This is a genomic window from Desulfatibacillum aliphaticivorans DSM 15576 (genome assembly GCF_000429905.1).
GTDB classification, from domain to species: Bacteria; Desulfobacterota; Desulfobacteria; order Desulfobacterales; family Desulfatibacillaceae; genus Desulfatibacillum; species Desulfatibacillum aliphaticivorans.
Genome location: NZ_AUCT01000010.1, coordinates 115,344 through 206,579, shown reverse-complemented (window position 1 = coordinate 206,579; position 91,236 = coordinate 115,344). Strand labels below are relative to the sequence as shown.

The 91,236-nt window shown below is 55.0% G+C and carries 76 protein-coding genes, 1 tRNA gene, 1 pseudogene and 1 riboswitch; of the genes and pseudogenes, 52 read left to right on the top strand and 26 right to left on the bottom strand.

Annotated features, from left to right (window positions below):
• From G491_RS0111885 to G491_RS0111815, 14 genes and pseudogenes are all read left to right on the top strand, one after another.
• Positions 1-296 (top strand): annotated as a pseudogene (locus tag G491_RS0111885) (IS4 family transposase); the annotation flags it as partial.
• Between the two features lie 463 nt (positions 297-759).
• Positions 760-2,133, top strand: a complete 1,374-nt coding sequence (locus tag G491_RS30525) for a sulfatase family protein (protein ID WP_051327201.1) — start codon at positions 760-762, stop codon at positions 2,131-2,133.
• Positions 2,130-2,687: a hypothetical protein gene (locus G491_RS0111870; protein WP_028314762.1), complete on the top strand. Its 558-nt coding sequence runs from the start codon at positions 2,130-2,132 to the stop codon at positions 2,685-2,687. Before G491_RS30525 ends, G491_RS0111870 begins: the two co-directional genes overlap by 4 nt.
• Positions 2,688-3,063: 376 nt before the next feature.
• Positions 3,064-4,251 (top strand): anaerobic sulfatase maturase, encoded by a 1,188-nt coding sequence (locus G491_RS0111865; RefSeq protein WP_028314761.1) that lies wholly within the window; start codon positions 3,064-3,066, stop codon positions 4,249-4,251.
• Between the two features lie 123 nt (positions 4,252-4,374).
• Positions 4,375-5,181, top strand: coding sequence for an IclR family transcriptional regulator (locus tag G491_RS0111860; protein ID WP_028314760.1), 807 nt, complete (start codon positions 4,375-4,377; stop codon positions 5,179-5,181).
• 44 nt (positions 5,182-5,225) lie between these two features.
• Positions 5,226-6,614, top strand: coding sequence for an FAD-binding oxidoreductase (locus G491_RS0111855; RefSeq protein ID WP_035218594.1), 1,389 nt, complete (start codon positions 5,226-5,228; stop codon positions 6,612-6,614).
• Entirely contained in the window at positions 6,614-7,843 is a 1,230-nt protein-coding gene (locus G491_RS0111850; protein WP_028314758.1) for a (Fe-S)-binding protein, read from the top strand. The genes G491_RS0111855 and G491_RS0111850 overlap by 1 nt, the downstream gene beginning before the upstream one ends.
• Before the next feature lie 79 nt (positions 7,844-7,922).
• Positions 7,923-9,038, top strand: a complete 1,116-nt coding sequence (locus G491_RS0111845; RefSeq protein WP_028314757.1) for a Coenzyme F420 hydrogenase/dehydrogenase, beta subunit C-terminal domain — start codon at positions 7,923-7,925, stop codon at positions 9,036-9,038.
• 15 nt (positions 9,039-9,053) lie between these two features.
• A complete protein-coding gene (locus G491_RS0111840) occupies positions 9,054-10,988 on the top strand; it encodes a thiamine pyrophosphate-dependent enzyme (protein WP_028314756.1) in 1,935 nt (644 codons plus the stop codon).
• A gap of 3 nt (positions 10,989-10,991) precedes the next feature.
• Positions 10,992-11,609: an indolepyruvate oxidoreductase subunit beta gene (locus G491_RS0111835; protein ID WP_015947739.1), complete on the top strand. Its 618-nt coding sequence runs from the start codon at positions 10,992-10,994 to the stop codon at positions 11,607-11,609.
• An 81-nt stretch (positions 11,610-11,690) separates the two neighbouring features.
• Entirely contained in the window at positions 11,691-12,404 is a 714-nt protein-coding gene (locus tag G491_RS0111830) for a metallophosphoesterase (RefSeq protein ID WP_028314755.1), read from the top strand.
• Positions 12,405-12,548: 144 nt separating this feature from the next.
• Positions 12,549-13,301: a glycosyltransferase family 2 protein gene (locus G491_RS0111825; RefSeq protein ID WP_028314754.1), complete on the top strand. Its 753-nt coding sequence runs from the start codon at positions 12,549-12,551 to the stop codon at positions 13,299-13,301.
• A gap of 254 nt (positions 13,302-13,555) precedes the next feature.
• Positions 13,556-14,461, top strand: a complete 906-nt coding sequence (locus G491_RS0111820) for a DUF362 domain-containing protein (RefSeq protein WP_028314753.1) — start codon at positions 13,556-13,558, stop codon at positions 14,459-14,461.
• Between the two features lie 3 nt (positions 14,462-14,464).
• Complete coding sequence (locus tag G491_RS0111815) at positions 14,465-16,057, top strand: 4Fe-4S binding protein (RefSeq protein ID WP_028314752.1); 1,593 nt, start codon at positions 14,465-14,467, stop codon at positions 16,055-16,057.
• Between the two features lie 6 nt (positions 16,058-16,063).
• Here G491_RS0111815 and G491_RS30520 read toward each other — a convergent pair whose 3' ends face one another.
• Positions 16,064-17,140: an AI-2E family transporter gene (locus G491_RS30520; RefSeq protein WP_015947734.1), complete on the bottom strand. Its 1,077-nt coding sequence runs from the start codon at positions 17,138-17,140 to the stop codon at positions 16,064-16,066.
• Positions 17,141-17,449: 309 nt separating this feature from the next.
• On the opposite strand from G491_RS30520, the gene G491_RS33810 reads away from it, so the two are divergent.
• The 3 genes from G491_RS33810 (at position 17,450) to G491_RS0111790 (ending at position 20,717) form a co-directional block, all read left to right on the top strand.
• Complete coding sequence (locus G491_RS33810; protein ID WP_015947733.1) at positions 17,450-19,231, top strand: diguanylate cyclase; 1,782 nt, start codon at positions 17,450-17,452, stop codon at positions 19,229-19,231.
• A gap of 221 nt (positions 19,232-19,452) precedes the next feature.
• Positions 19,453-20,145 (top strand): ribose-5-phosphate isomerase RpiA, encoded by a 693-nt coding sequence (rpiA, locus tag G491_RS0111795; protein WP_028314751.1) that lies wholly within the window; start codon positions 19,453-19,455, stop codon positions 20,143-20,145.
• Between the two features lie 59 nt (positions 20,146-20,204).
• Positions 20,205-20,717 (top strand): hypothetical protein, encoded by a 513-nt coding sequence (locus tag G491_RS0111790; protein WP_028314750.1) that lies wholly within the window; start codon positions 20,205-20,207, stop codon positions 20,715-20,717.
• Between the two features lie 66 nt (positions 20,718-20,783).
• Here the strand turns inward: G491_RS0111790 and G491_RS0111785 are convergent, their stop codons facing one another.
• Positions 20,784-21,107 (bottom strand): winged helix-turn-helix transcriptional regulator, encoded by a 324-nt coding sequence (locus tag G491_RS0111785; RefSeq protein ID WP_028314749.1) that lies wholly within the window; start codon positions 21,105-21,107, stop codon positions 20,784-20,786.
• Positions 21,108-21,262: 155 nt separating this feature from the next.
• Between G491_RS0111785 and G491_RS0111780 the strand changes: the two genes are divergently transcribed.
• From G491_RS0111780 to G491_RS0111755, 6 genes are all read left to right on the top strand, one after another.
• A complete protein-coding gene (locus G491_RS0111780; RefSeq protein WP_028314748.1) occupies positions 21,263-21,940 on the top strand; it encodes a nitroreductase in 678 nt (225 codons plus the stop codon).
• A gap of 200 nt (positions 21,941-22,140) precedes the next feature.
• Complete coding sequence (locus tag G491_RS0111775) at positions 22,141-23,133, top strand: SDR family oxidoreductase (protein WP_028314747.1); 993 nt, start codon at positions 22,141-22,143, stop codon at positions 23,131-23,133.
• 72 nt (positions 23,134-23,205) lie between these two features.
• Positions 23,206-23,802 (top strand): hypothetical protein, encoded by a 597-nt coding sequence (locus G491_RS0111770; RefSeq protein ID WP_028314746.1) that lies wholly within the window; start codon positions 23,206-23,208, stop codon positions 23,800-23,802.
• A 386-nt stretch (positions 23,803-24,188) separates the two neighbouring features.
• A complete protein-coding gene (locus G491_RS0111765) occupies positions 24,189-24,650 on the top strand; it encodes a MarR family winged helix-turn-helix transcriptional regulator (protein ID WP_051327200.1) in 462 nt (153 codons plus the stop codon).
• Positions 24,651-25,484 carry a DUF169 domain-containing protein gene (locus G491_RS0111760; RefSeq protein ID WP_248635376.1) on the top strand — a complete coding sequence of 278 codons (834 nt, stop codon included), beginning with the start codon at positions 24,651-24,653 and terminating at the stop codon, positions 25,482-25,484.
• A gap of 30 nt (positions 25,485-25,514) precedes the next feature.
• Entirely contained in the window at positions 25,515-25,733 is a 219-nt protein-coding gene (locus G491_RS0111755; RefSeq protein ID WP_028314743.1) for a hypothetical protein, read from the top strand.
• Positions 25,734-25,773: 40 nt separating this feature from the next.
• Here G491_RS0111755 and G491_RS0111750 read toward each other — a convergent pair whose 3' ends face one another.
• Positions 25,774-26,571 (bottom strand): SDR family NAD(P)-dependent oxidoreductase, encoded by a 798-nt coding sequence (locus tag G491_RS0111750; RefSeq protein WP_028314742.1) that lies wholly within the window; start codon positions 26,569-26,571, stop codon positions 25,774-25,776.
• Positions 26,572-26,824: 253 nt separating this feature from the next.
• Between G491_RS0111750 and G491_RS0111745 the strand changes: the two genes are divergently transcribed.
• The 5 genes from G491_RS0111745 to G491_RS0111720 all read left to right on the top strand — a co-directional run bounded on the left by G491_RS0111745 (position 26,825) and on the right by G491_RS0111720 (position 33,204).
• Positions 26,825-27,718 (top strand): alpha/beta hydrolase, encoded by an 894-nt coding sequence (locus G491_RS0111745; RefSeq protein WP_028314741.1) that lies wholly within the window; start codon positions 26,825-26,827, stop codon positions 27,716-27,718.
• Between the two features lie 174 nt (positions 27,719-27,892).
• Positions 27,893-29,641, top strand: a complete 1,749-nt coding sequence (locus G491_RS33805) for a serine/threonine protein kinase (RefSeq protein WP_028314740.1) — start codon at positions 27,893-27,895, stop codon at positions 29,639-29,641.
• Between the two features lie 170 nt (positions 29,642-29,811).
• Positions 29,812-30,813: an HDOD domain-containing protein gene (locus tag G491_RS0111735; protein ID WP_015947720.1), complete on the top strand. Its 1,002-nt coding sequence runs from the start codon at positions 29,812-29,814 to the stop codon at positions 30,811-30,813.
• Between the two features lie 157 nt (positions 30,814-30,970).
• Positions 30,971-32,086, top strand: coding sequence for a glycosyltransferase family 4 protein (locus G491_RS0111725; RefSeq protein ID WP_028314739.1), 1,116 nt, complete (start codon positions 30,971-30,973; stop codon positions 32,084-32,086).
• Complete coding sequence (locus G491_RS0111720) at positions 32,083-33,204, top strand: glycosyltransferase (RefSeq protein ID WP_035218590.1); 1,122 nt, start codon at positions 32,083-32,085, stop codon at positions 33,202-33,204. The genes G491_RS0111725 and G491_RS0111720 overlap by 4 nt, the downstream gene beginning before the upstream one ends.
• A 366-nt stretch (positions 33,205-33,570) precedes the next feature.
• Here G491_RS0111720 and G491_RS0111715 read toward each other — a convergent pair whose 3' ends face one another.
• From G491_RS0111715 to radA, 3 genes are all read right to left on the bottom strand, one after another.
• Positions 33,571-34,314: a YebC/PmpR family DNA-binding transcriptional regulator gene (locus tag G491_RS0111715; protein WP_028314737.1), complete on the bottom strand. Its 744-nt coding sequence runs from the start codon at positions 34,312-34,314 to the stop codon at positions 33,571-33,573.
• Positions 34,301-34,924, bottom strand: a complete 624-nt coding sequence (locus tag G491_RS0111710) for an RlmE family RNA methyltransferase (RefSeq protein WP_028314736.1) — start codon at positions 34,922-34,924, stop codon at positions 34,301-34,303. Before G491_RS0111710 ends, G491_RS0111715 begins: the two co-directional genes overlap by 14 nt.
• 131 nt (positions 34,925-35,055) lie before the next feature.
• Positions 35,056-36,426 (bottom strand): DNA repair protein RadA, encoded by a 1,371-nt coding sequence (gene radA / locus G491_RS0111700; protein WP_028314735.1) that lies wholly within the window; start codon positions 36,424-36,426, stop codon positions 35,056-35,058.
• 217 nt (positions 36,427-36,643) lie between these two features.
• Here radA and G491_RS30500 point away from each other — a divergent pair, with 217 nt between their 5' ends.
• The 8 genes from G491_RS30500 to G491_RS0111660 all read left to right on the top strand — a co-directional run bounded on the left by G491_RS30500 (position 36,644) and on the right by G491_RS0111660 (position 44,420).
• Positions 36,644-37,444 carry a histidinol-phosphatase gene (locus G491_RS30500; RefSeq protein ID WP_051327199.1) on the top strand — a complete coding sequence of 267 codons (801 nt, stop codon included), beginning with the start codon at positions 36,644-36,646 and terminating at the stop codon, positions 37,442-37,444.
• A gap of 80 nt (positions 37,445-37,524) precedes the next feature.
• Positions 37,525-38,394 (top strand): lytic murein transglycosylase, encoded by an 870-nt coding sequence (locus G491_RS30495; protein ID WP_035218588.1) that lies wholly within the window; start codon positions 37,525-37,527, stop codon positions 38,392-38,394.
• Positions 38,391-38,630, top strand: a complete 240-nt coding sequence (locus G491_RS30490; RefSeq protein WP_015947712.1) for a PLD nuclease N-terminal domain-containing protein — start codon at positions 38,391-38,393, stop codon at positions 38,628-38,630. Before G491_RS30495 ends, G491_RS30490 begins: the two co-directional genes overlap by 4 nt.
• Before the next feature lie 72 nt (positions 38,631-38,702).
• Positions 38,703-38,778: transfer RNA gene (locus tag G491_RS0111680), tRNA-Glu, on the top strand.
• A gap of 101 nt (positions 38,779-38,879) precedes the next feature.
• Positions 38,880-40,364, top strand: coding sequence for a PAS domain-containing sensor histidine kinase (locus G491_RS0111675; protein WP_028314734.1), 1,485 nt, complete (start codon positions 38,880-38,882; stop codon positions 40,362-40,364).
• Complete coding sequence (locus G491_RS0111670) at positions 40,361-40,726, top strand: response regulator (protein ID WP_015947710.1); 366 nt, start codon at positions 40,361-40,363, stop codon at positions 40,724-40,726. The genes G491_RS0111675 and G491_RS0111670 overlap by 4 nt, the downstream gene beginning before the upstream one ends.
• Before the next feature lie 40 nt (positions 40,727-40,766).
• Positions 40,767-42,128: a sigma-54-dependent transcriptional regulator gene (locus G491_RS0111665; protein WP_015947709.1), complete on the top strand. Its 1,362-nt coding sequence runs from the start codon at positions 40,767-40,769 to the stop codon at positions 42,126-42,128.
• 162 nt (positions 42,129-42,290) lie between these two features.
• The gene (locus tag G491_RS0111660; RefSeq protein WP_028314733.1) at positions 42,291-44,420 is read left to right on the top strand and encodes a hypothetical protein; all 2,130 of its coding nucleotides are present in this window, start codon (positions 42,291-42,293) and stop codon (positions 44,418-44,420) included.
• Positions 44,421-44,809: 389 nt separating this feature from the next.
• Here G491_RS0111660 and G491_RS0111650 read toward each other — a convergent pair whose 3' ends face one another.
• The gene (locus tag G491_RS0111650; RefSeq protein WP_028314731.1) at positions 44,810-45,466 is read right to left on the bottom strand and encodes an OmpW/AlkL family protein; all 657 of its coding nucleotides are present in this window, start codon (positions 45,464-45,466) and stop codon (positions 44,810-44,812) included.
• A gap of 253 nt (positions 45,467-45,719) precedes the next feature.
• Here G491_RS0111650 and G491_RS0111645 point away from each other — a divergent pair, with 253 nt between their 5' ends.
• The 7 genes from G491_RS0111645 to G491_RS0111615 all read left to right on the top strand — a co-directional run bounded on the left by G491_RS0111645 (position 45,720) and on the right by G491_RS0111615 (position 55,281).
• On the top strand, positions 45,720-46,187 hold the full coding sequence (locus G491_RS0111645) for a phosphatidylglycerophosphatase A family protein (protein ID WP_028314730.1): 468 nt from the start codon (positions 45,720-45,722) through the stop codon (positions 46,185-46,187).
• A gap of 27 nt (positions 46,188-46,214) precedes the next feature.
• Entirely contained in the window at positions 46,215-46,793 is a 579-nt protein-coding gene (gene thpR, locus G491_RS30485) for an RNA 2',3'-cyclic phosphodiesterase (protein WP_051327198.1), read from the top strand.
• A gap of 87 nt (positions 46,794-46,880) precedes the next feature.
• Entirely contained in the window at positions 46,881-47,942 is a 1,062-nt protein-coding gene (recA, locus tag G491_RS0111635) for a recombinase RecA (RefSeq protein WP_028314729.1), read from the top strand.
• A gap of 99 nt (positions 47,943-48,041) precedes the next feature.
• On the top strand, positions 48,042-50,669 hold the full coding sequence (gene alaS / locus G491_RS0111630; protein WP_028314728.1) for an alanine--tRNA ligase: 2,628 nt from the start codon (positions 48,042-48,044) through the stop codon (positions 50,667-50,669).
• Between the two features lie 25 nt (positions 50,670-50,694).
• Positions 50,695-51,669 carry an ArsA family ATPase gene (locus tag G491_RS0111625; RefSeq protein WP_015947702.1) on the top strand — a complete coding sequence of 325 codons (975 nt, stop codon included), beginning with the start codon at positions 50,695-50,697 and terminating at the stop codon, positions 51,667-51,669.
• Positions 51,669-52,814 (top strand): ArsA family ATPase, encoded by a 1,146-nt coding sequence (locus G491_RS0111620; protein ID WP_028314726.1) that lies wholly within the window; start codon positions 51,669-51,671, stop codon positions 52,812-52,814. The genes G491_RS0111625 and G491_RS0111620 overlap by 1 nt, the downstream gene beginning before the upstream one ends.
• A gap of 40 nt (positions 52,815-52,854) precedes the next feature.
• Complete coding sequence (locus G491_RS0111615) at positions 52,855-55,281, top strand: PAS domain-containing sensor histidine kinase (RefSeq protein WP_028314725.1); 2,427 nt, start codon at positions 52,855-52,857, stop codon at positions 55,279-55,281.
• A 5-nt stretch (positions 55,282-55,286) separates the two neighbouring features.
• Here G491_RS0111615 and G491_RS0111610 read toward each other — a convergent pair whose 3' ends face one another.
• Positions 55,287-56,942 (bottom strand): two-component system sensor histidine kinase NtrB, encoded by a 1,656-nt coding sequence (locus G491_RS0111610; protein WP_028314724.1) that lies wholly within the window; start codon positions 56,940-56,942, stop codon positions 55,287-55,289.
• 227 nt (positions 56,943-57,169) lie between these two features.
• Here G491_RS0111610 and G491_RS0111605 point away from each other — a divergent pair, with 227 nt between their 5' ends.
• Positions 57,170-57,742 carry a plasmid pRiA4b ORF-3 family protein gene (locus G491_RS0111605; RefSeq protein ID WP_015947698.1) on the top strand — a complete coding sequence of 191 codons (573 nt, stop codon included), beginning with the start codon at positions 57,170-57,172 and terminating at the stop codon, positions 57,740-57,742.
• 53 nt (positions 57,743-57,795) lie between these two features.
• On the opposite strand, the gene G491_RS0111600 is transcribed toward G491_RS0111605, so the two are convergent.
• From G491_RS0111600 to G491_RS0111565, 8 genes are all read right to left on the bottom strand, one after another.
• Entirely contained in the window at positions 57,796-59,463 is a 1,668-nt protein-coding gene (locus G491_RS0111600) for a choice-of-anchor U domain-containing protein (protein WP_028314723.1), read from the bottom strand.
• A 71-nt stretch (positions 59,464-59,534) separates the two neighbouring features.
• Positions 59,535-61,643, bottom strand: coding sequence for a TonB-dependent receptor (locus G491_RS0111595; RefSeq protein WP_028314722.1), 2,109 nt, complete (start codon positions 61,641-61,643; stop codon positions 59,535-59,537).
• Positions 61,644-61,770: 127 nt separating this feature from the next.
• Positions 61,771-61,953: riboswitch (cobalamin riboswitch) on the bottom strand.
• Positions 61,954-62,160: 207 nt separating this feature from the next.
• Entirely contained in the window at positions 62,161-62,592 is a 432-nt protein-coding gene (locus G491_RS0111590) for a response regulator (protein ID WP_015947695.1), read from the bottom strand.
• A 30-nt stretch (positions 62,593-62,622) separates the two neighbouring features.
• Positions 62,623-63,273 (bottom strand): sensor histidine kinase, encoded by a 651-nt coding sequence (locus G491_RS33800; RefSeq protein WP_015947694.1) that lies wholly within the window; start codon positions 63,271-63,273, stop codon positions 62,623-62,625.
• 11 nt (positions 63,274-63,284) lie between these two features.
• Positions 63,285-63,659, bottom strand: a complete 375-nt coding sequence (locus G491_RS30475) for a response regulator transcription factor (RefSeq protein WP_015947693.1) — start codon at positions 63,657-63,659, stop codon at positions 63,285-63,287.
• A gap of 43 nt (positions 63,660-63,702) precedes the next feature.
• Positions 63,703-65,418 (bottom strand): ATP-binding protein, encoded by a 1,716-nt coding sequence (locus G491_RS0111575; protein WP_028314721.1) that lies wholly within the window; start codon positions 65,416-65,418, stop codon positions 63,703-63,705.
• Between the two features lie 69 nt (positions 65,419-65,487).
• Positions 65,488-66,699: a response regulator gene (locus G491_RS0111570; RefSeq protein WP_028314720.1), complete on the bottom strand. Its 1,212-nt coding sequence runs from the start codon at positions 66,697-66,699 to the stop codon at positions 65,488-65,490.
• A 13-nt stretch (positions 66,700-66,712) separates the two neighbouring features.
• On the bottom strand, positions 66,713-69,253 hold the full coding sequence (locus G491_RS0111565; protein ID WP_028314719.1) for a SulP family inorganic anion transporter: 2,541 nt from the start codon (positions 69,251-69,253) through the stop codon (positions 66,713-66,715).
• A gap of 286 nt (positions 69,254-69,539) precedes the next feature.
• On the opposite strand from G491_RS0111565, the gene G491_RS33795 reads away from it, so the two are divergent.
• The gene (locus tag G491_RS33795) at positions 69,540-71,132 is read left to right on the top strand and encodes an HD domain-containing phosphohydrolase (protein ID WP_051327197.1); all 1,593 of its coding nucleotides are present in this window, start codon (positions 69,540-69,542) and stop codon (positions 71,130-71,132) included.
• A gap of 99 nt (positions 71,133-71,231) precedes the next feature.
• Here the strand turns inward: G491_RS33795 and G491_RS0111555 are convergent, their stop codons facing one another.
• On the bottom strand, positions 71,232-72,479 hold the full coding sequence (locus tag G491_RS0111555) for a glycosyltransferase (RefSeq protein WP_015947688.1): 1,248 nt from the start codon (positions 72,477-72,479) through the stop codon (positions 71,232-71,234).
• Between the two features lie 17 nt (positions 72,480-72,496).
• Positions 72,497-73,948, bottom strand: a complete 1,452-nt coding sequence (glgA, locus tag G491_RS0111550) for a glycogen synthase GlgA (RefSeq protein ID WP_028314718.1) — start codon at positions 73,946-73,948, stop codon at positions 72,497-72,499.
• Between the two features lie 343 nt (positions 73,949-74,291).
• Between glgA and G491_RS0111545 the strand changes: the two genes are divergently transcribed.
• Complete coding sequence (locus G491_RS0111545; RefSeq protein WP_028314717.1) at positions 74,292-74,915, top strand: cytidylate kinase-like family protein; 624 nt, start codon at positions 74,292-74,294, stop codon at positions 74,913-74,915.
• 110 nt (positions 74,916-75,025) lie between these two features.
• Here the strand turns inward: G491_RS0111545 and G491_RS0111540 are convergent, their stop codons facing one another.
• The 5 genes from G491_RS0111540 to G491_RS0111520 form a co-directional block, all read right to left on the bottom strand.
• The gene (locus G491_RS0111540; protein WP_028314716.1) at positions 75,026-77,743 is read right to left on the bottom strand and encodes a cation-transporting P-type ATPase; all 2,718 of its coding nucleotides are present in this window, start codon (positions 77,741-77,743) and stop codon (positions 75,026-75,028) included.
• A gap of 483 nt (positions 77,744-78,226) precedes the next feature.
• The gene (locus G491_RS0111535) at positions 78,227-78,544 is read right to left on the bottom strand and encodes a ferredoxin-thioredoxin reductase catalytic domain-containing protein (protein ID WP_015947683.1); all 318 of its coding nucleotides are present in this window, start codon (positions 78,542-78,544) and stop codon (positions 78,227-78,229) included.
• Entirely contained in the window at positions 78,541-78,789 is a 249-nt protein-coding gene (locus G491_RS0111530; protein ID WP_015947682.1) for a glutaredoxin family protein, read from the bottom strand. The genes G491_RS0111535 and G491_RS0111530 overlap by 4 nt, the downstream gene beginning before the upstream one ends.
• A gap of 89 nt (positions 78,790-78,878) precedes the next feature.
• Positions 78,879-80,297, bottom strand: coding sequence for a CCA tRNA nucleotidyltransferase (locus tag G491_RS33790; protein ID WP_028314715.1), 1,419 nt, complete (start codon positions 80,295-80,297; stop codon positions 78,879-78,881).
• A 4-nt stretch (positions 80,298-80,301) separates the two neighbouring features.
• Positions 80,302-80,715, bottom strand: a complete 414-nt coding sequence (locus tag G491_RS0111520) for an ATP-binding protein (protein ID WP_028314714.1) — start codon at positions 80,713-80,715, stop codon at positions 80,302-80,304.
• A 382-nt stretch (positions 80,716-81,097) separates the two neighbouring features.
• Between G491_RS0111520 and G491_RS33785 the strand changes: the two genes are divergently transcribed.
• The 6 genes from G491_RS33785 to G491_RS0111490 all read left to right on the top strand — a co-directional run bounded on the left by G491_RS33785 (position 81,098) and on the right by G491_RS0111490 (position 87,468).
• Complete coding sequence (locus G491_RS33785; RefSeq protein WP_051327196.1) at positions 81,098-82,735, top strand: uroporphyrinogen decarboxylase family protein; 1,638 nt, start codon at positions 81,098-81,100, stop codon at positions 82,733-82,735.
• A 92-nt stretch (positions 82,736-82,827) separates the two neighbouring features.
• Positions 82,828-84,045: an ABC transporter substrate-binding protein gene (locus G491_RS0111510; RefSeq protein ID WP_028314713.1), complete on the top strand. Its 1,218-nt coding sequence runs from the start codon at positions 82,828-82,830 to the stop codon at positions 84,043-84,045.
• Positions 84,046-84,178: 133 nt separating this feature from the next.
• Entirely contained in the window at positions 84,179-85,030 is an 852-nt protein-coding gene (locus G491_RS0111505) for a branched-chain amino acid ABC transporter permease (protein ID WP_035218581.1), read from the top strand.
• 7 nt (positions 85,031-85,037) lie between these two features.
• Positions 85,038-86,015 (top strand): branched-chain amino acid ABC transporter permease, encoded by a 978-nt coding sequence (locus G491_RS30455; protein ID WP_051327195.1) that lies wholly within the window; start codon positions 85,038-85,040, stop codon positions 86,013-86,015.
• Positions 86,012-86,764: an ABC transporter ATP-binding protein gene (locus G491_RS0111495; RefSeq protein WP_028314711.1), complete on the top strand. Its 753-nt coding sequence runs from the start codon at positions 86,012-86,014 to the stop codon at positions 86,762-86,764. Before G491_RS30455 ends, G491_RS0111495 begins: the two co-directional genes overlap by 4 nt.
• Complete coding sequence (locus tag G491_RS0111490) at positions 86,758-87,468, top strand: ABC transporter ATP-binding protein (RefSeq protein WP_028314710.1); 711 nt, start codon at positions 86,758-86,760, stop codon at positions 87,466-87,468. Before G491_RS0111495 ends, G491_RS0111490 begins: the two co-directional genes overlap by 7 nt.
• A 348-nt stretch (positions 87,469-87,816) precedes the next feature.
• On the opposite strand, the gene G491_RS30450 is transcribed toward G491_RS0111490, so the two are convergent.
• The 3 genes from G491_RS30450 to G491_RS0111475 are packed head-to-tail and all read right to left on the bottom strand — an operon-like array spanning position 87,817 to position 91,183.
• Positions 87,817-88,491: a nucleoside 2-deoxyribosyltransferase gene (locus tag G491_RS30450; RefSeq protein ID WP_084511486.1), complete on the bottom strand. Its 675-nt coding sequence runs from the start codon at positions 88,489-88,491 to the stop codon at positions 87,817-87,819.
• A 27-nt stretch (positions 88,492-88,518) separates the two neighbouring features.
• Positions 88,519-89,298 carry an EcsC family protein gene (locus tag G491_RS0111480; RefSeq protein WP_028314709.1) on the bottom strand — a complete coding sequence of 260 codons (780 nt, stop codon included), beginning with the start codon at positions 89,296-89,298 and terminating at the stop codon, positions 88,519-88,521.
• A gap of 16 nt (positions 89,299-89,314) precedes the next feature.
• Positions 89,315-91,183: a tetratricopeptide repeat protein gene (locus G491_RS0111475; RefSeq protein ID WP_028314708.1), complete on the bottom strand. Its 1,869-nt coding sequence runs from the start codon at positions 91,181-91,183 to the stop codon at positions 89,315-89,317.
• Between the last annotated feature and the right edge of the window lie 53 nt (positions 91,184-91,236).

Sequence of the window (91,236 nt, the reverse complement as noted above, 5' to 3'; positions counted from 1 at the left end):
ATTTTGATGCATTGATCGCTTGTCATTCTCTGGTCATGATCCGTTATCTTCTGCTCGTGTACATTTTGGGCAAACGGCAAATGACCGGCCCCGTGGGGCCGCTTTTCAGGGAATTGTCCGATGATCAGAATGTATTGGTTGTCGCCCAGTCTTTATGGGAAAAGGTCAAGGAATTGCTTTTGGGATCAAGGCAGGTTCTTTGTTACGGAATTGAGCCTGAAGTCATGAATTACATCCTTGACATTATTGAAAAAACAATAATTGACCAGATGTCTATAGCATCTGCGAAACTTTAGTTAACGATTTGACCAACAACGTTAAGTCAAAATCCGCCTCAACAATAAAGTCCACGTTTAAGTACCTTGCTTCAAATATCTCGCCCATAATCCTTAACTTGACGTTGTGGAAAATAAATCCAATTGCCCAATTGTCCGGGAGCCCAAAAACAACCTTAGATTATGGCGTCCCGGAATAACAGGATTTTCTCCCAGGGTTTTAAACGCCATGCCCTTGGGTTAGAAAATCACTATCAGCGCGGGGGAATCTTTGGTCTCATTTAATGATTGATTTTCCATAAACGCCCTTTCAATATTTTTGTAAAAAGGGTAAAATGCCATTCAATCATTTTTACGGCCTGACATTTCCCAATTTTAACAATTCCATTCACCACATAGTCTTGATATCCGGCGCTAAGCGTCGTTGATAAACCGCATGGCAATATTTCTGCGCACTTGGTCAAATGCTTAAAGGAGGGGAGATATGGCGGAAAAAACCATTTCCAGACGCGGCGCGCTCAGGCTCATGGCGGCTGCGTCCGCAGCCGGAGCGATGGGAGCTTTTCCTGGAAATCTGTTCAGCGCTCCAACCAACGGAAAGAAGCCCAACGTCCTGTTCATCCTGACGGACGATCATCGTTACGATCACATGGGCTGCGCCGGGCATCCTTTTATTAAAACGCCCAACCTGGACCGATTGGCGTCCCAGGGGGTTTACTTCAACAACTCCTTTGTAACCTCCTCATTGTGCAGCCCCAGCCGGGCCAGTTTTTTGACCGGCCAGTATGCCCACACCCACGGGGTGCAAAACAATCTCACGCCATGGGATAACGGCAACGTCACCTTTTTGGAACGCTTCAAGCAGGAAGGCTACGACACCGCGTTCCTGGGCAAGTGGCATATGCCGGGAGAATTGCCCAAGCTGCGGGGCGTGGACGAGTTCGTGACCTTTACGGTTCGGGGCGGCCAGGGCCAGTATTGGGACTGCCCGCTTATCGTCAACGGCGAAGACGCCAAGCCAAACAAGCGATACATCACCGAGGAGCTTACCGACCGGGCCATTGATTTTATAGACAGGGAAAGCGACAATCCCTTTTGTTTGTACTTGTCCCACAAGGCCGCCCACCATGACTGGAAGCCTCCCACGGACCTGAAAGACCTATACAGCGATGAGGATCTTCCGCTGGCCGAGGAGGCGGACACCTGGGTGACCATGACCAACGGGGCCGTATTCTGCGGGACCACCGGGACCTTGCAGTATCATTACCGGAATTACTGCCGGGTGGTCGCTTCGGTGGACAGGCAGGTGGGGCGGCTGCTTAAGTTCCTGGAAGATAAAGGCCTGGCGGACAATACCATCGTGGTCTACGCCGGGGACAACGGATATTTTTGGGGGGAGCACCGCAAGATTGACAAACGGTGGGCTTACGAGGAATCCATCAGAATTCCGTTCATGATTCGCGCTCCGGGAGTCGTTCCCGATCCGGGCAGAAAGGCCGACCAAATGGCCTTGAACATCGACCTGGCCCCGACTCTGTTCGACCTGGCGGGAATCGAGCCCCATGCAGGCATGGAAGGCCAAAGCCTGGCGCCCATCCTCCGTAACGGCCGGACGCCCGGCAGGGAGGCGTGGCTCTACGAGTATTTTAAGGACTACCCGTACAACGTTCCGGCGATCCAGGCGATTCGGACGCAGAACAACATCTACATTGAATATGACAGCAGCCGAAAGCCGGAGTATTACGACCTGAAGGCCGATCCCAAGGAAAAGCAGAACATCTACGACCAGTTGGAGGCCGCGGACATTTCCCGCTACCAGCAAATGATCGCCGCTTTTGCAAAGGAGGGTAGGCTATGAGCAACGCCCAAGAAAATGGAAACGGTTTTAAATTCGCCTGGATAGCCTTTCTCTGGGTTTGCGGCCTCATGGCGGCCTGCAAAATCCTGTATAATATCGCCTGGTACGAATTCGCCCCGGGCATGCACAAGCCCGTGACCTTCGTGGTGGGCGTTCTCCTGTTCGCCGTCCTTGCCCTGGCGCCTGCGGTGGTCTATCCTATAGGAAGAAAACGCGGCGCTTCCGGCCCTTTGCTGGTTCTTGTTTCTTTTCTGACCCTATTGATCTGGGACGCCTGGGAGGTGTATCGCGTTACGGAATTCTTCACCCTGGGCGAATCTTTGTATTACGGTCTGAATTCCGTGTTCATCGCCGCCGTCCTCGCCGGGATTTCTGAAATGGGCGCTTGGGAAGCCTATTTCCGCAAAAAGGATAAAACAGAAGGCGCGCCGGGGCTGATGGGGCCGGTCCTGACCGCCCTGGCCGGCTTGGCGCTTTTGTACGTGGTTATGTTCTGGAACCTGGGCCAGAGCTTTTTTTACATTTACCAAAGCGGATACCGGGCGTTATTTTAACTCTCAACTTTTGAGATAGAAGCGAATGCCTTGAAATCAAGTAATTACGTATAGATCTAAGATCTGTCTATATACCAGAGCCCGGGAATCATGGTTCCTTCCCCCCTGGCGGGGGAAGGACAGGATGGGGGGGCGTAGTAGCGCGGTTCCCGCGCAGTAGTAGCGAGGTTTCCTCGCCATAGAAAGTCACCCCCACCCCAACCCTCCCCCGTCAAGCAGGAGGGAGTTTTTGGGGAGTCGGCTTTGGCGTTTAATTCCTTATCGCCTATTGCAATCTCCTGTTTATATAGGAAAAGATTAATTCCCTAATGTTTTGTATGAAAATTTTCATCTTTTGTTGTGGGCCGCAGGTCCATGTGTGTTGAGTTAAATAATTATGAATTTGTTGATCAAACCGGCGTCATACCGCTGCAACCTGGATTGCGCCTACTGCTTTTACAAAAGGGCTGAAGAGGTCTATCCGGCCTCCAAAACCATGATGGATCTGGAAACCGCCCAGGCCATGATCGAAAAAACCCTGGCTTTGGGCCATCCCATCAACGGGTTCTGCTGGCAGGGCGGGGAGCCCACGCTCATGGGCCTGGACTTTTTCCGCGATGTAGTCAGATTGCAGAAAAAGGCCGCCGCTCCGGGCCAGGTTGTGGAGAATTCCATCCAGACCAATGGGATTCTCATTGACGACAAATGGGCGAAATTTCTGGCGGAAAATAGAATCCTGACAGGCCTGAGCCTGGACGGCCCCCGGGAAGTCCACGACAAAAACCGGATAGACCACCAAGGGCGCGGAACCTTTTCCAGGGTGATGCAAACCGCCCAAACCCTTTCCCGCCATGGGGCGGAATTCAACATCCTCACCCTGCTGACTCCCGACAACGTGGACCGGCCTGAAGAACTGTATGATTTTTTTGTGAAGCAGGGTTTTGAGTATCTCCAGTTCATCCCGTGCGTGGACGCGGACCCGGAAACCGGCGAACCCGCGCCAAGGGCGGTTTCGGGAAAGGCCCTGGGAGAATTTTACGTCCGCCTGTTCGACCTCTGGCTGCAAGACGGGTTCGGCCGGGTTTCCATCCGCCTGTTCGAAGACATCCTTATTTATTTTCTGGACGGACTCCGGGCCACCTGCTCCTGGCTTCCCCATTGCGATTCCTATTTGGTGGTGGAACATAACGGCGACGTCTACCCCTGCGATTTCTATGTGTACGATCAATACCGGCTGGGCAATATCGTCCGGGACGATCTGCCCGCCGTCATGAACTCGCCTACACGAAAAAAATTCGCCGCCGCCAAGGCGGAGTGGCCCCAAAAATGCCGCGCATGCCGATACTCCGCCCTCTGCCAGGGCGACTGCACGCGCCACAGAATCAACGGCCCCAGCATGCTGTGCGAGGCGTGGACCATGCTTTTCGACCATTTGGAGTCCCATCCCGTGGACGTAACCGCCAAAGCCCGGGAAGCCAGAGAGCAGCACGCCCGGGGCTTGTGGGCGAAAGCGGGCCGCAACGATCCCTGCCCGTGCGGCAGCGGCAAAAAATTCAAAAAATGTTGTATGGGCAAGCGCTCCTGAGTTCCACATATGGATGGATTTCGAACAAATGCTCGGCCGGTTCTTGACAGGGCGCGCTTCCGGGGTGTATGTTCACGATCGTCATATGGAGTTTGGCAATACTGAACACGGTTTGGAAATAACATGAGCGTACAATCCGTAGACAGAGCCCTGGAAATCCTGTCCCTTTTCTCCACCACCTCGCCGCGCCTGGGCATTACAGACATAAGCAAAGCCATGGGGCTTCCCAAGCCCACAGTGCACGGATTGGTGCGGACCCTGACCTCTCACGGTTTTCTGGCACAGGACCCGGAGAGCAAAAAATACTCCCTGGGGCTTAAGATTCACGAGATGGGGACAATTTTGGCGGGCAGCCTGCGAATCAACCAGGTGGGCGGCAGTCCCGCGCAAATGCTCACAAGATCCACGGGCCTGGCCACCCGGCTGGGGATCTGGGATCAGCAAGCCGTTCTGGTGACGCTGCTTCTTTTTCCCGACACCGTAAACGTGCTTTATCACCATATCGGCCCGCGCATTCAGGCGTACTGTTCTTCTTTGGGCAAGGCGATTTTGGCCTATCTGCCTCAGCAGGAGGTGGAGGACTATTTAGGCAAACATCCTTTGACGCCCATAACCACGACCACCATCACAAACCGGGAGGATTTGCTTAAAGACCTGGAATCCACCCGGGTTCGCGGATATGCCCTTGACCGGGAGGAGTGTATTTCTGGTATGAGTTGTATTGGCGCCCCAATATTTAATTACGCAGGAGCCCCTGTGGGCTCCATCAGCATATCCGGTCCTCCGGACCAGGTATTGGGAGATCGTACGGCCGCCCTGGCTCGTGAATTGCTCCTGACCGCACAACAGATTTCCAGCTTCATGGGGTGGCGCCCTGGGGAGGCGGCTAAGGCTGCACTTGTGACCGCTCCCCGGTCAAGGGTAAAGTAGGAAACAAGGATTTCCAAACATTTCAAGGGGGAGATATTACGAAAATGAGAGGCCTGCAGAAAGACCTGGCTGAGCTGGTGAGCCGCGACAGCGTCAAGACGGATCCCGAAGACCTGTTCGCCTACCAGAGCGACGCCACCCATTATTTCGCCAAAAGAAAGCCGGACGCCGTGGTTTTGCCCGCCAGCACGGAAGAAGTTGCGGCCGTCCTCAGCTATGCCAATAAAAACCAGATACCGGTCACGCCCAGAGGCGCGGGCAGCGGTCTTTCCGGCGGCTGCACGCCTGTCAAGGGCGGCATTGTCCTGGATATGAAGCGCATGAACAAAATCCGGGAGATCAACCGGGGCAACATGACGGCGACGGTGGATGCGGGCGTGGTTTTGGGCGATTTTCATAAAACCGTGGAAAGCCAGGGGCTTTTTTATCCGCCCGACCCCCAAAGCATGACCGTTTGCACCATCGGCGGCAACGTGGCCACCCGCGCCGGGGGGCCGAGGGGAGTCAAATACGGCACCACCCCCCATTATGTGCTGGGCGTGGAAGCGGTTTTGCCCGACGGCTACGTGATTCAGGCGGGAGGCAAATGCGTCAAGCAATCGGTCGGCTACGACATCACCCATCTTTTGGCCGGGTCCGAGGGAACGCTTGGGGTTATTACCAAGGCCCATCTGCGGATTATGCCTTTGCCTCCCTTCCACCGCACGGCGCTGGTGACCTGCAAAAGCATTGAAAACGCGGCGGAGATGATCGCGGAAATCATCGCCGCCGGTACGGTTCCCGCCATGCTGGAACTGCTCATGGGAATTTCCGTCCATGTTATGAACTCCATGATTTCCCCGCCCGCCCCCACGGACGGCGAGGCCTATCTGCTCATGGATATTGACGGCTCGGAAGGCCAGGTGAGGGAGGATGCGGAGACTCTCAAATCCATTTGCAACGACATGGGCGCCATGGAGGTCCGGGTTATCGAGGACGAAAAGGAAGCCGCCACCTACTGGAAAGCCCGCGCCAGCCTGTACCCCCTGGCCTTGACCATGGCGAAAAAAGTGGTGGCCGAAGACGTGACCGTCCCCAGGGACAAGGTTCCGGCTTTTGTGCGCGAGGTTCAGGCCATGGCGGGCCGCCTTGGGCTTTTGGTCGGTCTGTCCGGCCATGCCGGAGACGGCAACATGCACCCCAGCATCCTTTACGGAGAAGTGAACGAGGAGCAGGAAAGACTGGCCCGCAAGGCCATCGCGCAAATCGTGAAGACAGGGCTTGCATTGGGCGGAACCATATCCGGCGAGCACGGCATCGGGCTGCACAAATCCGAATATTTGGAATGGGATCTGGGCGGCGCGCAAATCGAGTTGATGAAGCGGGTTAAAAAGGCCTTTGACCCCAACGGGATTATGAATCCCGGCAAATTGTGGCTGCAAGGAGGGGAATAATGAGCTTTGATCTGCACGATTTTGAAGAGATGATGGCCAAATGCTCCCATTGCGCCTTTTGCCAGGCCACCTGCCCGGTCTTTCTCCAGGATCTCCTGGAAACCCATATGCCCAGAGCCAGAATGACCCTGGCCAAGGCCTGCCTGATGGACCAGGAAGTCCCCCGGACCAAGCGCCTGGAAAAAATCATGGACCGGTGCCTGTTGTGCGGAAACTGCGAACGCACCTGCCCGGCCGGCGTGAAGGTCAACGACGTGGTGGTGGCCGCCCGCAAGGATTTATACAAAGGAAAAAGAAAGTCGGCCATCGAACGCAACTTCCTCAGCTCCTTTATGCAAAAACGGGGCATGGACCGGCTGCACAGAGTGGGCTATTCCCTGGCGAAAAAAATGGGCAAGGTCCCGGACGGACTTCTTGAGCCTCGCGCGGACACGTTCTCCCAGCAATTCACGGGCGTTTTTCCGGCGGAAGGCGAGAAGCGCGCCACCGTAGCCTATTTTGTGGGCTGCGCCACCAACTCCAGCTTTGTGGAGACCGGCAAGGCCCTGATCAACGTGTACACACGCAACGGCATAGAAGTCATCGTGCCCGAAGGGCTCCTGTGCTGCGGCATGCCCGCCATCGCGGAAGGAGACGTGGAAACCGCCTACAACATGTTCATGCACAACATCCGCATTTTCCACAAAATGGAGGTGGACGCCGTGGTTACGGACTGCACCACCTGCGGCCTCATGTTCAAGGAAAACGGCGTCAAACTGGCCCCGGCCGGAACGCCTTTGGTGGAAAAGGTTCAGGGCGTGGCCGCTAAAATTTGGGAAGCCACGGACTATTTGAACCATCTTGGATTGGTGGACCAACCGGCCGGCCTGGACCTGAAGTTCACCTATCACGAGCCCTGCCACAGGGCGTGGTCCCCCACCCTTGCGGACGCGCCCCGGGCCGTCACCAAGGGCATTCCCGGCGCCGAGTTGTGTGAAATGGCTGCGCCTGACGCATGCTGCGGGGCGGGCGGAACCTTTTTTGTGCAGCATCCCGAGCTTTCCGGGGGCATTCGCAGTAAGAAAACCGATATGATCGAGAAAACCGGGGCGGACGCCATCCTGACCCAGTGCCCGGCATGCCGGGGTTACCTGGCCGCCGGCTGCGAAGAAAAAACGGTCATGCACCCCTTGGATTTGCTGGCCCAAGCCTACAAGGTGCACAACAAAACGCCGACGCCCAGGGAATAAAAAAACATTTCAGATTGTAGCCAGCCAGGCCTAAGCAGGCCCGGCATGGGGAAAATATTAACAAAAGGAGAACATCCTTATGAAATTGTTTGCACAAACCCAATTGCTGGAAGATGTGCAGGGAAAGGGCCTGTGTGTGGGTTGCGGGGCCTGCGTGGACCTGTGCCCCTATTTCACCACATACCGGGGCAAGACCGCCATGCTCTTTCCGTGCGATCGGGAGACAGGCCGCTGTTTCGCTTATTGCCCCAAGGCCGAAGTGGACTACGACGAGGTTTACAAAGCCCGAACAGGCCGCGCCTTTGATGGCACCCCCATCGGCCCCCATTTGGAAACCTACAAGGCCAAGGCCGGAGAAAAAACCGCGGAATGCACCTTTCAGTGCGGAGGCACGGTCACGGCTTTGATTTCCTGCGCCCTGGATAACAAAATGATCTCCGGCGCCGTCCTGACGGACAGCGAAGGCCGTATGCCCAAACCCAGGCTGGTCAGGACGTCGGAGCAGGCCCGGGATTGCGCCGGCTCCAAGTACTCCGCCTCCCCCACGCTTTCGGTATTAAACCGGGAAGCCAAAAGGGGCGTGAGGAACATGGGCGTTGTGGCCACGCCGTGCCAGGCCCTTGCAATTTCTCAGATGAAAATGAATCCCACGGACAAGCCGGACTTTGAAGACCCGGTTTCTCTGGTGATCGGGCTTTTCTGCACATGGGCCCTGGACGCCCGAAAGCTGGAAGCCTTGTTGGCTGAAAAAGGCATTGAGGGAAAAATCATCAAAGCCGACGTTCCTCCCCCGCCCGCCGAGGTGTTTGTGGTGGAGACGGATCAGGGAACTGTTGAAATCCCCTTGTCTGAAGTGCGCGAAATCATCCCGGAAGGGTGCTCCATCTGCCCGGACATGACCTCGGAACTGGCCGACGTTTCCGTAGGCCAGGTGGAAGGGGAAGCCGGCTTCAACACCTTGATCATTCGCACCCAAAAAGGCGCTGAACTGGTTAAGACGGCTATCAGCCAGGGCTACCTGGTCACCGAGAACCTGGAGGGGGACAAGATCCATAATTTGGCTACGGCCTCGGCCAACAAGAAAAAACGGGCTCTTGCCAAGGCAAAGGAAATGGGGCTTTTAAACACCCCGGATGAAGAGGGCCGGGCCGCCATGCGCGTTTCTGAGGGTGCGCTCAACAAAATTCAGCCGTAATCAAGGGAGGAAACCATGTCCCAATTATATGAAGGAAAAAAAGGCGAAAAAGTCTTGTTTATGGGCAACCAGGCCATTGCCCGGGGCGCCCTGGAAGCAGGGGTGAGCGTGGCCGCAGGCTATCCCGGAACCCCGTCTTCCGAAATCATTGAGAATCTGGCGGACGTGTCCAAGGAAGCCAATATGTATGTGGAATGGTCCGCCAATGAGAAGATCGCCGTGGAAGTTGCGGCGGCCGCGTCTTTCGCCGGGCTTCGCAGCATGTGCACCATGAAGCAGAACGGCGTGAACGTGGCTTCGGACTTTTTGCTCCACCTTGTGCTTTCGGGCACCCGCGGCGGTATGGTGCTGGTCCCCTGCGACGATCCCGGCGCTTTGTCTTCCATCAACGAAGGAGAGGCCCGGCATTTCGCCAAGCTCCTGGAAATCCCCTTGTTGGAGGCCGGAGACTTTCAGGAAGCCAAGGACATGCTCAAATGGGCTTTTGAACTTTCCGAGGAAATTCATAACCTGGTTATGTTCCGCAGCGTAACCCGTCTTTCCCATGCAAGCGGAAGCGTGGAACTGGGCGAGATTCCTCACACCGAGCCTCAGGCCAAATTCGTCAACAACGGGTTTATCCTGGATCCTTTGGAAGGACCGATTGTCAGCGCTCCTGTGGGATACAAGCACGGCCTGCAGCAGGATAAACTCAAAAAGGCCGAAGAACTCTTTGAGGAATCGCCTTTTAACACGTACGTAGGGCCGGAAAACCCTGAAATCCTGCTTATTACGTCCAGCGGGGCCACCCTGTACAGCAGGGAGGCGATCCACCTGTGCAACGCCAAGGACAAAGTGGGCCTGCTCAAGCTGGGAACCACCTTCCCCCTGCCCTCCAAGCTCATTGCCAAGCATCTTAAGACCACTGACAAGGTTCTGGTGGTGGAGGAAGTCCTGCCCTTCATGGAGGAAAACCTGAAGGTTCTGGCCCAGGAACTGGCGCCTGAAGTGGGGCAGAAGACCTTTTACGGAAAGCGCAGCGGCAATATCCCCATGACCGGCGAGTTGAACCCGGACCTGGTGGCCACCGCCCTGGCGACCCTTCTTGGAGATGCCTACAGTCCCCAGGACCAGGAATACCAGACCAAGGCCGCCCAGCAGGTCTTTTTCAACGCGCCCGTGCGCGACCTTACCTTCTGTCCCGGCTGCCCTCACAGGGCTTCGTTCTGGAGCATCCATAACGTGCTGGCTGCGGACAATCGGGAAGGCTTTGTCTGCGGCGACATCGGCTGCTACTCCATGGCCTTTCTGCCCAGCGGCTTTTCCACGCTCAAAACCCTGCACGCCATGGGTTCGGGCACGGGCGTGGCCAGCGGCTTCGGCAAATTGGGCCAGTTCGGACTGGATCAGCCTGTGGTCAGCGTGTGCGGCGACTCCACCTTCTTCCATTCGGGAATTCCCGCGCTGGTGAACGCCATCCACCACAAGTCGGACATCACCATGGTAATCCTGGACAACTCAGGCACCGGCATGACGGGCTTCCAGTCCCATCCGGGCCTGCCTGTAGACGCTCAGGGCAACGAATCCCCGGCATTGGACATCCCCACCATTTGCCGCGCTTTGGGGGCGACCGTAGAGGTTTGCGATCCTTTTTATCCCTACAAGACCCAGCAGACCTTCCACAAGCTCCTGGAAGCGCCGGGGGCCAAGGTTTTGGTCCTGCGTCAGATTTGCGCCCTCTCTCCGGAAAAGAAAGGGAAAAAGCAGTTTGAAATGTCCGTGGACGAAGATGTCTGTCTGGGCGAAAACTGCGGCTGCAACAAACTATGCACCCGGGTGTTCCGTTGTCCGGGGCTGAGATGGGATGAAGAGAAAAAGGTGGCGACCATTGACGAGGTGATTTGCGCGGGTTGCGGCATGTGCGCGGCGATCTGCCCCTCGGGCGCCATCACGCGAAAGGAGGTGGCATAAATCATGGGAACTGCTACTCTTACCAAAGATCCGTATAATTTGATCATCACCGGGGTTGGCGGTCAGGGAAACGTCCTGGCTTCCCGGGTTTTGGGCAACCTTCTGGCGGACCAGGGCTTTTCCATCACCATTGGCGAGACCTTCGGCGCCTCCCAGCGGGGCGGCTCGGTCATGAGCCATATGCGCATTTCCGCCGGGGAATCCTGGTCCCCCCAAATCCCCCAGGGACAGGCTGATATGGTCGTGGCTCTGGAGCCCATCGAGGCGCTCCGGGTTTTGCATACTTACGGCCATCCGGGCGTAAAGGTTATTTCCAACACCCGCTCCATTTATCCGGTTGGCGTGATTTCCGGGGACAACAAGTATCCTTCCATGGATGAACTCAAAACAATCATTGAAGACCTGACCGAGAGCGTCTGGTTCATCAATGCCACGGACGCGGCCATGAAGCTGGGAAATCCGATCTTCGGAAACATCATGATGGTGGGCGCTTTGGCGAAAACCGGCGTGCTGCCCATCGACCGGGACGGCTTTGAAAAGGTTATGCTTCGCACCATGGGCGAAAAAAAGACCCCTGTTAACCTAAAGGCGTTTGACATGGGCGCCGAAATGATTACATAGTATGAGGATGTCGCATCAGCCCGGCGCAACCGCTTTGCGCCGGGCTGACTAAAGATGATCATTACGGCATACAGGGGTATAATGAAACAAGGAGTTGTCGTTTCCGACCTGCACATGTTCGCCCGACGGTCCAACGCTCATGAAATGATGAGCCAAATTGGGGACCTCATTGCAAAATCCGACATGCTGGTGCTTAATGGAGACACCTTTGACTTTAGGTGGACCACCCTGCCCAGCGTCGACTACACGATCAAAGAAGCCGTGGGCTGGATCGACGGTCTCAGCAAAAGCTTTCCCAATTGCCAAATTCAGGTTGTTTGCGGCAACCACGACTGCAGGGAGGAATATTTGTCCGCCCTGGAGGATCTGGCTGCAAAAAATGCCTCCGTGTCATGGTACGAGCATTTTATGTTCATGCACAACCTGCTTTTTTTGCACGGCGATTGCGATACGCGCCATACCAAGGTGGATAAGTTCGTCCATTGGTCCGAGCCGTACGAAACCTCGAAGAAGGTCAGCCATGTCCTGGCTCTGGCATACGACCAGGCCAATAAAACCGGCCTCACGGGCTTGGCTCAAAGGCTGGCCAGTCCGCCCCATAAAGCCTCCAAAAAGGTTTTCTCGTATATGAGCGAGACTGCGCCGGACATCCTGGAAAATGTGGAGCACGTGTATTTCGGCCACAGCCACGTCCCATTCAGCAATTATGAATACAATGGGCTGTATTTCCATAATACCGGCTGCGCGGTTTCCAGCATGGAATTCAATCCCATACACTTCCGGTACGAGGCCTAAGGGGCTGCAAAGCCCCTCTCTTTTTACATTTTTACAGCCAATGTACGCTGCGCTGTGAAAGCCTTGTATACCCTCGTCTGACTTGCCAAACAATATGACAGGCTATATAGTGGAACCTCCTTGAATTTCAAGTAATGAGGAGCCATGTACAAGGACAAAAAAGTGGTCGCGGTCATGCCCGCGTACAATGCCGCGCAGACCCTGGTTAAGACCTATGAATCCATAATGGAACAGGACGTGGTGGACTTGGTGGTGGTTGTGGATGACGCCAGCCGCGACGAAACCGTCCGCATCGCCCGGGATCTGCCCAACACCCTTGTTCACGTCCACGAAAAAAACAAAGGCTACGGCGCCAACCAGAAAACCTGCTATCGCCTGGCCATGGAAGCCGAGGGCGACATCATTATCATGGTGCACCCGGACTATCAATACACGCCCAAGCTCATCCCGGCCATGGCCTCCCTCATAGGAAACGGGCTGTACCCTTGCGTTTTAGGCTCACGCATCTTGGGGGGATACGCCCTCAAAGGGGGCATGCCCGTGTGGCGGTACGCTTCCAACCGTTTTCTCACCCTGGCGGGCAATCTGCTCCTTGGCTCCAAGCTGTCCGAGTTCCACACAGGCTACAGGGCTTTTTCCCGGGAGCTTTTGGAACGCCTTCCTCTGGAGCAAAATTCAGACGACTTTGTTTTCGACAACCAAATGCTGGCCCAAATTCTATGGCTGGGCGAGCAAATCGCCGAGGTAAGCTGTCCCACCAAGTATTCCCCCGAGGCGTCTTCCATCAACTTCGTACGCAGCGTAATTTACGGGTTTGGCTGCCTGCATACCGGTCTGCGGTTCCGCCTTGCCAAAATGGACCTGATGGCCTCGCCTCTCTTCCCCCCCTCCGATTAATGCGCAAACCGGTTTCCCCATGGATCCTGGCCGCGGAAACCTTCCTTGCAAATGGATGCACAGCACTTATCTTAATGATAATAGTTCTTAACTATACATAAGTCAGAGAGCTATTGTATAATATGGGAGATATCCTTTTTCGGGTCTTGATAAAGCCTTTCCAGCCTGATTAAAGGATCATGCCGGGAAGTCATCCGCCTTAAAGGAAGACGGCGCCCGGCAGCCTCAATAATCAGATAACAAGGCGGGAGATCATGAAACGAAGAGTTTTTATCAAAGGCGCAGCGGTCATGACGGCCGGTGCGGCCGCCGCATTGAACGGCTTACCCATTTCCAGGGCTTTGGCCCAAAACGGGCCGGATCTGGCGGCCGTTCAGGGCGGAGAGCCGGGGATCATGTTTGACAAGGCCATCCAGGCTTTCGGCGGCATGAAAAATTTCGTCAAGCCCAATCAAAAGGTGGTGGTCAAGCCTAACATCGGCTGGGACACGCCGGTGGAGCGGGCGGCCAACACGCATCCGGAGCTGGTTTCCCGGATCATCAAGCATTGCCTGGACGCCGGGGCCAAAGAAGTGGTTGTGTTCGACCATACCTGCGACCAGTGGAAAAGAACGTACGAATCCAGCGGCATTGAGGCTGCGGTAAAGGATGCAGGCGGAATCATGGCCCCGGGGCATGTGGCCAGGCATTACGCCGAAGTGGCGGTTCCGGGAGGCAAGGACCTTAAAAAGGCCCGGGTGCACGAACTGGTTCTGGAAGCCGACGTGTTCATAAACGTCCCGGTGCTGAAGCACCATGGCGGCGCCGGCCTGACTATCGGCATGAAAAACAACATGGGCATTGTCTGGGATCGGGGCGACTGGCACAGAAGCGGCCTGCACCAGTGCATTGCGGATTTCTCCACGGTGCGCAAGCCGGACCTCACGGTGGTTGACGCCTACCGGATGCTCATGAAAAACGGCCCCAGAGGCGTTTCGGAAAACGATACGGCATTGCGAAAAGCCCAGATTATTTCTCCTGATCCGGTTGCAGCGGATGCCGCGTCCGCCAAGTTGTTCGGCATAGACCCCGCCAAGGTTCCGTATATCCGCATCGCCAACGAAAAAGGCGTAGGCGCCATGGACTTGAGCACACTGGCTATTGAACGGATTCGGATTTAAATTATGAAGCCTTCACGGCTATTCATAGGCCTTCGGATTCTTGCGTCCACGGCTGTCAGCCTGCTGATTATCCTGGCTACGGCCGACCTGTGGGGCTTTTTGGCGCCCGGAATTGTGCGCGTCGCAACATGGCTTCAATTCCTGCCTTCGCTTGTGCGCGCCCTCACCGCCTTTGGGCTCCTGGCCGCCGGATTTATTCTGGTCCTGGCCCTGACGCTCCTTTTCGGCCGGGTCTATTGCTCCTTTCTGTGCCCCCTGGGGGCCTTTATGGATGGGGTCATTGCAATCCGCAGGCGCATCTCCAAGGTCAAACTCCAATACGTCAAGCCCGGAGTCGTCAGATACTTCATCCTGGCGGGAATCGCCGTTTCTCTTTTTTTCGGAAGCATGCACCTCATCAACATCCTGGACCCATACAGCATCTTCGCCCGGTCAGCCCAGGCCCTGGTTCGCCCCTTGGCGATCGGCCTGAACAACCTGCTCGCCCAGGCCGGGGAACTCGCCGGGTATTACGGAATCGCCCCCTATCCCTTTAGCCTGCCGCCCCTGCCTGTGCTGGGAGTCATCCTGGCATGGTTGGCCCTGGTCGTCTGGCTGGCGGCGGCGCGAGGCAGGCTGTATTGCAACACCTTGTGTCCGGTGGGTGCGTTTTTAGGACTGGCGTCCCGATTTTCCGTTTTCAGGATGTCCATGGACGCAGAAAAATGCATCCAATGCGGGGCCTGCTCCAAAAAATGCAAGGCCTCGTGCATGGATGTGGAGAACAAAACGGTGGACGCGAGCCGGTGCGTCATGTGCCTGGATTGCCTGACCGTTTGCCCCGTGGATGCAGTGGAATTCACCGCCCCATCGGCGGCCAAGGAAGTTGAAACGGATCCGGGCAGGCGCAGCCTGCTGTTTATGGGCGCCTTTTTGTTGACGGGATTGCCGTCCAGGTCCGCGGCCGAAACCGGCAATGGATACCCGGAAACGATAATAGAGGAAAGCCTGGCCGCGTCTCCTACAGAGCCTTTGGCGCCGCCGCTGTCCATCAAACGGAAAGCCTCCCTGGTTCCACCCGGGGGGATGGGCCGGGATCATTTTACCTCAGCCTGCACGGGCTGCCACCTATGCGCGGCCGCCTGTCCTTCCCACGTCATCCGGCCTGAGTTGGTTGCACATCAGGGAAAAGGGCTGCTGGCCCCGAGCCTCTCCTATGAAAAAGGCTTCTGCAATTACAATTGCAACGCTTGCACCATGGTGTGCCCTTCGGGGGCGATCCTGGCGGTGGGGCTGGAGGAGAAAAAACGCGTTCAAATGGGGCGGGCGCAGTTCATCAAGCAAAACTGCGTGGTGGCGACCAAAGGCACGGAATGCGTGGCTTGCGCCGAGCACTGCCCGACAGGAGCGGTGAAGATCGTGCGCGAACAAGGCGGCCCCGGATTGCCCAAGGTGGATGAGGATGTCTGCGTGGGCTGCGGCGCCTGCGAGTTTGCGTGCCCGGCCAAACCGTATAAGGCCATATACGTCAAGGCCAGCCTGATTCACGGCAAGGCCCTGCCGCCGAAAAAGGGGGAAAGCGTCCAAAATCTGGTGGGCGAGGATTTTCCCTTTTAAGACGGCCTATGCCTCGTCCAAATCATCCAGGATAGGCGACGCCGCCTCTTCATAGGCCTTTAGCAGAGCGATCAGCAGCACAATGGCCAGAGGGCCTAAAAGCACTCCCAACAACCCAAAGGCGGAAAGGCCGCCCAGCAGGGAAAAGAAAATCAGCAAGGGATGCAGTTCGTTTTTGCCCCGCATGAGCAAGGGCCTGAGCACGTTGTCGCTGGCGCCCACCACAACCATGCACCAGATCGCCAAAAAGATGGCGGAGCCGATCTTGCCCGTGGCGTAAAGCAAAATGGTTGCAGGAACCCAAACCAGAGCGGTTCCGATTACCGGCACCATGCTGAAAAAGGCCATGACCACGCCCCAGGTCAGAGGAGGCAGCCCGGCGAAAAAAAGGCCTATCCCGCCCAGCACGCCCTGGGCCACGGCCGTCAAAAAGGTCCCGTAAAAAGCCGACCGGCTGACTTCCTTAAAGCAGTCTATGATTTCGTTTTCCAGGCTTTGCTTTAAAGGGCTCAGGTGCATGGCCCAGCGCAGGGCCTGGACGCCGTCGCGAAGAAAGTAAAATAAAGCGAACAACATGAGGACGAACTTCCACAATGTGGAGCCCAAAGCGCCCACCGCGGTGGCGCTGTACGAAATGATTTTTTTGCTAAGCCACGCTGCAGCGCCTGACAGGGACTTGCCTATTTCAATAGGATCGATTTTGACGTCCGGCAGGTATTCTTTTTGAAGGGAGGTAAGTTTATCCACGGTTTGGTCGGTGAACAAGCCGGACTCCAGGCCTTTGTTGATCCAGACCACTACGGAAGCCGACTCGTTGGCCAGCATCAGTATCAGGATGAAAGCCGGAAGCACGATAAGCAGCAGAACCATGATCACAGTCAGCCCGGCGGCCAGGCTTTGGCGGTTTTTCGTTTTTTTTAGGCTCCAGGAGTGCAGGGGATGGGCGATAATGGCCAGAACCATGGAGACCAGAAAAATGGTCAGAAAGGGCTTCATGACCATATATGCGAACGCCAGGGCGCAAAGCAGGCAGAAAAGGAGGAAGCCTCCCCCATATTCGGACAGGTTACCTGAACGGGACATGTTTTATTCCTCCCCAAAAGCGATGCCAAAACCAACAAGCCTGATGAAAAACTGTTTAGGGAGTGTGCCTTTGTCCGCGCTAAAAGTCAACACAGAGTTGTCCTAAACCTCGGCACGGTTCTTGCTTAAAATCCTTTACGACTTATGTTTTGTAAAAGGATCCTTAAATAGCCTTTACGTCTTTTGTTTGTTTTATATTCCATGGAACCTCTTTTTGCAGCTGCCTCGATCCAAAACAAGGGAGTCAGACGCAATAAGGATTTTCATTTATTATACGCATGCAGGGACGGTCCCTGCCGGAGCTTACTCATGGGGCTTACTAAAAAAAACGGAGGGATGGTCGGCGGCTCCGCTTCCAAAAACCTGGAAGTGGGAGGCGGCAAAGTTTTGACCACGCCTTTGACGCTAAAACTCCAAGAACTGACCGACGTCTGTTCTGTTCTGGAGCCGGAAGTGGACCATCCCCAGGATTTTAAGGCCGGCATTTTGCTAGTGGACGACAAGCCGGAAAACTTGCTGGCTCTCGAGAAATTATTGGAAGCGCCTGACGTGGAAATCGTCAAGGCCTCCTCGGGCAACGAAGCTCTCAGCCTTATTCTTGAAAGGGAATTCGCCCTGATTTTACTGGACGTTCAAATGCCGGGAATGGACGGGTTCGAGACCGCCGAGCTGATTCAAAGCAACAAGGACACCAGGCATATCCCCATCATTTTCGTCACCGCCATCAGCAAAGAACAAAAGCACGTGTTCCGCGGCTACGAAGCCGGCGCCGTGGACTACTTGTTCAAGCCCCTGGATCCCTACATCCTTAAAGGAAAGGTTCGAACTTTTTTGGAGCTCCATCGGCAGCGCCTTACCTTGGAGCACATGAACCGGATTTTAAAAAAATCCAATCAAAAAATTCTGGAGCAGCAAAAGTCGGTCATAGAAGAGGAAAGGCTGAAGGTGCTCCTGCAAATGGCGGGGGCCACGGCCCATGAATTGCGGCAGCCTCTGACGGCGCTTTTAGGCAACATCGAGCTGCTGCGCATGTTCTCTCATGCTCCTGAAAAACAGGACAAAATCCTGTCTCAAATTGAAGAAGCGGGCGAACGAGTGGCTGAAATCGTAGAGATGATTCAAACCATCCGGCGGGACGAAACCAAGGCTTACGCCGGAAATATAGCCATTATCAACCTGGAGCAGGAAACCAAGGTTTTATACGTGGAGGATAGAGACGCGGATTATAACTCCATCACCCAATCCCTGAGCAGCAACCCCCGGTTGAAAATTTTCAGAGCGTACGGGGTAGGGGACGGCATGGAAATTTTACAAGCCCAGGATCCCGACCTGGTGCTGCTGGATTTTTACCTGAGCGACGGCACGGGCCTTGATTTTCTGGCGGAAATGGAGAAAGCCGGGGAAGATGCGCCGGTGGTGGTCATTTCCGGCCAGGGCGATGAAATGGTGGCGGCCCAGATGATTCAGGCGGGCGCCTTTGACTATATCAGCAAAAGCCGGGCTGACGCTGCCACGCTTTCCCGCACCATCGCCACGGCTCTGGAAAAGGCCAGGCTTCGCAAGGAAACCCGGCTGGCCCAGGAAAAAATTGTGGACATGTCCATCACGGACGAACTGACCGGGCTTTCCAATCGCCGTTATTTTAACGAGGTGGTCGACATAGAAGTCCAAAAAGCCCGGAACAACGGTTCTCCCCTCACCCTGTGCATGATGGACCTGGATCATTTTAAAAACGTCAACGACACCTACGGCCATCTTACCGGAGACAAGGTGCTCGCAGAGACCGGCGCCCTGCTCAAGCAGGGTTTCCGCAGCCACGATATGATTTTCCGGTACGGCGGCGAGGAGTTCGCAGTGATCCTGCCCGATACGGACCTGGAGCACGCCAAACGGGCCTGCGAGAGGTTTCGGGAGTCCGTGCAGGAGCACGTCATGGACGCCAAAGTGAAGCAGGTGAAAATCACCATCAGCATCGGCATCGCAAATATGCCGGGCGAACAAATCATGGAGGCCGGCGAGTTGATCGACGCTGCGGACCACGCCTTATACAGGGCCAAGGAGCTTGGCCGCAACCGGGTGGAAGCCCCGTAAAAAAATCCTGCTTTTTGCTCTCGCCCTGAACCTCTCAATCGTTGTTCAGGGTGATTTTTTTCTTGCCAAACCCGCATGATTTTTCCAATATGCCTTCCATGGCCTGTTTCCCTCAGCGGAAAACCGGCGCCGCCTAATTTTTATTTTCAAAATCAATCGGGGCGATGCAAATAACCTCCCGAAAGAACAAGGGGAAAAACCTCAACAAAGGAGCCTTATCAATGACCTCGCAGGACGCTCTTAAAAAGCAAGCTGCAGAAAAAGCCGTGGAATACCTGGAATCCGGAATGGTAGTGGGACTGGGTTCAGGCAGCACCGCCACCTTCGCCATTCACGCCATCGCCCGCCTCATGAAGGAAGGCAAGCTGAAGGATATCGTGGGCATTCCCAGCTCCACCCCCACGGAGGAAGTCGCCCGGTCTTTAGGCATCCCCCTGGTCGGGTTTGAAGAGCATGCGGTCATTGACGTAACCATCGACGGCGCCGATGAAGTGGACCCGGACCTGAACTTGATCAAGGGCGGGGGCGGCGCCTTGCTGCGGGAAAAAGTCGTGGCCCAGGCCACCAAAAAGAACATCATCATCGTGGACGAAAGCAAAATATCCGATAAGCTGGGCACGATCTTCGCCCTGCCCGTGGAAGTGGTTCCCTTTGCCACGGCCTCCGAAACCCGCTTTCTGGAATCCCTGGGCGCCAAGGTGACGGTCCGGGAAAATCAATTGGGCAAAGCCTTCCAGACCGATAACCACAACCGCATCCTGGACGCCGACTTCGGCCCCATGGACGACGCGGTGAAAATCGGCATGGCCCTTTCCCAACGCGCCGGCGTGGTGGAGCACGGATTGTTCCTGGGAACCACCGCTTTGGTCATTGTGGCCGGCGCAGACGGCATCCGGGAAATGAAGGCTGCTTAATTCTTTTTGAACAGACCTTGAAGCTGCAAATTGCCTAAATATTTAATATGTGAGGGGGTATGGCCTTTACCGTTGAGTTGGCCGAAGGCGAGAGGGTGGAGCAGAATATTCATTTTCTGATAAAAAAGGAACTGTTTTTCCAGATGGTTCTGACCAATAAAGGGGCGTATTGGCCAGGGCGGAAAAAGTTTGCTGTTTCTGATCCCATATACACGGAGTTTGCTCCGCTTTCCAAAATTGTGGACGTTGTCGTTCAACCTAAAAGCCTGCGGTTCGGCCTAATGGTGGGCGCAGTCATGATCCTGGCGGGATTGGCGTGGGGCTTCGCCGGACTATTCCTTATAGGTGACGCGAGAAACATAGTTTACCCAGCGGTGCTGCTGCTTGCAGGAATCTTTTATCCGCTTTTAGTGCGGGGAAAAAGAGTGATCAGGATTGTCGGGGTGGATAAAAAATTTTCCTGGACCTCGCCGGTGATGTTCGGCAAATCCAAAAAGGACATGATTGAAGCCTCGGAAAACATCAAAGCCTGGGCGCTGGAGCATCGCCTGATTCGGCCCAAGTTCGAATAAATGGTCTAAAGGCGTAGCAGCGGACCGCCCGCATGAACGGGCAATAAGGCGGGTCATCCGCCCCTATCAAGGCCTGCCTCCGTGCTTACGCCCCCAAATGATGATCTGCTCGAACACCGGCTCCAGGGCCAGGCCCTTGGCGGTCAGGGAGTATTCCACCTTGGGCGGCACTTCCGCATAAACCGTCCGCTCCACCAGGCCTTCCTGCTCCAGTTTCCGCAATTGCTGGGTCAGCATTTTGGGACTGATCTCAGGGATGGCTTTTTTCAACTCTCCGAATCGCTTGGTCCCTCCCATAAGCTGGGCCAGAATCAATAAAACCCATTTGTTTCCGATCATGCGAAGCGTGTCATAGACCGGGCAGCTATTATCCGAACAAATTGTTTCCATTAAAATCTCCAATAAAATCAATTAAAGTAACTCATTGGTAATTATATTACAAAAAGGCGCCTACTTTACAAGGGATATCATCATGAATACTATTGAACGCATGGAATATTTCAACGCTTGCCGATTCACCCCCAAAAAAAAATGAAGGAGACCCCATGGAAGTCAAAGAGGCCATCAGAAAACGGAAAAGCATTAGAAAATTCACGTCCCAGCCTGTTTCCAAAGAAGACTTGCGGTCCGTCCTGGAACTGGCGGCCTGGGCGCCTTCGGCGGAAAACACCCAACCTTGGGAGTTCTTCGTGCTGGGAGGCGAGGTGCTGGACAAAATCCGCGAGGCCAACGTGGAAAAGGTCAGGAGTTTTGAACTGCCTCCGGAGGAAATGCATTACATCCTGGTGGAGCGGCCCAAGGGCAGCGTCTATCGCGAAAGGCAGATAGAAATCGGCAAGGCCTTGTTCGAGTTGATGGACATTCCCCGGGAGGACAAGGTCAAACGCGCTGCGTGGATGGAGCGGGGCTTCCGGTACTTTGAGGCGCCTGCGGCAATCATCATTGCGGCGGAGATGTCATTGCCCCTGCAGCAAACCTTTCTGGACGTGGGCGCCGTCATGCAGAACATCTGCCTGGCAGCCGCGGACAAGGGCCTGTACACCTGCATTGAAAACCAGGGCGTGACCTACGCGGACGTGGTGAAAAAGCACGCCGGCATTCCGGAGTCCAAACGCTTGGTTGCGGCCATCGCCATCGGCTATCCGGACTGGGATTTTCCCGCCAATAAGGTGGAAAGCCAGCGCGAGCCTATCGATAACGTCATCACATGGTGCGGGATGTAATTGGAGCATTATCCGCTCCTGCACTGCAATTTCTTCCGCTTCTTTGATACTGAGCATGCTAGGAAACAAGGGCTGTTCGCCGACTGGGCAAGCGGCCCTTTTGTTTTTCCTGTCCCAATTTCCCCTTTATTTTTTTCAAAAACTTCGATACTTATTGTCCAAGCGTTCAAAAAATGACGAGACGACAAGGAGGGGGCGTCATGGAAAGAGCTTTGGTTACGGGCGCGGCGGGGTTCATCGGATCCAACGTGGTGAAAGAGTTGCTGTCCCAGGGAGTGAAGGTGCGGGCCATGATCCTGCCCGGGGAGCCTACGGACAACCTGGAAGGCCTGAAAATCGGGCGCACGGAGGGGAATATTTTAGACCCAAAGGACGTGGCCAGGGCCATGCGGGGCGTGGACGTGGTATTTCATCTGGCGGCCATTTACTCCACCTGGATGCTGGATTGGAGCAAAATTTACGAGGTCAACCTCCAGGGCTCCCGCAACGTTTTGTGGGCGGCCATGAAGTCCAAAAACGTCAAGCGGGTGGTTTACACCAGCTCCATCGCGGCATTGGGAACCAGCCAGGGAGGCGGACTGGCCAACGAAGAGACGCCCTTTGACCAATACGCCATCAACGCCCATTACGTGCTGACGAAATATCTTTCCCAGCAGGAAGCCCTGGGATTCGCCCAAAACGGCCTGGACCTGGTGGTGGTCAACCCGGCCTTTCCCTTCGGACCCGGCGACATAGCGCCCACGCCCACGGGCGAAATGATCAAGGGGGTTCTGCAAGGCAAGGTCCGGTTCCGGTTTGACGGCGGCATCAATATCGCGGACGTCCGGGACGTGGCCAAGGGCCATGTGCTGGCCGCGCAAAAAGGCAGGACCGGCCAAAAGTACATCCTGGGGAACAAAAACATCTCCATGGCCGATTTCATCCGCCTGGTGCGGAACGCCGCCGGCATGCCCGACGTTCCGCTGCCTAAAATCCCCATTTCCGCCTTAAAAGCGGCTTCCTTCCTGTTCAAGGCGTGGGCCGACCATTTCTCCCACAGCCAGCCGTTAATGACGCCTTCGGACGCTGAAATGGCCTCCAGATATTTGTATTATGACGTTTCCAAGGCCCGGGACGAACTGGGCCTGGAATGCCGTCCCATTGCCGAATCCATTCGCGACTCGATCCAATGGTTTCGGGAGAGGGGCGTTTAATTTTTTCATCCGGCGGGAATCATCCCGCGGATTTGTCGGAAAAAGCATCAAAGCAGAAAAGGTAGTGAAATCATGAACAAAGCAATTTTGGAACGGATCCTCATGGGATTCAAAGGGTGGACCGGCTGTTCCATGGGCGACGTCCTGGGCGTCGATCCCAACAGCGCAACGGCCGATCATGTACGAAACCTTGGCTGGAAAGAGGTCATGCAACTTTTTCACGCCGCCGTAACTCCGAAAATGGACGCCCTGAACGGGGAATACAACGCCGAGGTTTTGGACGTGGGCGTGCTGGCCTTTCTGGCCTCGTTCATCTCCCACAACCTTTTCGGCCCGGGCCATTGGGACGGAAAAGGATTCAAACCCCTCAAGGAAGCCCGCGGATGGGGTTACAACATCTTCAGCGGCAAAAACGGCTCAGGCCCGGCCAGGGTGCGCAAGATGAACACCCGCCTGGGAATGTCCCGCATCGACGACCGGGACTCCTTTCATCTGGATTACAGCGTGCACAACAAGGGATTCGTCAAAACCATGCGGGATGAAATCCGGCAGATCAATCCGGACCTGTTCATCGGCATGGGATATTTGGGGGAAGCAACCGGGCCGCTCACCCCGGCGCCGTTCATCCTCCATGGCAAACCGTCTCCCTGGAAAGGCCCGGACGAATAAGCGCGCAAAAAGCAACTGCAAAAACCGCCTCCGGCGGCCCTCTTTTTGAAAAAAGAGGGGCAAAAACTTTTTAAAAGGCGCTTCGCGCAACACGATTACGAACAGACTTCGCATAGATTACAGTTGAATCCGCGAAGCCCCACAACAAAGCATTACAACGCACATTTTCTTCAAGCCCCTTCCCCTACTCAAAAGGGGAAGGGGCGAAATGCATCCCCCATGCGTCCCAAGCCGGAAAAACAATAATAGCCGTCTTAAATTACCAAAATCAAAGCCGCTCGCACTCCTCCATCCATCTTCTTTTGGAATAAATTTGACAGCACACTGTCAAGTTGTTACTTTATTTACAAACAGGCCTGAAGCCTGGAAACAAGGAGACTGCCTTTGTGATTGAAAATAAACGAACCCAAAAAGCGGAAACCCTGGTCGAACTGGTTAATGAGGTCTTTCGCCTAAACACTTTGATACAGGCCAACGGAGACAGAATGGTCCACCCCCTTGGTCTTACCAGCGCCCTTTGGCATGTGCTGGCCGCTGTACGGGAGGCCCCCCTGCATATGTCCCAGATCGCCAGGAACCGGGGCCTGACCCGCCAGAGCGTTAGGCGTAATGCTAAAATCCTGGAAGAAAAGGGATTCCTTGAGTTTATTGACAACCCGGATCATAAACGGGCTAACCTGGCGTCCCTGACGCCGAAAGGCAGTGAGATTTTAAGCAAGGTGGATGAGGTGGAAACCCTCATGTCCAACCACACGGAACAGCACTTCAAAATTCAGGAACTGAAGGATGCAATTCACGTTTTAAAACGCTTTAGCGAGCATTTGGAAACGCTCAACCAAGGAGAATAAATGATGGATAACAAAATATTGGAAAATACGCCTGATTTTCTGAACGTCCTGGGCTTGGACGAAGAGCCCATGGGCCTGTTTTTCACCGACGAAAAGCCCGAAGGCTGCCTGTCCCCCAAGCCCAACGACCTGCCCACCAAGGCCAAGGAGGAAAAAAACGAAATCGACTGGCCTGGCGTATTCGGCAAGTTTTCCTGCGTAATCGGTCACATTTGGAGGGCCCGCAAAAAAAAGATTCCGGCCTGCTTCTCCGCCCAGGAGTTCGGATGCCCCGGCGCCTCGTTTTGGGTGGGATTTAACAAGCCCCAGACCGAAACCATCATCGGCTACGTGTCCGAAGGCATTCCAAACTTTACGGAAGGGGAGCACTATTGCAAAACCCATGACGACTTAAGGCGCGTGTTCACGGAAATCGACCCGGTCCCGGCCCCCAAGCCCTATTGCGTGGTCAAGCCGCTCTCCCTTTTCAAGGAAAGCGAAGAGCCGGAATTCGTCTTGTTTTTCACCCGGCCCGAATCGCTTGCAGGCCTCCATCAAATGGCTTTTTTTGTGACCAACGACCCCGAAGTCGCAGCCTCCCCCTGGTCCGCCGCTTGCGGAAGCATCGCCGCCTGGCCCATGAAATATAAGGCCAGGGGTGAAGCCAAGGCCGTGGTGGGAGGATGGGACCCTTCGGCCCGTAAGTTCTTCAAGACCGACGAACTATCCTTTACGGTCCCCTATTCCATGTACGTGCAAATGATCGAGCAATACCAGGAATCCTTCCTGACCACCAAAACATGGTCCACCGTGCAAAAGAAAATCGGCCGCAGCAAAAAAGCCTGGAGCGAATAAACACACCGAAAACAAAACCGCCGGAGACGCATGAACGTAAAAAAAATAATCGCGCCTCCGGCGAAAAAAAAATTCTGCCATGCCTCCAGCGCCCAGGCGACCCTGAAAGACGGGCTGGATGTAAAGCTGGTTTTCGTCCGGGACCGGCGCAAAAAGGATTGGCTGGCGTTGTTGTCCACGGACCTGGAACTGGCGGACGAGGAAGTTGTCCGCATTTACGGAAAAAAAGCGCCGGTCCCCTGTCAATAAGGAGCCCGGCGCCTTGGAATTCAGTATATTGCCAGCGTGTTTAGAACTTCATGCCGGGCAGGTTGAGGGAGGCGGTGTTTCCGCCGTCCACGGCCAGGTGCTGGCCGGTCACGTAGCTGGACTCGTCGCAGGCCAGAAACAGGATGGCGAAGGCGATTTCGTGCGGGAGGCCGTAGCGTTTCATTTCGCAGCGGCTCCCCAGCTTAGCTTCCTTACCCGCATCCCGGGCGTAGTCAAAGACCATTTTGGTCATGCCGGTTTCGATGAGGCCGGGGCAGACCGCGTTGACGCGTACGTTGAACGAGCCCAGGTCGCAGGCCGCGGTTTTGGTGAAGTTGATGAGCGCGGCCTTGCTGGCGCTGTATGCGTTGGAGCCTGCGCCCGCCCGAATGCCCGCCACGGAGGCGGTGTTCACGATGGATCCGCAGCCGCGATCCTTCATGTAGGGCGCCGCGTATTTGGTCAACAGCACGGGGCCGATCAGATTGACCGCCAGGACCCTTTTCCAGTTTTCCTGGTCCTCGGAGTTCATGTCCGTAAAATCGCCGGTAATGCCCGCGTTATTGCAAAGAACGTCTATTTGGCCGTAAGTGTCCAAAGCCAAGTCCACCAAGGCTTTCACTTGTTCTTCGTCGGAAACGTCCGTGGTTTTATAAACCACCTTGGCGCCTTTTTCCTCAGCCTGGGCGGCGACGGCCGCAAGGGCTTCCTCGACTACGTCGGCCAGGACCAGTGATGCTCCGTGCTCGGCGAATAGCGTGGCTGTAGCGGCTCCGATTCCGCTGGCTGCTCCGGTGATAATGGCGGTTTTTCCTTGCAAACGGGGTCCGGTGCTCATGACGACTCCTCCTTGAACAAAATTTGTTTAGTAAATATCAGAATATCATCGGGTTAAGACAGGTTCAACCTCCGGGACGAATTTATCCGCTCCGCATCTGGGGAGCAGCCTGCAAAAACCTGGCGTTGATCGCGCAAAACTTGTTGCAAAATCGATAACCAGGGCGCGCAACCAAGGCTTGACGATGCCGACTCGATCCCCTATCATACACGAATTGGCACATTCGTGAAAAACAAAAATTCGGAGAAAACCCATGCCCCAAGCCCAAGTAAAAGGAATTACCCTGTATTATGAAACCCACGGCGACCCGAAAAATCCGCCTCTTATCCTGATCATGGGCCTGGCGAGCCAACTGGTCCGGTGGCCGTTGGAGTTTTGTGAGATGCTTACGGCTCAGGGGCTGTACGTAATCCGGTTTGACAATCGCGACATCGGCCTTTCCACCCAATGCGACGAGACCGGAGCGGCGGAAATCGCCGCCATCACCAAGAAGTTCCTATCCGGCGAACCGGCGAAGCTGCCGTATTCCCTGTCCGACATGGCCGGCGACGCAGTCGGGCTCATGGATCATCTGGGTTTGGCCAAGGCCCACATTTGCGGCCTGTCCATGGGCGGGATGATCGCCCAGGCCACGGCCATTGAGCACCCGGACAGGGTTTTGTCCCTGACTTCCATGCACTCGTCGCCGTCCAATCCCCAGGACCCGTCCTTACCCCGCACCACGCCCGAGGCCACGGAACGGCTGCTGGCCCAGCCCCCTGATGACCGGGAAGGGTACATTCAGCATACGGTGGACTCCTTTCGGATTTTCGCCTCAAACAGCCCCGTCTACGACCCGGAATGCGAGGCCAAAATGGCGGCTGACCAATGGGATCGCGGCTATCATCCGTTGGGGATCTCCCGGCAATTTCTGGCTGCGACCTTTTCCGGGGGACGCCTGGAGAAATTGCGCGGGCTCAAGGTTCCGGCCCTGGTCATTCACGGAGACTCGGACACGCTCATCCCACCCGAGCATGGCAAGGTTACGGCCGAAGCCATTCCCGGCGCGCGCCTGATCATGATGAAAGGCGTGGGGCACGGCATGGCTTTTCCGTCCACCTGGGAGGACACGGCCCGGGAAATTGCGGCCCTTGTGAAGTCCGTTTAGGAAAAATCCCAAATTTGCTGGCATTCGCCCTCGGATAAGTTGCAGGCGGCGGCACGGTACGTGCATAAATGAGGCGTGCACGCCGGATTGCATCCATGGATCGGCATTCCACCCAACCAAATATTTTCGAATAATCCGGCATGCTTTGGTTTAATCCTTTAAACGGAAAGCGTCATGCCGGATTATATCGGACAATATCAGATCCTGGAAAAAATCGGGGCCGGGGGCATGGCCACGGTGTACAAAGGCCTCCAGCCTTCCCTGGACCGCCTGGTGGCCATCAAGATACTTGCGCGCCAGCTTTCAGGCCGGGAAAGCATGATCAAGCGGTTCAACCGCGAATCCACCATCGTGGCCCGCCTGGCTCATCCCAACATCATCCACATTATAGACCGGGGAACCACGGCCGACGGCCTGTCTTATTTTGTCATGGATTTCGTTCAGGGCACGGACCTGCAAAAAGAGATTAAAAAGGGCTCTTACACCCTGACCGAGAAGATGGAAATCATGGTCCAGGTGTGCAAGGCTTTGGATTACGCCCATAAAAACGGAGTGGTGCACCGGGACATCAAACCGGCCAACATTCTTATAGACGGTCAGGGGCACGCCATGGTGGCGGATTTCGGCATCGCCCAGCTTGTGGACGACCACATGACCGGCGCGACCCTGACCCGGGAAGGCATGGTTCTCGGCACCCTGGCCTACATGTCGCCCGAGCAGTCGGCCAGCGCCAAGAATCTCACCCCGGCCAGCGACATATACTCCTTGGGCGTGGTCATGTACGAGTTGTTCACCGGCGCCCGGCCCACGGGATACTTCAAGTCCCCCCTGGAACACGATCCCAACATCCCCCGGGCCTTGGATGAAATCATCCTCCAATGCCTGTCGCCCGAGCCGGAAGACAGGGTGAAATCCGCGGACGTGATCAAGGAAGTCCTGCTGAACGAACTCAAGGGCGCCCACCTTGGGGGAGACGCCAAAATCCGGGCCCAGGGCATAGGGGGCGACGACGACAGCCTGGTTCTGCTGGACATCATCAAGGAACATAAGTTCGGAGCCGTGTATTTGTTCCGCCGCAAGCAGAGCGGCAAGCTCATGGTGGTGAAAAAATACACCGCATCCGTGGGCGGCTTGCCCGAAGCCCAGGCCTTTCTCAAACTCAAGCACAAGAACATCGTGAACGTGGCCGGAGCCTCGGGAAACAACGAGATTTACATCGTGGCCATGGAATACATCCGGGGCGGCAGCCTGGAGGAGCGCATGGCCAGGCCCTATGAATGGCGGGATGCTTTGGCCGTTGCACGGCAAATCTGCGAAGGCCTGGGTTTTGCCTACAGCCACAAGGTGTTGCACGGAAACCTGCGGCCTTCCAACATCATGATATCCAACAACGGGGTGGTCAAACTCACGGATTTCGGGCTGAAAGAGCATTACGGCAAGGAATCCTCCAACGAAAACTGGTACAACCCTTTTAAGGAGCCCAAGTCCCACCTGACGGACATCTATTCCACGGGCGCCATTCTGCATAAAATGATCACCGGCATTTTGCCCATTTGGCGGCAGGGGCAGTTGATCATCCCCCATTCCCTGGACGCAACTCCCAGGGAGGTGCGCGATCTAGTGAAAAAAATGCTGTCCAGGAAAGCCGAAGAAAATTTCAGCGGCGCTGGCCAGGTAATTAACGCCATAGACGGGATTTTGGCCGCCGATGAAAAAACCCGCTTGCAGGAGCAGGAAGCGGCCGCTTCCAAGCCGGCCCCCCCTTCCGCGCCAAAGCGGAAAAGCCAAACGAAACGGCAGGTAATGAGGCTGCTTTTGTTTCTGCTTTTTGTGGAGGCCGTGATTTATTATTTGTTTTCCACGGGCCAGGCGCCGCGGATCATGTCTTTTTGGACCGACCTGATCCAAAAAATTCCGATTTAGCGAGCCAAAAACTCCCAATTGGCGCGGTATTTGCTCTATACATTGTCGACGCGCCGCTCCTATACCAATGGAACGACCCCGCACCATAATTAGGGGCCGGAGATTGATCCTGACGTCCGGGCGTTGACGGAAGATGACAAGTTTTTGACTCTGGGAAGGAAAATGCAGAGATGAAGATAGAGTGCTCAAGTTGCCATAAAAAATATAATATTCCTGATGAGAAGCTCCCCAAGGATAAATCCATTAGCTTAAAGTGTCCGGCCTGCCAAAATCTCATAACCATCAACCCCCCGGCGCAGGCGCCGCCCATAAACACGCTGCCGGAAGGGGAAGCCCTGAAAAAGGCCATTGTCAAAGGGGTTAAGGATCTGCCGCCCATGCCCCAGGTCATCCACAAGGCCCGGAAGGTCATGGCGGACCCCAATTCCAGCTTTCAGGATTTGGCCATTGTCCTGGTTACGGATCAGGCCATCGCCGCCAAGGTGCTAAAAATCGCCAACTCGCCGTTTTACGGGCTTTCCGGCACGGTTTCCACCATTCAGCAGGCCTCGGTGGTTCTGGGGCAAAAGACCCTGAACGAAATCCTGACCATGGCTTCCGCCTCCCAGCTTTTGGACAAGCCCATGCCGGGATACGGCATGGATCCCGGCGAATTCTGGCGGCATTCCCTGTTGGTGGCTTTTGGCGCCCGCATCATTACAGGCCGCGCCAAACCCCATTTGGCGGAAGACGCTTTCGCCGCCGGGCTCACCCATGACGCCGGTAAATTGGCCCTGGAGCCCTATGTTGCGGAGCGCAAGGAAATGTTTCGGCGTTTGGCGTCCGGAGGCATGAGCTTTTTGGAAGCGGAAAAGGCCATCTTGGGGTTTGATCATTGCGAGATCGCCAGTGAGGTATGTAAGTCCTGGAAAATGCCGGAAAATATAACAACCGCCATTCGATATCACCATTATCCGTCCAGATCGGAAGGCGACTTTTTGTCCTACGCCCTGCATATCGCCGATACCCTGGCGCTAAATTGCAGCCTGGATTTTTCCTTTGACGATGTGGAATCCTCGTTCGAGGACGGCGCCCTGGAGTTCCTGGATCTCACCCAGGAGGAAGCCTTGAAAATCGAGGCGCTTATGCTGGAATCCGTTCAGAAAACCACGGAAACCATTCAAGCGGAATAACCGCAATGGGGGCCGTCCAACCGGGCGTCCCCTTTTCCCATCTCCCCCCTTTTAACATGCCGCTGGCTTTGATCTTCCGGTTGTGGTATTTTTTTCCTATCCTTAACGTTAGTTGCGCCTTGCTTTAAATCATCGGTAGGAAAACGGACCGGCCGCCATGAAAATCTGCTACATCGGAAACCCCAACGACGCGCACGCTTGGCGCTGGGCGAGAAACTTGGCCGCCTGGGGATATGACGTCCATTTTGTGGGCTGCGAAAAGCGCGGCATGGGAATTCCTCCGGGCGTGGCTTTCTACGACCTGGCCGAGCGGTTCAATCTGCCCAAAATCCGGTTCGCTGCATACGGCGCAGCGTTATTCGCCCTGGTGAGAAAACTGAGGCCTGACGTGCTTCACGCCCACACGGCCTTTGGGGCGGGCTGGCCCACGCCCATGGCGCTTTGGCGGCCAACGGCCCTTTCCGTGCACGGGTCGGATTTGTTTTTGCTGGATCAGACCTCCGTGCTGCATCGCACGCTCACCAAAGCGGCCTTAAACCGGGCCGACAAAATCCTTTGCGTTTGCGACGAGCTAAAAAACAAGGCCCTGGAGCTTGGCGCGCCCGAGTCCAAGCTGGAGGTCATTTATTTGGGCGTGGACACGGACGCGTTCCGGCCGGATGAGCCCGACGAATCCTTTCACCGGGAATTGAATCTGGGGGAGGGGCCGGTTTTTTACCTGTGCCGCATGCTGGAGCCTTTGTATCATCCCATGACCGCCGCCCGGGCCTTTTGCAAGGTCCACCAAAAAAATCCCAATGCCCGTCTGCTCGTTCCCTTGACCCGAGCCAGGGAAGACCTGCTGGCCGAGTTTAAGGACTGCCTGGCCGAGAGCGGAGCGCTTGAAGCCGTTCGCTTTCTGGACAACGTGGAGGACGACCGGCAAATGGCCAACCGGTACCAAATTTCCCTGGCGTCCATATCCCTGGCAGGATCGGACAGCGTGTCCCAGTCGGTCCGGGAATCCATGGCCTGTGCAACGCCCGTTATTGCGGGGGACATCCCGGCCATGCGCGCTTCCATCAAGGACGGCCATGACAGCCTGCTGGTCCCCATGGACGATCCCAACGCTTTGGCCGAGGCCATGCTGAAATTAACGGAAGACAAAGCCCTGCACCAAAAGCTGAGCCAAAACGCCCTGAAGTTCGTGCAGGAAAATTGCTCCATGGAAGCGCAAAAAAATCGCTTGGAACTTTTTTATAATGAATTAGCGGCGAAAAAGGCGGCCAAATGAAGCACGTAGTCCATCTGACATCCGTAAATACGCCCTTTGACACAAGAATTTTCATGAAGGAATGCCGGTCCCTGGCCAAGGCGGGATACAAAGTCTCCCTGGTGGCCCAGGCGGAAAAGGGCGGGGTGCACGACGGCGTGACCATCGTTCCCGTCCAGCCCTGCGCCGACCGCAAAGAGCGCCTAACCCGCGTCGTCCCGCACGTTTTTAAAACCGCGCTCAGCCTGAACGCGGACCTGTATCATTTTCATAACATCGAGCTGCTGCCCGTAGGGATTCTAATAAAAGGGTTCACCCGGGCCAAGGTGGTGTACGATGCCCACGAAAACCACCCGGACAAAGTGGCGGGCAAGGCTTATATTCCGGCGCCCATTCGCAAACTCACGGCCAAATCCGTGGGCGCCTTGGAGCAAATCACGGTTTTTTGCATCGACGCCATCGTCACCAGCATCGGCTCCCGTCTGGCAGCGCGTTTTCCGGCGGATAAAACCGTGATTCTGGAAAACTTCGCCCTGGAAGACATGGCCGACCTGTTGGACCAGATCCCCCGCACCTTTGAGGGCAATACAAAAATTCTGTACACCGGAGGCCTGCGGGACCATATCGGATCGTATCAGGTGGTGCAGGCCATGGAGCACGTTAAAACTCCGGGCGCCCACTTGACCATCATCGGCCAGGAAATCGACACTCCGGAAACCCGGGCGATAAAGCAGCTTCCCGCCTATGGAAAAAATGCAGAATTCCTGGGCATGACGGACCTGAAAGGCGTGTACGAACACATGCATTCCGCCGCCGTGGGCCTGATGTGCCTCCAGCCCTTGTTCGGGTACGCCGACACCTCGCCCAACAAGCTCTACGAATACATGTCCGCCGGCCTGCCCATGGTGGCCTCGGATTTTCCCCTATGGAAAGACCTTTTGGTGCGGGATAACACTGGCATGGCCGTGGACGCGACCGACCCCAAAGCCATTGCCAAAGCCATTGATCACCTTTTGGAAAACCCGGAGCTTTGCAGAAAAATGAGCGAAAGCGGCAAACGCCTTTTCAGAGAAAAATATTCCTGGACCTCCCAGGAAGCCAAACTCCTGGATTTGTACCAACGCCTTTTGTCGGAATAAATGGAGCCCCGCAGCTAAGCCGGACGACGCTATTTTATTTGTTGGGTGAACCTGCGCAGCAACGTCGTTGAGCCTTTTTACCATCTTTACAGCCGTCGATACGTTGTTGAATTCTTTGCATGTTTCCAGCGCAGAACCACCCAACCTACATCTTGTCCTCGGGCGGCGTAGGTTGGGTTGAGCTTGCGAAACCCAACAAAATCAAGCCTCTAAACCCCATTATCTGCCCGTTTACCGCCATAAACCGTCATTCCAGCAAATGAAGTTCATGGGACATAAAAAAAGGGAAAACCCGTCATCAACAGGTTTTCCCCTTTTACATCAAATATATGAAACCTGGGCGACTGATCCGCCCGGAACAGCTTTTTAGTCTTCGCCGATGGCGTCGTCCGGGATGTCCGCGCTGGTGTAGACGTTTTGCACGTCGTCGCAGTCATCCAGGGTCTGAAGCAGACGGACCATTTGTTCGGCTTCCTTGCCGGTGACTTCCACGGTGTTCTGGGGAAGTTTGGTGACCGAGGCGTCTTCCGTTTCGATGCCGGCGGCGTCAATGGCTTCCTTGACCGCATCGTAATCATCCGGCTGGGTAATTACTTCAAACACGTCTCCGGCTTCCCGCACGTCTTCGGCGCCTGCTTCCAGGGCCACTTCCATGAGGGTGTCTTCGTCCGTGACGCTTTGGTTCACCACGATGTAGCCTTTTTTATCGAACATCCAGGCCACGCAGCCGGCCTCGCCCAGGCTGCCGCCGCACTTGGAGAAAATATGGCGGATTTCCGCGGCCGCGCGGTTTTTGTTGTCTGTCAGGGATTCCACCAGAACGGCGCCGCCGCCGGGGCCGTAGCCTTCGTACTGGAATTCCTCGTAGTTCACGCCTTCCAGTTCGCCGGTGCCTTTTTTAATGGCGCGCTCCCAGTTGTCCTTGGGCATGTTTTCAGCCTTGGCGGCGTTGATGGCCGTGCGAAGGCGGGGGTTTGCGTCCGGGTCGCCGCCCCCCATGCGGGCGGCTATGGTGATTTCCTTGATCAGCTTGGAGAAGACCTTGCCGCGCTTGGCGTCGGCTGCACCCTTCTTATGTTTGATTGTTGACCATTTATTATGTCCTGACATGGGATCCTCCTTTTTTGCTCCAGCCCACTACGTAAATCTCCCGGCTTTGTTTGCGGGTGCTTTCGGGCTTGAAAATTTTATGTTTGGTAAAATATTTTTTTACATCCTTTATAAACGCATCAAATCCTTCGCCCTGGAAAATCTTGCATACAAACGAGCCGCCGGGCTTGAGGACCGTTACCGCCGCGGCCAGCGCCGATTCGCACAAAGCTGCGGACTTGAGGGCGTCCACGTTCTTGATGCCCGTGGTGTTCGGGGCCATGTCGCTCAGCACCACGTCAAAATCCCTGCCGATTTCGTCCAGGAATTCCTGGGTCAGTTCAAACGCGTCGCCTTGAATAAATTCTGCGTTCGGCTTGTCCGGTTGATCCATGGGCTTGAGATCCAGGCCGATGACCCGGCCTGAGTCGCCCACAATTTGGGAAGCGTATTTGAGCCACGACCCCGGAGCGCAGCCAAGGTCCAGGACCTTCTGGCCGGGCCGGAGGATCTTCCACCGTTTTTGCATTTCCTCCAGCTTAAACACAGAGCGGGCGGGAAAGCCGGCCTTTTGGGCTTTGTCTGTGTAATGATCCCGCCAAAGGTTTTTGCCCTTTTTCTTTGATTTCATATAAGAAAAAACTCCTTGAAAGTCAATATGCTCCGGTTTTCTACTTGGGAATTGTCACAGATTCACCCGGCTTTCAACCAAAACCAGCTTTTTGTAAAAAAATAAACCATTCCGCCGGACCCTGATCCTGATCAAAAAAGGTGCTCCAGGGCCTGGCTGACGGATTTTACGCCCACCACCTTCACACCGGAGGGCGGCCGCAGGTTGCGCAGGCTGGACGCGGGCGCCAGGCATTGCTCAAAACCCATTTTGGCGGCTTCCTTGATGCGGGTTTCCATTTGGCCCACGCCGCGGATTTCTCCGGTCAGGCCCACCTCCCCCATGAGGACCGTGTCCCGGGGCACGGGCCTGTCCAAAAAGCTGGAGGCCACGGCGCCCACCATGGCCAGGTCCACGGCCGGTTCGGTCACCCGCACGCCGCCGGCGACGTTCATGAATACGTCCTGATCCATCAAGGGCATGCCTACTTTTTTCTCCAAAACCGCCACTAAAAGCGCCACCTTGTTGGAATCCAGGCCCAAAACGGTCCTGCGCGGACTGGCGAAGCTGGAGGTGCTGGCAAGCGCCTGGATTTCCAGCAGGATAGGGCGGGAGCCCTCCAGGCTGGCCGTGACCGCCGAGCCCGAGGCGTGCTCCGGCCTCTCGGACAAAAACACGGCGCTGGGGTTGCTCACTTCCATAAGGCCGTGTTCGGCCATTTCAAAAACCCCGATTTCGTTAGTGGAGCCGAACCGGTTTTTCACGGCCCGCAACACCCGGTAAATATGATTCCGCTCCCCTTCAAAATAAAGCACCGTGTCCACCATATGCTCCAGAAGGCGCGGCCCGGCAATGGCCCCGTCCTTGGTCACATGGCCCACAAGAAAGGTGGGGATGCCGGTTTTCTTTGCGTGCATGGCCAGTTTGAAGGTGACTTCCCGAACCTGGCTGACCGAGCCCGGGGCCGAGGTCAGGTCCTGGCTGTACAAGGTCTGGACCGAGTCCAGAACCACGGCCTGGGGCTTTTCCTGATCCAACACGTCCAGAATCTGCTCCAGGACGATTTCGCTGTACACAAACAAATTGGGGCTGGGCGACCCGGTCCGCTGGCTTCTCAATTTGATCTGCCTGACGGACTCCTCGCCGGATACGTACAAAACTTTCAGGCCCGTATACGCCAGGGACTGCATGACCTGAAGCATCAAGGTAGACTTGCCGATGCCCGGATCCCCGCCGATAAGCACCATGGACCCGGCCACAAGCCCCCCGCCCAGAACCCGGTCCAATTCCATGATGCCCGTGGTCAGGCGCTCCTCTACAATGCCGTCCACGGAGTCGATGGGCACGGGCCGCGACCCCGGCCCGGACAGGTCAAAGGGGGCCTTGACTCCCGATGATGCGGCCTTGGGCTTGCCTTCCACCATGCTGTGCCACTGGCCGCAATCCGGGCACTTGCCCATCCACTTTGGGGTGGTGTATCCGCAATCCTGGCAGGTGAATACTGTTTTTTGGGCTTTTTTCATGGAATAATCTCCTGGCCGAACCGTCTCAAAGCATGCATTTGGGGTTGTTTTGACCACAACATGGGGCTATTATTACCCCCTAAAGAAAAAATTGGGTAAAATACTCCCATTATGTGCTTGAGACCGTGCGCCGGTTCTGATACACTTTACCGTCGTATTATTCTCCGGTCAAAAATTTTCACCGGGAGCGGTTAGGCATGGCGGTTCAGAGTCCGATATGAGTTTGATTGATTATCATGTGCACACCCCCTTGTGCAACCACGCCAAAGGGGAAATGGAAGCCTATGTGCAACAAGCGGTCAAGTTGGGGCTTGCGGAGATTTGCTTTTTGGACCACCTGACCCTGAGGCCGGACGGCAGCTTTTTGTCCATGAGCCCTCAGGAGGTTCCTTTGTATCACCGGGCCGTAAAGAGGCTGGCTGCAAAATACGAAGACCGCATTTGGGTCAAGGTGGGCCTGGAAGTGGACTTTGACCTGGAAACCATGGAGCAGGCCATGGAGATCGTGGATGCCCATTCCTTTGACGCCATTGGCGGGTCGGTGCATTTTATCGGGGAATGGAACATGGTTTCCCATAAGGAACGGGATAATTGCCCTTTCCGGGAATGCGAGGACATGTTCGCCGAGTATCTGAATCATTTGGAAACCATGGCCGAGCATTCTTTCTTTGATTTTTTATGCCATCTGGACGTCGTGGGCAAGTTTGGAGACAGCCCCCAGGACCGGATGGAAAACCGTTGGGATCAGGTGATTGACGTAATCGCCGGCAAAGGCCTTGCTGTGGAGATCAACACCAGCGGCAAGCGGCACCCCAAAGGGGAGCTTTACCCCAGCCTGTGGATTTTGCAAAAGCTGAACCAGGCGGGAGTTCCCATCACCCTGGGGAGCGACGCCCATTCCCCCAAGCAGGTGGGCATGGATTTTGACGAGGCCGTTTCCCTGGCTCGGGAAGCGGGATACCATAGTTTGGCGACTTTCTCCCATCGCATCCGGGGAGAGGTCAGCCTGAGCCCTTAACAGGGCTTGGTTTTTAAACGGAGGGCGAACCCGGGCGGCTAGCGGCGCCGGGTTCGCCGAACTGAGTTGGGAGCGTGTTTGTGTTAAACCGGTTTGTTGGATTGTTCGCAGCCCTTATTCTGGCTTGTTTGTCCGTACCCCCGGCTATGGCCTCCGAGCCTGCGCCGCCTCCTTTTGAAGCCTTGAAAAAAAGGTTGATCCAGGACGGCTTCACAGAGGCCCAACTGGATAAAATTTACGGCGCCGAGAACGTAAAGCTGGACTTATCCGTGGCGACGGTGTACTTCCGCCACAACGAATCCAAGCTGAATTACGACCAGTTTTTAAAGGACAAACCCATAGCCGACGCCCGGGCTTACATGAAGGAGCACCAGGCCGACCTGGAAGCGGCGGAAAAAGCCTACGGCGTGGACAAGGAGGTCATCACCGCCATTTTGATGGTGGAGACGCGTCTGGGCGGATACGTGGGCACGAAGCCGGTTATCAACACCTTGTCCACCCTGGCCGCTTTATCCGAGCAGGAAAAAAAGGACCAACTGTTTGATGCGGTGTCCCAGAAGAAAACGACGACCAAGAAAAAGGTGGAGTCCTGGGCCGACAGAAAAGCCTCCTGGGCGTATGTGGAGTTGAAGGCCTTTCTTAAGCACCTGGACCCGGATGAATCCGACCCGGCCAGCATCAAGGGCTCCTTTGCCGGCGCCATGGGGTATTCCCAGTTTATGCCCTCCAATATTTCCGTGCACGGAGCGGACGGAAGCGGAGACGGCAAGGTGGATTTGTTCACCCATTCCGACGCGATAGCCAGCATAGGGAAGTACTTGAAAAACCATGGCTGGCAGCCGGGGATGGACGCCGAGAAAATGAAGAAAGTATTATTATCATACAATAATAGCACGTATTACGCCAACACGCTGTTGAGAATACGGGCGGTCCTGAAGGGGGCGTCTTGAATTTTGCAATAACTGTCATAAGCCTGGGAACCGTGTTTTTAATTTTAACCTGGCTGGCTATTTTTCACATTATGGCCCGGGATTTCGGCTCGCCGGTCAGGAAGACCGTCTGGGGCCTTGTGGTGGTTGGCCTCCCTTTTTTAGGCGTGCTGTTGTACATAATTTGGGGCCGCAGGCAAGGCGTGCGGCCTTCTTTGGAAGAAATTACGGAATTGGAAGATGGCGTTCAAAAATGATTTGACAAGGCGGCTTCATTTTTGTAATAAGACCATCTTGTCCGCCACTGGCGGGCTGTCAACAAAAAGTGTGGTCCCATCGTCTAGCGGTTTAGGATATCGCCCTCTCACGGCGAAGACAGGGGTTCGATTCCCCTTGGGACTACCACTTCTTTCCTTTTCTGCATTCTTCCAAGACATTTCAAATACAATAAAGAGTTCCGCCGGCGTTTTGCGTCCACCGATGCAAGCCGGAGGATTGGGGTAGTCATGGATACATTTATGGAGATGTTCCGGCATCATCCGGACCCGGCTTTTTTGGCCGATAAATCCGGAAAGATCATCGGCTGGAACGCCCCTGCGGACGAGATGCTCGGTCTGCCGTACAGCCCGGAAAATGTGGATTTGGTCGCCAACAAAGGCGTGCACAGGTTTCACCCTTCTTTGAACGAACTCTTCGCCCAATGCATTCAAAGGGGCGCGGGTTCGGAGCAATGGGTGCTTCCTCTGCCCGGAGACATGGGCAAGCCCCATATCCGGTTTATAGTGACCCCCATCCAAAAAAACACGGGGGTCTCCGGCGCCTGGGCGGTCTGCCCCAGAAGCCATGAAGACCGGGACGGCGTGTGCTTTACGCCGGAAAACCCGGTGGTCCGCATGCTTTCGTTTTTGACCAACATGATTGAAAGCACGGTCAACGGCATTGTGGTTATGGACCCCAGGGGCAAGGTCCTCATGTTCAATAAAAGCATGGAGATCATGACAGGGTTCGCCTCGGAAGACGTGGTGGGCATTCCCGGCGGCGTGGACCTGTTTTACGGCTGGGAAACCGCCAAGCGCAACATGAAGCTCATGCGGAGCAAGCAGTACGGCCGGCCCGGCATTCTGAACATGGTGAAAACCGAGCTCAAGGATAGGGACGGCAATCCCTTTCCCGTCACCTTGTCGGCGGGAATCATGTTTGAAGACGGCCAGGAAACGGGCAGCGTGGGCATTTTCGGCGATTTGCGGGAAAGCGAGCGCCTTGCCAGGGAGCTGCGCTCCGCCCAGGAAAGGCTGATCCAGGCGGACAGAAACGCGGCCCTGGGCAGGCTTTCCGCCAGTGTGGCCCACGAAATCAACAATCCGCTTTCCGGCATTTTGATGTTTGCGGAAATCATGCAGCGGAGCCTGAAGGACGATCCGGTTTACAGGGACGACCTGAAGGAGATTATCGACCAGACCTTGCGGTGCAAGGCCATTGTCCGCAATTTATTGGGGTTTTCCCGGAAGTCGGACAACGGCAACGAGCCTTTTGACATTCCCGAGGCTTTTCGCCAGTGCCTGGACATTGTCCTGCCCCAGGCGAAATTTCAGGGCATTGAGGTGAAATGCGACTTTCAGCCCGACATGCCCAAAATGCAGGCCGACCGCGTTCAGATGCAGCAGGTGTTCACCAATTTGGTGCTAAACGCCGCGGACGCCCTGGAAGGCAAAGGCCTGATTTGCATTAAAGCGCGACACGATTTTGAATCCGGTTATTTTTTCATGGAATTCCGGGATAACGGGCCGGGAGTGGCCCAGGGGGAACTGGAAAAGATTTTCGAAAGTTTTTATACGACAAAACCCGTGGGTTACGGCACCGGCCTCGGCCTGTCCATCACCCAGGACATTATTCACAATCATGGCGGAACCATTGGCGTGGAAAATCATCCGGAAGGCGGAACCATATTCACCATCCGCCTGCCGGGGCCCAAAATCAAGAAAGAATCATGAGTTTGAAACAATACGTAGTTCTTGTAGTGGACGATGAGAGAGTCGTTCGAGAAGGATGTCGCAGGATTCTGGAGGCGGAGGGCTACCGGATCCTGATTGCCAAGGACGGGGAGGAGGCCATGGAGATTGTGCAAAGCAGTCACGTGGACCTTGTTCTTGCAGACTTAAAAATGCCGGGAATAGGGGGGTTGGAACTGCTCGCATGGATTAAAAGCAATTACCCGGGCCTGCCTGCCATCATCATTACAGGGCACGGCAGCCGGCAGCTTGAATCCCAATGCGAAGATGCAGGAGCGTTAGGTTTGATAAGCAAACCATTTATGGCCAGAGAAGTCGTTGACGCGGTAAAAAGCGCCTTGTAACCATGCAAGAAGGCAGCACGTCTAGGAAGGACTGGGATAGATGGAGGAGCAAACCAAGCTGAAAACCGCCTTGATTGTGGACGATGAGCCCGTCGTCCGTTCAGGCATCAGTAGGATTGTCACCCATATGGGCCTCAAGCCCGATGACGCCGCAGATGGCAAGGAAGCCATCTCCAAAATGTCGGATTCCTATTTCGACATTATTTTTCTGGATGTCCGCATGCAGGGCATGGGCGGCATGGAAGTCCTGGGATGGATCAAGGATAACAACATAAGCTCCCTGGTGGTCATGATCACCGGCGTCACCGAGCCGGACATAATCATTCAGGCCATGAAAATGGGGGCCTTTGACTATCTGGCCAAACCCTTTGGCGTGGACGATATAGAAAATATCATCCAAAGGGCCGAAAAAGCCTCCGCCCCTCCGGCGCAAACCATCGGCATTCCCAAAAGCAAAGGCCTGCAGGCCGGGCCGGACAGGATCATGCTGGGCTCCAGCCCGGTCATGCAAAACCTGTTCTCCCGCATGCTTAAGGTGGCGCCTACGGACGGCACGGTGCTCATCACCGGAGAAAGCGGCACCGGCAAGGAGCTGGTTGCCCGGGCCATTCACTATCACAGCCGCCGGCGCGAAAACGAATTCGTGCCCGTGGACTGCTCCGCCCTGGTGGAAAACCTCTTGGAAAGCGAGTTGTTCGGCCACGTTAAAGGCTCGTTCACCGGCGCCCTGCAAAGCAAAAAGGGCCTGTTCGAACTGGCCAACCACGGCACCTTCTTTTTTGACGAAATTTCCAACCTGTCCATGGACATCCAGGCCAAGCTCCTGCGCGTCATCCAGGAGCGGGAATTCACCCAGGTGGGCGGGGCCGTCCGCATCAAGGTGGATTTGCGAATCATGGTGGCCTCCAACCGGGATTTACGGGCCGCCATCGCCGAAAACAAGTTCAGGGAAGACTTGTTTTACCGCTTGCACGTCATCCCCATCCATCTGCCGCCTTTAAGGGAAAGAGGCAAGGATATCGAGGAACTGGTCAACTATTTTGTGCTTCACATGTCCCGGAAAATCGGCAGGGAAGCCCCCAAGGTCTCCCGCGAGGCCATGGACGTGCTCCTTTCCTACGCCTGGCCGGGCAACGTCCGGGAGTTGGAGAACACCATTGAGCGCACCCTGATCCTGAAGGACGACGCCGTTATCAAACCCGAGCATCTGCCCCAGGACATCCGCCAGCAGCCGCCCGACCTTCGGTCCTTTTCCGATAAAATGGTCAGCCTCAAGGATCTGGAAAGGGATTACATCCGGTTTGTGCTGTCCCGCACCAACGGCGGCATTCAAAAGGCGGCCGGCATTCTGGGGATCAACCGGAAAACCCTGTCCATGAAAATGAAAAAATACGGGCTGTGAACTAGGCAAAGCCATTGGGCGGCTCGGCGCAGCTTGCCGTCCAATGGCGCGGCAGGACCTGTGTTTTCCCCTTGTCGTATCTCTGAAAGAGGTTTAAAATATTCGTACCATTTCTGCAGTCGAAGCAGAGTTCTTTTGCCGATTTTCCCATGAGAGGCGCCAATGCTAAAAAGAGTTCCCATCACCGGCCTGCTGGTTTGTTGTCTTGTCCACCTCTGTCTCATAACCCCGTCCTTTGCGCAGGAGAAGGTCAACAGCATCCTGCCCTTTCCCACCGCCAACAGCCTGTTCGACTCCTGGACTCCTGACGGAAGCACCTTTTATTTTGTGGGCGATTCGGGAACCATCATCAAATACGACGGAACAAATTTCGAGTTCATGGACTCGCCTACTAATGTCCCGCTGTTTTGCATCCACGGAACCTCGGAAACGGATATCTGGGCCGCCGGCGGAGACGACTACAGCACCAATAATCTGGAAAAAGCGGTTTTTCTTCATTACGACGGCTCAACTTGGAGCTCCGTCCCGGCTCCTGTTTTCTTAGGGAGCGACACCTATCCTCCGGATGACATCCACGCCATCGCCCCCGACAACGTGTGGGCGGCGGACGAACGCTCCGCCTATTTGTACCATTGGGATGGAAATTCCTGGAGCGTGGACTATGTCAGCGGCCTGTATTTGGGCGTCGGCCTGGACTCCGTCCATGCTTTTGCGGCGGATGACGTCTACGCCGTGGGATGGTACGGGCAGATAATCCATTATGACGGCAGCGCATGGACCATTCAAAAGCAAGAAGGAGAGCCGCCCTTCAATTTCAGCACGAACTTTTTGGACGACGTCTGGGGGCCGGACGCCGACACGGTTTTCGCCTGCGGCAATTACGGCCAGGTGTATAAGCTGAACAAAGCCGCCGGAAACTGGATTGAGATATCCAATCCCATAACCTATACCGTGCCTGTTTCCATGCAGAATACGCAATTGACCTCCATTTCCGGGACTTCCGGTTCGGACATGTATTTCACGTCTTACTCCGGCTCCGTGTATCATTGGAACGGATCGGGCTTCACGGAAATTCCTCCCTCCGAATATTGGAAGCAAAATGTTATCCGCCAAAAGTCGGACGGCTCGTATCTCATCGCAGGAGATAACGGACGCCTGGAAACCTATAGCCCTGTAAACGGCTGGCGCGAGGAGTCCCGGATTCCCACGGTCAAAAAGGATTTTACCCGTGTTTCTTGGGGAGAGGATCTGTGGTTCGCCCCAGGATGGATCAATTCCGGGGAAGGGGTGTTCGCCTGGAACAAAGGGTCCATGACCGAGCATCCCCTGCCTATCGGCGAAAATAAGCAGGCCCATGTCACAGGTTTGAGAGCCTTTGCAAAGGACAATGTGTGGGTGGGCTTGCAGCCCATGGACGGCAGTTATTCCTATGGCGCTTTTCATTACGATGGAGAGTCCTGGACCTCCTGGAAACCGAATAATGCCGGAGTTCCGTTGGCTATGACCGATGTCCTGTATACGGAGTCCGGAGATATGTTCATTATTTTAGGCGGGTTGGACGGTGGATTACCAAGAAAGATCGTCAATGGGGATCAGGTCGACGGCTATAATGACCCGGACTTTGACTCGTATTATAGCTTGGCGCAGGGCTCGGACGGCAAAGTGTACGCCGTGGGACAAAACGGGAAAATTATCTCTTATTCAGGCGGCGCTTGGACGGAAGAAGACTCCGGCGTGACCACCAAACTGGCGTCCGTTGCAGCAGGGGACGGGTACGTTTACGCCGTGGGCGGGTCCGTCGCCATATACAAAATGGACGGCGGCGCCTGGACTCCGGTTTCCGCTCAGGGGATATACTCCTACGATACCTTTAGCATGGTTTCCTACTTGGGCGCCGGCAAGTTCATTGCCAGCCTTAATACTTACAGCGGCTACATAGGTGGGGACCGCGGATATTTGTATCAGTTTGAAAATGGACAGGCCACGCTGATTGACGGCTGGATGTCTCAAAATTTATGCGGAGTGGTCGCTACGGATTCCGGCCAATGGTATGCTTCAGGGGATGGTGCGGTAGTCCTTTCATCAGGAGTGATTCAAAAAGGAGATATTGACATGAACGCCTCCCTGGACGTGGGGGACGCTATCGTTTCCCTGCAACTGCCCGGCATGAGCGCGGGCTCCTTTTCAAGGGCCGACTGGGCTTTTGAGGCCACGGACCCGGACGGCGACGATAAAGTCACCGTTAAGGACACCCTGTTCGTCCTGCAGCGCATAGCGGGCGTCAGGGATTAGGCAGGCGGTCTGCACCCTAATGTATAAATACGCAAGAAGACTCTGGGTCCCCGTTTCCGGGAGTGTGTCATCATGATTGCATAACAGCCGCAATCATACCGCCGCAACCCCTCCACGGGGATGACAGAAAACCTTGGCCGTCGTTGTGGGTGGCCCAGGCAAGGCTTTTTTTGCCTGGGTTCGAAAGAACAAAAGGCGCGGCCGGGAAAGATTGCAGAAATTGGGTATGATTGGCGGGTGCACGGACCTGCTTGAATTCATGCTTTTGTTTGGTTTTGGAAAGGGCTTTCGTCCGCAGGAGATAGATGATTTCTATCAAACCAAAGGCCGATTAAGGAAGTCATTCTTCCCTAATCGGCCTTTTAAATCTTACAGAGATTGGCCCCGGTTTAGAAATACACCTTCATGCCTGCTCCGATGGAAAGGGAGTTCAACTCCACGTCCTCCTGGCGGTCGCGATTTCCGGGGCTCTTGATGACAAACTCCTCCTCGTACCAGGTGTACTTTCCGTCAATGTCAAAGGAGAGATTGTCCGTCACATCAATTTCCATGCCCAGGTTGGCGTGAAATCCAAGCCCGTCGTCCGGGTCGATGGATGTTCCTTTGGCCAGGTTTCGGGAATAAAAATCGGACATGTCAAAGTCGTTGAAGAAGTAGCTCAGACCCGCGCCGATGTACGGGCTGAATCCGCCTTCGGAAGGCATGTGAGCCCGAAAGGTGAGCAAAAGCGGAACCTGCTCCAGTTCCCCTTGTTCGATTTTTGTACCCGGAACGTCCAGCTCCATCTCGTATTTGGCGTAGGCCAGGGTCAGTTCCGTGGAAAAATACTGGTTGAAAAAGAAGGTCATGTTGACGCCGGGCATGGCCGTGGCTTCAAAGGTCTGCTCGGTGGACGCAACGTCGTCCACGTCGTAGTCCAGCGTTTTAAGAAAAGAAACTTCCGCGCCGACGCCGAACTTCCAGGTGCGCTCTCCCTCGGCGTACGCCCCTGTACATAAGGAAAAAAAGCAAATGGCGCAAACAGCTATTAAGAGTGTCTTCTTCAAGTTATCCTCCTGTAATGACTTGTGCTCGATTTGAGTGCAGCGATTGAAGAATATTAAAAACAAAAGCCCCTAAAGAGTCAAGAAATAATGCTTAATAGGCCAGCCGCGGGGCAGGGCGGGCGCCCCGAATGGATTGGGCATACGAAATCAAGTGGATAAAGCATTTTGAAGGGGCGGGATCATCCATTCCGATCCAGGCCCGAAACAGGCAAAGCCCTTGACAAAAACAGGGCTAAAATATAGATAAACCCGGATGGATACAGGAAAAAAATGGCCGGTGACGCTGGCCACCGGCTTTTATGTGGGGCTTATTCCCAAAGGCCCTGGCACCTTCGGGACCTTATGGGGAATTCCGCTTGCCTGGATCATGTGGCAGGTCTGGCAATGGCAATGGCTTGCAGCGGCGGTCCTGGCGGCCGCGTTTATCGCCGTCTCCGTGCCTATAGCGGATAAGGCCGCCAAAGCCATGGGCGCCAAAGATCCGGGCGCCATCGTGATTGACGAAATCGCGGGATACATGGTGACCCTGTTCGCCGTGCCGTTTTCGTTCAAGGCGGCGGTCGCGGGGTTTATCTTGTTTCGGATATTCGATATTTTCAAGCCGCCCCCGGTCAGCACGCTGGATGAGAATCTTTCCGGCGGGCTGGGCATTGTTGCGGACGATCTGGCGGCCGGGGTGTACGCCCATATTCTTTTACGAATTTTTCTCCATTATTTTTAATGGATTAATTGTTTTGCAAGGGCCTTTATGACCCGGAAGCTCCGTACATTCATCGCCGTGGAAATCCCCGAAGAGGTTAAGCAGGCCGTAAGCCGGGCTCAGGGAGGGTTTAAGGCTTCCGGGCTTCCTTTCCGCTGGGTCAATCCCAAAGGCATGCACCTGACCCTAAAGTTTTTAGGCGACGTCCTGCAATCCGATATTGACGGAGTCGTGCAGGTCATGAAAGAATGCACGGCCGGGTTTGCGCCAATGACCTTTAATGTAAATGGCTTTGGGGCTTTCCCGAATTTTTCCAAAGCCCGGGTTTTGTGGACCGGCCTGGCAGGGGATGCGGCCGGCCTGGCCAAGCTGGCCTCCTGTTTGGAGCAAGGCCTGGAGCCCTTGGGCTTTGAAGCGGAAAACAAGCGGTTCAGCGCCCACATCACGCTGGGAAGGGCCAAGGGACGGATCGACCCCAAGGCCCTGCTGCAGGCCGTTGAAAAAGCCGGATCACTTGAAACCCAGAAATTTACTGTGGACCGCATCATTCTGTTTAAGAGCGACTTGCGCCCCACAGGCGCAGTGTATACGGCGCTTGCCCATGCTTCTTTTGGACGAAACGGCTAATTAGCCGATTAGATAGCTAAAGCGGACAGGGACGGCCCATTTCTCGACACCAGAAAATCTTATCGTTCAAAGGGACGGAGGAAGAATATGGCAATCACTGAGGACAAAACCAAAGCCCTGGATACAGCCATAAGCCAGATTGAGCGCCAGTTCGGCAAAGGGTCAGTCATGAAGTTGGGCGACCAGGTCGCCATGAAAGTGCCGGTCATTCCCACGGGCTCCATTGCCCTGGATCTGGCATTGGGGATCGGCGGGCTTCCCAGAGGCCGGATTGTGGAAATCTACGGCCCGGAATCTTCCGGTAAAACCACCCTGGCCCTCCATGCCGTGGCCGAGGCCCAGGCAAGGGGCGGCGTGGCCGCCTTTGTGGACGCCGAGCACGCCCTGGACGTGAGCTACGCCAAGAAATTGGGCGTCAATTGCGATGAACTGCTGGTTTCCCAGCCCGACACGGGCGAGCAGGCCCTGGAAATCGCCGACATGCTGGTGCGCAGCGGCGCCGTGGACATCCTGGTCATCGACTCGGTGGCGGCCCTGACCCCCAAGGCGGAAATCGAAGGCGACATGGGCGACTCCCACATGGGTCTCCAGGCCCGCCTCATGAGCCAAGCCTTGCGCAAGCTCACCGGCACCATCAACAAAACCCGCACATGCCTGATTTTCATCAACCAGATTCGTATGAAAATCGGCGTGATGTTCGGCAACCCGGAAACCACCACCGGCGGCAACGCCCTTAAGTTTTATGCCTCCGTGCGTTTGGACATCCGCAGGATCGGCGCCATCAAGGAAGGAACCGAATCCGTGGGCAACCGGGCCAAGGTGCGCGTGGTTAAAAACAAAATGGCGCCTCCTTTCAAGGAAGCCGAGTTCGACGTCATGTACGGCGAAGGCATTTCCAAGACCGGCGACTTGCTGGACGCGGGCGTCAATCTGGAAATCATCGATAAAAGCGGCGCATGGTACTCCTTTGACGGAGAACGCATCGGCCAGGGCCGGGAAAACGTAAAACGCTTTTTCAAGGAAAACCCGGACGTATACGACAAAGCCTTGAAAATGATCAGGAACAAGCTGGGCATCGGAGACGATGCGCCCGAAGAAGCCCAGGAAACCGCGCCGGAAGAAAACAACGGCGGCAAAAAGAAAAAGTAAATAACAACCTTAACAACTTGCCAGTGTGTGAGCAGCTCCGGTGCAGGCCTTTTTAAAACAGGCGGCAAGCCCGCGGGTCTGCCGGAGGCGGGAGAAATCATGACCGGTAACGAAGTCCGCTCCGCGTTTTTGGAGTATTTCAAGAAAAATGACCACAGAGTGGTTAAAAGCTCGTCCCTGGTTCCCCAGGACGATCCCACTCTTCTTTTTACCAATGCAGGCATGGTGCAGTTCAAACGCACTTTCCTGGGCGAAGAGAAACGCGACTACACCCGGGCTGCAACATCCCAAAAATGCGTCCGGGCGGGCGGAAAGCACAACGACCTGGAAAACGTGGGCTACACGGCCCGCCATCACACCTTTTTCGAGATGCTGGGCAACTTTTCCTTTGGAGATTACTTCAAGGAACTTGCCATTGAACTCTCCTGGGACCTGTTGGTCAACAAGTTCGGCCTGCCTGCGGACAAACTCTGGGTCTCCATCTATCTGGACGACGACGAAGCCGGGCTCCTGTGGCGCGATAAAATCGGCGTGCCCGAAGAGCGCATCGTGCGTCTGGGCGAAAAGGACAACTTCTGGTCCATGGGCGACACCGGCCCTTGCGGTCCGTGCAGCGAGATCCACATCGACCGGGGCGAGGCGTTCGGCTGCGGCAGCCCGGATTGCGCGGTGGGCTGCGACTGCGACAGGTACCTGGAAATCTGGAACCTGGTGTTCATGCAGTACAACCGGGACGAAACCGGCAAGATGACTCCCCTGCCCAGGCCGAGCATCGACACCGGCATGGGCCTGGAGCGCATTTGCTCCATTTTGCAAAACGCCGGCACCAACTACGGCACCGACTTGTTCACGCCCATTTTCAACCGCATCGGCGAGCTTTCCGGCAAAAAATTGGGCGACTCCAAAACCGACGACGTGTGCATGAAGGTCATCGCCGACCACAGCCGGGCCGCCGCCTTTCTGGTGGGCGACGGCATTTTGCCCTCCAACGAAGGCAGGGGCTACGTGCTAAGGCGCATCATGCGCCGGGCCATCCGCTACGGCCGCCAGTTGGGCTTTAACAAGTCCTTTTTGCACGAAACCGTGGCCGCGGTCTGCGACTCCATGGGCGGCGCCTATCCGGACCTGACGGAAGGCCGGAGCTTTATCACCAACGTCATCGTGAACGAAGAAAACCGCTTCTCCGAAACCCTGGACAAAGGCCTGAGCGTTTTGAACGACGCCCTGGGCGAGATGGAAGCCAAGGGCGAAAAGGAAATCAGCGGCGAAGTTATTTTCAAGCTGTACGACACCTACGGATTTCCAGTGGACATCGTGGAAGACGTGGTTCGGGACAAGGGCATTGTCCTGGATCGGGACGGCTTTGAAACCCGGATGAAGGAGCAAAAGGAAAAATCCCGCTCCACCGTGGCCTTTGAAGGCGCAGGAGAAGCCTTCGCCAGCCTGTCCAGCCAGGGAATCAAATGCGAGTTCCAGGGATATCACGGCACCTCCGGCTGCTCCAAGGTCCTCCTGGTTGTCAAGGACGGCAAGGAAGTCCAGGAGGCTCAGGCCGGCGACGCGGTCTCCGTGGTTACGGAAGCCACGCCTTTTTACGGCGAGTCCGGCGGCCAGATGGGCGACCTTGGTGTGATCACGGCGGACGGCCTGGAACTGGAAGTGGTCAAGACCCTGAAAGACCCCACGGGCCTGATTATCCATGAAGGCAAGGTGGTCAAAGGCAAAATCGCCAAGGGCCAGAACGTGGACCTGAAGGTGGACGAAGCCGCCCGCCAGGCCACGGCCCGGAATCACACGGCCACTCATTTGCTGCACGCAGCCCTGCGCGAGGTGGTAGGCGATCATGTCAAGCAGGCGGGCTCGTTGGTGGGGCCCGAACGTCTGCGTTTTGACTTCACCCATTTCTCTCCGCTGACGCCCGAAGAAACCGTCAAGATCGAAACCCTGGTCAATGAGCGCATTCGCGACAACCTGGACGTCAACACCGTGGAAATGGACGCGGATCAGGCCCGGGAATCCGGCGCCATGGCCCTGTTCGAGGAAAAATACGGGGACACCGTCCGGGTGGTTTCCATGGAAGGCTTTAGCAAGGAGCTTTGCGGCGGCACCCATACCGAGCGTTCCGGCGACGTGGGATTTTTTGTGATCGTGGGCGAATCCAGCGTGGCCGCCGGCGTGCGCCGCATCGAGGCGTTGACCGGGGCGGGCGCCGTGGAATACGTGCACGGCCTGATGAGCAACCTGAACAAGGTTTCGGGCCTGCTAAAGGAAAAGCCGGAAACCCTGCCCGATAAGATCGAAAAGCTCCTGGCCCAGAACAAGCAGCAGGAAAAGGAAATCAACGCCCTCAAAGCCAAGATTGCAGCCAAGGCGTCCGAGAGCGTGGACGACGAAATCCGGGAGGTCCGCGGCGCAAAGATGATCGCCAAAAAGGTGGAAGTGGACTCTCCCGCGGCCATGCGGGACCTGGCCGACAAATTCAGGGACAAATTGCAGTCCGGCATCGTGGTGCTAGGCAGTGAGGTTAACGGAAAGGCCTTGCTCATTGTCATGGTAACCAAGGACCTGACCAAGCAGTTTCAGGCCGGAAACATCATCAAACATGTCGCCAAGGAAGTTGGAGGGGGAGGCGGAGGCCGGCCGGATATGGCTCAGGCAGGAGGCAGCAAGCCGGAAAATCTCTCCCAGGCCATGGAAAAAGCCTATCAGATCGTAGAGGAGATGTAGCGCCCGCGATCGACCGGAGAGAATTTTGGGAATCGACCCGTTTGAAAAGCGTATACTATTCGTAACAGGCAAGGGGGGAGTTGGCAAAACCACAGTCGCTGCGGCCTTGGCTTATGCAGCCAGGGACCGGGGTATGAGCGTCTGTTTGGTGGAGGTCACTCCCTCGCCTAACATGCGCATGATCTTCGGGCGGGAGATTCCCGTGTACAAGGAAATCGAGGTGGACCGAGACCTTACGGTCCTCAGCATCGAACCCTTCCGGGCCTTGCACGAATACGTGGGCCTGCAACTGAAGATCGGCGGCGCCGCCCGATTGATCCTGAACAACCGGCTGCTCAATTACTTTCTCAACACGGCTCCCGGCTGGCGCGAACTCATCACCGTCGGAAAAATCTGGCACCTGTACGACATGAAGGTCAAATGGTCCAACAGGCCGCGCTTCGACCTGATTGTGGTGGATTCTCCGGCCACGGGCCACGGCCTGAGCTTTTTAAAAGTCCCCTCCGTGTTCATGAACATCATCAAGATGGGCAGGATGCAGGGGCAGACCGCGGACGTCCAGAGGATGCTCACGGATCCCAAAATTTCGTTGTTGAACGTGGTCACTCTGCCCGAGGAAATGCCGGTCAACGAGTCCATAACCTTGCTGAAGACCGCCAAGGAGGAGTTGGGGATTCCCACCGGGATCACCTTTGTGAACAGCGTGTATCCGCCCTTGTTCGACGACGAGTCGCAAGACTCTTTTGACAAGCTGCAAAAGGACGGCAACGCCATGGAGCGGCTGAAGGAGGTCTTTCCCGACCGGGCGAAAGGCCTTTTGACCGCTTTGGAAAGCAGGCAGGCGCGGGTGGATCAGAGCGAATTTTACAAAAACATGGTGCTGGAAAAAATCGGGCCTCCCATCGTCTCCATCCCCCATCTTTTTCCCGGAAGGGTGGATAAGGAAGGCGTGCAAAAGGTGGCCGCCATTATCAGCCGGAACCTGAAGGAGGGCGTCTGATGCAGCTTTCCGACCTGGTCGCCGAAAAACACATCCTGGTTTGCTGCGGCTCCGGCGGCGTGGGTAAAACCACTATCAGCGCCTCGTTGGCCCTCTCCGCGGCCATGGCCGGTCGCAAGGTTCTGGTCTGCACCATCGACCCGGCCAAAAGACTGGCGGACTCCCTTGGTTTGAAAGAACTGGGCAACGAAGAAGCGCGCATACCGGACGAAGCCTTTGACAAGGCGGGCGTCAAGCCTAAAGGAGAGCTTTGGGGCATGATGCTGGACTCCAAGCGTACCTTTGACGACCTCATCCAGCGCATTTCGCCCAATGAGGAAACCAGCCGCAAAATTCTGGAAAACGGGTTTTATCAAAATATAACCACCGCCCTGGCCGGCAGCCAGGAGTTTTCCGCCATGGAAAAGCTGTATGAGCTCGCCGCCAGCGGAAAATACGACTTGATCGTCCTGGACACGCCGCCTTCGCGCCACGCGCTGGATTTTTTGGACGCGCCCAATAAAATGACGGCTTTTTTGGACGCCAAGGTCATCCAATGGGTGCTCAAACCTTATCTCACGGCCGGCAAGATGGGGTTCAAATTCGTCAACCGCACGGCCAAGGCCATGTTTTCCATCTTGGAAAAAGCCACGGGCAAGGAGACCCTCGCCGACATTGCGGATTTTTTTCTGGTGTTCGAAGGCCTGTACGACGGGTTTAAAGCCCGGGCCGCCAGGGTGCGGGAGCTGATGGAAGAGGACGGGACCGCCTTTTTACTGGTCACGTCGCCCCAATCCGGATCTTTAAGCGAGGCGGATTTTTTTGTGGAGAGGATCGAACAGGAAGGCATGGCCCTGGGCGGAGTGATTTTCAACCGCGTGCATACGCCGCCAACGGACCTGACCTCCAGGGAAGTGGAGGCCATGGGCGAAAAAGCAGCTTCTTCACTAAGGAAATATAAGCCGGCCGTGGAAGCCCTGGTCGCCAACCTGCGTTTGTTCATCCTGCTGGCCGAGGCGGATAAACGCGCCATAGAATCTTTTTTAACGCGCCTTCAAAAGGGCGTGGGAAGCGTCCGCGTGCCTTATTTACTGCATGACGTGCATGACATCGCCACGTTGTTGGATGTGGCCTCCTATCTTAAATTGCGGGTGTTAAGAGTGTAATTCGCCTGGAGGACGGGGGGGCGATCTTGGCAGGTGACCCATGGATTTGGAACGTCATTCAGTTCTCCTTGTTGTCCTTTCTGCAATCTTGGGCGTCATAAGCATTGCAGCCTTGGACGGGTATTACCTTGCCCTCAGCCTTTTTCTGATTTGCTTAATAGCCGCCGTCTCCCTGCATCTCCGCCAAAGAATTATTTATCATTATTGGGAAATTGTCGATGCGTTAGAAAACCTGGTCAATGGAAGCTATGAGCGCCGCCTGGACCCTGACGCGGGGCCGGGACCTTGGGCAAGGCTGGCTGGCGAGTTTAACAAGGTTTTGGACTCTTTGATTGTCTCAAAGGAGCTGGACGCCGGACGCCTTGCGGACGCGGAATCCAAGATGCAGCAGAAGACCCGGGAGTTGCTGGGCAAAACCGTCCAACTGGAAAAAACGCTTCTTTTGCAGCAAGAGGAAATCAACCACTATACAAATAAGATCCAAGAACTGCGGACGAGCGAAGAGCGGTTCAGGCGCATGACTCAATCTGCGCCCATAGGCATCTTTCTGGTCAATGAGCATGGGGTGACAACCTATGTCAATCCCGCTCTTAAAAGCATTTTTGAGCTGGAAGGGGACTGGGACCTGGAGAGAAACAAGCAAGGCGCCTTGCCTCCCCTGGAAGCCATCTCCACCGTGGAAAGCTGGCTTCAAGGCGTTTTGGAGGGGGAAGAGTATTCCCACGAAACCCAGATCTGGACCAACCGGGGCGCCATGCGCTGGATCAGTTTCGGCGCAACCCGTATTTTGGATCAGGCAGGCAATGTGCTTGGCTACGTGGGGGCCGTCGAGGATGTCACCGCGCTTAAGCTGACGGAACAGGCCCTGCGGGACAGCGAATTGCGCTACCGGGAGGTGGTGGAAAACGCCAATGAAGGCATTGTGGTGGTCCAGAACAACTATCCCGTCTTTTGGAACAAACAGGTGAGCGAATTATACGGCTACTCCCGAGAAGAGTTCAAAGGATGGGTTTTCGACTCTCATATCCATCCGGACGACCGCCGTATGGTTCTGCAAAAGCAGCATGAGTTGGTGGAGAGCGGGAGGAAGGCGGCCGTGCAGGCCTTCCGCATCATTTCCCGGGATGGAAACGAGCGCTGGGTGGAGCAAAGCAGCATAAAAATAATTTGGGACTCGGCCCCCGCCTTGCTGTGCTTCCAGAGCGACGTTTCGGAGCGGAAAAGTGCGGAAGAAGCCTTGCAGCGGGCCCACGATGCTTTGGAGATGGAGGTGGCCAGCCGAACAAGCGAGTTGTTGGCCGCAAACTATAAGCTGACGAACGAAATTGAAGAACGAAAACGCGGGGAAGCCGCTCTGCTGGAACATGAGAAATTGCTGCGCGCCACCATTGAGTCCACGGCGGACGGCATTCTGGTTGTGGACGAAAACGGCCGAATAACCCATTTTAACAGCTTGTTTAAAGAATTGTTCCGGATTCCTATTTCCTTGATGGCAGCCAGGGACAACACAAAGATTCTGGACCACATGGCGAGCCAGATAGAAAACTCCCACAACCTTAAACAGACCGTTTTTGAGACTTTTAAAACAGCCCAAACCACCCACGGCGCCCTGGTGCTGAAAGACGGCCGGGTGATCGAGGAGTACTCCAGCCCGCTTTCCAGGCAAAAGCCGGACGGCGGCAGGGTGTGGAGCTTCCGGGACGTCACCGCCACCAAGGAGTTGGAAAGCCAGTTGATCCGCTCTGAAAGGCTGGCCGCAACCGGGCAGTTGGCGGCCTCGGTCGCCCATGAAATCAATTCTCCTTTGCAGGCCATCACCATGATGCTGGGCGCCATAAAACGTGAGTATGCGGATGACCGCGAATTGTGCAGCCAGATCGATCTGTTAAAAGGGGCGTTTTTAAATATTCGGGACACGGTGAAAAATCTCTTGGACCTGAACAGACCGGGCAAGGAAAAACGCCAAAAAACCAATATCAATCGGATTATTGAGGGTTCCGTAGGCCTGGGCGCCAGCTACCTCAAGAAGAGCCGTGTGGAGGTGAGCCTGGATCTGGATGAAAGCATCCCGGACATCCTGGCCTCGCCCCAGCAGATGAGCCAGGTGGTGCTCAACCTGGTGAACAATGCCGTGGAGGCCATTTCGGCGAACGCCGATGATTACGGGCCAGGCTTAAAAGGCGGCATTGTCGTCAAGACGCAGCGGAGGAACTCCAGCCTTGTCATGCAAGTCATGGATGACGGGCCGGGCATCGCCCCTGAGGATTTGAACAAGGTGTTCGACCCGTTTTACACCAGAAAGAAAAAAATGGGCATGGGGGTGGGGCTGTCCATCTGCCTGGGCATTATTGAGGAGCATAAGGGGACCATTTCCGCGGCGAACAATTCCGAGGGAGGCGCAGTCTTTACCATTACCCTGCCTATGGAAGACCTGCAGAGCCGGAATCCGGCGTCCTATCCTTCTTAAAAAGGTCAGGGGCAGGCGGGGAGGTAGATGACCACGCTGACGCCTCCTGCATTGCGGGGTTTGACGGTAATGAAGCCGTCGTGCTTCTTGACCACGGAATAGGCGATGGAAAGGCCCAGGCCCATGCCTTTTTGCCGTCCGCGGTCCTTGGTGGAGAAATAAGGATCGAAGATTTTCTCCAGGTTTTCCGGGTGAATTCCAACGCCCTGGTCCGAAATCGCAATCTTGATGTACTGTCCCTGGGGGAGTGGAACCTCTTCCTGATCGTTTTGGAGCGTCACCGTGGTGTTCTTGGCGCTGACGAAAATCTCGCCGCCCCTGGGCATGGCCTCCTTGGCGTTGGCCAGGATGCTCATAAAAACCTGCCGCATTTGCCCTTCATCCACCATGGCGTCCCAAAGGTCTTCGCTGTAGTTGCGCTGGAACTCCAGGCGGGACCCCATAAGGGCGAAGCTCATGGTATCCTGGGTGGACTCCATGATGGCGTTTTCGATGAGTTGGGTGACGGCGGTCCTTCTTCTGACGGGGGAGCCTCCCTGGGAAAATGTGATGAACTTGTTGGTCAGCCTGAAGGCCCGCACCGCAGCGTCCTTGGCCGCAAGCAGAGCCTGCTTGGAGGATCCATCAAGCGTTCCGTGCAACTGGGTCAGCTCCATGTTTCCGATGATGACCGTAAGCAAGTTGTTAAAGTCGTGGGCTATCCCGCCGGCCAGAATTCCTGTGGCGTCCAGTTTGCGGGTCCTGACAAGTTCCTCTTCCATCTGCCTTTTGTGAGTGACGTCCTCAATTCCGCAAATCACCTTTTCACTATGCCCCAACTCATCGGTAAGAGCCGAAAAATTGACGTTTGCGTCAAGGAACCTGCCATCCTGCTTCACAAACAGGAGCTCCACCCCGGAAGTTTGTCCGTTTTTTATGGTCTGGTCCAGGGCTTCCTGGAGAGCGGCTGCGCTCCCCTGCTGGGTGAAATCCAAGAGGTTGCAACCCAGGACATCCTGCGGCGAATAGCCCAAATAAGGCAGAATTTTCGGGTTGCAATCCAGGATTTTTCCTTGAGAGTCCGACAGAACTATAAGCGTAGGCGCGTTTTCAAAGGTTTGCCTGTATTTCCGTTCGCTGTCCGCCAGGGCCGCCTCCGCCAGCTTGCGTTTTTCCTCCGCTTCCATTTCTTTGGTCACTTCCGTAAGACCGCCAATGGAAATGCATATAAAATCATCCGGATAGCATTCTATTACTGCCTGATCTTTTAACCAAACAGTGCTTTTTCCCGGAGGCGCGACCTTAAAGACCGATTCGGTCTGCCCGGTCAGCTTTCCTTCCTCCCGAATCCTGTTTCGAGCCCCTAAAAGCTCCAGGCGGCTGATGGTTTGGTTGTTGAATGTGGAGCTGTACAGCCTCCGATCAATGATGCTTTCCGGGAAAACCTTGGATAGCTCATTGGGCTTGCAGGACATTATATCGCAGAAGCGGGGAGATGCGAATTCATACCATACCTTGCCGTCAGATTCATTCCAGGCAGCGACATAAGGGATCATCATGGCGCCAATGGATTCCAGAGACTGGAAGGCTTGTATGCAGTTGGCGACGCGCTCTTTTAAGGCGCGAGAGGCGTCCATGTTCAGGATGCGGCCTATATATGCGGCATCCAGCGGCTTATCCATGTTTGGGTGCTTCCGTGACATTGTACCAAGGGGTTTATTCAAGCGAACTCATATAGATGATCGTTGGGCTAGAAAATACTCTACTGCACGGGGTGTAGTCAAACGATTCTTTTCGGTTTTTTCTTATCTGGCCGAATTCTTGCAACATAATGCGTGAGCGCAAAGTTCCGCCACCGATTGAGAGGATGGCGAATAGCGATTATTTGAACCGTTTGGAGTTTTTTCGGATGCCTTCTGCCAATAAAGTCACTGAACTGCGCCGCGTCTATGATTTAAAAATCACTCTCATGGGGGCGGATCCCCATATTTGGCGGCGTTTGCAGGTTACCAGCGACACCACTTTAAATAAATTGCATCAGATAGTTTTGTCCATCATGGGCTGGTCCGGAACCCACCAGCACCGTTTTTCCATTGGAGGCAAAATTTACGGCATTCCAGCCCCGGATAATGATGCCGGCATGATCGGAGAGCAGGACGTGCGTTTATCTCACGTCGCCGCCAGACCCGGTAAACGTTTTGTCTATGAATACGACCCGGGAGACAACTGGCGCCTGGAGGTGCTGGTGGAGGATATCAGCGCCCTGGAGCATGAAACCCGCTATCCTGTGTGCACGGCCGGCGCTCGGGCCAACCCTCCCGAAAACATTGGCGGGATCTTTAGGTATTTCGATCTGTTGGAAGCGCTTCGGGACGAAAGGCATCCCGCCCATGATGTTATGGCGCAATGGGTCGGCAGGGACTTTGACCCCGGTTTTTTCGACCTGGAGGCCGCCAACGCCCGTCTGGCGCGAATTGCCTGAAAAAAGAGGCCGGCCTCGAAAAAAGGCCGGCCTCATGCATTGGCGCTTTGGGTTTAGAACTTGAGAGACCGGATAAAACAACCGGAATCGTCGTCGTCATCGCCTCCGGTGGATTTGGGATTTTCCGGAGCGGTCATGGCGTATCCCCCCGGGTCCACAATGGTCCCGTTGGCGACCCCGTCCGTATCTCCAATTCCTCCGTCCGTCAAAGTCAGGATAATGGTGTTGTTGTCCACGATGGTGATTCTATCCGTGGGGAATGCATAAAAGTCGCCTGCAGCGTCAAGTTTGTAATAGACTGCGTCGGACTGCCTGGGCGTGGGGAAGGTGATGGTTACATCCACGTCTGACCCGGCTGCAACTCCTTCTACGGTCACGCCGATTAAGCCGTCCACAAAGGGCAGGGACGGGGCGTCGCCTGCGTTGGGAAAGTCGGTCGTCTTATACGCTGTAATATCCGCAATGGTTCCAATGTCGCTGGACGCGCTTAAGTTTCCGGTTCCGGTGGCTGCGTTGATTTGGTTGCTGCCTTCCCAGATGGTGGGCGGGCAGAAGGCAATGCTGCCGGGGTTCAGGTTCGTGTCCACCTGGTCCTCCACAGAATCGTCGGCGGGGTCGATAATGAATACAGTGTGGTCCGTTCCGCTCGAGGAGAGCCAAACCAGTCCGTTTTCATCCATGGCTGCGCCGGTTTCGTTTCCGGCCAGGGACTTCCCTTCCAGGCCCGTCACCACATCGCCAACCGCACCGGTGGTGGGGTTGAAGGCCTGAAACACATTGTCCCCCCAGCCTTTGTATCCCACAAAATAGCCTTTTTCCGGGCTCACAACAGCCAGGCCGGAAAAGGCGCCGTAAGGATGGCTGCCGTCGGGGCCGTCGGGGCCGTCATCTATGAGCTTGGTTACGGTGTAGGCGTCAGGATCCAGGGTGAAAATTCCCCCTGCATACAGCATGGGGCTGTCGATGCTGGAGCCGGGGTACTTTCCAGTAGCGGCGATGTAGATGGTGTTGTTTTCAGGCAGGTATTGAATGACCTGGGGATTGGCGCCGTTCAGGACAATGCCATTGGGCGTCAAAGGGTCTCCGTTGGTGTCGATTTCCTGGCCCGTGGCCGTGTCGATTACGGCGACGTAGGAGGCGCTGTAGGGAGCCCAGCTATTGTCTCGATCCAATTGTTGCAGGAGCAAAAACAGTTTGCCGTCCACAATCACGCCGGTGTGCATTTCCGGAACGCCGTCGCCGTCATCATAGGCGGACAGGTCGATTTCTCCTGTTTTTGTCCCGTCCTGGGGATTGACGATCCAGCATTTGTCCGTTTCATACATGGGCATGTAGGCTTTTCCCGCGTTCAGGAAAATCATGTCGTGGGGGTTGCCGCTGGCAAGCCCGTCAGGCAGAACAGAAACTTGATAAATGGGATCCTCAGGGGCGCCGATAGCGAACTTGGTCAGGCTGTCCGTGTAGTATCTGCCGATAAGATAAAAGTACTGTCCGTAAGAGCGTATGATCCAATCGCTGGTGTCGGTGGGAAACAAGTCCACGTTCGCGTCTCTGGCGCCCAGTGTCGGATTGACGTCAATGACGGCGTGGGCTGCGCTGTCCCAGGTGGAAGCCGTGGTCTGGACCACCGCCTGTTGGCCGGCGGCATAGGCCTGTCCAGCGGCTAATAGTATTAAAACGCAGAACAAACCATGAAATTGGGACAAAAATTTTTCCATCATATCCTTCCCCTCGTATTTGGTAGGCCTATGGGGCCTGTTAATGTCACCGCTCCTTATGCCGATTTACAAAATTATCCCTCAAACTTTATGGTCAGGTAGTAGGCCCTGCCGGGCAGGGGATAGCCGTTATAATCCTCGTAACGCTTGTCCCTGAGGTTTTTACCTTGCAGTTCAATGGAAAATCCCTTGAACAGGTATGCCGCGCCAGCATTCAGTTCCTTTTTTTCCGGCGCTTCCAATAAGTTGGCGGCGTCGTAAAAATTACCCGCCTCGTAAAAGTATTCGCTGTAGATTTTAAAACCCTTGTAATGGAATTCCACTTTGCCCGAAGTCGCCCATTCGTAACGCCCGGGCAGCTTTTTGTTGTTGAAGGTGGAAATCTCGCTGGCGTTGACCGCGTCCTGCCACGTGGCGTTTCCTGAAACCGTGAACAGGTTCAGGAAATCGGCGGCGGCCTGGCTTTCCACTCCAGTGATTTCGGATTCGGAAATGTTGACGGATTTGCCTACTCCCCGGGAGTCGTATATGCGGGTGATGAGGTCATCCACGTCGTTTTTGAAGTAGGCGCTGGAAATATACACCCGATTGATGAGCGTCCAGCCCGTCAGGTAATTCACTTCAAATCCCACATCAAAATTGGTTCCCTTTTCCGCCTCCAACTCCTCGTTTCCGATGAAAAAGCCCCTGTCGCCGAACAATTCGAAAAACGAAGGCTCGCGAACATATTGGGCCGCGTTGGCTTTCAGGCTGATCCATTCCCAGGGTTTGACCTTAAGGCCGCATTGGGGCATCCAGTATTCGTCCTTGCGTTCGCTTTTTTCCAACTGGGAGCCCCACACGGTCGTTCCCGATTCCAGTTCGTCATCCAACCAGGCGTAGCGCACGGCCGGGGTGAGAATAACCCGTTGCGAGAGCAGCATCAGGGTGTCCTGGAGGGTGGCCACTATATAGTCCCGGTTGCTGTCACGAGGGTCATCCTCCTGCAACAAATCCTCGGGGCTGTAGTCTTCGTGCTGATATTCCATTTTGGCGGCCAGAATGTTGTAGTCGGAGATCCATTCCGTATACAGATCGCCGGTCCATCGCTGGGTGTTGTATTTGTTCAACTGCTTGCCGAGCCCCACGGAGCCTTCCTGGTCGTCGTATTTTTCCTCCTTGTCGCTGTAACTGATGCTGGCGGCCGTATTGAGCGCCAGAGGCGTGACGTTATTCAGCCCCAATCGCATGGTGGTGATGTTCCGGGAGGTGGTGAGATTGGTGGACGCCGTCTCCATGTTAATCCAGTTAGGCAGGTTCTGGTCCTTGAAGAAGTACTGGTTCACCAGGTCGAACCGGAGGTTGCGATTGGCGTCCCAGCCGGCCTTGGCCAGAACGTTGTATTGGTAGAACTCGGCGTTGTTCCGTTTTTGAATCTGGTCATCCACTTTGTTCCAGCTTGTTCCCATGTCATTTTTGAACTCAAAATCGTTGGCGCTGCCCAGATAATCGGCGGAGAGCAAAAAGTCGGCTTTTCCCGGCTTGTGATTGATGAATCCAAAGGCCTTTTTGGTGTCAAAGGAGCCGTAGCCCAGCCCTACGTTGTATTTGGTCCCTTTTTGGGCGCGGAGCGTCTTGATGTTGATTACGCCGCCGATCCCGGCCTTGCCGAAGCTGGCGGGGCTCACCCCCCGATACACATTGATGGAGGAAACGTCGGCAAGGCTGATATTGGAAAGGTCCACGCCTCCGCCCGAGGCGTCGTTCAGCAGAATGCCGTCCAGGTAGATCATCACCTGGTCGCTGGAAGACCCCCTGAGAGACACCGTGGAAAAACTGCCTAGCCCGCCCGACTGCTTGACCTGGATTCCGGCCTCCTTTTTCAGGACCTGAGCCAGGTTTTCCATCTTCCCTATAAACTGTTCCCTGGGGATCACGGTGAAAAAAGACGGGGCGTTCTCCTGGTCAACGTCTCCGGTCCGGAAGTCATCCGGCAGCCTTTGCGCGGTAACCACCATGTCGTTCAGCACGTAGTCGGCTTCCATTGCCTGTTTTTGCGCGGTCTCTTCCTCTCCCGGCGCCTCTTCGTTCTGGGCCCAAACCAAAGGGGAAATGCTCATGAACATAGTGAAAACTATGAAAAAAGTGAGGTCAAAAAACCTTCCGGTTCTTCTTTGAATGGTGATATTTCCAAATAACTTCATAGTTTAATCTCCTGAAAATAAAAAACCCCAACCACTAAAACATGGTTGGGGGACTGCACCCGTCTTCTTCATCACCCGTGGGGAAGCCATGAGGCTGTCAAGCCGCCGTCGATCTCTCGTCGAACAATGCACTTCCCGGCGTTAGGCAGGTTTTCTGACTTTCGGATCTTTCTAATGGCCGCGCCTTCCCATTTCGTTGGAAACAGTGGCTGATGCGGCGTTCGTCCCCGATTACAGCGGCGGGACCGCGCCGGATTTACACCGGCTTCCCATTTGGAGCCTTGAAGGCGCCTAACGCCCTATTTGAATCCTATAAAATACCGCCTAAAGGGGTGTCAAGCAGATTCGGCTTAAGTCAGCATGGAGCTGAAAAACAGCATAATATCCAGGACAGGATTTGAACAAAGGGTGCGGCGGATAAAAGGCGAAAAGCCGCTGTCAACAGCGCGGTTTAAAGGAGGGGACTAAAAACGCCCCGCGTTGCATGGCAATAGGCGGGGCGTTTCTATAAACCTGTTTACCAGCCTTTGGTGAAAACGATTTCGCGGATTTTGTCTTCGTTCTTTTTTTCCACCAAAAGCATTTTTTTTGCCTGGGCTTCCTTGATTTTTTCCATAAGGGATTGGATTTCGGCGGGCTTTTCCAAAAAATCCATGGCGCCCAGCTTTACCGCTTCAATGCCCTTTTCCAGGGAGGCGTGGCCGGTCATCAGGATGACCTGAAGCTCGGGATTGGCGGCCAGCATTTTTTTCAGGGTTTCAATTCCGTCCATTCCGGGCATGACCAAGTCCAGGATAACGGCGTCGTAGGATCCCAGGCTGGGGTTGGCAAGGGCTGCGGTCCCGCTTTCCGCGGTTTCCACTTCAAGCCCTTTGGAAGTGATTCTCTCGGAGAGGATGTCCAAAAAATCCTCGTTATCATCCACTAACAGCACTTTACCTTGGCTCATTGAATTTGCTCCTTATTATGAAATCTGTATCTATGCCGCCATCAGGGCGGGAATAATCAACTCCATGGAGTAGGTATTCCCGGGGACGAGGACTTCCGCTCCCATGCCTTGCAGGGCGCATTGAATAGTCGCCTGGCAAGTGGGAGGAAGTTCCGGATCATCCTCGCCAGCATCAAATCCCAACATGGCGCCTCCTTCATGAGGTTGGACATGGATGTTCAACTCTCTTCCCTTGCCCAAGCAGTCCAAAAAAATTTGCATGCAGGTGATCACCGCAGAGACCAGCCTGAAAGGGTCGGTTTCCACTTGAACGGGATCAGACGGAACATGGGCGTGAAGAAGGACCCCCCGCATCTGAAACAACCTGTCTATCAATACGATTATAAAACGGATCTCTTCTCCGATGTCCACTGTTTTTTTGCACAGATCCACTGTATGGGCGAACCGGTTCATGCGTTTGACAACGAGGTCGGCCTTTTCAACCTGTTTTACAATTCGGTCCGCCAGGCTTTTCATGCGGGCCGGATCCAGGGTGCGGCCTTGCTCTGCAGCCAACAGGAGGTCGCCTTGCAGGCCGGCGATTTCTTTTATAATCGCCAGGGAATTCTTGATTTCATGGGAGATGTTGGCTGTTACTTTGCCGAACAGGACTGCGCTCTCCCTATCCGAGTTATCAGGCATCCTAACCATCCTTATTCAGACAATGTACATGCGGCTTGAGCCGCCGCATCGATTTTTTCCATTAACAAACTGATTTTGACCGGCTTCATCAGGTAACAATTGGCGCCGGCCGCTTCGCTGGCTGACTTTTGCTCCTCGGAGCCGTAGCCGGTCAGGAAGACGAAACCCGTGTCCGGGCTAATTTCCTTGACGAGCTTCATGACTTCTATGCCGTCCATGCCGGGCATTCTCAGGTCGACGACCATCACGTCGTAATGACATTCCCGGGCCTTTTCAACGGCGGATTTGCCGCAGGTGACATAATCTGCATTGACCCCGCGCATGTTCAGACGTTCAGCCATGGCTGAAACCAGTTCCACTTCGTCATCCACCAGTAATATACGCATGATTTTCTCCTGTCAGACAGGTGAATCCTTTGTCTCCCGACAATCAGGCAGGCCTTTTCACAGGCAGGGTTACAACAAAGGTGGTTCCTATTCCTTCCTGACTGTCTACCTCTATGGAACCTTTCAGTTTTTTGATGATGCCATAGGTTATGGACAAACCCAGTCCGGTTCCCTTTCTTCCTTTGGTGGAAAAAAAAGGCTCGAAAATTAATTTCATGTGCTCTGGAGGCATGCCGCAACCATTGTCTTCAATCCGAACCGCCACTTGGTCGTCCCTGACGGAGTTGATATGGATTTCAATTTTCCCTCCATCCTCTACGGCTGCAAAGGCATTGTTCAAAATATTCAAAAAGACCTGTTGAAGCTGGCCGCGGTCGCTTTCGATGGCTGGCAGGTTCTCCTCCACCTCCAGCTTGACCTCTATCTCCCGATAGTGGGACTCTTTTTCCAAAAAGCCCAAGACGTTCTTGACCAGGTTGTCCAGGTAAATGGTTTCAAAATTGACGTCTATATGCCTTGCAAAGCCCAAAAGCCGGTGGGTGATGGTGCTGCATCGGTCCACGGATCCCAGGATGGATTGCACGATTTCGTGAGCCTTTTCCTTTTGGGGAAAATCCGGCGTCAGGTGGATTAAATCCTCCAAAAGCCCGGCTTTTTCGTTGATGATGGCCAGGGGATTGTTGATTTCATGGGCCACCCCCGCGGCCAGCCGTCCCAAAGAAGCCAGTTTGTTGGTGTACTCCACCTTGTGCAGGACGGCCTCGCGCCGCCTGTCCGCCTCATACACCGCGGAGACCAGATAGGTGCAAACCCCTAAAATCACTACAATCACCACCAGAGTGCTGATGACGAAAAAACCGATCAACTTGCCCCGCAAGGCCAGCCACCCGGTCAAAAGCCCCTGGGTCTGGTGCACATAAACGAACATGAACGGCGAATTGTCTATCTGGCGGCTGCCCATGATGATGGCCCGGCTCTGGGGATCTTCCAACTCCCTCACCGTGGTGTGGAACGACTCCATATTGGTCGTCCACTCCGCCTTTTGAAGCACGGACCCATAGAAACGGGAAGGCGTTTGCAGCACGCCTTCCGCATTGACCATGAAGGTGTCCGAAGCCGGACCGATGTTCAATGGTCTGGCCAGGTCGTTAAACACCTGGGTGTCAATGGTCGCCCGGACTATGTAATAATCCCCGTCCTCCGTATCGTGCTTGATGGCGATGACGAAATGAGGGTAGCCCCGGAAACCCATAAAGACGTCCGAAATATGCACGCCGCGAATCATGACCTCATGAAACCACGATTGGCGGGAGTAATTCTTCCCCTGCAAATCCAAAGGGCCGGCGTAAGATACCTGGATGCCCCGCGAGTTGATGAGGCCGATGTCGATAAAGCCCCCAAACACCTGCTTCAAGCGATACAAAAGCCGTGCCAACTCCCTGCCGTTGGAAAGCTCCTCCAGGGTCCTTTCCCGCACAACAAAGTCCAGGGCGCTCCGCCGCTCCTCCAGAAAAAAAGAAATGGTGCGGGCGGTATTGGACACCAGCCGGTCGGCGGGCGCAATGTTCTCGCTTTTCAGAACCTCTTGGTATTGATAGGCATTTATGACGGTGGTGATGATCAGGGGAAACAGGCAGACGCTGGTCATGACTATGACGCATTGCCACCACATGCGCCGGTAGTTGATAAAACTGCCGTGCGCCGGGTCTATCTCGAACTGCCTCCAGAATTTGGGCGTTATTCGCAGATTAAAAGGCATGAAAAATATCCCAGTCGGCTAAGACCGGCGGTGCGGCCGCCGGATTTAGCCGGGCCGGATTTAGCCGGCTTATTTCCTGATTTGGGCCTTCTTGTACGCCTCACGCATTTTTTCCGAAAGCACCTCGATATCCACGGGTTTTTCCAGATAAGTGAAGGCCCCCAGGTCCATGCACAGGTTTTTGTCTTTCTCGCTGCCGTGGCCCGTGAGGATGATTACCTCAATGCTCGGATGGCTCTGCTTGACTTTACGGAGCACTTCCATGCCGTCCATGCCGGGCATGTTCAGGTCCAGGACCATGACTTCGGGCTCGTCCTCCTGGATGAAGTCCAAAGCCTGCTGCCCGTCGTAAACCACGGCGGACCCCACATCGCGCATCAAGAGCCTGTCAGACAGGGTTTGAACGAATTCCTGCTCGTCGTCCACCAGCAGGACCTTGGACGGCGCCTCAAAATCATGCTTCCGGTAAATATCCGCCTTGTAAAAATCAGGTCCGACCTTGGTTTCCACGGAATTGACTCCTGATAAGTTGGAGGCGATGCTTTTCAGTTCATCTTCCAACTTGTTAAGCATGAGGGAATGCTTGTTGATGGTCAATGTTACGTTTTTATCCTTAACCTCAACGCCCACGCTGTGGCCTTCCTTGACCAGTGCGGTTTCCACATGAGCGGCGAGTACAAAGTCGTTCAGCGCGGCCAGGGATTCCTTGGTCGGCAACAGGACGTTTTTCTTGGCGTTTTTAACTATCAATGCAGCCGCTTCGTCCACGGAGCTTTTGTCCATGGGCAAAAAGATGTCGTACTGGTCTGGAATCCATGGCGCGGCGCCGGCGATTTTTTCACACCATTTGGTCAGGGCTTCCGCGTCTTTGTGCACCAATTTTTGGGCCTGGGCTTCTGAAACGCCTTCCTTTTGAACCGCATTCTTAATGCGAAAGGAAGCCTCGCCCAGAATTCCCACGGTCAAAACATGCGATATGTGGGAAGGAATGAGCTTGGCGGATTTACCGTATACAACCACCCCCTGCTCCCGGATCAACCCGGCGACCACGGCCTTCAAAAAGGCTATGGTTCTTTCCTGCTCATGGGTAAATGAATTGAACACGGAAATCTTGCCATTCATGGTCCGGATGAAACGGGAAGCCGGCACGCCGAACTGAGAAGCGGCTTCCTCAATAACCTCTTTGTCGCTGACAAAGGTATACTTCAGATTTTCGGCCGTTTTACGGGCCACGTCCTCAGCCTGGCAATAAGCGCCGGCGAAGATGCTGATCGTGGACATGGTTATTTCTCCATCACTGGTTAGCTGTTTTTCTCCGGTTCACCTTTTCATAGGCCGATTTCATAGCTTTGGTGAGCTCATCTATGTCAATGGGCTTTTCCAGGTAGGCGAAAGCGCCCAGCTTCATGCACCGCTCCTCATCTTCCTGGGAGCCGTGTCCGGTCAAAATAATCACCTCCACATAGGGATGGCTTTCCTTGACCTCCTGCAGCACCTGGTATCCGTCCACTTCAGGCATATTGAGATCCAACACCATGACATCCGGGATTTCCCTATTTACTTGATCCAAGGCCTGCTGACCGTCATAAGCCACATTAGCCCCGAAGTCACGCATTTTCAAGCGATCCCGCAGATTTTCCACAAACTCCCGCTCGTCATCCACCAGCAGGACCCGGGACAGGCTCTTGAGCTCTTCTTCGCTCAGGGAAACGCTCTTACCCAGTTTCACCACCGTGGTCAGGGGGCAGTCCTTCTCGTCCGAACCCCTGTGGGCGCGGGCGTGAATGGCTTCCAAAGCCTGCACCTGGAGCGGATAGAAGTTTTCCTTGCCGATGTGCTCGTACAGGTGCGTCCTGTGAAGGGAGGCTTTGACGCTGTCCTTCATGCCCGAGAAGGACACTTCCACGCCGCCGCTGCGCAACCGGCTCACCAGCAGGGACAGGGCTTCCTCGCCCGAGGCGTCGATTTCGTTGATGCCGTTGGCCACAATAAGGATTTCCCGCAATTCCGGCATGCTGTTCCTGCGCTCGGTCACCTGGTCTTCCAGGTAGCTGGCGTTGGCGAAGAACAAGGGGCCGTCAAAGCGGATCACGGCGATGTGCTTGCACTCCTTTAAACCGAAATGGGCTGCATCCTGCAGGCTGTGGTCCGGATGCAGGGCCAGGGTGGCGACCTTGGGCCGCATGCTCTTGTAAAGGAACACGCCGATGGACAGCACCACGCCCACCATGATGCCCTTATCCAGATGCGGTGCAAAAGCCAGGGTGGCCACAAAGGAGATGACGGAGATAATGCCGTCGTAAGGCTGGGCTTTCCAGGCGTGCACAAAGCCGTGCACGTTGACCAGGCCGATAACCGCCATCATGATGACTGCAGCCAGAACCGCCTGGGGGAGGAAATACAACAGCGGCGTGAAAAACAGCAGGGTGATGACAACAGCCAAAGACGTAATGACCGAGGACAGCCCGGTGGCGGCCCCGGCCTGCAAGTTGACCGCCGATCGCGAGAACGATCCGGAAACCGGATAACTCCTCCCGAACGCGCCTAAAATGTTGCCCAAGCCCTGGCCGATAAGCTCCTGGTTGGGATCCAGGCGCTGGCCCGTTTTTGCGGCCATGGCCTTGGCGATGGAGATGGCCTCCATAAAGCCCAACAAAGAGATGATGATTGCATAGGGCAAAAACTTCAAGAATGTGCTGACGCTCAACTGGGGAATGCCGATTTTGGGAAGCCCCTTGGGAATGGTGCCCACAATGTCGCCGCCGCCGGCCACCGTGATGCTCTCCGTGTCCAAAGGCTTGTTGCCCACTTTAACCCGCCAGATGTTGCCGTCGCCTGGCTGCTCCTTGGTTTTGGGAATAAAAGCCACGGACCCGTTTTCCCGGGTTACCTTGGCCAGGTGCATGTCCCGAATGGCTTTTCGAGCCTCCCCTATGGAGAGCTTGCTTTCTTCAATTTCAAGGTTCAGCAGGGAGTTTTCATGCTGAAGCACCAAATACTCTTTGGAATGAACTCCGTATTCATGTTTGATTTCAGCCAGTTTGCCGCCCAACTCCGTACGCGCCTCACCCAGCTTGACATTCTCTTCCAAACCGTGGTTGAAAGCCGTCACCTGCTCCTGAATTTCCTGAGGCAGTTCGTTTATGGGCGCCTTATAGTCGTTGTTGAATCCTGTTGCAAAGGACAGCACCGTGGTAAATGCAACAGCTACCAGCACGTTGGGGATTTTCGGGTTCCATTTTCGAAGCCCGTACATAATGCCGAAGGCCAGGGCCCCCATAAACAGCGTGTACCAATGTATGTAGGATGTGGCCGCCACGATTACCCGGATGATCGTCTCGTAATGGTGCTCCGCCTTATCCACATATACGCCGAACAGCTTGGATAGCTGGGATGTGGCGATGATGATGGCTGCGGCGTTGGTGAAGCCGTTGACCACCGGGTGCGACAGAAAATTGACTACTAGCCCCAATCGCAGCACGCCCAGCAGAAACTGGAAGATACCCACAATCAGGGCGAGCACGATCGCGTATTCGATATATTGCACGCTCCCCGCCGTGGCGAATGACTCCAACGTCGCCGCCGTCATGAGCGAAACCACAGCCACAGGGCCCGTGGCCAACTGCAGACTGGAGCCGAACATGGCGGCTACCATGGGAGGTAGAAACGCCGCGTACAATCCGTAATAAGGCGGCAGACCCGCCAATTGGGCGTACGCCATGGATTGCGGAATGAGAACCAACGCCACAGTAATACCGGAAATGGCATCCGCCCTGAATTTGGACGCGTCATAGTTCTTGAACCAACTCAAGAAGGGTAGAAAATTGATACGCATGAAAGACTGCCCCCGCCATAATTAGGTTTGTTGCGGTCCATAAAGACCTAACTGGTTAATATTTTTTAAGTTATTTCCTTAGTTAAGGGCGTGAAAAGCGCCCGCCCCCGAGCTTGGGATTCTTTTCACAAGCGTATATATATGTTGGACCAAGTTTAAAAGTCAAGCGTCAATTCCATTGGCGTCAAGCCCCCCTAAATACGGGGTGTGAACATGGAACCCTTTTTGCATATTGTTTCTTGAAGAAAATTGAGCGCCGCTAAAAATAGACAACCCTGGGGAAGTTATGAACATTCTTTTTGTCGATGATGAACAGCCCATTCTCGATATGGTGCGGGAGTATTTTTCCAGCAAGGATCACGATGTTTTTCTTGCCCACAACGGCAAGGAAGCCATGGAGATCATCAAAAGCCGGAGGATAGAATGCTGCTTTACCGATCTGAACATGCCGGGCATGACCGGGATGGAATTGGCCCACGAAATTCAAAACCATGACAACACCATCCCGGTTATCGTGATGACAGGATATCCAAGTTTGGACGCAGCCATCAGCACCCTGAAAAGCGGGGTGGTGGATTTTCTCATCAAACCCATTCAGTTGCGTCAGATGGAAATCGTTATGCAAACGGTCATGAACCGCAGCGCTATGGTTCAGGAAAACGTCATGTTGAAAAAGGAGATCAAAGGCAAGGCGCAACTGGAAAGGATTCACCGGGAGCTTAAGGAAAAAGCCCATGATTTGAAGATGTTGAATGAAATTATTGAGACGCTGGAATCGGCGGGGTCGGTGAAGGAGATCTTTGAAAAAACCATCTCTCTGGCCCTGTTGATATCGGAATTCGATGCAGCCTATCTCTTCTTGACCATAGGCGCCGATCAGAAGCCCGCCTGCGCATTAAAAAGAGGCAACCCGAAAAATATGACAGGCCCGGGCCAGGTGGGGAAATTGCAGGACGCGCAGGAGGAGTTGATCTCCTGGCTGGAAAATACGTCTTTTGACTCTCTGCCCGCCGCCCTATCCGGAGTCAAGGCGAATACGCATGAAATGGGCTTGGTCAGGTCCATTGCTGCGGCCCCTATCTCCTTGAGCAACCGCCCTTTCGGCGTGCTTGTCGCGGTTAGTTTTTCCCATGATAATACCCTTTCGGCGCAGGTTATATCGCGGTTGGCTTTTGCGGCCGAGAAAGCCGGAATGTCGGTGGAGAACCTGGGGCTTTACGAAAACATATACGAAAATCTTTTTTCCACCTTGTTCGCCTTTGTGGAAACCCTGGAAGCCAGGGACGCATACACCCGCATGCACTCCCTGCGGGTCACCGCCATCGCGGAATTGCTGGCCCAGGAACTGGATCTGCCCGAGGAGGCGCAGGCGGTCATTCAGGTCGCCGGCAATCTCCATGATATCGGAAAGATAGGGATATCAGACAGCATCCTGCTAAAACCGGGAAAGCTGAACAAGGACGAGTTTGAGGAAATCAAAAGGCATCCGGATATCGGGGCCAACATCATCGGATACATGGGGTTGTGGGATCTGGAAAAGGAGATTGTCCGCAATCACCACGAAAAATTTGACGGCAGCGGATACCCCAATGGGCTGGCAGGGGAGGAAATTCCCTTTTTGGCGCGCATCCTGGCGGTGGCTGACGTCTTTGACGCCGTGACCACCAACAGGGCCTACCGCAGGCGTTTGCCCGAGGAAGTTTGCCTGAACATCATCCGTGAAGGCTCGGGAAACCATTTTGACCCCAAGGTGGTGGATGCATTTTTTTCGTTGTATAACAAGGGCGTTATCCAGAAAAGGGTTGAGGAGCTGCAGCCAAATTCAACTGGCCGGATTCCCTTGTTCCCAGCCCAAAAAACCAAAGAGGGGGCTCCGTAATTCCTCCTTGCCGCCCCCTTTATGAGGCGCCGCTACTCAGGTTTTGGCGTGCTCTCAGAAATCGAATTGCCGCTGAATTTTTAATGATCGAAATATTTGCTATCCATTTTGGGGCTTGGCGTCCCAAACTTCCAGCAAATACCCTTTGTCCTCCTCAAATATGGCGGCCTGCTCCTCCACCACCTGTTCGGCCTGACTGGAGTTCATTTTTTTGGTCTGATTGATAAATGAGGCCACCCTGCCCAGGTATAAGGGCGTGACCAATCCCACAAGCTGATCCCGGTTGCCGCCCCAATGGTGGAAAGCCGCAGCGGTTTCGTACAAAACCCGAACCCAGGTTTTGACCGGCATACGGAATTTGGTGGGGGACATGGTTGAGCATTTTTTCAGTTCTTCATAGCATTCGGGGCAGAATATTTCCTGATACAGGCTTTTGAATCTCCGAAATCCCATGCGGTATTCCTGGACAAGCCTTTTCAGGTTCACCGTGATGGGCTCGGGCTCCAAAAACTCTTCCAGGCCGAAAACGGGTACGGTCCTGCTTCCCTGGATGGACTTCCATTCGTCTTCGTACTCCTCCATGAGGCGGAACAGGGTGTATATCACCTGTTTGAACATGGGGCCTAAGGACTCGGACGGGTCCTTGGCGTCGTGAACCTTGACGCCCAGATTGGCCTGGCATATCTTGAAATTATTGGTGATTGCGTTGGTGGTCATCCAGATGTCGATGCCGTACCGGGCCACGTCGGAGGTCCACACGTCCTGGTCCATGTAGTAGTTCGCCAGGGCGCCGGAAAAGGCGAAATCCCCTCCGATGGGCTGGCGAATCCGGAGCCCGTATAAAGAACGGGTCAGGTTGTAAACGATATTGTTGGTGATGGTTCCGTCGTATTTGTAGCGCGAATAGATGGGGCAGACGTATTGGTAGTCTTTTTCCAGGACCGGCTCCAGGAGGTATTTCACCCAGTCGCTGGTGATGGAGCGCAGGTCCGAATCCACCACCATGCATGTTCTGACCTGGAGCCGCGAGGCAGCCTCGAATATGGAGCGGAAGGCCGATCCCTTGCCCCCGGGGCCGCGATATATGGAGACGATTTTTTCCTGCCAGGGCTTGATTTCAAATTCTTTGGCCGACTCCCGCGTATCGTCCGTGGATCCGCCGTCCGCAATCATGACAACCGACTTCAAGTCCTTGTAATGCTTAAAAAGGCCGTGGCTTACCATTTGGATGACATGGGCGATGGTTTCCTGGTTGTTGTAGCAGGGTATGCCCACCAGGATGTCGGCTTTTTCGATTTCCTCCACCCTCTTGGAGGTATAGGCCCGCAATCCGGTATTGTAACGCATGATCGGCCTCCTTTGTCTTATAATCTTCTCGCTCTTACAGCCCTTTCAAAGATGGAATAATACTGTTCCGCCGCCATGTCCCAAGTAAACACGCCGGCGCTGGCCATGGCTTTCGCGGTCAGGGCGCTCCACGCTTTTCTGTTTTTGTAGTACCTGCCCGCCCTATCCATGGCGTTGGCGAAGGCGCCGGGAGAAAAAGCGTCAAAGGTGAACCCGTTGCCCTTGCCCGCAAAGGCTTTAATGTCCCGGACCGTGTCGGCCAACCCGCCGGTGGCTCTGGCCACGGGAATGGTTCCGTACTGAAGGGCGTACATCTGCGTCAGGCCGCATGGCTCGTAAAGGGACGGCACGCACAGCATGTCCGCCCCTGCCATAATCCGGTGCGCCAGGGGCTCGTTAAAGGCTTCTTCAAACCGGAACCGGCCGGGATAGGCCTGGGCCAGCCTGCGCAGGTCCCGGGCGTAGGATTCCTCGCCGTTGCCCAACAGGATGAATCCCATGCCGTTTTCCACGATTTCGGGCACGGCGCCGATAACCAGTTCAATCCCCTTTTGGCTGAACAGCCGGGTGACCATGCCCGCCACAGGGGCGTTCATGAGCTTCTGGTCCATGCCCATTTCGTCCAGGAGGGCTTTTTTGCACTTTCCTTTGCCCGCCATGTCCGCTGTGCTGTAATTGCATGGAATGTGCTTGTCCGTTTCAGGACTCCAGACCTGAAAATCCACGCCGTTCAGGATTCCGGCAAGGTCCTGGCTGCGCTTTCGCATGAGCCCGTCCAGGCCGGCGCCTTGCTCGGTAGTCTGGATTTCACGGGAATAGGTGGGGCTGACCGTCACCAGCTTGTTGGCGTAGGCGATTCCCGCCTTAAGCAGGCTCAACTGCCCGTAAAACTCCATGCCCTCATAGGACAGGTACGTATTGGAAAGCCCCAGCATGGAAGCGTCTTCGGGGGGGACGTATCCCAGATACCCTATGTTGTGAATGACGAAAACGCTGGCCGTTTGAGGCATGTGGCCCTGGTCCATAAGCGCGGGAATCAGGCCGGTCTGCCAGTCGTTGGCCAGGATGACGTCCGGGATGTACCGGGACGCGCTGCACAGGGCCGGAATGCTCTTTGAAAAGAATATGTAGCGCTTATGGTTGTCCATAAACAGGCCGTCATTGTCTCCGTATACGCCATGCCGTCCAAACAGGGATTCGTTGCAGACCATGTAAGCCTCCACGCCCGGCGCAGGCTCAACTTTGCGAAGGTCGGCCGTCATGTTGAAATATCCCATGGAGACCCGGACGTTTTCCGTAATCAGTTCGGCGCCGGGGCAGCTCTCCAGCACATGCCCGTATCCGGGAATGGCGACCTTCACTTCACACCCCAGAGCGTCCAAAGCCGGGGCCAGACCAGCCATCGCGTCTCCCAGGCCGCCTTCCTTTGCTATGGGGCTTAGTTCGGATGAAACAATAAGCACTTTCATTTAAAAAACATTTCCGTTTAAGGGGTTTATGGATTAATCAGGGGACATTGTAGCGTCCGGCGGCATTTATGGTCAAGATTCGCATTTTGCATGGGCGAAAGCCGCCCGCCCGGATGACTTTTCAGCCGCCGCCTTCCAGGGGAACGCTCGCGGCTTCCATTTTTCAAAGTGCGCAAAGACGCCGCCATGCGGCCTTTTGTTGTTTTCTCATTATACCGGGCTGCCATCGCATCCGTTTGTTGACATGGAATGCTATTGCACTTAAGTTTAGTCACTAACACTTATTATTTGCACGTGCAGTCTTTTTTTATCTCTTTTTGGAAATTATGGTTGGGAGGGCATTATGGCAGTGATCACAATAAGCAAGGAATACGGAACCCACAGCAATGAACTCGCCAAAAAACTGGCGGAAAAACTGGGGTATGACCAAGTGGGAAAGGGCTTGCTGGCGGACATTGCCAGGGAGTTGAATATTTCGGAAAACGAGGCTGAGGTGTTCAGCAAGGCCTCCAGTTCCCGCGTGCTCCGGTTCGTCGACAAATATACGTGCTCCATCGTGCAAAAAGTGGTGGACCGCGAACACGGCTGCCTGGACGATGACAATTATTACAACGTCACCAAAAAACTGGTGGAAGACCTATACAACGAAGGCAATGTGGTCATCCTTGGATGGGGCGGACAATGCATCCTTAAAGGCAGGGACAATGTTTTGCACGTGCGCCTGACCAAAGACATGGGCCTTAAGGTCCGGGAAGTCATGGAAAAGCAAAAGCTGGATGAAGATGCAGCGAGAAAATACGTGGAAAAGGAAGAAAACGACCTGAAAGCCTACATCAGGCAATATTACAAAGAAGACTGGAACGACGCACGGTTGTACGACCTGGTTATCGATATGGGCAAGAACACGGTTGATCAGGCGGTTCAGGCCATTTGCGACAGCGTGAAGGGCAAGGGGTATATGGACTAAAATGCGAACGGCCGTGCAACCTGATCGTTGCACGGCCGTTATGTGCTGTCGGAGATCCCCTGCAATGAACTGCACGGGATGTGTTCTTTTTGTTCGGATTAAACCATTTTTCAGCCTTCCGCCTTGCGCCGCCGGACCCATTTTTCCGTTTCAACCACCAGATAGATCAACAGGCTGTTGGCGAATACCATCCCCCACTCGGCCCAGCCCATAGGCGCGCTTTGAAAGATGCTGTTCATGAACGGAGCGTAGGTGAAGAGCAATTGCAGCGCGGTCATGATCCCGACCCCCGCCCAGAGAAACATGTTGCTAAAGAGCCCCAGAGTCCAAACCGGCCGGGTAATGGATCGGCAGTTGAACAGGTAGAACATCTCTCCAAATACAAAAACATTGACAGCCAGGGTGCGGGCCAGGCTTTCATCCCCTCCCATCAAAGCGACTTCCAGCTTGAACAACCCAAAGGCGCCCAAAACAAGCAGGAGGCTGACCAGCACGATGCGCTCGATCAAGGTGCGGGTGAGGATTGGTTCGGACGGATCCCGGGGCATTCGCTGCATGATGCCTTCCTCCTTGGGTTCGAAGGCCAGCATCAGCCCCAGCAAAAGCGCCGTGGTCATGTTGATCCACAGGATTTGCAGGGGCAGAATCGGCAGCGCGGTTCCAAGCAGTATCGCGATCAAAATGACCAATCCTTCGCCCCCGTTCGTGGGCAGGGTCCAGGTTATGAATTTGACCAGGTTGTCAAAAACCCCCCGGCCTTCCTCCACGGCGGCCTTGATGGTGGCGAAATTGTCATCGGTCAGAATCATGTCGGAGGATTCCTTGGAAACCTCCGTGCCCGTGATTCCCATGGCCACCCCGATGTTAGCCTGGCGCAGAGCCGGAGCATCGTTTACGCCGTCTCCGGTCATGGCCACAACGTTGTCTCTTTTCTGAAGGGCTTCCACCAGCCTGAGTTTCTGCTCCGGGGACACCCGGGCGAAAACCGCCGTGCTGTCAGCCTGCTCCACTAACTCCTGGTCGTCCAGAGCGGCGATATCCTTGCCGGTCAGCACCTCCCGGGTGTGGTAGGAGCAGGTTTCTCCGCACAAACCCATTTGCTGGGCAATGGCCGCTGCAGTGCCAGCGTGATCGCCCGTAATCATCTTGACGCGAATGCCGGCGGCCTGGCAGGCTTCCACGGCGTCCATGGCCTCGGGGCGGGGCGGATCGATCATGCCCTGAAGGCCCATGAACTCCAAACCCTGCTCCAGGTCGGCATGCGTGATTTCCGTGGTGTCAGGCGATACTTCCTTGCGGGCGAAAGCCAGTACGCGCAAACCTTTTTCCGCCATGGATTCCACCCATTGGGTAATGGCTCCGGCCTTGGGGACGTCCGGCTCCCCGTCGGGGCCGTAAATCACGCTGCACTCCACACAGATGCTTTCTATGGAGCCTTTGACGTATATGATGCGGGGCTTGCCCTCGCCCTGATCGTGAAGCGAGGCCATGTACTGCCTTTCCGACTCAAACGGGATCGTGTCCAGCCGGGGGAAGTCAGAGGTCAACTGCTGCACGCTGTATCCGGCTTTCATGGCGGAGGTCAGCAAGGCGCCTTCCGTGGGATCGCCTTCCACGCGCCATCCCTCTTCGGCTTTTTTTACCGTCGAATCATTGCAAAGGACGCCGGCTTTGAGCAATTCCTGCAACGAAAGGTTGGCCTCGAGGTCGAAATTCCCCTCTTCATCCCGGATTTCCCCCTCGGGGGCGTATCCCACTCCTGTCAGACTGTAGCGAATCCCCCCGGCCACGATATCCTGGACGGTCATTTGATTTTGCGTCAGGGTTCCGGTTTTATCCGAGCAGATGACCATGGTGGAACCCAGAGTCTCCACGGCAGGCAGTTTTCTGATAATGGCGTTCCGCTTGGCCATGCGGGACACCCCGATGGCCAGCGTAATGGTGATGGCCGCCGGCAGCCCTTCCGGGATGGCGCCCACGGCCAAAGCCACGGAGGCCATGAACATCTCCACCAGGTCCTGGCCCCGGATAAAGCCGATAATGAAGGTAGCCACGGCCATGGCAAGGATGGCATACAGGAGAATATTAGAAAAATGGTGGATTTTCTGGGTCAATGGGGTTTCCAGGATGTCCGCCGAGGCAATCAACTCATTGATGCGCCCGATTTCCGTCCGATCCCCGGTGGAGACCACCACCCCCTGCCCGGCCCCATAGGTGACCAGGGTGGAGGAAAAGGCCATGTTGTAGCGGTCGCCTATGACCATGTCCTCGTCCAAAACCGTTTCGGCTTTTTGCACCGGCACGCTTTCTCCGGTCAAAGCGCTTTCATCCACCTGCAGTTCGCGCGATTTGATCAGGCGCATGTCCGCGGGCGCCTTATCCCCTGATTGCAGCAGAACAATGTCTCCGGGAACCAGCTTGCTGGAATTGACCCTTTGCCTTTCTCCGTCGCGGAGCACCGTAGCCTCGCTGACCATGGCTTTGGCCAGGGCTTCGATTGCTTTTAACGCCTTGGATTCCTGTACAAACCCTATGATGGCGTTTACCAGGACCACGCCGAAAATAACAATGGAGTCCACATACTCCTGAAGCAACAGGGTTATGGCTGTGGCCGCGAGCAGGATGATGACCAGCGGCTGCTTAAACTGCAATAAAAAACGAATCAACGGCCCCTGACCCTTTTTTTGGGTCAGTTCGTTGGGGCCAAAAGCCTCTAACCGACGAGCAGCCTCCTGGTTCGATAAACCCTTTGCAGGGTCGGATTCCAAAACATTCAGCACCTCCTCTGACTTGAGGCTATGCCACACTTTTTCCGGCAGGCTATCCATATTTATCTCCATTCGCGTAATTGATCATAGAAGAGTGTGGGTCGTTGGATGCACCCGTCCTTTACCTTAGTTCAAAACGATGACTAACCCTTAATTTTTTAATGGAATAATTATGGGGTATCCGTGCGGCTAAGTCAATGTTTAGCGGCGCCGGTCATGGCGTTTCCGCAGGCGCCCAAGCCCGTTCCATTGACAGGAACCCAGTTGTTTGGATAAAGAAAACAGCTTTTTTACTAAAAAAATAGATTGGAACGCAAGCAAAGAACGCTTGCCAATTGCGCCTGGCAAATGCAGAGACCTGCTGCAGGTCTTGGCAACAGGGCGAACTTTTTGATCTTGGCTTGAAGCGCCTCATTTAAAAGCCCCTCCCGGTTTACCGCGTCTGGCTTGAGGCAAACTGTTTGGGGCGATAAATGAAGCATCCGGCGCATTAGGAATACTTAACTCCGCCTTTTCAGCGGTAAGGGCGAATTGCAATGATGACTACAGCCCCCGGCGCTCCGGGACGTAGGCCTCTTCAATCTCCCCTTCATTCCATTCCTTGGACACGTATAAATTGCAATAACAGCTTCCGAACTCCTGCACGTCCGGCTCCCTGTACTTGCAAGGACAAATGATGTCCTTGTCCGCGTCCTTGTCATTGGCGGCCAGCCTGCAGGGGCAGCACATGTATCCGTAGCGTTCCTTGTTCTCCAGCAGGCCTTCCAGGAGCTCCATCACCAGGGCTTTGTCCTTGTTAAAGAAATATCCCTTGGGCTCCTGCAGCTTTCTCAATTTTTCGTAAAGCTCTTCCGCGTTCATTTACCCAGGGCCTCCCTGATTTCGTTTTCCTTGAATCCTACGATGACGGTGTCGCCGATGACCAGGGTGGGAAAGGAAAGCCTGGGATTGCACTTCTTGACCTCTGCGATGGTTTCCTCCCTCTCCTCGCCTTCCAGGAGGTCCACGTCGGTGCTTTTGTATTCCACGTCGCATTCTTTCAGCAGCGCTTTCGTCCGTTTGCAGTGACCGCAAGTGCTTAACGTATAGAGCATGATGTCCGCCATAAATACCTCCTAAATTAAAGGGTTCTGAAATAATATAGGGATTTCGGTCCGCCTTGTCAAAAAACCGGTGAACGCCCTGTAAAAAAGGCTTATTTTATTTGTCTGTGGAGGTTTTTCGCCAGGGCCAGCGCCTGCTGCTTGTTCTTCACCTGACCAGCATCCTGGGCCGCGGTGACGGCTTTCAGAACCTTGCCTAACCCGGGGCCTTTGGGGAGGCCGATCTCCAAAAGATCGTTTCCGTTGATGAGCAAGGGCCGGGCCAGGGCGCCCTTGGCTTCGGCGAAATACTCGCGAACCATTTCCATGAGATGCTTTTCGCGCCGGCTGCGCTCCGTTTCGGTGCACATTCTTCCCTGTTTGGAGAGATTGTCGGCCATGGCCAGGACCGCGCAGGCCACGGAGAAATCCCCCATCTTTCGGTACCAGGCCATGCGGGTTTTGTGCTTTACAACGGGCTGGGCCAGTTGCTCCACGTGGCGATGTTCGGAAACCAGGAGGCACACAAAGTCCATGTCCTTGTTGGTCAGGCGCAGCCTGCCGAGGGCTTTTCGGGCCAGGGCCTCGCCTTTTTTTGCGTGTCCGAAAAAGGTGGTGCGGCCTTTGGCTTCGTCGTATCGCCCCGTATAGGGCTTGCCGATGTCGTGGAGCAGGGCCGAGATTTTTAGCATGGGGACTGTGCGGCCGGCCTCCAGGCATTCCCGCACTTGGGGCGCATACTCCCCAAACAAGGCGTCCAGACCGCCCAGAACGCCCTCCAGGGCCTCGTAAACGTCCAGACTATGCTCCCAGACGTTGTGGTGGTGAAACCCGTCTTGCTGGCAGGCCTCCATGGGGGCTATGTCCGGGAATATGGGCAAAAGAACCCCGGCCTTCCACATTTTGCGAACCACGGAATAGCTGTTTTCCGCCTCAAAAGCGGTAATCAGTTCGTGGGTGATCCGCTCGGCTGCGGTTTTCTCCAGTTGAGGGGCGAGCTCCCTGCAATCCGCCAGGGTTTTTTCCTCTATCTCAAAACCCAGTTGCGAGGCGAACCGGAAGGCCCGCAAAATGCGTAATGGATCGTCCTCCAGGTTTTTGCGTCCTAAAGAACGAATGATTTGCTTCTTGATGTCGTCCAGGCCGTTGAAGGGATCCAGGATCGCCCCCATGGGATCCTGGGGAAACCCGTTTTCCAGGTCAAGGGCCATGGCGTTGATGGTAAAATCGCGGTCTGCAAGGTCGGAATGGATGTCTGGCCCGCGAAATCGGACCACGTCCAGGAAGTCTGTGGGGTCGCTTCTGTTTACAACCCGGAAGCAAGGCGCGTTGGGATCCTTTTCCATGGGGACAAAGGCTGCGTTGTTTGCTTGCGCCAGCTTTTGGGCCAGCTCCCTGGCGTTGGGGCATGCCAGGTCAATGTCTTTCATGGGACGCCCCAGGACAAAGTCCCGAACCGAGCCTCCCACTAAATAAAGGGGGGCTCCAGCCCCCCCTGATTTAAACCAGCTTGTCAGTTTTTGTTTCAGCATGCCTTTACAGGTCTATGCAGACTTCCAGGATGTTTTTCTCGTCTTCCCGTCTGTATTGCATGGCGTTCATCATGTTGCGAACAAAGTGGATGCCCAGGCCTTCCTCCATCAACTCGTCCGCGTCCGCAGAGTGGCTGGCCCAGGGCAGGGACAACGGATTAAACGGCGCCCCGTCGTCTTCCAGGACAATGCTGACTTCATCCTCGTCCAGCCCAATGGAGACGGCAATCTCATGCGTGCCTTCGTCCTCATAACCATGCGTGATGACGTTGGTGAGCATTTCTTCCAGGATGAGGTCCACCCCGTAAACGATTTTCGGATCCAGATTGAGCGGTTCCAGGAATTCGTTGGCGGCCTTCGAGACTTTGGCCAACTCGCCTAAATCATTTTTGATTTTACAGTTGAACTTTTCGGACACTTGAGCCTCCTCGCAGTCACGGGGATATTCATTAACAGATGCTTTTTGTATACACGTTTTCCTATCTCATTTCCACCCTAAAGGCGAGCCCGGAAATTTGAGGCCCAGGTTTTGTATTTCCGGCAGGTTGCGCACCCCCGCCGGCGGCAGAAGGCCCAGGCGGAGGCGGTCCAACCAGGACGTTCACTTGTCAGCGGTTGTATAGAAAATTTAAATTCTTAAGATGGATTCTATCGATGAAATCAGTTTGACTTATGGCGGGAATGGCAATAATCCCACTAGTCCAAATAGACGGGTCTTAAAAAACATGCCGCGTTTTATAGCCTGAAGGGATAGACCCGCATTCAAACGGCAGGCGCCACACACACTGATTGATTAGTCCATGGCTCGTTTATTTATAAATGGAGAGGCTGGTTTTCCCCGCCGGCTTGTTTATCCTATCAACGCCCTTCCTTCCGTCCGGACCGTCGAAGCGGGAATTCAGGAAATCCTGTGGGATGCAGACCTTAAATTCGAGGCGCTGAAACGGTATTACCAAAACCTGGACGCCGACGTCCTGTTTTATTTCAGCGACATTGTCATTCAAGCGGAGGCGATGGGGGCTGAAATTGCTTTTTCCAATGGCGGAATGCCGGCGGTGAAGTCTCCGGCCAGGTCCATTGAAGTTCCAAAACCGGGCCATGTCGTCCGGATGCAGATAAACGCCCGGGTTGTGTCCCGGATGCAACAGGAGTTTTCCGGCAAGTTTATAGCGGCGCCCGTATTTGGGCCGTTCACCGTAGCCGGCCAGGTAGTGGGCGAGGAAGCCCTGCTTCGGATGCTCATTGACGACAGGGCCGCGGTCATGGATCTTTTGGAACAGGCCTTGGAACTCGCCGGGAATTATACGCAATTCCTGTTGGACGCGGGCGCCAATGTCGTTTCCGTCGCAGATCCTTTATCCGCCCTGATTCCGCCGGATCAATTCTGGGAGTACGCAGGGGATTTTCTGCAACGGCTTTTTGATCCTTTCAACGCCCTTCCAACCATTCTTCACATATGCGGAGACACCGGCCAGGTCGTGGACCAAATGGTCAAGACCGGAGTCGGCGGGGTCAGCTTTGACAATTGCATGGATCTTCTGGCCTTTGAGGACCAGATCCCGGATGACGTCTCCATTATTGGAAACATCGACCCTGTAGGCATCGTGGAAAGGGGCTCTTTGGAGGACATTGCCTCCGAGACCGCGGATCTTGTTTCCATGATGGCCCTGAAGAAGAACTTCGTCTTGAGTACGGGCTGCGCCGTGCCTTTTTCCGCTTCCCTTGAAAATGTGCGCCATTTTGTGGAGACGGGCAGGCGCCGTTTCAGCGAGCTTGAACCGGCCGTTCCCCAATTATCGGCGATCAGCGCGCATGTTTTTTCCGCCAAGGCCGAGGAGGCCGTAAACGGCGTGAAGTCAGCCCTTGAGCGGGGCGTAGAGCCTTTGGTCATAGTCACCAGCGGCCTCACAAGGGCTGTTCGCAAGGGGAGCGCCCTATACGAGGCCAAAAAGTGCTTCTTGCCTTCCCTCTTGCTGATGGTGGACGCCTTTTACGAGGGCTTCCGCCTTTTGGAGGACAGGCTGCACAACGGGGGCGCCGAAAAAACGGATGTCATCCTTGGCACGGTCAAGGGGGATATTCATGAAATCGGCAAAAATCTGGTTCGCATCTTTTTTGAAATATACGGCTATCAGGTGGTTGATCTGGGCGTGGATGTGAGCGCCGAGGCGTTTTTAGAATCTTACAGCGAGCATCGGCCTAAATTGATTGGCCTTTCTGCGTTCACAACAAAATCCAAAGAGGAAATGGGCAAAATTATAAACGAATTGCGTCAAAAGGGAAAAATCGACGCTCAAGTGATTGTGGGAGGCGCCGCCTTAAATGAAAGCGCGGCTCAATTGCTGGGAGCGGACGGATACGCCCCGGACGCAGTCAGGGCGGTGGGGCTCGCAAAAGGGCTGCTTCGTCCAAAAAAGAGCGGGCCGCAGCCGTCTTAAAGGCCCGAAAGGCAGTTTAAGGGAGCGTAACCAAGCAATTGCAGGGGGGCGCAATATCTTGTTTTTATTGATTCATGAAGAGGAGGCTTCAAATGATAAGAAGGTTGGCTTTAATTGCTTTGATTTGCATATCGATTCCTTGCGCGGCCATGGCCGAGGGGGCGAAATTCGGGATTGTTCTGCCCCTTTCAGGGCCTTACGCCGCCATGGCGCAGGACATGAAAAACGGCGCCATGCTGGCCACCGAGCAAGTCAATCAGGCCGGAGGCGTTTTGGGGGGCCAGGCCGATTTGATCGTCAAGGATTCGCAGCTTAAGGCGGACATCGCCCTTCGCCGGGTCAAGGAAATGGTGGAGGAGGAGCATCTCACCGTCATCGGCGGGAACCTGTCCGGCGCCATTTCTCTGGTTATTAATGAATATGCCTGTAAAAACAATCTCTTGTATATGTCTTATTGCTACAACAGCCTGCCTGTGGGCAAGGAGTTTTGCGGCAAAGGCTTTACTTCCGCGGTGATTCCCTACCAAAACCCCGACGCCCTGGCGACTTACGCTTTCAAGAATCTGGGCAAAACCTGGATGTCTTTGTCCGCCGACTATCGCGGCTTCCACGACATGATGGCCAGTTGGATGTACAACAGCGACCAGCTTGGCGGGGAGTTCAAGGGCAATATCTATCATCCGCTGGGAACGCGGGACTTTTCCAGCTACATTCCCCGCATATTGGCGGAAAGCCCGGACATCCTGGTCCTGAACAACTACGGGGCCGACCAGATAGCCGCCATCAAACAGTTTTCCCAACTGGGCCTGACCAAAAAGATGAAAATCGTCATCAGCAAGACCCATTTGCACATCGCCAAAGAATGCGGCAAGGCCTATGATAACAACGTTTACGGCGGCGCAACCTATTACTGGAACATGAAGGCTGCCAGCGAGGAAAACAAACAATTCGTGGAGGCTTTTACGGCCAAATACGGCGCGCCTCCTTCCGGGGACGCCGAGGCCGCCTATGTGGGAACCAAAGCCGTCTGGCAGGCCATTGCCAAAACCGGGGCTGCTGACAACGTGGATGCGCTTATCGACACACTGACCAGCATGACCATTCAAACGCCCAAGGGGAGCGAACAGTTCCGGGCTTGCGACCACGCGCGCCAGCAATCCATTCTGGTGTTAAGAGGCCGCGGCGACCAGTCCAAGGATTGGGACGTTTTTGAAGTTGTGCAGGAAGTTCCCTCTGAGGAAACCCTGCAATCCTGTGAAAACAACAAAAACAATCTGCCTTACGGAAAGGTTCCCATTCCCACCAAGTAGCGGCGGCAGGGGAGTTTTTCCATATAAGAAAAGGTTTTAATCATGGAAAGGCGGCTTTGCCGAAAGAGCCGCCTTTCCTTTTAGCATCGATTGCGAGGCGCGTATTCTGGATATCGACCTGAACCTCATCATCATGCACGTCCTTTTAGGCCTGGCCCTGGGCGCCATCTACATCCTGCTGGCGGCCGGGTTGACCATCGTCTACGGGCTTCTGGACGTTGTAAACTTCGCTCACGGCGTTTTTTACATGCTGGGCGCCTACGCCGTTTTTTTGGTCATATCCCTGACAGGCAGCTTTTGGATAGGCCTGGCCAGTGCGGCGATCATCACCGGGTTGATCGGGGCCCTGGCCGAAGTGTTTTTATTGCGCCCCTTGTACGAAAAGCACCAACTATACCCCTTGCTCTTAACCTTTGGATTTTCAGTCGCCGTCCCCGACCTGATGAAGGTCGTATTCGGTTTGATCGGAAAAACCGTGGATTATCCCGAGGCGCTGAGCGGCTTTATTTTGCTGGGAAACATCCCCTTCCCCAAGTACCGATTGTTTATCATCGTCCTCACGGCCGTGGTCATGACAAGCCTTTGGCTTTTCCTGAAAAAAAGCGACCTGGGCATGGTTATGAGGGCGGCGACCTTGAACAGCCGGATGGTTGAGGCGCTGGGAATTGACGTGTCCGGAATCTGGACCGTGGGATTCAGCATCGGCGTCGGCCTGGCTGCATTGGGAGGCGCGGTGGCGGCGCCCATGGTTTCCGCCAGCCCGGACATGGGCGTGGAAATTACCGTGGAGAGCTTTGTCGTGGTGGTGCTGGGAGGCTTGGGCAGCCTGGCGGGAGCCGTGACGGGCGGGCTGATTATCGGTCAGGTGGTCAGCTTTGTTTCGCTGTTCGCCGGTCAATACTCCAAGGTGGCCATCTTTATAGTCATGTTTATTGTGCTCCTGGTAAGGCCGCGGGGGCTTTTCGGAGAAGCCGGGAGACATTGAGCGGGTTATGGAAGACAAACTGGAAAATCCATATAGCATGAAAAACGTGTGGGCGATCCTGCTGGTTCTGGCGCCCATGCCCCTGGTTTTATCCACTCCCCTGGCTACGGAAATCCTCATTTACGCTATCTTCGCCATGGGCTTCAATCTCGCCTTGGGCCATACCGGCATTCTTTCCTTTGGACACGCAGCCTATTTCGGCCTGGGATGCTATATCACCGGAATGGCCTTGCGGTATCTGGAGTTGGGCGTGTTCCCCGCCCTCCTACTGGGAACGGTTGCGGCTGGCTTGGCTGCTCTGGCTCTGGCCGCCCTGGCGGTGAAAAGGCAGGGCGTCTATTTTGCCATGATCTCCCTGGCGTTTTCCCAAATGCTGTATTTTCTGGCCCTTTCGCCCCTTAAAGGCCTGACAGGCGGTGAGGACGGCCTGAAGTTCATCCCAAAGCTGGCCATTGAGTTCCCTGTAACCATGGACTTAAGCCGGCCTTGGTCCGCGTATTGGTTCACATTGCTTTTTTTTGCATTGGCTTTGTTCGCCATGCGCCAAGTGTTGAACTCGCCCATGGGCCGGCTGCTTCCCGCCGTTCGGGAAAACGAAGCCCGGGTCAAGTCTTTAGGCTTTCCTTCACACGCCTTAAAAATAATGTCCATGGCGATTTCCGGCCTTTTTTGCGGCCTGGCCGGAGGGCTGTTAACCGTGTACCTGGGCTATGTCCCCTTATCCACCTTGCACTGGTTCACCTCCGGCTCGATCATGATGATGACCATTTTGGGAGGCATGCAAAGTTTTTCCGGGCCTATCGTGGGAGTCCTCGTCTTTCTGTGCCTGCAGGATGTAACCGGTAATTTTACGGAGCGCTGGGAGCTGTTTTCGGGGACCCTTTTTATGGCGCTGATTCTGCTTTTTCCTCAGGGCGTTGCAGGGTCGATCAAGGAGCGCTTTCAGCACCGCATGACGCCGACGATCCCGGAGCGGCAAGCATGATTATCCAGGCGGAAAAACTGACCAAGAAATTCGGCGGACTTACGGCCGTGGATCAGGTGGATTTTTCCTTGGCCGTGGGAGAATTCAAGTCCATCATCGGCCCGAACGGGGCCGGTAAAACCACCCTGTTCAACCTGATAGCAGGGGCCGAATCCCCGGACGGGGGACGCATTCTTTTTCAGGGCGAAGAGATTACAAGCCTGCCCCAGGAGCGCATTGTCCGCAAGGGGATCGTCAAGACGTACCAGACCTCCCAGTTTTTCCCTTCATTGTCGGTGTTGCAGAATTTAAGCATCGCCGCCCAGCCTCCAGGCTCATGGCGTTTACTTTGGACCGGAAAAGGCTTTGCTCAAAAAACGCTCACGCAGGCAAAAACCGTATTAAAGCAAGTCGGCCTTGAAAACGCCGCAGACAGCCCGGCGGAAGCCCTGTCCCACGGGGAAAGGCGCTATTTGGACTTGGGGTTGGCTTTGGCGACCCAGCCAAAGGTGTTGCTCCTGGACGAGCCGACCGCGGGCATGAGTCCCACGGAAACCCGCCAGGCAGCAAGGCTTATAAAACGCCTCGCCCATGAATTTAGCCTCTCCGTGATCCTGGTGGAGCACGACATGGACGTGGTTATGGAAGTTTCGGACAGGGTGCTGGTCATGAACGAAGGACGGATTTTTGCGGAAGGCGAGCCCCGGGAAATCCGACAAAATTCCGACGTGCAAAGGATCTACCTTGGAAAGGGGAGGGCGGCGTGCTGATAGTCGACAAGGTTCAGGTCTGTTACGGAAAAAGCCCGGCGGTGCAGGATGTCTCGCTGCGCGTGGCGCCCGGGGAAACCGTGCTGCTTCTTGGCAGGAACGGCGCCGGCAAAAGCACTTTGCTGAAAAGCATTATGGGGTTGGAGCCTCCCTGTTCCGGCCGCATAATCTTCCAAGATCGTCCGATTACAGGCTCGTCCCCCTGCAAAATCGCCCGGCAGGGCATATGCTATATTCCCGAGGACAGGCAGGTTTTCAGCAATCTTTCGGTCCTGGAAAACCTGGAAATGGGCATGCTGGCCCATAAGAAAAAATTGAATCGCCATGAAAGCCTTGAACGGGTTTTTGACTATTTTCCCAGACTCAAGGAAAGACTGGGGCAGCAAGCCGGCAGCCTTTCGGGCGGCGAGCAGCAGATGCTTGCCATAGCCCGCGGTCTGGTGTCCAAGCCCCAATTGATGCTGGTGGATGAACCTACGGAAGGATTGATGCCGATTCTGGTGGACGAGACGGCCGGCATCCTGCGCAGGCTCAGGCAGGACGGCGTGACCATTCTATTGGTGGAGCAGAATTATTCCATGGCCATGAGCCTGGGGGAAGATTTGAACGTGTATTTTATGGAAAAAGGCAGAATCCTGAAACACGGCGCCGTTAAAGAATTCCAAGCAGGCTTTGACGACCCGGAGCAGTGGATGAAGATGTAACTGCCGGGCGAGGCGGCATGGCGCTTTGCCTGGACCGCCGATGAGGATGGGTAGCCCCGGCAGAGCAGTATCCTGCCGGGGTGCGAAGCACTCGTATTTCAAACCATGCAGCGATGGAAGCCAAAGGAGTCGGGATAATATCTCTGCTATTTAAACATATAGATTTCGAATAGTTCCATATGCATTCCCACTCACAGCATGGGAACGAGATCTCGATGAGGACCATCCGCCCGCCAGCCTTGCCTAATTCCTTCAAGCACTCCAGGCCGCACCTTTTGTTGCTAAAGCAACCCAGGCAAAAAAAGCCTTGCCTGGGCCACCCAAAAACAAGGGGCGCAGCCATGAAAATCACGCAAACCCAGGCGCTTCCTTGCTCATGGCGGCGATTTGGTCCAGAAGATCCAGGCGTTTTTCATCGTCCGCCTCAAAGAAGTTGACCACGCCCAAGAATTTCCAGACCTTTTTGCCGAAGGACAGCACCTTTTGCATATGGGGCGGGACTCCGTTTCCCGAATAAGGATTGGGCCCCAAGGATTCCAGGCTGGCGGCGACCTTTTCCAGTTCCGCGGGGATTCGCTCCATTTGCCCTACGGTGGAAAAGGTATAGGTCAGGCCCGTGAGCATGGAGTTGTCGCTGCCGTTGAACTTGGTGCGGTAATCCTTTTTATAGATGACCAGGGGCTTTTGCACGGCGAAGGCTATGCCGGTTTCCACCACGCCGCCTTCGTCCGGGGTTCTGCCGTTCATATTAAAAACCAGGTAATCGCAGCCTTCAATGATTTGATACACGTCCACGGAGAATATGGCCCGGTTTACGAATTTATTGATGCGCCGGAACATTTTGTTGGTCACCCTGGGATCGTTGGCCAGGCCCATGACGTATTTTTCCAGGCCGTCCCGTTGGGGCAGGAAGGTGTCGTATCCCGCCTTTTCCAAAACGTCTGCAATCGCTTTCATCCCCCACTGCTCTTCGGGGCAGAACAACGGCCCGGAGCAGTACACCCTCTTTTTTGAATGCTTCATGCCAACCTTTCTGAATTATCATCGTTGCTATAATTGGTCGTAAAGGCGCTTAATCTCCTCTTTGCCGTGCGTTCGTTCCAGGCGCCTGACCGTGAAATGCCCCTTGGCCATGCATTGGAAATGGTCCATGAAAAGCGTATTAACCAGGCTTCCGCCCGCGGCGCCAATGATGGGAATGGCCGAGGCGGCGGCTTTTTCGGAGACGACTATGCCGAACCGGGAGGCTATGGTTGAAATAAGACGCACCAAGGCCGGAGCGGTCCCGTCCACAGCCCCCTTTCTGGCAAGATATTCCACCGCCTCCCCCACGGTCCGGGACAAAGCCGTCCGCACGGCGTAATATCCGGTTTCCCCGGCGTCGTCGTCTTTGTTGGGGCCTCCCAAGGCGAAAACCTCCAGGCCGGCCGCCAGAGTGGAGGGAGACCTAATATTTTCGCCGTTTTCCCGGGCGATATCCATGATGGAGCGAAACATGATGACCGTGGAAATGGGCAGCTCTATGGATAGGGCGGCCAGGCCGAATGCGCCGCCGGCGGCTCCGGAGGCGGCTGCGGCCGCTTTATGAAAAAAATTGGACGCCTTGGGCTGTGAATCCTGATTCATGGTCATGACCGCGGCGCCCACGGCTTTTTCCAAAGCCGTCTTGGTGGCGATTTTCACCGCGCCCCCCATTTTTTTCGGCAGCATATTAAAGCCTTGCTCGATGGGAGCGCCAAGGGCGTTGGTCAACTTGACCGCCAGGCCGGGATTTTCCAGCAGGCGTTTGGCTTCTTTAAGCTCTTTCAGTTCCTTTTCGTTAAGGCCCATAAGGCCGCCTTCCTTCCTATTGCTGATTGTTTCGGGCTCTGTCCAAAAGCAGGGAAAAACGTTCAACCTGCCTTTGATAATAAGGGGCGCTCAAGTCGTAGTAACGGGCTTTTTGCGCAAATTGCAGGGCGCCCTTCAGGTCCCCTGAAGCATAAAGGCATTCCGCCACGGTGTCCAGGACGGACGGCTTTTCCGGGGCCAGGGCGTAGGCGACTTCCGCGTATTTTATGGCCATGGCCGGACTAATGAACTTGGGGTCTTTGGCGGTGGACAGAATTCTGGCGAACAAATCCAGGGCGTCCACATATTGAGGCATTTTTTCCAGAGTCTCTTGCAGGATTTTAATGGCCTCAACATACCGTTCCTGGCGGTAAAGCGTTTTGGCGTCCTGAAACTGGGCGCGCAAGGCGCGGTATTCCGCGGTTTTTTCGATATAAGACTTTGGCGGGCTGCTGTATTTGCCGTAGGCGTTATCCTGGCATTCCAGGGCTTTGTCCAGGTCTCCGTTTTCATAGTAGGCGGCGCTGGCTGCGTCCCACACATAAGGATAGCAAGGCCGGAATTTAAGGACTTTTTCCGCAATTTTCAGGCTCTTCTTAGGATCCTTCACTGCGGAGTCCTTTGCATTGGCGTACAAATAGGTCAGGGCGGCCAATGCCTTTGGATAGTCGGGCAATACCTCCAGGGCCGCGTTGAACTCCTCCTCCGCCCTGGCGAACTTGTCGTTGCGATAGGCTTCCCAGCCTGCTTCCACGTGCTTTTCGTACTCCGTGTCGTAAGCGAACATGGGGCTGTAGGAAACCCCCACCCGAGAGCCGCTTTTCATGCCCATGAGCCGCACTTCGGTCCCGGCTTCGGTTTTTTCGTACAACAGGGAAAAGCCCCGGTTTTCCACCCGGTGGGCCTTCATATTCAAGTCCCGCACCCGGACGTAATCCCGGGCGAAGGTGAATCCCTTGGGCCAATAGGCCTTTTCCAGCCATTCGTCGGCGGCGGTGACAATGCGGAAATCCTCCTGGGAGCTGAAATAGACCTTGCAGCTTTTATCGATGAATATTCCGGTATGCAGCACTTCGTCGGGCGCCAGGTCAAAATACTTGCGGGTGACGATGTAGAGCTTGCTTCTTTCGTCATTGGCCCGCCGGATTCTATCCCTCCTGGCGGAGAAGTCGGGCGTCTTTTCAATATAGGGGAATTCCAGCAGATATCCGCTCTGGGGCAATTGCTCCTGAATTTCCCGGCCCCGGGATTGCTCGGTGAAGGTGTAATCCAAGGCTGTGATCACGTATTTGGACGCTGGAATGGTTTTGTCCGGGGAAATCCTGGCAGCTATAAGATCATCCTCTTTATATAAAATTTCATCGTCCTTAATATTTCCGCCTTCAAAATGGTAGTTGTCCGCAGTGCTCTCCCCCATGAGGGCCGCCACTTCCTCCGAAGTGCCCATGGTTATGAAGCCTGCGTACCAGCCTTCGGGCCGCCGGTTGATTCTGTACGAAGCCCGGCCTCTGAAGCTGTATTCGGAAAAATAAAATATGGAGGCGAAAAACCACCGGTGGCCCCCGGCGCCCGGAAAATAAATGACCAGGACGTCGTCCTTTTCCATTTTCGCGGATATGGGCGCCTCTTCATCCAGTTCGGAAAGATGGCAGACCGCCATGCGCGAGTTGGTGAAGGTGATGGGGTACCAGGTTCGGGAGTACTGAATCCGGGTCTGCTCCAACGGGATGTAGGTCCCATCCCTTAAAATATACATGCCGAATTCTTCCGGCTTGCTTTGCAGTTCAAAAGCGGCGGCGCCGGCTAAGGCGGGGAATAGAATGCAAAAAAGAGCGCATAGGAGGAACTTTTTCAGGGGAATGGATTTTGAGCGTGAATGAGGCATACAGCCGACCTCCGTTTAGCAGACGTAAAAAGCTGCCTTTTATAAAACTCCGC

Excerpts from the sequence above, each read along its gene's own strand:
- G491_RS33785 (WP_051327196.1), top strand. The coding sequence starts at position 81,098 with ATGGCTCGTTTATTTATAAATGGAGAGGCTGGTTTTCCCCGCCGGCTT.
- G491_RS0111865 (WP_028314761.1), top strand. The coding sequence starts at position 3,064 with ATGAATTTGTTGATCAAACCGGCGTCATACCGCTGCAACCTGGATTGC.
- G491_RS0111615 (WP_028314725.1), top strand. The coding sequence starts at position 52,855 with ATGGATTTGGAACGTCATTCAGTTCTCCTTGTTGTCCTTTCTGCAATC.
- G491_RS0111830 (WP_028314755.1), top strand. The coding sequence starts at position 11,691 with ATGAAACAAGGAGTTGTCGTTTCCGACCTGCACATGTTCGCCCGACGG.
- G491_RS0111860 (WP_028314760.1), top strand. The coding sequence starts at position 4,375 with ATGAGCGTACAATCCGTAGACAGAGCCCTGGAAATCCTGTCCCTTTTC.
- G491_RS33795 (WP_051327197.1), top strand. The coding sequence starts at position 69,540 with ATGAACATTCTTTTTGTCGATGATGAACAGCCCATTCTCGATATGGTG.
- G491_RS0111600 (WP_028314723.1), bottom strand. The coding sequence starts at position 59,463 with ATGATGGAAAAATTTTTGTCCCAATTTCATGGTTTGTTCTGCGTTTTA.
- G491_RS0111555 (WP_015947688.1), bottom strand. The coding sequence starts at position 72,479 with ATGCGTTACAATACCGGATTGCGGGCCTATACCTCCAAGAGGGTGGAG.
- G491_RS33790 (WP_028314715.1), bottom strand. The coding sequence starts at position 80,297 with ATGCTGAAACAAAAACTGACAAGCTGGTTTAAATCAGGGGGGGCTGGA.
- recA (WP_028314729.1), top strand. The coding sequence starts at position 46,881 with ATGGCAATCACTGAGGACAAAACCAAAGCCCTGGATACAGCCATAAGC.
- G491_RS0111835 (WP_015947739.1), top strand. The coding sequence starts at position 10,992 with ATGGGAACTGCTACTCTTACCAAAGATCCGTATAATTTGATCATCACC.
- G491_RS0111710 (WP_028314736.1), bottom strand. The coding sequence starts at position 34,924 with ATGAAATCAAAGAAAAAGGGCAAAAACCTTTGGCGGGATCATTACACA.
- G491_RS30520 (WP_015947734.1), bottom strand. The coding sequence starts at position 17,140 with ATGTCCCGTTCAGGTAACCTGTCCGAATATGGGGGAGGCTTCCTCCTT.
- G491_RS0111590 (WP_015947695.1), bottom strand. The coding sequence starts at position 62,592 with ATGAGCCAAGGTAAAGTGCTGTTAGTGGATGATAACGAGGATTTTTTG.
- G491_RS0111815 (WP_028314752.1), top strand. The coding sequence starts at position 14,465 with ATGAAGCCTTCACGGCTATTCATAGGCCTTCGGATTCTTGCGTCCACG.
- G491_RS30475 (WP_015947693.1), bottom strand. The coding sequence starts at position 63,659 with ATGCGTATATTACTGGTGGATGACGAAGTGGAACTGGTTTCAGCCATG.
- G491_RS0111850 (WP_028314758.1), top strand. The coding sequence starts at position 6,614 with ATGAGCTTTGATCTGCACGATTTTGAAGAGATGATGGCCAAATGCTCC.
- G491_RS0111480 (WP_028314709.1), bottom strand. The coding sequence starts at position 89,298 with ATGGGCCTTAACGAAAAGGAACTGAAAGAGCTTAAAGAAGCCAAACGC.
- G491_RS0111780 (WP_028314748.1), top strand. The coding sequence starts at position 21,263 with ATGGAAGTCAAAGAGGCCATCAGAAAACGGAAAAGCATTAGAAAATTC.
- G491_RS0111570 (WP_028314720.1), bottom strand. The coding sequence starts at position 66,699 with ATGTCCACGATCAGCATCTTCGCCGGCGCTTATTGCCAGGCTGAGGAC.
- G491_RS0111675 (WP_028314734.1), top strand. The coding sequence starts at position 38,880 with ATGGATACATTTATGGAGATGTTCCGGCATCATCCGGACCCGGCTTTT.
- G491_RS0111845 (WP_028314757.1), top strand. The coding sequence starts at position 7,923 with ATGAAATTGTTTGCACAAACCCAATTGCTGGAAGATGTGCAGGGAAAG.
- G491_RS0111510 (WP_028314713.1), top strand. The coding sequence starts at position 82,828 with ATGATAAGAAGGTTGGCTTTAATTGCTTTGATTTGCATATCGATTCCT.
- G491_RS0111725 (WP_028314739.1), top strand. The coding sequence starts at position 30,971 with ATGAAAATCTGCTACATCGGAAACCCCAACGACGCGCACGCTTGGCGC.
- G491_RS30450 (WP_084511486.1), bottom strand. The coding sequence starts at position 88,491 with ATGAAGCATTCAAAAAAGAGGGTGTACTGCTCCGGGCCGTTGTTCTGC.
- G491_RS0111870 (WP_028314762.1), top strand. The coding sequence starts at position 2,130 with ATGAGCAACGCCCAAGAAAATGGAAACGGTTTTAAATTCGCCTGGATA.
- G491_RS0111530 (WP_015947682.1), bottom strand. The coding sequence starts at position 78,789 with ATGGCGGACATCATGCTCTATACGTTAAGCACTTGCGGTCACTGCAAA.
- G491_RS0111720 (WP_035218590.1), top strand. The coding sequence starts at position 32,083 with ATGAAGCACGTAGTCCATCTGACATCCGTAAATACGCCCTTTGACACA.
- G491_RS0111545 (WP_028314717.1), top strand. The coding sequence starts at position 74,292 with ATGGCAGTGATCACAATAAGCAAGGAATACGGAACCCACAGCAATGAA.
- G491_RS33810 (WP_015947733.1), top strand. The coding sequence starts at position 17,450 with ATGGGGCTTACTAAAAAAAACGGAGGGATGGTCGGCGGCTCCGCTTCC.
- G491_RS0111760 (WP_248635376.1), top strand. The coding sequence starts at position 24,651 with ATGATGGATAACAAAATATTGGAAAATACGCCTGATTTTCTGAACGTC.
- G491_RS0111620 (WP_028314726.1), top strand. The coding sequence starts at position 51,669 with ATGCAGCTTTCCGACCTGGTCGCCGAAAAACACATCCTGGTTTGCTGC.
- G491_RS33805 (WP_028314740.1), top strand. The coding sequence starts at position 27,893 with ATGCCGGATTATATCGGACAATATCAGATCCTGGAAAAAATCGGGGCC.
- G491_RS33800 (WP_015947694.1), bottom strand. The coding sequence starts at position 63,273 with ATGCCTGATAACTCGGATAGGGAGAGCGCAGTCCTGTTCGGCAAAGTA.
- G491_RS0111595 (WP_028314722.1), bottom strand. The coding sequence starts at position 61,643 with ATGAAGTTATTTGGAAATATCACCATTCAAAGAAGAACCGGAAGGTTT.
- G491_RS0111785 (WP_028314749.1), bottom strand. The coding sequence starts at position 21,107 with ATGGAAACAATTTGTTCGGATAATAGCTGCCCGGTCTATGACACGCTT.
- G491_RS0111735 (WP_015947720.1), top strand. The coding sequence starts at position 29,812 with ATGAAGATAGAGTGCTCAAGTTGCCATAAAAAATATAATATTCCTGAT.
- rpiA (WP_028314751.1), top strand. The coding sequence starts at position 19,453 with ATGACCTCGCAGGACGCTCTTAAAAAGCAAGCTGCAGAAAAAGCCGTG.
- G491_RS0111575 (WP_028314721.1), bottom strand. The coding sequence starts at position 65,418 with ATGCCTTTTAATCTGCGAATAACGCCCAAATTCTGGAGGCAGTTCGAG.
- G491_RS0111540 (WP_028314716.1), bottom strand. The coding sequence starts at position 77,743 with ATGGATAGCCTGCCGGAAAAAGTGTGGCATAGCCTCAAGTCAGAGGAG.
- G491_RS0111770 (WP_028314746.1), top strand. The coding sequence starts at position 23,206 with ATGAACAAAGCAATTTTGGAACGGATCCTCATGGGATTCAAAGGGTGG.
- G491_RS0111755 (WP_028314743.1), top strand. The coding sequence starts at position 25,515 with ATGAACGTAAAAAAAATAATCGCGCCTCCGGCGAAAAAAAAATTCTGC.
- G491_RS0111610 (WP_028314724.1), bottom strand. The coding sequence starts at position 56,942 with ATGGATAAGCCGCTGGATGCCGCATATATAGGCCGCATCCTGAACATG.
- G491_RS0111790 (WP_028314750.1), top strand. The coding sequence starts at position 20,205 with ATGGCCTTTACCGTTGAGTTGGCCGAAGGCGAGAGGGTGGAGCAGAAT.
- glgA (WP_028314718.1), bottom strand. The coding sequence starts at position 73,948 with ATGAAAGTGCTTATTGTTTCATCCGAACTAAGCCCCATAGCAAAGGAA.
- radA (WP_028314735.1), bottom strand. The coding sequence starts at position 36,426 with ATGAAAAAAGCCCAAAAAACAGTATTCACCTGCCAGGATTGCGGATAC.
- G491_RS0111505 (WP_035218581.1), top strand. The coding sequence starts at position 84,179 with ATGCACGTCCTTTTAGGCCTGGCCCTGGGCGCCATCTACATCCTGCTG.
- G491_RS30500 (WP_051327199.1), top strand. The coding sequence starts at position 36,644 with ATGAGTTTGATTGATTATCATGTGCACACCCCCTTGTGCAACCACGCC.
- G491_RS0111840 (WP_028314756.1), top strand. The coding sequence starts at position 9,054 with ATGTCCCAATTATATGAAGGAAAAAAAGGCGAAAAAGTCTTGTTTATG.
- alaS (WP_028314728.1), top strand. The coding sequence starts at position 48,042 with ATGACCGGTAACGAAGTCCGCTCCGCGTTTTTGGAGTATTTCAAGAAA.
- G491_RS0111745 (WP_028314741.1), top strand. The coding sequence starts at position 26,825 with ATGCCCCAAGCCCAAGTAAAAGGAATTACCCTGTATTATGAAACCCAC.
- G491_RS0111605 (WP_015947698.1), top strand. The coding sequence starts at position 57,170 with ATGCCTTCTGCCAATAAAGTCACTGAACTGCGCCGCGTCTATGATTTA.
- G491_RS30525 (WP_051327201.1), top strand. The coding sequence starts at position 760 with ATGGCGGAAAAAACCATTTCCAGACGCGGCGCGCTCAGGCTCATGGCG.
- G491_RS30455 (WP_051327195.1), top strand. The coding sequence starts at position 85,038 with ATGGAAGACAAACTGGAAAATCCATATAGCATGAAAAACGTGTGGGCG.
- G491_RS0111645 (WP_028314730.1), top strand. The coding sequence starts at position 45,720 with ATGGATACAGGAAAAAAATGGCCGGTGACGCTGGCCACCGGCTTTTAT.
- G491_RS0111475 (WP_028314708.1), bottom strand. The coding sequence starts at position 91,183 with ATGCCTCATTCACGCTCAAAATCCATTCCCCTGAAAAAGTTCCTCCTA.
- G491_RS0111715 (WP_028314737.1), bottom strand. The coding sequence starts at position 34,314 with ATGTCAGGACATAATAAATGGTCAACAATCAAACATAAGAAGGGTGCA.
- G491_RS0111535 (WP_015947683.1), bottom strand. The coding sequence starts at position 78,544 with ATGAACGCGGAAGAGCTTTACGAAAAATTGAGAAAGCTGCAGGAGCCC.
- G491_RS0111660 (WP_028314733.1), top strand. The coding sequence starts at position 42,291 with ATGCTAAAAAGAGTTCCCATCACCGGCCTGCTGGTTTGTTGTCTTGTC.
- G491_RS0111775 (WP_028314747.1), top strand. The coding sequence starts at position 22,141 with ATGGAAAGAGCTTTGGTTACGGGCGCGGCGGGGTTCATCGGATCCAAC.
- G491_RS0111565 (WP_028314719.1), bottom strand. The coding sequence starts at position 69,253 with ATGCGTATCAATTTTCTACCCTTCTTGAGTTGGTTCAAGAACTATGAC.
- G491_RS0111665 (WP_015947709.1), top strand. The coding sequence starts at position 40,767 with ATGGAGGAGCAAACCAAGCTGAAAACCGCCTTGATTGTGGACGATGAG.
- G491_RS0111750 (WP_028314742.1), bottom strand. The coding sequence starts at position 26,571 with ATGAGCACCGGACCCCGTTTGCAAGGAAAAACCGCCATTATCACCGGA.
- G491_RS0111855 (WP_035218594.1), top strand. The coding sequence starts at position 5,226 with ATGAGAGGCCTGCAGAAAGACCTGGCTGAGCTGGTGAGCCGCGACAGC.
- G491_RS0111495 (WP_028314711.1), top strand. The coding sequence starts at position 86,012 with ATGATTATCCAGGCGGAAAAACTGACCAAGAAATTCGGCGGACTTACG.
- G491_RS0111670 (WP_015947710.1), top strand. The coding sequence starts at position 40,361 with ATGAGTTTGAAACAATACGTAGTTCTTGTAGTGGACGATGAGAGAGTC.
- G491_RS0111825 (WP_028314754.1), top strand. The coding sequence starts at position 12,549 with ATGTACAAGGACAAAAAAGTGGTCGCGGTCATGCCCGCGTACAATGCC.
- thpR (WP_051327198.1), top strand. The coding sequence starts at position 46,215 with ATGACCCGGAAGCTCCGTACATTCATCGCCGTGGAAATCCCCGAAGAG.
- G491_RS0111820 (WP_028314753.1), top strand. The coding sequence starts at position 13,556 with ATGAAACGAAGAGTTTTTATCAAAGGCGCAGCGGTCATGACGGCCGGT.